Source organism: Pantoea sp. EEL5 (genome assembly GCF_049892805.1).
In the GTDB taxonomy this organism is placed as follows: domain Bacteria; phylum Pseudomonadota; class Gammaproteobacteria; order Enterobacterales; family Enterobacteriaceae; genus Pantoea; species Pantoea ananatis.
Genome location: NZ_JBNDNJ010000001.1, coordinates 1,765,912 through 1,881,254, shown reverse-complemented (window position 1 = coordinate 1,881,254; position 115,343 = coordinate 1,765,912). Strand labels below are relative to the sequence as shown.

Sequence of the window (115,343 nt, the reverse complement as noted above, 5' to 3'; positions counted from 1 at the left end):
CGTCCTGTCGATTGGCTGCATAGTCATTATCATCGCTGCCAATATTGTCGGGCTTGGCATGGCTGCCTGACTCCGCAGAGATAAAAGCCTGATGCGTTAACGCGTATCAGGCTTTTGCGTTATCAGTTAGCGTGGCGCATTGCGGTACAAAACGTTGCCGCCAGGCACTGGGCGTCATGCCGGTTTCACGCGTAAACACCACCGAAAAATAGTTACTGTCATCAAAGCCGCAGCGTGAAGCAATCTCGCTGATTAAACTTTCCTGGGTGCGCAGTAAGTATTTTGCCTGACAGAGTTGAAGCTGACGCAAATAGTGGCCAATTGTCATGCCGGTTTGCTGGCGAAACAGCTGTTTAAGCGCTCGCTCGCTGAGTTGGTGCTGCTCGCAAAAGTGGGCGAGGTCAAACGGACGGCTGATATCGGCCAGCAGCGACGACATCAGCAGATCAAGCTGTTCGCCTTCCGGTAGCGCCCAGGAACGATCGGCCGCGTAACCGTGGCGGCGCAGAATCAGCGCCAGCTGTAAAAACAAGGCTTCAGAAAGCTGAATGGACAAGGGATCGTTTTTGCGGCTTTCCCGCTCCAGTTGGCTGATGACGCCACGCGCCAGCGCCATACCGTGGGTGGTTAATCGCCAACCGGACTGAGCATTCTCTTCCTGAGGCGGTATAAGCTGGCTCCAGTCAAGATCGAGCCGAAAGCGATCGCGGCAATAAAGAATGTTGTCGAGCGCCAGGTCATGAACGCTGTCATAGCTATGGCAGTCGCTGTCGTGAATATAAAACACATCGCCGCAGGTAATCAGCCAGGGGCGATCGTTGAGGATGTGCAGCCCGTTGCCGCGCCAGACAATCACAATCTCGCTAAACCTGTGTTGATGAGGCGGGAAAGAGGGTTGTGGCATACGTTCGGCCACTGCGATGGGCAGGTTTCTGGCTGGAAAGTAGTCTTCGCGCGACAGAATTAGCGACATATTAAAAGCTCCAGTTACCACATCTGTTGACGCTCCATGCGGGGCGCGTAGCCAAATTCACGCCGGAACAGCGTGGAGAAGTGGTTGCTGTCACCAAATCCACACTGATAGGCGATGTCCGTTATACGCATATCGCTGTGGCGTAGCAGATGACGCGCCTGCAATAAACGCAGCCGATTCAAATAACGCTGTGGCGTACTGCCTGTCTGCTGCTTCACCTGGCGGTGCAGCGTACGCAGCGACAGTGAGAAGCTGTCGGCCAGCGCCTCCCATACGATCTCTTCACTGTAATGCTCATTCAGCCAGTCAAGCAATCGGTGCAGTCTGGCTTCCTGGTCCTGCGCGTTGTCATTGCGAGCGGCCTCACGTAGCAACACCAGCATTTGCAGAAAGAGTTGCTCCTGATGTGCCTGACGTTCCAGTGACCACAGAGGTTGCTGCTTCATCTGTGTCACCAACTGCAAAGCGTGCCCCATCACTTTTTGATTAATGCGCCAGTGCGACGCGTACCGGCCGTCCTCTTCACGCGGCAATAGTGCCTGCAGCCCGGAAAGAAAGCGGAACGCTCCCGGGCTTCGGTACAGCACATTGGTCAGGCAAAGGTTGTCGGTTTTTTCATACAGATGGCGATCGTGGTCGCGTACAAAGCACACGCAACCGGCACTCAACGCCTGCGGCTGACCATTAAACACATGAATACCTGATCCCTGTTCAACCAGCACAATTTCATGGAAATCATGATGATGCTCTGGAAAAGCCTGCTGTGGCACGCGTGGCTCGATGGCAATGGCGTAATTTCCGGCGGGAAAGAAATCCGCGCTATGCAGAACGGTCATGGCTTGCTCTCCGTTAACAATGTTGCAACTGAGTCTACGCAGGCGCTGCGGACATCACCTTGAATTTTGAACGGGGCGGCGCAAGAAAATGGCGAATTATTTAAGATCGCCTAAGTGATTGATAGAAATGCGGCAAAGCTCACAACTCTATCGTCACGCGGTTCTGTGAGCTGTCTCACGAACACCTTTGCAAACCTGCCAGCGAAGATCCTCTGCTGGCACTGCGCCTAAGGTGGCAGGCCTGCAGGCTTTTTATTCTGTAGCCATGTCATTTCAGGAAAACATGCCATGAATATGCGTAACATCGTTGCCATTGATTTAGGCGCATCCAGCGGGCGCGTCATGCTTGCGCAGTGGACGTCGGACAGCCAGAAAATCGCCCTGCGTGAAGTCCGTCGTTTCGCGAATCAGCGGGTTCAGCGCGGCGGCTATGACTGCTGGGATCTGGATCGTCTGGAGCAGGACATTCGCGCCGGACTGCAGCAACTGGATGATGAAGGCATCGTGCCGGACAGCATGGGTATTGATACCTGGGGCGTTGATTTGGTACTGCTGGATGCAGACGGACATCGCGTTGGCGAAGCCGTGAGCTACCGTGACAAACGCACCGAGGGCCTGATGGCCCAGGCGATTGACGATCTCGGCCAGCAGGCGATATACCAGCGCACCGGCATTCAGTTTCTGCCATTTAACACCTTATATCAGCTGCGCGCGCTACATCTGCAGCAGCCGGACTGGCAGTCGCAGGTGAAACATGCGCTGATGATTCCGGACTATCTACACTATCGTCTCACCGGCGAAATGAACTGGGAATACACCAACGCCACCACCACGCAGTTACTGAATATTCAAAGTGGTGAGTGGGATCGTGACTTGCTGGACTGGGCTGGCGTCGACTCCGCCTGGTTCGGCACACCGCATGCACCGGGCAATAACGTGGGTTACTGGGCCAGCGCCAGCGGCAAGCGGATCCCGGTGATTGCCGTAGCCACGCACGATACGGCCAGCGCGGTGCTGGCCACGCCACTGATGCACGACGATGCAGCCTATCTCAGTTCAGGTACCTGGTCGTTAATGGGGATTGAAAGTCTCCAACCCTATGTGAATGCGACTGCTTTACAGGCCAACATAACCAATGAAGGCGGCGCGGAAGGTTACCGGGTGCTGAAAAACATTATGGGGCTGTGGCTTTTACAGCGCGTCTGTAGCGAACTGAACATCCGCGACTTGCCCCTGCTTATTGCGGATGCCGCAAAACAGCCAGCCTGCCGCTCGCTCATTGATCCTAACCACCCTCGCTTTATTAACCCAGACAACATGGTGCAGGCAATCCAACATGCCTGTGCTGAACAGGCGATGCCGATACCGCACACTGCGGCCGAACTGGCACGCACCCTCTTTGACAGTCTGGCGCTCTTATATCGTCAGACAATGCTGGAACTCGGCCAGCTACGCGGCACACCGCTACGGCAGCTGCATATCGTGGGCGGCGGTAGCCAGAATCCTTTACTCAACCAGCTGTGTGCCGATGCCTGTCAACTGCCGGTGATTGCCGGTCCGGTAGAAGCCTCCACGCTGGGAAATGTGGGTTGCCAGCTCATCGCGCTAGGTGAACTGCGTGACGTCGCGGATTTGCGCCGCTGCATCAGCCGTAATTTCCCGTCAGACATCTTTGAACCGCTCGACAACAGCGCGTTTGCGGCCCATCAGGCGCGCTTCACCGCGCTGCTCCAACCTGCTAAGGAACTTGCATATGACAAAGCTGATTGAACAGGCCTTTGACCTGGCGAAACAACGTTATGCTGAGAATGGCGTTGATGTGGACCTTGTGATGGCGCAACTGGATGAGATCCCGGTCTCGATGCACTGTTGGCAGGGTGATGACGTGCGCGGTTTTGAAAATCCCAACGGGCAACTCACCGGCGGTATTCAGGCCACCGGCAACTATCCGGGACGGGCACGCAACGCCGACGAATTGCGCGCCGACATTGAAAAAGCCATATCGCTGATTCCGGGCGCCTTACGTCTGAATCTGCACGCGATCTATCTTGAAAGCAGCCAACCCGTTGAGCGCGATGCCATCGAGCCGAAACACTTCAGCAACTGGGTAGCGTGGGCAAAAAGCAACAGGCTGGGGCTGGATTTCAATCCAACCTGCTTTTCACATGCAAAGAGTGCCGATGGCTTTACGCTGTCGCACGCCGATTCAGGTATTCGCCAGTTTTGGATCGACCACTGTAAAGCCAGTCGCCATATTTCGGCTTACTTTGGTGAACAGCTCGGTACGCCTTCCGTGATGAACATTTGGGTGCCGGATGGCATGAAAGATCTCACCATCGACCGCTTTGCGCCGCGCCAGCGCCTTGCCAGCGCGCTTGACGCGATCATCAGTGAGCAACTCAACCCGCAACACCATATTGATGCTGTGGAAAGCAAACTATTCGGGATTGGTGCGGAAAGCTACACCGTGGGTTCCAACGAATTCTGCCTTGGCTACGCCAGCAGCCGGCAGATTGCGTTGACGCTGGACGCCGGGCATTTCCACCCGACTGAAGTGATCTCCGACAAAATCTCTACCGCGATGCTGTACGTGCCGCGCCTGCTGCTGCATGTGAGCCGTCCGGTACGTTGGGACAGCGATCATGTAGTGCTGCTCGATGATGAAACCCAGGCGATTGCCCATGAGATCGCCCGCCAGAAACTCTTCGATAAGGTGCATATCGGCCTCGACTTTTTTGATGCCTCAATCAACCGCATTGCCGCCTGGGTCATTGGTACGCGTAACGCCAAAAAAGCGTTGCTGCGGGCGCTGCTGGAGCCCAGCGATCGGCTGCGTAGGCTGGAGAGTGAAGGGGATTTCACCGCACGGTTGGCCCTGCTGGAAGAGCAAAAGTCGCTGCCGTGGCAGGCGGTGTGGGAAGCATGGTGCCTGCGCCATGACGTTCCTGCCGATGCCAGCTGGCTGAGCGACGTCCATCATTACGAACAACATACTTTGCGTCAACGTTAAGGGATAAACCATGCAAAACATTCTGACATCCTGGTTCGTACAGGGGATGGTAAAAGCCACCAGCGATATGTGGTTGAAAGGCTGGGATGAGCGTAACGGCGGTAACGTTAGCCTGCGCCTGCTTCCCGAAGAAGTGCAGGACTTCGCTAGCGACTTTTATGCCGAACCGCGCTGCATTGAACTGAGTAAACCGGCTCCGGGGTTAGCTAACGACTGGTTTTTAGTGACCGGGTCCGGCAAGTTTTTTCGTAACGTGCAGCTCGACCCGGCAGACAGTCTGGTGCTGCTGCAGGTGGATGACCAGGGTTTGTCGTATAAAATTCACTGGGGACTAAGCAACGGTGGGCTGCCGACCTCTGAACTGGCGGCGCATTTCCAGTCGCACAGCGTACGCAAGCAGGTGACTCAGGGAAGCGATCGGGTGATTATGCACTGCCATGCTACCCACTTTATGGCGCTGAGCTACGTTGTAAATCTGGATTCGGCACGCTTTACGCGCCTGCTTTGGGAAGGCAGCACAGAGTGTCTGGTGGTGTTCCCGGACGGGGTGGGCATTTTGCCATGGATGGTGCCGGGCACTGACGGTATTGGTCAGGCAACGGCCGATGAGATGGCGATCCACAGCCTGGTCATGTGGCCCTTCCACGGCATCTTTGGCGCGGGTCCTAATCTTGATGAGACCTTTGGTCTGATCGACACCGCTGAAAAATCATCGGAGGTTGTCGTAAAAGCCCTATCTATGGGCGGTATTCGTCAGAGCATCACCACCGCGCAGCTGATCGCGCTGGGTGAACGCTTTAACGTTAAACCCTGGCAGGCAGCACTGGATGCGGAGCGCAGCGATGTTACGTAAAGCTTTTGTCATGCAGGTGCATGCTCACTGCCACGATGAATACCTGCGTCGCCATTCACCCATCTGGCCGGAACTGGAACAGACGCTAAAAGCGCATGGCGCCCATCACTATGCTATCTGGCTGGATGCCGATCGTAACCTGCTGTTCGCCAGCGTTGAAATTGAATCAGAAGCCCGCTGGCTCGCGGTGGCGCAAACCGAGGTTTGCCAGCGCTGGTGGGCATCGATGAAAGATTTAATGCCGTCTAATGCGGATAACAGCCCGATAAGTGCAGAGCTTAAACCGATGTTTTTTCTGCCTTAGGGAGCTGATGGACAGAACGACACAATCCCGAACCGCGCATAACCAAACCCGCTAGCCATGGCGCGCTAGCCAAATGGCAAGAAACATAAAGCCCGCTCGGGTTTCCCTGAGCGGGTTTATTGATACAGATCGTAAAACGCTGAATGTCCTCGTAGCCATTCACTGAAACAACCGAATGCGCTTTCAGCTTTGCAGCAATACCGCATGAACCCCTCATTCCTTCGCGCCATACTTCTCTTTATCGCTTTACACCTATATAGCATTTAACCTATATCCCGGGGTTGTGTGGCCGATTAAAACAACGGATACGTTTGACTGCTGGTTTACCTCGCTTAGCGATATCGACAGGGCTGACATGCTTGCAGCATTGTTGGTCCTGCGGGAGAAGGGGCCGGGTTTGTCCAGACCTTATGCCGATACGCTCAAAGGCTCCCGCTATAGCAACATGAAAGAACGACGTATCCAGAGCCGGGGCGATCCTTTACGGGCATTTTTGCCTTTGAGCCGGCCCGAACCGGCATTGTGCTTTGTGCTGGAAATAAGGTCGGCAATGAAAAACGTTTTTACGACGCGATGCTCCCGCTTGCTGACCGGGAATTTACGAACTGGCTTAACGCATTAAAAATAAGGAGTAACGCGATGGGCAGAACGCTGGAACAGCTTATTGCGGATGAAAAAAATGACGTCGTGGATGAAGCTCAGGCGATGGCGACGGACATCCTGCTCAATATTCACCTTGCCGAACTGCGTGAGAAAGTACAAAAACGCAGGTAGAAATGGCGCAGGTGCTGGGCATCAAACAACCTACCGTTGCAGGAATGGAAAAACCGGGGCGCGACCTGAAGCTGTCTACGCTCAAACGCTATGTTGAAGCGACTGGCGGCAAGCTTCGCCTTGATGTTGAACTGCCGGATGGTTCTCACTACGGTTTTGTGCTTTAAACCCGCAGGGCCGTTCAACGTAGCCAGCCGATCGTTTATTAGGGTTTTGCACGATGCCTGCGCGACGGCCTCAACGCATTTACCGCTCGCGCGGCGACGCTTTCAGCCAGGTGTTGCTGCGCGAGACAGCTGTTCTTTGTCAGTCGTTAACGGATAAACTCGCGCTGCTGGCGGGCATCGGAAACAAAGTAAAACCTGCGGACGGGTACTCGCACAATATAGGGCTCTTTTCGGATGAGGCGATAGTTGAATACCAAAGACGTGAATCACCTGAATGAACAAGCAGAGACGGACCATAAGAATCGGTCAGTTCAGGGGTTTTGCAAGACGTGATACGACGGATTTTCAGGGCTGACAGGGTGCAGGTTTGTCATGCCATTATCGAAATGAAATAAAAGGAATCGTACAACGCATTTCGCCGGACGCGTAGGGTAGGTCGATACGCGTCGGGGAAGATTTTCACGCTAACTTACGGCAACCTGGCTGAGCAGGTACGTTTCAGTAGGCCTGAAAACAGGAAGATGGCTCCTCTGACTGGACTCGAACCAGTGACATACGGATTAACAGTCCGCCGTTCTACCGACTGAACTACAGAGGAATCGTTTGAACGGGGCGCATATTATCGACGTCCCGCAGGCTTGTCAAAGCTCTTTTTCACAAAACTGTCTAATTGCTGAAATACTCGCCAACTCCCGCGTTTTAACCGTTTCGCTTAGCGTACTGACGCAATCGAATAGCTGTAATTTTGCACCTTTTATTCAGTAAACAGAATCTCCGTTTCATTTTTATAAAGCTTTGCACGACATTCCCTCACGAATGTTCTTTATGTTCGTCACATTTATTTCATTTTTAATTTGAAATACTCATAAATGGAATTTAAATTTCATTTAATCCTTTCTCTGTCAGCCCGGAGTTAAAATGAACAAAGTCAGAATCGGCATGATCGGTAGCGGCTATATCGGTCGTTGCCACGCGATTGCCTATGCCCAGGCACCCGCGGTGTTTGCGTTAAAAGGGGAGATCGTGCGTGAAATGCTGGCAGAGGTTAATCCCGAACTGGCCGCAAAGCAGGCCGCCACCTTTGGTTTTTCCCGCTCTACGGGCAACTGGCGCGAGCTGGTGAGCGACCCGAATATTGATGTTGTGGACATCTGCGCGCCCAATTTCCTGCATAAAGAGATGGCGCTGGCCGCCATTGCTAACGGCAAACACGTGTATTCCGAGAAGCCGTTATCCCTGACGGTGGCCGATGCGCGGGAAATGGTTGAAGCGGCCAATAGAGCAGGGATTAAAACCCTGGTGGGCTTCAACTATATGAAGAATCCGACCAGTCAGCTGGCAAAAGAGATCATCGCGCGCGGTGAAATCGGCGAGGTGGTGCACTTTTACGGCACGCACAACGAAGACTACCTGGCAAAGCCGGAAACGCCACTCGACTGGCACTGTCAGAAAGCGCTGGCCGGGTTAGGTGCGCTGGGCGATCTGGCGGCGCACATCGTCAATATGGCGCACTACCTGGTGGGCAATATTGCGGAAGTCAGTGGGGATATGATGACGGTGATTACCACCCGTCCTGACCCAAAGGATCTCAGCCGTCAGTTGCCGGTTGAAAATGAAGATCAGGCCAGCGCCTTGCTGCGCTTTCACAACGGTGCGCACGGTGTGATTGAAACCTCGCGTATCGCCTGTGGGGCTAAAATGGGATTGACCTATGTCGTGACCGGCACCAAAGGCACGCTACGTTACACTCAGGAGCGCATGGCCGAGTTGGAACTGTATATCCATGATGAACCGGCGGGGCGGCAGGGCTTCAAAACCCTGCTGACCGGGCCTGCGCATCCGGACTATGCTAACTTCTGCGTCTCTGCAGGTCATGGTATTGGCTTTAACGATCAGAAAACGGTAGAAATTCGCGATCTCATTAATGGCATTGCCGCTGGCGACTCTATGTGGCCTGATTTTGCAGAAGGATTGCAGGTGCAGAAGGTGCTTGAGGCCATCGCGCTGTCGGCGGCAGAAAGGCGCTGGATGGCGGTATAGCCTTTTAGTGACATTATACAAAACCAGTCCATGATCCGGATGTGGCCCCGGGCTTAATGCCGGGGCCGCTTGATGCTGATCAGGCAGAGACTTTATCCCACCACAGTTTATCCATCGCATAATAGCGATCACGCTGACTAACAGGCTGAGACAGATCGCGCTGCCACGGCTTATCCAGAATGTAATGCAGGTTCTTCACCTCTTCACATTCCCACAGCTTATCGTGCTGGAAACGCAGCGTTTTTAGGGCATTGTAGACATAGGAGAGCGGCAGCCACTGACCTTTAAAAGCCTCGTTCAGCAAATCCTGCTCTGAAAAGGCGTACTGGCTCAGGTCCTCTATAGCGGCAATGCGCGCTTCAAGTTTTTCAAAAACGGCGTTATCAGGCTCCAGCACCAGAAAGCCGCCGTTGAGGTAATAATCTACATGTGCGGGCGGCGACTCCTCACGTTCCTGCCAGGTGTAGTGGCAGAACTCGGGCTGCCAGCTGTCTGGATAGGCCTCGATCTGATTCGGATTGCAGCGGCAGGCGTGGCAGGCGGCCAGCGCATGGCCACCCAGATCCAGCGAGAACAGCTCATCCATGTTCTGAAGTACCAGCATATCGGCATCCAGAAAGACCACCCGCTGATAGTCGGTTAACTGCCAGGCGCGCAGTTTGGTCCAGACTTCACCAAAACGTTCAGATGCATACTGCGGGTTCAAATCGCTGTGCGGATAAAGCCCCTCCACATGGTGGATTACGCAGCCTTCCTCTTCCAGGATCGCGCAGTCTTGCTCATCAATGGCAGCGGTTGTCATCACGACCAGGGGCCAACGCGTTTGGCTTTGAGTGAGTGAACGGTGCAGCGCTTTTACGCCGACCAGATAATCCGGTTGCGTCAGTAAGGTTACCCAGGCAAACATATCATCCCTTATCGAATTGATTAAACAGTGCAGCGGTGTAGTCGTTGCTCAGACGGCCTTGCGGATCGAACTGCTCACGCAGAGCACGGAAGGACGCCCAGTGCGGGTAGAGATCCTGCCAGCGGTACAGCGAGGCGTCGTAGTACTTGCCCCAGTGAGGGCGACCGCCTTCTTCTGCCAGCAGCTTCTCCACCTCACTTAAAAAGTGCAGGCCCGCTTCAGAAAGGGAGCCGTCGTCGGCGTAATACACCACAAAGCCAAAGAAGCAGGTGGGCTGGTCAAAGGCCGGGCTGAGCCATGCCGATGACGCACCTGTACAACGCAGGATGATGGGATAGTGCATATGCGGGCGATTGTCGGCGTACCAGCGTTTAATCTTGCTAATGACTGCTGGCGTTTTTTCCAGCGGCACACCAATTTCGACGTTGATCTGCGGCACGGCGATACCGCGACAGAACAGCTGATAGATGTCGCCTGTCACATCGGTAAAATCCCGAAAGCGCGTTACGGTACGGAACTGTTTGCCGCCCTTGCCGTGAATCTGCGTGTCGCGATGCATGTGTTCCAGCGTCTGATCGATCGTGTCGTTGAGGCTGTCGTCGCCTTCATCGGCATGTTCCACCACCTCACGATCGTTCTGCGCATAATGGTGGATCTCCTCCTCGCTGGCCTGATGTGCATTCCAGACGTGGATAAAATTGTCATCCACAAACCACCAGGCTTTGCTGAGTTCGTATTCATCATTCCAGCGCAGCAAATCACTTTCCAGGCTGTCCGCCGACACCGCATTTTTATGGCAGGTGAAAATACGAAACGGCTGCGTGCGCAGGGTCACTTCGGTCACAATACCCAGCACGCCCAGCGACACCAGTGCGGCAGGAAAATCTGCATCGCCACGTGACAGCTCACGGACCGAGCCGTCGCTCAGCACCATGCGAATGTGCTCAGCCTCATCGGCAATGGAACTCTGGTGCAGGCCCTGACCGTGAGTGCCGGTAGCCATCGCGCCAGCCAGCGTCTGAACCGAAATCACGCCGGGTGAGGAGGCGAGCATACGATCCATTTCCGTTAAGGTACTGTAGATTTGTTCCAGCGGGGTCGCGCCGGCGAACGTGACGCTGTGTGCATCACTGCGGATCAGGCCGGACAGTGCACTCAGATCCAGCAGCAAATCATCGGGGTGCACGGCCAGCATTCTGCCTGGGGAGTAGGTTTTACCGGTTACGCGCACTTTGCCGCTTGACTCACGCAGTAACTGCCGGAGTGCGGCCTCGTCAGCAGGGCGTTTAACCTGCTGCTGCGCACCAATCTGTGCGTTTTGCGCCCAGTTCCATACTGCATCATCTTGTGGATCAAGGTGGGTCTGGCGAAGCGGATAAAGGTTGGCGTCTTTGCTCAAACTGCTTTCCTTACTTAAGTGATATTAAGAATACCCCTTAAGCATAGACTATCGCTTTCAACGCCCTGTGAGCCTACTGCTGCCGACAGATATAACGCAGCGTGGCCGTCACCGCTAACTGGCGATTGCGGCTGATAATATCCTCTTCACTTTTGTCCGGACTGAACAGCGTATTAAACGTGAACCGGTTAGAAACCTGATGTACGCAGATACTACTGATAAGGCGATGTACATCCAGCGTGTCCAGCGGCTGAATAAACAGCCCCTGCTGCTGACCGCGCGTCAGGATGTCATCCAGCAGATCCAGCGCGCTGCGGTTAAGCTGGCTCAGCCGCACGGATTGTGAGATGTAGCGTCCGCGAGAGAGGTTCTCCATGCAGATCAGCCGAATAAAATCAGGATGCGAAACGTGATAATCGAAGCTGGCCTCAACCAGTTTTGTAATGGCCTTTCCGGGTTCCATTGCCGCCAGATTCAGGCCGGTTTCATGTTCCCTGATCTGCTGATAAACCTGCTCGAGCACATCAATATAGAGCTGCTCTTTATTGCCAAAGTGGTAGACCACCATGCGTTTCGTCGTCTGAGCACTCTCGGCGATTTGCTCCAGCCGGGCGCCCTGCATGCCGAACTCAGCAAAGATTTTGAGTGCGCCAGCCAGAATGCGTTTTTTAAGCCCTTCAGGATCGTTTTTGCGTTTTGTCGTGTCCGTCATAGTGCTCAGTGGGTTGCCAGGTAACGAGAAGGTAAGGGGGCGATATTACCACAGCGTAACCATGCGGGTGGGGATACAGGAGTAAAATCCCCTTTAAGCAGGATGAATAAGCCTGTTCTGAAGCCCCGTTATCCACAAGGCGGCCGTCACCTACCTGTTATTTCGCTGGTTACAGCGTTTTAACAATCATACCCATGGCGGCCAGCAGCATCATCACGCCCACGACCCGGTACATGATCCGCAGCGAGCGCGGGCGGGTCAGAAACACGCGGACTTTAACCGCCGCCAAAATAAACATCGCGCCCACGGCCAGTAATACGGCAGCGGTAACGGGAACCAGTACGGCGCCCCAGAATTTCAGTGAAATTGCCTCCAGGGAAATAACGAGCGGCAGTATTGCCAGATAAAAGGCAATCGTTTTGGGGTTGCCCAGCGTAATACTCAGCCCCGACAGCCAGGCGGAGACCAGTTGCTGACGGGTAACCTTCTGGTCAATGCTGATAGCACGGGGTTGATAAGACCAGAACTGCCAGGCCAGATAGCCCAAATAAAGCGCCGCCGCCCAGTTAATCAACGTAAAGAGCGCGGTGTAGGTCTTGGCCACAATGCCCAGACCAAATACGGCCAGGGTTAAATAAAACACATCGCCCATTATCACGCCGATAAGCGCAGCAAAGCCCGCCAGGGAACCCCCATTGATGCTACGCGCGACGATCGTCGTCATCCCGGGGCCCGGAATCGCGGCCGCCAGTCCCAGCGCCAAAATATAAGGCAGTAATTCAGTTTGAAGCGACATGATGTTTCCTTCATTCAATAGGGATAAGAACGTTGTTTACAGGCGTGATTGCGTTAACAGAGCGTGCATTCTGAAAAGAATGCGATGCCGCTTGCTCATCCCGCTTCTGAGCATAAGAACCTGCTCTGTGCCGTTTAATGCCATTCCTCTGCTGCGCAATACAGCCTGATTAAAGTATGCCTGAGCTGGGCAGAAATACGTTGTCTGAATCTCGCTTCTGTGCCGTAATTATGGCAATAATTTGCCTGTAAAATAGGTTAAAAAGAAAGGATATAACTGATATGCCGCTTGATAAGACAGAGGTGAAAATTTTAAGCATCTTGCAGGATGATGCCCGGATGACCAATCAGGAGCTTGCCGATAAGATCGGTATGTCTGCCTCGCCCTGCTGGCGCAAAGTCCGCAAACTGGAAGAGCAGGGCGTGATAAAGGGCTATCGGGCAGTGCTGGACCGTAAGAAAACCGGCTCGGGCGTTATGGTTTTTATTCGGGTGGTCATTGACTGCCACAGCGAAGCTGAAGCGGAAAAGTTTGAGCAGCAGGTGACCGCGCTAGAGGATGTTGTGGCCTGCTACAGCATTGGGGGCGACGCCGACTTTCTCTTACAGGTGGTAGCGAGCGATCTTGACTCTTACGCCGAGTTTGCCATGTCGGTGGTGCGCAGGCTGCCGCGCATTAAAGAGATGCAAAGTATGTTTGTTTTGAAAGAGATTAAACCGCTGACATCTTTCCCCGTTAAAAATCTGGGTTGAAACGCCTGACTCATCTCTGGCCGAGGATAATATATTGGGTCACGATGGTCGTGTCGTTGACGTTCTTTTTCATCCGGCTCGCAGGCGGGACGAGCAAACCGATGCCGCAATTTCGCGTAATTTTACCTGCATATTTCGCTTTTGTATTTGTAAACGGCTGGTTAACTATGGCTGCCAGTAATAAATAATGCTAATAGGTATGGGAGAGGAGTGTGCTTACTCATCCCTGTCTGTTTACTGCCTGAAACCACAGGAAAAGGCAGGTAAAAGTGAATTATGGCAATGCGTTAAGTTTATCCTCTCTTCGATTTTTGTGTCTTACGGGTCTGCTTTTTTGCCAGTTACCCGCACAGGCAGAGGATCCTCTATCAATCAATCCGGCTAACCTCACGCTGCAGCCTCCGGTAATCAATATGTTTAACGGTATGCCCGTGCAGTCCGGTCAGGCTGACGACGTGCTTAACCGGAAGCAGCCGGACGAGGAATTCAACCCACGCTGACAGGGTGGCTGTGTTCCGCTGGCGCTCAGGCAACCAGTCGATTTTTTCGGTCATAATGCCGCATGATGAGCAGCGCAGACGGCGGACGGGAACATCAAGCCAGACCTTCCGGTCAGGCAGTTCACGCTATCTGACGCGTCGCAGGGAAGTATCGTGAATATGGGGAGTACTGCGGTTACACCCGCGGCAACATGGCGCCCGGGAAGCCGCGGACTGAAGACGGATGAGCAACGTGTCGTGGGAAATTTCAGTGTATGTAGAGACACTGAATCCTTCATGGCAACGGCGGCTTTGAAGGTTCAGGGTGTGTTTTGGCGAATACAAACCTAAACGTTCTGGCTGCCGTTTTCTATTGGTTCACGCTAACCTGCGATGAACCGAAAAAAAGCCCGGTACAACATACCGGGCTGCGCAATGTGCTAACGAGAGCAAACAAAAAGCCCGCTCAGGTTTCCCTGAGCGGGCTTCTTTTAATCTGGCTCCTCTGACTGGACTCGAACCAGTGACATACGGATTAACAGTCCGCCGTTCTACCGACTGAACTACAGAGGAATCGTGCTACAGGGCGCATAGTAATGGAGTCGGCATGCTGAGTCAAAGCGGTTTTACCCGCTTTCGGATCGTTTGCTGAAGGATTCAGCAGCCTGGTTATTTCATCCACAGTTTGCCGCATGGCAGGGCCGTTTAAATCGTCAGGAAAGGCCAGTTTAAGACGCCGAAACAGTCTTATAGAGACCATGTTTTCTGCAGGTTAGCCACTGTGTCGCAGCGCCGCAATGTGCCGCCTGTTCCGTGATAAACAGCTATGGTTAAAGAGAGCAAACCCAACCATGGAGATGCGAATGAACGAGCAACTGAAAGCGCAGATAGCCTCAAGGCTGGCGATCACGGCCGGGCAACGGCAGCAGACGCGCACTGCGCTCAGCCAGGGCCAGCAGGCGGAACCGGACTCACGACGAGCGCAGCGCTATGCGTTTCAACAGCGGGCCCGCCAGAGCGTCATTATGGGCGCTAACGACTTGCTGCCGGTGTCATTTTTACAGCAGGGGTTACGCGCAGCCCGCGCCGTCGCGCTGGTCAGAGAAGATGGCATACCTAAGGGAAGTGGATTTCTGACCTATGGCAACCTCTTCGTCACGAATCATCACGTGCTGCCTGAAGCCGCCATTTCGGGCCGCATCACGCTGCAGTTCGGTTATCGCCAGGGCGAATCCGGCGAAATTCTTCCAGGACGTCTTTATGCGGTGGATGCCGAGAGCTTCTGGCTTTCCAGCCCAACGGAGGCGTTCGACTGTACGTTAATAGCGCTTGGCGAGGCGCTTACCGACAGCGGTGAGCAACCGCTGCCGCTGGCACTTAACGATCGTAATGATAAACATGCGCTGGGCATCAGCCTCAATCTCATCCATCATCCGGGTGGTGCGCCACAGCAAATCACGCTGCGCAACAATGCCCTGTTAGCACGTCACGAACAGTTTCTGCACTATGAGGCCGACAGTGAAGGCGGCTCGTCAGGAGCACCCGTCTTCAACGACGGCTGGCAGCTGGTGGCCCTTCATCATGGCGCCACAGAAGACAGCGGAAAATGGGTTAACGAAGGCATTCGCATGAGTGCGCTCACCGACTGGCTGAAGGGCGAGTTGCCAGCGCTGTCCCCGCATGGGCAGGCAATCCTGATGCAGGCGCTCACGGCCGATAATGCACCGCTACTGCCTGAGTCCAGTGCCGCCGCGCCAGATGAAAACTACGCTAATCGCGACGGTTTTCAGGCAGACTTTCTGGCTGACAATCCTGTCGATATGGCACAGATTATCGCGCCGCGTGCAGGGGAAGTCGCCCCTCTGCGTGACGGGCGCAACGGCGCTGATGCCAGGCTGAATTACGAGCACTTTTCTCTGCTGATGAATGCCGAACGACGGCTGGCTTTTTTTACCGCCACCAATATCGATGGGGCACGCTATATCAACATTGACCGCGGCAGTGGGCAACCTTCGCTGTTGCCCGAAGGTGACCGCTGGTATGAAGACAGCCGCATCGACAGCCGCTATGTTACTGGTCAGTCGTTTTATAGCGCGTTCAGTCGCTGGTTCGATCGCGGTCATCTCACCCGCCGCAGCGATCCCACCTGGGGCACGGCGGCCGAGGCGGTGCGCGCCAATAAAGACACGTTCCACTTCACTAATTGTTCCCCGCAGCATTTTCGCTTTAACCAGAGCGTGCAGTACTGGCAAGGGGTTGAGCGCTATATCCTGGAATACGGCGTGTTAAAAACCAAACAGCAAATTAGTGTACTGACCGGCCCGGTACTGAACGATCAACATCGGCAGTACGGGGATTTGCAGGTCCCGCTGCTGTTCTGGAAGGTCGTTCTGCGCATCGGTCCACAGGGCACGCCGCAGGCCACCGCACTGCTGGTCAGTCAGGATAAGCTGCTGGATGAGCCTCGCCGCGTGTTGCCGCTTTTACAACCGGAAGCGGTGCCGCAGGTGGATGAATATCGCGTGGCGGTTCGTTCACTGGAAACCCTGACCGGGCTTGATTTCAGCGCATTTCGCGACTGGGACAGCTGGCAGCCCGATCCCAGCCTGCTGGCCGAGCCTGTGCAGGCAAAGCTGATTATGACGTGGCCGGAGCTATTGTAAACGCGAAGAAAACGTCACTGGCTGACGCCTTAAGCTGGGGCTGCATATTCCCAAGGCGTGCGGTATGGGGATCTGCGGCACCTGCAAGGTGAAATGCCTGGAAGGGGAAGTGGAGATGAACCACAACGGCGGCATCACAGATGAGGACGTGGAAGAGGGCTATATTTTGTCGTGCTGTAGCATTCCCAAATGCAATATTGTCGTCGAGTTTTAAACCCATGCAGACGAAGGCTTGCGGGGAGCATCCTCTTTTTTCCGACGTTGAGGCGTCAGTGAACAGCGAACCTCATCGAGATTCGCTGTGTAATGCCATTGTAAAAAGCAGGCGGGAGAGCGTGAAAGGGGGGGCTACTCCGGGTGTGGCGATTGTTGTCATACGTGCGCAACAACGGCAGCAATGCCAGCCTGAACCCTGTGATTTTCTGTGCTGTGGATCAGGGCTTTATTCCTGTGCCGGCACCCGTTGAACCGGGATGCTCTACGAAAACAGAAAATATGCTTCACCATGAACCCACAACCCGTTCTCAGACATGAAACGCCGCTACCATACCGCGCAGCGCCTGCGCCTGTTCAGACAGCGAACGCGAGGCTGAAGACGACTCCTCGACCAGCGCCGCATTGTTCTGCGTCACGCCGTCCATCTGACTCACCGCCACGCTGACCTGTGAAATCCCCTGCATCTGCTCGGAGGACGCCAGAGAGAGGGAGTCCATGGCCTCCGCCAGCTCGCCGACCATCCCGACAATTTTGATGATGCTCTGCCCGGTCGAGGAGGCCACGGCAACGCCACTTTCCACTTGCTCAACGGCCTGTTCAATCAGGACTTTGATATCGCGGGCCGCCGTGGCGCTGCGCTGCGCCAGCGTGCGCACCTCACCGGCCACCACGGCAAAACCGCGGCCTTCCTCGCCGGCGCGCGCCGCCTCCACCGCGGCGTTCAGGGCCAGGATGTTGGTCTGAAACGCGATGCTTTCAATGACCGAGGTAATGTCCCGGACTTTAGCGGCACTGACGGAAATATCCTGCATCGTGCCAGACATCCGCTGAACGTCGGCCTCACCCGAACGGGCCAGGCGGGCCGTATCGCGGGCCGATTCAGCGGTTTGCTGCGCGCCAGCGGTGTTGCTCTTCACCGTGGCGGTCAGCTGCTCCATGCTGGCAGCGGTTTCCTGCAGGGCGGCCGCCTGCTGCTCGGTTCGTGACGACAGCTCGGTGTTGCCCTGGGCGATTTCGTCGGCCGCCAGCGCCACGGAAGTGGAAGCATCCTTTATCTGCGATACCAGGCCGCGCAGCCTGGCCTGCATGCTGTCCAGTGAGGCGAGCAGGCTGCTGGTGTCGTTGCGACGCAGCAGCACGGTGGAGGTGAGGTCCCCGGAAGCGATGGTCGCGGCCAGCGCCTGAGCCTGTGCAGGTTCACCGCCCAGTTGCCGCATCAGCTTCCTGCTGATGACGAAACAAATCAGGGCGCCGGAAATGACGGTTGCAATGATGAGAGCAATAAAGGTTTTGATAACGCGGCTGGCGGATGCGTTACTTTCCACGGCGGTGTTTTCAGCAAAGGCACGCTGCATGTCCGTGAGTTCGTTGAGACTGGAGATAAGGATTTGCTGAGGGGGACGAACAACGTTGGTCAGATAATCTGCGAGGCCATTCAGTTGTCTCTGCCTGCCCATGTTTGCCGCCGTCGCGAGTGTCGTGAGCGCGGCCTGTTCATTCTGCTGTACTTTCCTGAGTAGGCCAATTTCCTGCTGGTTATGGTCGCGTTCGATCATGGATGCAAGCTCAGTGCGTTTCTGGGTATAAACCCCTTTCTGAGTTTCAAAGCGGCCCCACTCATTCTCAATTGCTTTTTGATCAGAGAAGAGCGCCATGTTTCTCACCTCAACAAGCATGTTTCTCAGCGCCGTACCTGCATCATTAGACAAAGTCACTTTTTTAAGGTTGGTGTTGACGATCTCATCAATATTCTGACGCGTCTCAAGCAGATTGCTGATTGCAACCGCTGAACTGATGACGAAAAGCAGTATCAAAAAAGCAAAGCCAGCAGACAGTCGTGTCGATACCTTCATCATTCTCTCCGGTTATGGTGTTGTCGTACCCATGTTGTTTTCGGCAAAGAACGAGTGAACCTAAGTGTCCTTTTCAGAAACCGCAGAACGACGCTTTTTTAAGACGGAGGGGATATCGGCAGGAGCTGACGCCATAAAAGCCATTATTTTTATATCAACACATGACTCAAGACTTCTGTTGCCTGTAAACATACCTGACCACGCCAGCGCTATGGGTAGCGCTTCCTTGCCCAATGCTGTCGCGGACAGCGCCACGCTTCACAAACAGAAAGCCTTGGCCGTGTAGACGTTAGCCAAACCGGGCGCAGAACAGCGCGGAAAAACCCAGCTTTCAACAGGATACCTCCTTTTACTGCGCCAGCCTGCAGGTCGGAATCTGAACCAACTTTTCCAGTTTAGTGCGGTTATGCGGGATTGATCTTCTTTTTCAGCCAGTTACGCATAGCGTCGCGCGGATGGCAGACGGAGTCAGTGACGGGCACCTGATGCAATGCGGGATTCTTTTTGGTCGAGGCGCTCTCGGAGAGGACAGCGGCGTGAACCGTCAGGATGGACAAGCAGAGAAAGACGCTGTGAATCAGTCAGTATAAAAGGCGATCACAAGGGGGATGCTGAGGCTTTTCACGTAGGGCTGGGGAACAGATTTATGACGCTATTATCGAGCGGGAATGATGCCAATCAGACTTGCTGTTTTGCCGAATGCGCAGGTTAACCCCACTACGCATCGGAAAAATTTCTCACGCAGACGTAATAAAACCGGATTGAAAGGCTTTAAAGCATGCCTGAAAACAAGAATTTGGCTCCTCTGACTGGACTCGAACCAGTGACATACGGATTAACAGTCCGCCGTTCTACCGACTGAACTACAGAGGAATTGTCAGAACGGGGCGAATAGTAGCGGCGCCGGTTAGGGATGTCAAAGCCCTCTTTCATGGTTTGCGTTTAAGTGCTCGTAAAAGCAGCGCATTGGTGAATATCAGACACATTCGCTTGCTTTTCAAACTGCTAACAGGATCTCACTTTAACGCCATTTCTCAGTAGATGTTAGACGCATGTCAAAGTTTTGTTATTTGACGATATCAAAACGCTTGTTTCAGTGCTTTTATGATAAAAATTTCAAAAAAGAAATATATGGAATAAACAAACTGCTTGGTGCCTGAAAGTGGGATGGACGTACCAGCGCCAGGACGATACCGTCAGCATGTTAAGTAAAATCATGCGGATAAGAAAAGCAGTGGTGATTTTAGCAAAAGCATCAACGTAGTCGTCTTACCTCAAATTTTCCATAAAAACGCCGGCGAGGCGGTGTGAATGTAAAAGATATTTTTCATTCAAAACGTAAATCGCTAGCAAGTTAACAAATAAGAAGGGTCCCTATGAACATCAAAAAAACGATTGTTGCCTCACTGTTAGCCTGCATGTTGCCCGCCGCTGCGATGGCGAAAGATATTTCCGTGGGTGTTTCTATGGCGGTGTTTGATGACAACTTTCTGACGATTGTGCGTAACGCTGTACAAAATGAGATGAAAAAAGATGGCGTCAAAGGCCAGATCGAAGATGCCAAAGGCGATGTGGCCCAGCAGCTCCAGCAGGTACAGAACTTTATTGGACAGGGCGTTGACGCCATCATTGTTAACCCCGTCGACACTGACGCTGTAAAACCCATTATCGATCAGGCGTCCAAGGCCGGTGTGGCGTTGGTATTTGTTAACCGTAAACCCCAGGCCCAGCTAGGCGACAAAATGGCGTTTGTGGGCTCTGACTCTGAACTGGCGGGCCGTCTGCAGATGGAAGCCCTGGCGAAGGCGATGAACGGCAAGGGCAACGTTGCCATTTTATTAGGTGATCTGGCTAACGAATCGACCCGCGAACGCACCAAAGGCGTGGAAGCCGTAGTGGCGAAATACCCGAATATTAAAGTGGTGCAAAAGCAGACGGCGAAATTCAGCCGCAACGATGCGGTAGATGTCGTGAGCAACTGGATGACCGCTGGCGATGATATCAATGCCATCGCGTCAAACAATGATGAAATGGCGATTGGTGCCATTCAGGCATTAGGCAAGAACGATAAACACATTCTGGTGGCAGGCGTGGATGGCACACCGGATGCGTTGCAGATGATCAAGAACGGCAAGATGGTGGCCAGCGTATTCCAGGATGCAAAAGGGCAGGGTGAAGGCGCTGTTCAGACCGCAATCAAACTGGCAAACGGTGAAAAAGTGCAGAAGATTGTTGATATCCCATTCCAGCTGATCACCAAAGACAACTACACCAAATATACCAGCATGAACCAAAAATAAACGTCTGAACCCGCAGTACGGAGGTGATGTATGACCGCTTTTGCGCTTGAAGCCGAAGGCATCAGCAAGTTCTTTCCGGGTGTGAAGGCACTGGACAATGTGTCGCTGCGCGTCCGCTCTGGAACGGTACATGCTTTGATGGGTGAAAATGGCGCGGGCAAATCCACTTTAATGAAGTGCCTGATCGGGATTTACCGTCCCGATCAGGGCACCATCAAGATTAAAGGGGAGCCAGTGCAGTTCAGGGACACCATGGATGCGTTACGTTCGGGTGTGTCAATGATCCACCAGGAGCTGAATCTGGTGCCGCACATGACCGTGGCCGAGAATATCTGGCTGGGGCGGGAGCCGATGAAATTTGGTTTTGTCGATCATGCCCGGCTAAATAAAGACACGCAGGCGCTGCTTAACCGGCTCAATATCAAACTGAAAGCCGACCGCATGGTAGGCGAACTGAGCATCGCCTCACAGCAGATGGTGGAAATCGCCAAAGCGGTGTCCTGGGATGCCGACATTGTCATTATGGATGAGCCCACCTCCGCGTTGACGGAAACCGAAGTCGCACATTTATTTACCATCATTCGCGATCTGCGCGAACAGGGTAAAGCCATCGTTTATATCAGTCACAAAATGGATGAGATCTTTTCCATCACGGATGAGATCAGCGTGTTTCGTGACGGCAGTTGGGTGGGCAGCGACAGCACCAGTGCGTTCACGCGCCAGTCTCTGATCACTAAAATGGTCGGGCGTGAGCTGACACAGCTTTTCCCTAAATTCAACAATGCCATCGGGGAAGAGGTGCTGACCGTTCGTCATCTGAGCTGCAAAGACCGCTTCACCGACGTCAGTTTCGGTGTGCGCCGGGGAGAAATTCTCGGTGTGGCAGGCCTGGTCGGAGCCGGGCGCAGCGAAGTGATGGAAAGCCTGTTTGGCATGACGCATTTTGACAGCGGCGAAATTCTGATTGACGGCATCCCGGCGAATATTGACTCACCGTCGGTCGCCATCGAAAAGGGCATGGCATTTTTGACTGAAGATCGTAAAAAGTCAGGATTGTTTTTGGTGTTGTCGGTGCTGGAGAACATGAGCATTGTCAACATGCCGGAATACAGCGGCAAAAGCGGCTTTGTCAGCCATGTCAAAATGGCTCAGGACTGCATGGATCAAATTCGCCGTCTGAATATTAAAACCCCTACCATGGATCAAATCATCAATAACCTGAGCGGCGGCAATCAGCAGAAAGTGCTTATCGCCCGCTGGCTATTGGCTCAACCGAAAATCCTGATCCTGGATGAGCCGACGCGCGGCATTGATGTTGGGGCAAAAGCAGAAATTTATCGTTTGATTAGTGAGCTTGCCAACCGTGGCGTTGCCATCATTATGGTGTCCTCAGAGCTGCCTGAAATTCTGGGCATGAGTGACCGCATCATGGTGATGCATGGTGGGCGCATTACCGGCATCCTCGATAAAGAAGAGGCCGATCAGGAAACTATTTTGTCGTTAGCATCCGAATGAGGCGCGAAACCACGATGAGTAATATGAAAGCCACGGCCGCTCAGGCTTCTCAGCAACAACCCTCTTTCCTGGCAAGCCTGCGTCACCGGGTTCCAAAGGATACCGGCATCTTTGTGGTAATGGTGGGGATTGCCTTAATTTTTGAAATTTTTGGCTGGTATGTTCGCGATCAGTCGTTCCTGATGAACACGAACCGCCTGATTTTAATCGTATTGCAGGTCGCTATCATCGGTATCATCGCCGTCGGTGTAACCCAGGTGATCATTACGACCGGTATCGATCTCTCTTCCGGTTCGGTGATTGCGTTGACTGCGGTGGTGGCTGCCAGCCTGGCGCAAACCTCAGATACGCTGACGCCGATGTTTCCATCCCTGGTGAATATGCCTGCGGCCGTGCCGATTGCTGCCGGTATTGGCGTCGGTTTACTGTGCGGGTTGATCAATGGCGTATTGATTACCCGCACCGGCATCCCACCTTTTATTGCCACACTGGGCATGATGGTTTCTGCGCGCGGTCTGGCGCAGTATTACACCCAGGGTAACCCCATCAGTTTTCTGTCCGATGGATTCACCTCTATTGGTCAGGGCGCCATGCCGGTGGTGATTTTTCTGGTTGTGGCGCTGGTGTTTCACGTTGCGCTGAAACATACCCGTTATGGCAAATATGTTTATGCCATCGGCGGCAATATGACGTCGGCCAAAGTGTCCGGCATTAACGTCAACAAATACCTGATCATGGTTTACACCATTGCGGGGGCGCTGTCAGGCCTGGCAGGCGTAGTGCTGGCGGCACGCGTCAGCAGCGGCCAGTCAAGCATGGGCGTGGGCTACGAACTGGATGCGATTGCCGCAGCGGTGATCGGCGGCAGCAGCCTGATGGGTGGAGTGGGCCGTATTACCGGCACGCTGATTGGTGCGGTAATTCTTGGTCTGATTAAAAGCGGATTCACCTTTGTTGGGGTGGATGCCTATATCCAGGACATCATCAAAGGCATCATCATTGTTGCCGCAGTTACCATCGATATGCGACGCAATCGCGCTAAACGCTAAAATACGCTGCCGCCTTTGCGCCGTAGCGGCGTTGGCACCAGGCGCTTATCCCAGTCACATAGTTTACTATGCTCCTGGGCCTAAGCGCCTGGCGCCGCCTTGCTACAACACACATGCGTTTGCGTATTCGCACTTCGCTGGCTGGGGTGAACAAAAGACAGCAAAACCAAAAAGCGTTTAAACGGAATCCCGTGGGGGTTTTCTCTGGTGCCAGAGAATCGCCGCCTTGCAACAACATACATGCGTTTGCGTAGTCGCCTTTCTGACCTTTTAAAAAACCGTTAGCGTATTGAGCGTTACAGGTGGGAAGACGTTTCGAATCGATCAACCGCTCACGCAATAAACCTGTTTCTCCTCAGCCAACAGTCTTAGACTTTTACGCAGCCACGCAGCCACGCAGCCACGCAGCCACGCAGCAACCTAGCAACGCATCTCACTCTCTTTCTGCTTTTTCTCCTGCATAACCGGGCCGGACGCTGGCACGTCGATAACCTTTGCTGGCACAGGGCCGACGCTGCACGCTGGTTTGACATGTTTCGCACTATTGAGGTGCAGCTCACCCTGTGTCGCCGCCTGAATGCGGCGGTGCTCCCCGACTTACCTCTTTGGAGGTACAGAGAAACGCTGTTTATTCTGATGCTTAGCAATTATTTCCCGACATGTTTCGCGATCTGAATAAACCTGGTCTGCATATTGCAATTCATCTGTATACAGGCTGGTTGATACGGATCAGCCAGAAACCTTGACGTAGCAACGGAGGCAAGATGAATTTAAGACGGCTGAAATACTTTGTGAAAATCGTCGATATCGGTAGCCTGACGCGGGCAGCAGAAGTGCTGCATATTGCCCAGCCTGCGTTAAGCCAGCAGGTTGCTACGCTTGAAGGTGAGCTGGAGCAGCAGCTTCTGAATCGCACCAAACGCGGCGTAACACCTACGGAAGCCGGAAAATTACTCTACAGCCATGCGCGCGTTATTCTGCGACAGTGTGAGCTGGCACAGTCAGCGGTGATGAATGCCGGTGAAGTGGTGAAAGGGCAGGTTTCCATTGGACTGGCTCCCGGAACGGCCGCCTCCTCGCTGACGATGCCATTGCTGCAAACGGTACGGGAACAGTATCCGGATATCATTGTTTATCTGCATGAAAACAGCAGCAGCGCCCTGAATGAAAACATTATTAGCGGGCAGCTGGATATGGCCGTGCTGTATGACCGTGCGCCGACGGCAGGGATCAACAGTCTACCGCTGCTCAAAGAAGATCTGTATCTGGTCGGCACCACTGCCTGTCCGGGTACCAATGTGGATCTGGCTGAAGTGGCACAGATGAGCCTGTTTTTGCCACGCGATTACAGTGCCGTGCGTCAGCGCGTTGATGAGGCATTTTCACTGCGCCGCCTGAGTGCGCGTATTATTGGTGAAATAGAGTCGCTTTCCACGCTGACCGCCGCGATATCCAGCGGGATGGGCGTCACCGTATTGCCGGAATCCGCCGCCCGGGCGCTGGTGGGTTCCACCCAGGCATGGATGGCGCGTATTACCAGCCCGACGATCAGCCTGCCGTTATCGCTCAACCTTTCACATCGGTTACCTTTATCGCCCCCGGCGCAGGCCGTTAAAAATATCCTGCTGTCGCTGCTGAACAAACCGCTGACGGAAAAACGGGAACTCACCCTGGTCAGCTAGAACGCCTGTCCTGACCCACTTTCTCTGAAGCAGGGCGCGTAGATATCGCGCCGCTGCCCTTTCTGTGACTGTCCATCAGAATGCAGCTCAACGTCTCTCCCGCCCTGTTCTATATGCTTCAAATGCATAAATAAAACTTTTTTAGTATTTCCAGTTATCGAAAATCCTTTTTACCCTCTGTTTATCAGATTGTGTAAAGAGAGGTAAATAGTGTGAATTTCCAGCAACTTAAAATTATCCGCGAAGCGGCACGACGGGAGTTCAACCTTACCGAGGTCGCAAGCACGCTATTTACTTCGCAATCGGGCGTCAGTCGCCATATTCGCGATCTGGAAGATGAGCTTGGGGTTGAAATCTTTATCCGGCGCGGCAAGAGGCTGCTTGGCATGACAGAGCCCGGGAAAGCGCTATTAACCATTGCGGAGCGCATTCTGGACGAAGCCGGTAAAGTCCGCCGTCTGGCTGACGTGTTTACCAATGAATCCAGCGGTATCCTTTCCATCGCCACCACGCATACGCAGGCGCGTTACAGCCTGCCGCCCGTCATCAAGGCGTTTCGCCAGCTTTATCCCAACGTCAGGCTTGAACTGAACCAGGGCTCGCCGCAGGAAATTGTGAACATGCTGCTGGCAGGCGAGGTGGATGTCGGAATTGCCAGTGAGATGCTGGTGAATAACAGCAGCCTGGCGGCGTTTCCGTGGTTTAGCTGGCATCATGCCCTGCTGGTGCCGCACGATCACGAGCTGGTGCAGCAACAGCCGGTATCGCTCAATGCGCTCAGTCACCATCCGCTCATTACTTATCGCCAGGGGATTACCGGGCGTTCACGTGTGGACCGGGCCTTCCAGGGGGCAGGCTTAAAGCCGGACATCGTGCTCAGCGCACAGGATTCCGATGTGGTGAAAACCTATGTCAAACTTGGCCTTGGTGTCGGTATTCTGGCCGATCAGGCCTGTGAAACCGAACCGGGCGGTGAACTGGTCAGGCTGGATGCCACGCATCTGTTTGAGGCTAATACCGTGTGGCTGGGGCTGAAACGGGGCCAACTGCAGCGCAACTATGTCTGGCAATTTCTGGAGCTGTGCAACGCCAACTTATCGCTTGAAGAGATTAAAGAGCAGGCACTGTCCTCCGCGGGTGACGATGAGCCGGTCATCGATTTTCAGATTTAGTGACCCCGGACATCCAGCGCCCTGGCGCAACGGCATAAAATTTTTTTTCTGCCGTAAATCCTCACAGCGAACGCTTTCTGGCCGGCAATAACAACATCCTGCGCTTCTCCCCTCCCGATAAAGTGGAAAGATCTGAACAAAGGGGGATGCGATGTCACGTATACAACTAAAAGATCACACGCTGTTGCGTCAGCAGGCGCTGTTTGCGGGTCAATGGCAGAACGGTTATCAGGGCGAAACGCTGCCGGTTATCGATCCGGCAACCGGTGAGACGCTGGCGACGGTTCCGGCGCTGGGGCGGAAAGAAACCGAGGCGGCGATCGATCATGCGGAGTCGGTACGCCATGACTGGGCCAAAACACCCAACGCCACACGCGCCGCACTGCTGGAAAAGTGGTATCAGTTGATTATCGATAACGCCGACGATCTTGCCATCATCATGACGGCCGAACAGGGCAAACCGCTGGCGGAAGCCAGAGGCGAAGTCCTGTACGGCGCCAGTTTCGTTAAGTGGTTTGCCGAAGAGGCGCGTCGCATTTACGGCGATACCATTCCCGCGCCCACGTCCGACCGCAGAATCATCGTGTTAAAACAGCCGGTCGGCGTAGCGGCAGCCATTACGCCGTGGAATTTTCCCATTGCCATGATTACCCGCAAGGTGGCGCCTGCGCTGGCGGCAGGTTGTCCGATTATCGTTAAACCTTCTGACCTGACGCCGCTGTCTGCCCTGGCGCTGGCGGTACTGGCAGAGCGCGCCGGTTTTCCGTCCGGTGTTTTGCAGGTGGTTACCGGTATGCCGACGGAAATTGGCGCCGCCCTGACTGAAAGCCGCCTGGTGCGTAAAATTTCATTCACCGGCTCAACCCGTGTGGGTCAGTTACTGATGAAACAATGTGCCGACAGCGTAAAACGGTTGAGTCTGGAACTGGGCGGCAACGCGCCGTTAATCGTTTTCGATGACGCCGATATTGAGATCGCGGTGGCTGGCGTCATGACCAGCAAATTCCGTAACGCCGGGCAAACCTGTGTCTGCGCCAACCGGATTCTGGTACAGCGCAACATCTATGAACGCTTTTCCGCCCGCTTACTGGAAGCCGTGGCCACCCTCAAGGTGGGCGACGGATTTGCGGCCGGTAGCACCCTCGGGCCCCTGATCAATACCGCCGCGGTTGAAAAGGTCAATGCACATATCGACGATGCCTTACAGAAAGGGGCGACGCTGTTAACGGGCGGCATCAGCAGCGGAGCGGGAACCTGGGTTCAGCCTACCGTTCTGGGGCAGGTGACGAGTGAGATGCGCATTGCGCAGGAAGAGACCTTTGGCCCGGTGGCACCACTGTTTGTGTTTGACGATGAGGCGCAGGCATTGGCGATGGCGAACGACACGCCTTATGGCCTGGGCGCGTATTTCTTTACGGAGAATATTCGACGCGCCTGGCGGGTAGCGGAAGCGCTGGAATTTGGCATGGTAGGATTTAATACGGGCGTGATCTCTTTAGAAGTGGCGCCCTTTGGCGGCGTTAAATTATCGGGAATCGGTCGTGAAGGTTCACGTTACGGAATTGATGAATATCTGGAACAAAAAACATTCCATCTCGGCAGTTTGTAATTTAAGACGTAATACCTGAATTCAGGCGCCAGCATAATCGTTATGCTGGCGCTTTTTTTTTGTGCGTCAGATCTGGTTTTTGCGCCTTTTCTCCTTTTTAGTGCAAGTTTCATGCGCAATGCACCAAAGCAATGCGGGTTTTTTGTGAGGTAAATCATCTGTTTAACGCTTCGGCAATTCCGCAATAAATCCGTCATTAATACGGCAGAAAAATTTTTTTGCGTCGTTTTAAACGCATTTTTATTTTTTTAACGGCTGGCATACTTTCTGCATTACCTAATTACTTATTCAGAAAAGCATTGCCGAAATTTAACCAATCCAGAGTGTGATGGGTGTAACAAATAAGGATTCTTCCATGTTGAGTTTCGACCCGGAAAGCGTGCCACTCCCGTTAGGCCATTATATCGGCGGGAAACATGTGCAAACACAAGGCGAATCTTTTGCCGTAAAACGCCCCTCAGATGGTCGTGTTTTTGCCACCCTGCATGAAGCGCAGGCGGACGATGTTGATCGTGCCGTGATGACGGCGCATCAGGCACTAAAAACCAGCGGCTGGTCAGGTTGTTCCCCCCGTGAACGCGGTCGGGTTTTGCGCCGCTGGGCGGACTTAATCGAACAGGATCTGCTGCTGGCCCAGCTTGAAGCACTTGGCTCAACGCGTCCGATCGCCGACGTGGTGCAGCATGAAATTCCCTTCACCGCCGAAGCCATTCGTTTCTATGCCGAATGTGCTGACAAATACAGCGGTGACCTGTTTCCCACGCGGGATAGCAGCCTGGGAATGCTGATTGCCGAACCTTATGGTGTGATCGGGGCGATTACGCCCTGGAATTTCCCCCTGTCGATGGCCTCGTGGAAATGCGGGCCGGCCCTGGCGGCAGGAAATGCGGTGGTGCTGAAACCCTCTGAACTCACGCCGCTTTCTACCGTGCGCATGGCAGAGCTGGCGGTTCAGGCTGGTTTACCCGCTGGCATCCTGAATATCGTGCAGGGCAGCGGGGCGGTAACGGGCAGCGCACTCGTCAGACATCCGCGCGTGCGCAAAGTGTCTTTCACCGGTTCCACCCTGACCGGCGCGCGCATCATGAGCGATGCCGCACAGTTCGGCATGAAGCCCGTTACGCTGGAGCTGGGCGGTAAAAGCCCCCAACTGGTTTTCGATGATGCAGGGGATATTGAGGTGCTGGCGCAGCGTATTCTGCGCGGCTTCACCGCAAATGGCGGCCAGGCCTGCGTTGCGGGTACGCGCTTAATCGTGCAGCGCGGCATTGCCGATGCGCTGACGGAACGGCTGGCGGCGTTATGTCGTGAGGCCAGGCCAGGGGTTACATGGCAGGACACCTCGCGTTATGCACCGCTGATTGATGCGCGCCAGGGCAATAAAGTGCGTTCGGTCATTGAAGATGCCAAAGCGCAGGGCGCTGAGGTGCTGGTGGGCGGCGAACGCTTCGCGGACACCGATGAGGGCTGGTTCTGGCAACCCACGCTGTTAAGCCAGGTGAAACAGGATAATCCGGCGGTACAGCAGGAAATTTTTGGTCCGGTACTGACCATTCAGACCTTCGACGATGAAGAGCAGGGGCTGGCGCTGGCAGCACATGATACGTACGGCCTGTGTGCCGGTGTGCATACGCTGAGCCTGCCACGGGCCATGCGGGCGATACGGGCGATTGACGCCGGTACCGTGTGGGTCAATCGCTATGGACGCTCCGGCGATTTCATCATTCCAACCGGCGGTTTTCTGGGCTCGGGTATTGGTAAAGATTTGGGACGCCAGGCGTTCCAGGCCTGCCAGCGCCAGAAAAGCGTACTTATCGATTTTTAAGCACCACACCTGACAATAACGAGGTTAATTCCATGGCACTGTTTAAACCCAAATTCATCACTTTTGATTGTTACGGCACGCTGATCTTTTTTGATATGGCAGGTGCAGCAAAGCGCTGTTTTGCGGAGCGGGTGGACGCGAATGCCATGGATGCCTTTGTCGCTGACTTTTCGGGCTATCGTCTGGATGAGGTGCTGGGTGCCTGGAAGCCTTATTACGACGTGGTGAGCAATGCGATTCAGCGCACCTGTAAAAAATGGGGCGTGAAATGGGAGCAGGCAGACAGTGATTTTATCTACACCGACTGCGCCACCTGGGGACCGCATCCGGATGTGCCCGCCGGATTAGCCAAAGTGGCGAAAGAATTTCCGCTGGTGCTGCTGACCAACTCAATGAACGACCTGATTCCGCATCACATTCCTCGTCTTGGCGCGCCTGTGCATATGGCGATTACGGCGGAAGAGGCCGGTGCCTATAAACCGCAGATGAAAGGCTTTGAATACATGCTGGAAAAACTGGACTGCCGTCCGGACGAAATTCTGCATGTGTCATCCAGTTTCCGTTATGACCTGATGACCGCGCACGACCTGGGCATTAAGCATAAGGTCTGGGTCAATCGCGGGCATGAACCGGCCAATCCCTATTATCAATACACCGAAATTAAAGATATTGGCGGCCTGCCTGGCGTCGTCGGTCTTTGAGGACACCGTCATGAAACTGGAATCGTACTGGCAAGCCACCGCCCCGTCGTTCAGCGCCGCCGCTAAAGCCCCCTTACCGGCACAGGCCGATGTGGTCGTGATTGGGGCGGGTTTTACCGGTGTGTCCGCAGCGCTGACGCTGGCGCGTAGCGGAATTAATGTGGTGGTGCTGGACAGCGGAGAAGTGATGAGTCAGGCCTCGTCACGCAACGGCGGCCATTGCAACACCGGCGTGGCGCAAAACTTTGCCTCGCTGGTTGGCAGCCACGGACTTGACCAGGCCAGTCGCTTCTACAAGGCATTTGACGATGCGGTGACCTATGTTGAGCAGTTAATTAAACAAGAGCAGATCGACTGCGATTTTCGTCTGTGCGGCAAGCTCAAACTGGCCAGCAAGGCATCCCACTTCTCCGGCCTGCAGGACGCCTGGACACTGATGCGCCGCACCGTGGATCCCGATATCCAGTTACTGAGCAAAGATGAGGTTCAGCGTGAAATTGGCGGTGGTGACTTTCATGGTGGACTCTTGCAACAGCATGGCGGCCAGATGCACATGGGCAAGTTTGGTGTGGGCCTGGCCGAAGCTGCGGTGCGCAGTGGCGCAAAAATCTATACCCATCATCACGTCACTCAGCTGATACGGCTCGACGGCTATCGTCACCGGGTGGTCACCAGCCAGGGCGAAATCCTGGCCGACAAAGTGCTGATGGCAACCGGCTGCTCCAGCGAAGGCCCGTTCCCGTGGTTTCAGCGTCGTATTGTGCCGGTGGGCAGTTTTATTGTCGTCACTGAGCCACTGGATAACGCGCTGCTTCATGCGCTGCTGCCCGAAAACCGCAACTACGTGACCTCGATGAACATCGGTAACTACTTCCGTACCACGGCGGATAGCCGTCTGGTGTTTGGCGGCAGGGCGCGCTTCGCCATCAGCAATCCGACGTCGGATTCACGCAGCGGCGACATCCTGCATGCGGCAATGGCGAAAATGTTTCCCCAACTGGCTAACACGAAGATCGACTACTGCTGGGGCGGCATGGTGGATATGAGTGCCGATCGTCTGCCACATGCCGGTGAACAGGACGGGGTGTTTTATTCGCTGGGTTACAGCGGGCATGGCACGCAGATGTCGGTATGGATGGGCCGGGTGATGGCCGATCTGATAAGTGAGAAATCTCGCGATAACCCCTGGCAGCGCGAGGCATGGCCTGCACTGCCGGGCTATCACGGAAAACCGTGGTTTTTGCCGCTCGCCGGGCTCTACTACAAAGCAAAGGATCGCCTTTCATAAATTCACACTGTTTTTCAGGCCGCTCTGGGCGCGCAGTGAATGACGACTCGCCAGCCCGGCAGCGGAACGGCCAGCCAGCATGCGCCGTCTGAATGACGCAGGGGATGTTTCCATGTTCTCTCGAACACGTAATGAGGGTGTACAGATGAGTAAAATTGATAATAAAGAATCTGACGTAACCAATCCTGCTCTGACGCGGATGATCACGGAGGGCACGCTGTCCCGTCGCAGTTTAATGAAGCTGCTTTCCGCCGGTGCGGTGATGAGCACCGGACTGATCGGCTTTCCCGGCATGGCGCTGGCAGAAAGCAAACCGGTTCAGGGCGGAAAAATACGTGTCGGCATGTCTAACGCGTCTGCGACTGATACGCTTGATCCGGCAAAAGGCAGCAACAGTGCCGACTACACGCGCCAGTTTATGTTTTACAGCTGTCTGACAGAGGTCGACAAGTCAATGTCGGTTAAGCCCGGCCTGGCAGAGTCGGTGGATTCTGACGACGGTATCACCTGGAGCATCAAACTGCGCAAAGGCGTCACGTTCCACGACGGTAAGCCCTTTACCGCGAAAGACGTGATTTTCTCGCTTAACCGCCATAAAGATCCCGCCGTGGCCTCAAGTGCATTCAAGCTTGCCGAACAGTTCAAGACCCTTACAGCTGTCAACGACAATGAAGTTCAGCTTGTTCTCGTGGCACCCAACTTTGACCTTCCTTACATGCTGACGACATCTCCCTTCCTGATCGTTCAGGATGGCACCAAAGATTTCAGCAAAGGGATCGGCACCGGCCCCTTCGTGTGCAAAAGCTTTACGCCCGGGGTCAATACCGTGGGCACCAAAAACCCGAACTACTTTAAACCGGGGCTACCGCATCTGGATGAAGTGGAACTGCTGGGTGTGACCGATCAGGCCGCCCGCGTCAACGCGCTGCTGTCGGGCGATATTCAGGTGGCCTCGGGCCTGAAAGCGCCGGACAGTATGCGCATCAGCCGTACGCCGGACCATGCGGTGCTTGAAACCAAAGGTGGCATGTACACCAACCTGATTATCCGAACCGATATCAAACCCGGCAGCAACCCGGATTTCGTGCTGGCGATGAAATATCTGCAGCCCAGAGAAATCATCGTGAAAACCGTGCTGCAGGGCTTTGGCGACGTGAGTAATGACACGCCGGTTCCACCCTGGCATCCGCTGTTTAACGCCGACCTTAAACCGCGTCCGCTCGATCCCGAAAAAGCCAAATTTTATATCAACAAAGCGGGCATGACCGGGCAGACCATTGAGATTGTGACCTCTCCGCCGCTGGAAGGCGCAACGGAAGGGGCACAGCTGATTCAGCAGGTAGGACGCAATGCAGGCCTGAACGTCAACGTGCGTCGCGTGCCTTATGAAGGCTACTGGGGCACCCACTGGATGAAAGATCCGGTGGGCTACGGCTCGATCAACCCGCGCCCAACGCTCGATATGCTGTTCTCACAGTTCTACCTGTCAAGCTCATCCACCAACGAGAGCGGCTGGAAAAACCCTCAGTTCGATCAGTTGGTGATTGCGGCACGTGGCGAACGTGATAAAGCCAAACGCAAGCAGATGTACGGCGATATGCAAACCCTGATCTATGACCACTGCGGTACGCTCATCCCGGCATTTATCAGTTCCATGGACGGTTACAGCAAGAAGGTTAACGGACTTGAAGCCTGGCCATCGGGCATGCTGATGGGCTATCGCTTCCATGAGTTCGCCTGGCTTTCAGCCTGATAATCGTCTGAAGAAGGAGTTCGCCGATGAACCGATACATGATGTTCCTGATTGCCCGGCGCATTGGCGCTGGCATCCTGACCTTGCTTATCGTCTCGGCGGTGGTGTTTTTTATCACCAGCCTGCTGCCGGGCGATGCGGCGCAAATGATCCTGGGGCAAAACGCCACGCCGGAAACCGTGGCGGCCCTGCGCCAGCAGTTGGGCTTAGATCAGCCCCTGCTGGTGCGCTATTTCACCTGGCTTGGCGGTATGCTGACAGGGAATTTTGGCACCTCATTTGCCAGTCATCTGCCGGTAGCACAGCTGGTGGCGCAGCGCTTGCCTGCCACCTTTGAACTGGCTGCCACCACCACGGCAATTTGTGTCCCGCTGGCGCTGATTATTGGCATCGCGGCGGCCATGAATCGTGGCTCAAAACTCGATCGTGCCCTGGTGATTGGCACCATGGCAACGGTTGCGGTACCGGAGTTTCTGGTTGCAACCGTCGCGGTCCTGATTTTTGCGGTGAAGCTGCACTGGGTTTCGGCCATGTCGCTGGGCAGCCCCAATATGGACTTCGCCAGCTACCTTAAAGCCTATGCGCTGCCGGTGATGACGTTATGCTGCGGCCTGGTGGCACAAATGGCGCGCATGACCCGCGCGGCCATTATTAACCAGCTCGACAGCCCTTATCTGGAAATGGCCTTGCTGAAAGGCGTTTCCCCGATGCGGGCGGTGCTCCGTCATGCCTTACCGAATGCCGTTGGCCCTATCGCTAACGCCATTTCCCTCAGTCTTTCTTACCTGTTTGGTGGGGTCATCATTATCGAAACCATCTTCAGCTATCCCGGCCTGGCCAGTCAGATGGTCGATGCGGTCAGCAACCGCGATCTGCCGGTAGTTCAACTCTGTGTGATGCTGTTTGCCAGCTGCTATCTGCTTCTGCTGCTGGCGGCCGATATCCTGACTATCGCCTTTAACCCGAAATGGAGGAGCTGATGAAAATATTGCTTCCCTGGCGCATTTTTCAGTCACTGTCTTTATCGGGCCAGTTAGGCCTGGTGGTGACCTTGTTCTGGCTGATTATCGCGCTCTTCGGCACCTGGTGGGCGCCCCATAATCTCGACGACATTGGTGCGGGCCCGTTAATGGGGGGATTTACGCATGAAAACCTGCTGGGTACGGATTACCTGGGGCGGGATATGCTCAGCCGCATTATGTACGGGGCGAAATTTTCCCTTGGCCTGGCGCTGGGCGCTGCGGTGCTGGCCAGCCTGATTGGCACCCTGCTGGCGCTGTTAGCGGCGGTGACCGGACGCTGGCTGGAAGAGCTGCTGGGCCGTATCAACGACGCCATGCTGGTGTTACCGGGGAAAATCCTGGCGCTGATGATCGTGGCAGTGTTCGGATCTTCATTGCCGATGCTGCTGATTACCGCGGTATTCACCTACTGGCCCGGCGCATTTCGTATCGCCTTTGCCCTGGCCAGCAACTTGCGCAATATGGATTATGTCCGCGCCTCCCGACTGCGGGGAGAAAGCCGCTGGTACATCGCCATCCACGATATTCTGCCCAATATGGTGCACCCGGTCCTGGCCGATTTTGGCCTGCGTTTTGTGTATATCGTTTTACTGCTGAGCGGGCTGAGCTTCCTTGGCTTGGGCGTTCAGCCACCTTATGCCGACTGGGGAACATTAGTGCGTGAAAATATTCAGGGGCTGTTTGATGGTTCACCGGCCGTGTTGATGCCCGCGGTGGCCATTGCCAGCCTGACCATCGCCGTTAACCTGTTTATTGACAGCTTGCAAAGCATGCGTCCGTTGACGCTGGCAAAGGAGGGGGCATGAACGTGACGCAACATACGGCAATGCCTGTGATATCTGTCGATAACCTGCGCGTAACGGCGCATAACGACAACGGGGATGAACTGGATATCGTGTCCGATATTCGCTTCACGGTGCAAAAGGGCGAAGTGCTGGCGCTGATTGGCGAATCCGGCTCGGGTAAAACCACCATTGCGATGGCGCTCATGGGCTATGCACGCCACGGATGTAAAATAGCCGAGGGCAATATTCATGTTGCGGGGACCAACATCATGAATCTTACCCCCGCACAGTTGCGTGTTTTTCGCGGCAACAAAGTCGCCTACATTGCCCAGAGTGCGGCTGCCTCTTTTAACCCCGGCATGAAAATTATCGATCAGGTCATTGAACCGGTCGTGATTCACGGCACCATGACGCGCAAGGCGGCGAAGGCCAAAGCGCTGGCGTTGTTTCGTGAGCTGGCGTTACCTAACCCGGATACGATTGGCGATCGCTTCCCCCATCAGGTCTCGGGCGGGCAGTTACAGCGTTTGATGACGGCGATGGCGCTGATCAGCGATCCGGATGTGGTGATTCTGGATGAACCCACGACGGCGCTGGATGTCACCACCCAGGTTGAAGTGTTGAAAGCCTTTCGTCGGGTGGTCAAACAGCGCGGCGTAACGGCAATTTATGTCAGTCATGACCTGGCCGTGGTGGCACAAATGGCCGATCGCATCCTTGTTCTGCTGCAAGGTAAAATCGCTGAGTACGGCACCACTGCGCACCTGATTGGCGCGCCGCAAGCGGACTATACGCGCCTGTTGATGGATGCGGCTCAGCAGAAAGAGCGCCCCAGCCACTGGTGCCCGGCGAAAGCCGGTGAACTGCCGCTACTGGAAGTGCGCGATCTGTCTGCCGGTTACGGCCCGAAAGGCAGCGATGGCTTACCCAAAGTGCGCATCCTGGAAAACATCAATCTGACGCTCTGGAAAGGTCAGGCCATCGGCATTATTGGTGAATCCGGCTCGGGCAAAACCACCCTGGCTCACGCTATCGCTGGCCTCAATCCGGCCTGCCAGGGGCAAATCTTGTTTAATGGCTACACGGTGGCCGATCAGATGCAAAAGCGCACGGATAACGAGCTGCGCCGTATTCAGTATGTTTTCCAGATGGCGGATACGGCGCTCAATCCGGCGCACAGTGTGGAGCGGATTCTGTCTCGTCCCCTGACGCTGTTTCATGGTCTGAGCGGCATCGCCCGGCAGAACCGGCTGTATCAACTTCTGGATCTGGTGAAGTTGCCGCGCACGGTACTCTCGCGCCGTCCCTGGTCGTTGTCCGGTGGGCAAAAGCAGCGTGTGAATCTGGCACGTGCCCTGGCGGCAGAACCGGATGTCATTCTCTGTGATGAGGTGACCTCGGCGCTCGATACCGTAGTGGCCTCGGCGGTGCTGGATCTGATCAGTGAACTGCGCCGTGAGCTGGGATTGTCGGTAATGTTTATCAGCCACGATATGCACGCCGTGCGTGCCGTGTGTGACGAGATCGTTGTGATGCGCAATGGCGCTATCGTGACCCAGCTGGCACGCGGTAACTACGATCAACCGACCAGTGAGCTCTATTTCGAACGCCTGAAACGTGCGGTTCCTGAGCTACGTCAGGGCTGGCTGGACGAGCATGAAGAGATTCTGAAAGCCGAATAACCGGCACCGCCATTTTGGCAAGCAAAACTCATTTTGGGGCAGCTGAACCAGGGTCATTCTGCCCCAATACACGACGAGGTTGTGACGTCATGCCTGCACCGATTCGTTATGTACAGGACAGCCCGGACTTCCCGGATGCCGCTGATGTGGTGGTGATTGGTGCCGGTATCGCCGGTGCCGCTGCCACCTGGTATCTGGCAAAGCAGGGCCTGAAGGTGGTGCTGATTGAGAAGGGCCTGGTCGGGGCTGAACAATCCAGTCGCAACTGGGGCTGGTGCCGTCAGCAGAATCGCGATGAACGTGAACTGCCGCTGGTGATTGAAGCCTTACGAGGCTGGGAAGAACTCAGTGTGGAAACCGGTGAAGAGCTGGGTTTTCGCCGCAGCGGACTGGTTTACGCCACCCGCAATGAAGCGGACATCGCCGCCTGGGATACATGGGGCCAGATGGCCAAACAGTATGGCGTACGCAGCGACATATTAAATGCGCAGCAGGCGAAAGCCCTGACGCCGGGCAGCACTACAAACTGGCTGGGCGGCGTTTCGGCCCCCACCGACGGTGCAGCAGAGCCCAGACTGGCCGCACCGGGTATAGTGATTGGCGCACAGAAAAAAGGGGCGCTGGTGTTTCAGCAATGTGCGGTGCGCGGGCTGGATATTTCAGCAGGACGCGTCAGCGGCGTGATAACCGAACGGGGAGTCGTCAAAGCCCCCCGCGTGATCTGCGCAGCGGGTGCATGGACCTCGATGTTTTGCCGTCGGCACGGCGTCGATCTGCCGCTGGGGAATGTGATTGGCACCGCCTTTCGGACTCAGCCCATCGAGCAGGCCATTGCCGTTCCTTTTTATACCGAAAGCTTCGCCTGTCGGCCGCAGCTGGATGGCAGCTATACCGTTTCCGTATCGGGCCGTGGACGGCTGGAGCCCGGTGCTCAGGGCTTGCGATATCTGCGTCAGTTTTATCCCACGTTCAAAAGTCGTCGTAAAAATCTTACCCTGAATCTGGGGGTGAAGCCGTTCTTTCACGGCCCTGAGGCGATGGGGCGCTGGGATCTGGATGCCGTTTCGCCTTTCGAGCGGATGCGTATTCTGGATCCGGCTGCCGATGCCTGGGTCGTGGAAAGCGGACTGGCCGCCATGCGCCGCGAATTTCCTGCCCTGGCGAATCTCAAAGTCGCCCAGGCCTGGGGGGGAATGATTGACAGTACGCCGGATGCCATTCCGGTTATTTCAACGGTGGCAAAACTGCCTGGCCTGGTGCTGTCGGCGGGGTTCAGCGCACACGGTTTTGGTATTGGCCCCGGCGCGGGCCGCCTCGCCGCTGAACTGGCGACGGACGCGACGCCGGTGGTGGATCCCACCCCTTATCGTTACAGCCGTTTTATTGACGGCAGCGGACTTGATGCACCTGGCATGATGTAAGGAAAGCAAAATGACATTTGATATTCGTAGCATGACGACCGAAGACATTCCGCAGGTTTATGCGATGAGCCAGGCGCTAAACTGGCCGCACCGCCATGAAGACTGGGCGATCGGCATTGAGCTTGGCGAAGGCGTGGTGATTGAAGATCAGGGTGAAGTGATTGGCAGCGCGATTCTCTGGCGCTGGGGCGACAAAGCCGCCACCATCGGTCTGGTCATTGTCGCAAACTCACATCAGGGGCGCGGGCTGGGCAAGCAACTGATGCTGGCCTTGTTAGAGAAAGTTCCCGGCTACAATGTGCGTCTGCACGCCACCGAGATGGGGAAAGGCCTGTATGAAAAGCTCGGCTTCGTTGCCTGCGGTAAGATCCTTCAGTACCAGACGCCATCCCTGACGACGCTGCCCAGGGTCGCGATCCCGGCTGGGTTGACGTTGCGCAGCGCCACCCTTGACGACCGGGATGCGCTGGTAAACATGGACCAGGCCGCCCACGGGCTTTTCCGCCCGGCGCTGGTGGCGCATCTGATTACCGACAATCAGACCGTGATATTGCAGGATGATGAGCAACGCCTTAAGGGCTTTGCCAGCCTGCGCCGTTTTGGCCGTGGCTGGGTCATTGGTCCCGTTATTGCAGAAGATTTTCCGGTTGCGCAGGCGCTGACGGCTGCGCTGATGCAGGGCATGAAGGGCGAGTATTTGCGCATGGATACGGATGCGGCTTTACCGCTGGCTCCCTGGCTGGAGAGCCTGGGCCTCACGAATGTTGATGCGCCCGTCACGATGGTGCGCGGTGAGGTCTGGGTAGCGCAAGGGATGCAGGCGTTTGGTCTGACCACGCAGGCCATGGCCTGATGCACGTTGTCTATAAATCTGAACCCCAGCGCGGCCTCTACTGGCAGCGTTGGCTGGCTGAACACGCGCCCGATATCCACTTACATCTCTGGCCGGAAACCGGTGATGCGGCTCAGGTTGATGCCCTGGTCGCCTGGTTGCCGCCGGATGACCTTATGGCCTGTTTTCCCAATCTGAAAGTCCTGTTTTCTGTGGGCGCAGGGGCTGAGCAGTTTGATCTGTCCACGCTGCCTGGCCACATCCCGCTGGTCAGAACGATTGAACCTGGCCTGACGCAGGGCATGGTGGAATACGTCACCTTTGCGGTGCTGGGGCTGCATCGCGACATGCCACGCTATTTCCAGCAGCAACGCCACCAGCAGTGGCAGGCGCATCTGGCGATGCCCGCCAGTCAGCGTCGCATCGGCATTATGGGCCTGGGCGAACTGGGCCGCGCGGCGCTGGCGCAGCTTCAGTCGATGGGATTTGACTGCGGCGGCTGGAGCCGTACGCCGCACCATATTGCGGGCGTGCCGTGCTGGCATGGTGACGATCAGCTGTCCGACTTTCTGGCGCGCAGCGATATTCTGGTGTGCCTGCTGCCGCTAACGTCCAGCACCCAGGGACGCCTGAATGCCGGGCTGTTCGGCCAGTTGCCTGCGGGAGCCGCATTGGTTCAGGTGGGACGCGGCCCTCAGCTAAATCATCAGGACCTGTTGGATGCGCTCGACAGCGGCCAGTTACGGGCTGCGGTGATCGATGTCACCGATCCCGAACCTTTGCCTGCCGGTCACGCATTTTGGACGCACCCGGCTGTGTGGTTGACGCCGCACATCGCCAGCCAGACGCAGAATGACAGCGCGATTAAGGCGCTTCTGGCTAACCTGCGTCGCTTTCAGCGTGGCGAGCCGCTGGTCGGCGTCGTTGATCGTTCACGAGGATATTGAAATGGACCCTTTAGTGGCATTGCGCCGTGATCTGCACCGTCATCCGGAGCTGGGCTTTCATGAAGCGCGGACCAGCGATATTGTCGCGCGGTTTTTAGAGGATCTCGGCATTGAGGTGCATCGCGGCATCGGTAAAACGGGCGTGGTGGGCGTACTGAAAAAAGGCAGCGGTTCACGCATGATTGGACTGCGGGCTGATATGGATGCGCTGCCCATGCAGGACAACGGCGAGGTGCCCTGGACCAGCCAGACGCCGAACTGCAGCCACGCCTGCGGTCACGATGGCCACACCATTATGCTGCTTGGCGCGGCAGCAAAGCTGGCGCGCGAGGTCGAGTTTACCGGCACGGTCTGCTTTATTTTTCAGCCAGCAGAAGAGGGCCTGGCGGGCGCGAAGGCCATGATTGACGACGGTCTGTTCCAGCGCTTCCCCTGCGATGCGGTGTTTGCCCTGCATAACTGGCCTGAATTACCCTTGGGTGAAATTCAGACTCGCCCCGGTGCCATCATGGCCGCGGCAGACCGATTTGATATCACCCTGAAAGGGCCTGGCGGCCATGCCGCTCAGCCCCATCTCACGCACGATACGCTGCTTGCCGTCAGTGAACTGGTGGTGCAGTTAAACACCCTGGTGCCCCGGGCGCTTGATCCCTGCGAACCGGCGTTGCTGACCGTGACGCGCATGCAGGGCGGATTTTCCCACAATATGATCCCTGCGGAAGCCAATATCACCGGCACGGTACGCACGTTCAACCCGGCGGCACAGGACATCATCGAATCACGTCTGCGGCACATGGCCGGGCACATCGCGGCGGCGCATGGATTGGACGCCGAGGTGAATTATTTGCGTTATTACCCGGCCACCATCAACAGCGAGTCTGAGGCAAGTCAGGCCCTCGCGGCCTTGCAGGCGGCAGGCATGACAGCCCGGCTGGCCCCTCAGCCTGCGCTGACCTCAGAAGATTTTGCTTTTATGTTACAGGCAAAGCCTGGTGCTTATTTGTGGATAGGATCGGCACCCAGCAAGCCGCTCCATCACGCCGCCTATGATTTTAACGACGCGCTCATACCCTACGGAATCCAGGCCTTTGTCACGCTGGCCTGTTATGCAACAGGGGCAACATTTCCCGGCTGAAATCCGTGGGATTTTGACACGAAATGCCGCGGCTGACGGAATTACGGCAGCGTCATTGACCAACAGATTGCGATACTTAAGCCAACCGAACACGACGTGGATGAGGTATAAAAATGCAGAATGTCCTGGCAGAGCAGCAAACCTATGCGGACAACAGCCAGTTGCTGGATGTCCGAGATCACAATGTGCCGCGTGGCATTATTACCGCTCATCCGCTGGTGATTGAGCGAGCCAAAGGCAGCGAAGTATGGGATGTGGAAGGCAACCGCTATCTGGATTTTGTGGGCGGTATTGGCGTCCTTAACGTAGGCCACAACCATCCGGCCGTGGTTAACGCCGTCACCCGCCAACTGGGCATGGTGTCCCATGCCTGTTTTCAGGTGGCGGCCTATCCGGGATACATTGAGCTGGCCCAGCGTCTGAATAAGCTGGTGGGCGGTGACGAGCACTATAAAAGCGTGTTTTTCACCAGCGGTGCAGAAGCGGTAGAGAACGCGGTGAAAATCGCCCGTTCTTATACGCAACGGCCGGGCATCATTGCGTTTGACGGGGCTTTCCACGGACGTACCCTGCTTGGCGTGACGCTGACGGGCATGTCTGCGCCATACAAACAGAATTTTGGTCCGTTCCCGGGGGATGTTTATCGCCTGCCGTTCCCGAATCCGTTGCACGGTGTGACTGAGGCAGACTGTCTGAAGGCACTTGATCAGCTGTTTTCTGTGCAGATTTTGCCGGAGCGCGTCGCCGCGATTATCATCGAACCCGTTCAGGGCGATGGCGGCTTCTTACCTGCAGGTCCGGCATTTATGCAGGCGCTGCGTCGTATTACTACCCAGCACGGCATTATGCTGATCTGTGATGAAATTCAGAGCGGCTTTGGCCGTACCGGTACCATGTTTGCCTTCCAGCAACTCGGCATCAAACCCGACATGATCACCACGGCGAAGAGCCTGGCCGGTGGCTTGCCGATTTCCGGCGTGGTGGGCAAAGCCGAGATCATGGACAGTCCGGCCCCGGGCGGGTTGGGCGGTACCTATGGTGGTAATGCGCTGGCCTGTGCGGCGGCACTGGCTGTACTGGATATCTTTGAGCAGGAAAACCTGCTGGCGCGTTCCTGCCAGTTGGGCGAGCAGTTAAACCAGCGTCTGCGCCAGCTTGCGGATAAATATGCCTGCATCGGCGATGTACGCGGCGTGGGCTTTATGCAGGCAGTAGAAATTCTGGATGTGGATACCCATAAACCCGACAGCGCGCTGACACAAAAGATCCTCGACAGCGCCTGTCAGGAAGGCCTGCTGCTGATCAAATGTGGTTTGCATCGCAACACCATCCGCTTCCTTGCACCGTTAGTGACCACCGATTCGCAACTCGAAGAAGCGCTGCATATCTTTGATATTGCGCTGGCGCGTGCGACCGGACGCTTAGGATAGCCGCTCTCTCTCATTGGAAAGGCATCATCCCGGCAGTGCCGCCAGCGTGCGCGCAGCCGGGGTCAACGCTGGCGCATTTTTTGCAAAGCGTGACAGGCCGGGAATTTTTTGTGTTACAAAAAAGTGGCGTACTTGTTATTTTAAAGTGGCGTATTTTAAGTATTGCTAAAAGTGCGCTTTACGCTCGTGTACGCAGATTATCGCCGGGTAGGAGCGAACATCCAGTACAGCTGTAAACAATGAGGGGTGCTATGAACGGCTTAATGAAACTCGACCGCATCGATATCAATATTCTGGTGCAACTCCAAAAAGATGGCCGTATCAGCAACGTCAATCTCGCCGATGCAGTGGGGCTGTCCCCGAGTCCCTGCCTGCAGCGGGTAAAACGGCTGGAGCAGGCCGGCTTTATTACCGGCTACGAAGCGCACGTTAATCTCACCAAAATTACCGATTCCGTCACCGTGTTTACCGAAGTCACCCTGAACGGACATCGTCGCGAAGACTTTATGAAGTTCGAAGCTGCGATGCGTGAAGTTGATGAACTGATGGAGTGCCACTTGATTACCGGCGGCTACGATTACCTGTTGCGCTTTATTACCCGCAGCATTGAGCATTATCAGGATGTGATTGAGAAGATGCTGGATGCGCAAATTGGTATCGATAAGTACTTCAGCTATATCGTGATTAAATCACCCGTCATGAAAAGCAGCGTGCCGCTGCGCTCACTGATTAGCAAGCATAACCCGATGGAGTTCGGCGTCTGACTTTTGGTTAAGCGCGCAGGAATCTGACAACCTCATTCCCTGCGCGCGCCTTGCCAGGGCTTATCAGGTTCAGAGCAGCTTAATACTGAGTCGTGTCGCGCTGCTGACAGGTCGAGCCTGATAGCCTTCGACAACGATGCGACTAAAGTGCGCCGCAAGTGAGCCTGCCTGCATCAACGGGATCAGATCGCCCGCTTCGGGACGATAGCCTTTGACAAACTTCACCAGCAGCGTCCCCCCCGCCACTAAAGGCCCGTTCACGATGAGACGGCCACCGCCCTGACCATCAATATCCAGTTCAAGACTGGCTTCGGGCAGCGCCGTGTAGCTTTTCACCTGTACCGGCGACAGGGCAGCAATGCGCACGCGGCCCTGATTGCCCACATAGAGATCACCCACGCCAAAGGCGCGGGCTGAACCGGCTTCCAGCACGCCACCCTGAACCTCCGTACCGCCGCTGTAGCGGTTCGCGCCAGTCAGCCTCAGGGTGCCTGAACCCTGTAAGGTCAGCTTTCCCTGACCGTCGATCGCATTCCGCCAGCTGTCGGACTGATTAAAACCGCCTTTAGCGGCGTCCATTGCCACTTTAACGTTGCCGGTAAACTGACCATATCCGTCGGCGGCGGCCACAATGTTCAGGCGTCCCCAGCCCTCAGCATCGTCCATGATCGGGTAGCCTGAGGCCAGCGCGGTAGTTTTTAATACCACGCGCCGTTGCAGGGCGCTCAGATAGGGAAACCGGGTTTCCAGCAAAATCTCGGCCCCTTTGGGCACCACGGGGGGACGGTGGCGAGGACCGATGGGGGCGAAACCAAAGGTCATGCGCCGCAGCGCCTGAAGGCGGTTAAGGGTGGGATCGGCGAAGCGATCGGCGCTCGGCGGCGCGGCATGGGCATAGGCAAAGAAGGTGGCTGGTTGCGTCGCGGTGCGTTGCCATAATGCCTGATGCGCCTGGGTGAAGGCACGCCTGGCATCCTCATGATAAGCCGTCAGATTTGCGGTGGTCACCGCCAGCGCCAGCATGCGCCCGCCGATGACGTCCAGAGGCGAGTGCATTCCGGCCACGATCCGGTTTTCGCCCAGCTCCATACCGCGGCTGACCATCTCCTGATAGCGCTCCGGCACCAGCCACGCCATGGTAAGGGCATCTCTGACGGCTTCCGCCGTGTGGCCGCTGATAAATCCGCCGTCGGTGGCGGGCTGTGGATTTTCTGCAGGCACAAGGGCAGGAACAACCTCCACCGCCGAACGCCAGCGATACGGACGCGCATATTTATAGAAGCGCTTCACCGGTTCGGTCGAGGCGTTGTTGCCCATTTCATTGAGAAAATCCACCACCAGACCGAAGTCGCGATTGCCTTCCTGACTGCCCACGCCGGTATTGTTGCCCTTATCCACGTACAGCACGGTGGTGGCATCAGCCGGAATGCGTGTCAGGGTTGTGACCTGCTGGGCCGCACTGCGCCATGCGCCCGTCAGTGGCCCCATGCCATCTGTGACGCTGTAGCCTTTGCCACGACGGTCGTCGTAATAGGCCGCCTCAGCCTGGGCTGCCGTGCGGCGTCGTGTCGTTGTCACCACATACTGAACATTCGCGGCCAGGACGTGAGAATTAAGGATTGTGCCGCATACGGGGGCTTTGTCAGGCAGTCCCGTACAGTCAGAAGGCGTAATGGCTGCAAAACCCTCACGGGCCGGCGCGGTAACTCCCGCATCGACCTTCAGCGTGCGTGGGCGCCACAGGGCAAGAAAGCCGGATACCACGCGCACGCCGGCATTGGTGTCGAGCGTCGCAAACCGGGCATCACCACGTTGGTTCGTGGCGATATTGTCGATAAAAGCGGGCACGTCTGCCGCAGGCGCGCTGTCGGTGAAGCCCGGATCCCTCGGCGGGACAGGCAGTGCGGTAGCGGGCCGATCCTGACCCAAAACAGGCGTCGAAACCATGCCAGAAAACAGCGCCAGATAAATGCCAAAACGAACAGCAGCAGACATGATGAAAACCTTCAGGGCGAATGATGGCCCGGTATTGTGGCCGCAAAGCGTTAATGACACATGACAATCCCGTGACGATCTGACGTGAAAATTGCTTTCCAGATGGTGTTATAAAGTTTCCCATTTGTTGTGCAGTCTGCCCCACAAGCGTGCCCTGAACCACCGTGACGCTGCCGGGGGTTCAGCGCGTCTTATCATAAGAATTCGATCTTGTATCCAAGGCCGTATCCCGACAGGCATTCACGCCCCATGACGTCGCGGCGGCGATTCCTGGCATGCTTCATGCAGTTTCTGTCCGGTAAGCCCTATCCAGTAGAACACAGGCGTGGAAAACGGATTAACACCCCGGCAAGGCGGCACATCAACGCCACGCAATGCACACATGTCGGCGGCGATACGGCACGTTTTTCGTCATAACGATGGCGAGTACAGGATGAAAAACAGTGCCCCAACGCGGCTACCCGTGGACTGACATTGACCAGGAACTGACAAATGAAAAAACAGGCTTCCCCAACGTTAGAACAGGAGTTTGAGCACGAACCCGTGCCGCTCTCACATCGCCATCCGACCCGGTCGGTTTCGGCCGTCTGGTTTGGTTTTCCTATGATCCTCACGAATGCGCTGTTTGGCGGCATCATCACCTGGCACCTTGGCTTCTGGCCTGCGCTGCTGGCGATTGTGATGGGCAATCTGGTGCTGTTTGCCTACGTCGGTGCGCTGAGCTGGTTTGCCGGTAATACCGGTATGAACTTTGCCCTGCAGGCGAAAAGAACCTTTGGCAGCAAAGGTTACATCCTCGTGTCGGGCTTCCTCTCGACCGTGGTGATTGGCTGGTACGCCTTTCAGACCGGACTGACCGGTACGGTGATTCATGAGACTTTCGGCTGGAATGCCCTGTCGGTGACGGCATTTGCCATGGTGCTGTTTACGGCCGTGACCTTCCTGGGCGTGCGCGCCTTGTCGGTGTTGGGCATGATTGCTGCGCCGATGTTTGTGATTCTGGGGTTTGTCGCGCTGTACTTCGTGGGGCAGACGCATGAATTTTCCAGCATGTTTCACTGGAAAGGCAGCCCGGCGGTGGCGGGGGCCATGAGCATGGGCACGGCGGTCACCATGGTGGTGGCGGGTTTTGCCGATTCCGGCACCATGACCGCCGATTTCACCCGCTGGTCGAAGAGTGGACGTGCTGCGGTCATTGCCGCCTTTTCGGCCTTTCCGGTCGCGAATCTGATCGCCTATCTGTTTGGCGTGGTTATCGTTTCGGTTGGCGCGGCGGTCGATCCGCTGACCAACGGCGGCAACTTTCTGCCCATGCTGATGGGCCATGGTGATGTCCTGACCCTGGTGGCTTTCCTGTTTGTGTTTATCAACCTTGGCTCGGTATGTACGCACTGTCTTTATAACGGTGCAGTCGGGTTTAGCCATCTTTTTAACAGCAAGATGCGCCGCTGGACCCTGATTCTTGGCGCCATCGGCGGTCTGCTGGCACTGGCAGGCGTCTGGTCATATTTTCTCGAGTGGCTGACTCTGCTGGGCGTGGTGGTGCCGCCGTTTGGTGCGGTCATGATTGTTGATCTGATTTTTATGGCAAAGCTGAGTGAACAGCGCCCGGCGCAACGCTTTCATGGCGCGGCTTTCGCGGCCTGGGCGCTCGGAAGTCTGTGCGCGGTCGTCGCGCATCTGGCATTCCCCCAGTTTGGCGAAGCGGTCATCGGTCTGGTGACGGCCGCACTCAGCTACACCCTGATTATTAAATTACGTTCCCCCACGCCGCGACTGGAGAAGAACAATGCCTGAGTACAGTGTGAATTCCACCCCTTATGCCTGGCCGTTTGATGGCCATTTTAGTCCGGCCGACACGGCTCTCCTCGTCATTGATATGCAAACCGATTTTTGCGGCCCGGGGGGGTACGTTGACAGGATGGGCTACGACATTGGCCTGACGCGTGCGCCTGTCGAACCCCTTAAAGTGTTACTGGCACGTATGCGGGCGCTTCAGTTTCCCATCATTCACACCCGGGAAGGGCATCGCGCGGACCTGAGTGACTTACCGGCAAACAAGCGCTGGCGTTCGGCCAGGATGCAGGCGGAGATCGGCAGTGCAGGGCCGTGCGGCCGTATCCTGGTGCGCGGTGAGCCGGGCTGGGAGATTATCCCCGAGCTCGCCCCCTTAGCAGGAGAAGTGATCATTGATAAGCCCGGTAAAGGATCCTTTTATGCCACAGACCTTGAGCTGGTCTTACGCAGTCGCGGCATTCGGAATTTAATTATTACCGGTATCACGACGGATGTATGTGTTCATACGACGCTGAGAGAGGCCAACGATCGCGGATATGAGTGCCTGGTTTTGTCCGACTGTTGTGCCGCCACAGAGCAACGCCATCATGAAGCCGCGCTGAGCATGATCCACATGCAGGGCGGCATCTTTGGTGCCGTTGCCACCTCTGCCGCGCTGCTGGACACGCTCGGTCAGCCTTAACGGACTGTTCTGCCAGCCTGTCGCCCTGAGCGGGACAGGCTGGCGCAAATTCATTTTTACGTCACCGTCTCGTCACCTCGCTGTCATCTGATCCCGTCACTCTGTTTCCATCCCGCAGCATCTTCGCTGTGAAATCCCTCTACTGATGTGAGGATTTAATTGTGATGGAGTTATCCAGACATCCGACCACTGTCTATCAGGCTGTTGCCGCGCAACTGGAGCAGGCTGTTCAGGAACGTTACCGCAGCGGTGACTATTTACCCTCTGAGCAGCAGCTGGCCGATCACTATGCGGTGAACCGCCACACGCTGCGTCGGGCGGTAGACGAACTGGTGAACAAGGGCCTGCTGCAGCGTCGCCATGGCGTCGGCATTTTAGTGCTGATGCGCCCCTACGACTATCCGTTACACGCTCAGGCTCGCTTCAGCCAGAACCTGATGGAGCAGGGCAGCGATCCCACCAGTGAACGTCTGCTGGCGGTGCTGCGCCCGGCCAGTGCCGACGTGGCCGCCGCGCTTGGCGTCAGTGAAGGCGATAACGTTATTCACCTGCGAACCCTGCGCCGTGTAAATGGCCTGCCGGTCTGCCTGATCAACCACTTCCTTGCCGATCTCAGCTGGTGGCCACAGCTGCAGCGCTTTAACAGCGGCTCACTTCATGACTATCTGCAGCAGCACACCGGTAAGCAGCTGGTACGCAGCCAGACGCGCATCAGCACCCGCCGGGCCCAGGCCAAAGAGTGTAAGCAACTGGAAATCGCGCTGCACTCTCCACTGTTGTGCGTGCGGACGCTGAATAAAACCACCGATGGCGCGATGGCGGAATACTCCGTCAGCCTCACGCGTGGCGACATGATCGAACTCACTCTGGAGCATTAATGAAACAGCAAACGGCCCGCCAGCACTGGCTTTCGGTGTTGGCACACAGCAGCGCAGCCGAGCTTGACGCGTACTGGCAGCCGCTCAACCTCAAGCCCGAATTTACCCTGATTCGCCCGGCCGAGATTGGCCTGACGCGTCTGCAGGCCCGCATGGGCGCCACCGGCAAACGCTTTGTGGTGGGCGATGCCACCGTGACGCGTGCGGTGGTGCGGCTGAACGACGGCACCCTGGGTTACAGCTATCTGCTCGGCCGGGATAAAGCCCATGCCGAACGCTGCGCCCTGATGGATGCCCTGTTGCAACAGGCCGACACCGCTGAACTGCTGCAGGAAAAAATGATTATCCCGCTGGCGGCCTCACGTGAAGAGCAGCGTCAGCTGCGCGCACGTGAAATCGCCAGCAGCAAAGTGGACTTCTTTACGCTGGTACGCGGAGACAATGAATGACTTTACTGGCAAGTTTTAATCACCCGGTTGCGGATGCGCAGCACGCCTTCCGCCGCATCCTGAAAGCCATGAGCGAGCCTGGCGTGATGGTTTCCCTGCCGCTGGAACAGGGCTGGGGCGCACTTTCCCCTGCCGCCACCGCCGTGCTGCTGACGCTGGTGGATCAGGAGAGCCCGCTGTGGCTGGATCCCCAGGTCGATAATCAGGAACTGCGCGATAACCTGCGTTTTCATACTGGTGCGCCCCTTACCGACAGCAATGACGCAGCCTTTGCGCTCAGCCACGCGACCGCTCAGCCCAATCCTGCCGACTTCGCCGCAGGCGACAATCTGGCACCGGAAAAAAGCACCACGTTGATTATTGAGGTGCCCGCACTGAACGGTGGGCTGGCGCTACGGTTGTCTGGCCCGGGCCTGCGTGAAGCGCGCGCCATTGCGCCCCAGTTGCCGGAAAGCGTGCTCGAATACCTGCGTGCCCGACCGCATCCGTTCCCTCAGGGCGTGGATCTCATCTTTACCTGTGGCGAAGCGATGATGGCGGTGCCACGGACAACTCATGTTGAGGTGTGCTCATGTACGTAGCGGTTAAAGGGGGCGAAAAAGCCATTGCCAATGCCCATCATCTTCAGGCCGATCTGCGTCGGGGCGACCGTGCGGTCGCGGAGTTATCCTGCGATCAGATCGCGCAGCAGCTTGGCCTGGCGGTAGATCGTGTGATGACCGAAGGCGGCATTTACGATCCCGCGCTGGCGGCGTTAGCCATTAAACAGGCCAGCGGCGATCTGGTTGAGGCCATTTTTTTACTGCGCGCCTATCGCACAACCTTGCCTCGCCTGGCGCAAAGCACGCCGCTGGACACCGGCAACATGCGGATCGAGCGGCGTATCTCCGCGGTTTATAAGGATTTGCCTGGCGGTCAGGTTTTAGGCCCAACCTATGACTACAGCCACCGGCTGCTGGACTTTACCCTGATGGCTAACGGGGAAACGCCTCTGCCGCCGCGCAGCGAGCAGGCGCTGCCCGAACACTGCCCGCACATGTTCAGCATGATGAGCGACGAAGGCTTAGCAGAGCGTGAAAGCGACGACGGCAGCGAACCCACCGACATCACCCGAGAGCCGATGGGCTTTCCCGCCTCACGTGCCGCACGACTGCAACAGCTGGTACGCGGCGATGAAGGTTTTCTGCTGTCGCTGGGCTATTCCACCCAGCGCGGCTATGGCCGCACCCATCCGTTTGCCGGAGAAATCCGGACCGGTTATGTCAGCGTCAGCGTTTGCCCGGAAGAACTGGGATTTGAGCTGGAAATTGGGGAAATGCTGCTGACCGAGTGTGAAATGGTCAACGGCTTTACCCACGATGGGGAAAGCGCACCGCACTTCACGCGCGGCTATGGACTGGTCTTTGGTCGGGCAGAGCGTAAAGCCATGTCAATGGCGCTGGTGGATCGCGCCTTACAGACGCGCGAGCACAATGAACGTATCACCAGCCCGGCGCAGGATGAGGAATTTGTTCTGTCGCATGCGGATAACGTTGAAGCCGCAGGCTTTGTTTCCCACTTAAAACTGCCGCACTACGTCGATTTCCAGGCGGAACTGGAACTGCTGAAACGTCTGCGTCAGGACTATCAGGAGCAGCAAAATGGCTGAACTCAGCGGCTATAACAACGGCTACCTTGACGAGCAAACCAAACGCACGATCCGGCGCGCCATCTTAAAAGCGGTGGCGATTCCCGGCTATCAGGTGCCCTTTGCCGGACGCGAAATGCCGATGCCTTACGGCTGGGGCACCGGCGGGATTCAAATCACCGCCAGCGTCATTGGCGACAAAGACGTTCTGAAAGTCATCGACCAGGGCGCGGACGATACGACCAACGCCGTCTCCATCCGTCGTTTCTTCCAGCGAGTGAGCGGCGCGGCCACCACGGAACGCACGGTGGATGCCACGCTGATTCAGACGCGTCACCGTATTCCGGAAACCCCGCTGGAAGAAGATCAGATCCTGATTTTTCAGGTGCCGATTCCCGAGCCGCTGCGCTTTATTGAGCCGCGCGAGACGGAAACCCGCACCATGCATGCGCTGGAAGAGTACGGCATCATGCAGGTCAAACTGTACGAAGATATCGCCCGTTTCGGCCACATCGCCACCACCTATGCCTATCCGGTGAAGGTCAACGATCGCTATGTGATGGATCCGTCGCCGATTCCCAAATTCGATAACCCGAAGATGCACATGATGCCCGCCCTGCAGCTGTTTGGTGCCGGACGCGAGAAGCGCATCTATGCCTTGCCGCCTTACACCAAAGTTAAAAGCCTCGACTTCGACGATCATCCCTTCACCGTGCAGCAGTGGGACGAACCCTGTGCGCTGTGCGGATCGCGTCACAGCTATCTGGACGAGGTAGTGATGGACGATCAGGGAACGCGCATGTTTGTGTGCTCAGATACCGATTTTTGCCACCAGCAGCAGGAACAACAACATGCACAGTGAACAACCGCTACTCGCGGTCAATAACCTCACGCACCTTTACGCACCGGGCAAAGGTTTCGAAGAGGTCAGCTTTGATCTCTACCCGGGCGAGGTGCTGGGGATTGTGGGAGAGTCCGGTTCGGGTAAAACCACGTTGCTGCGGAGCCTGTCTGCCCGGCTGGCCCCGCAGGCAGGCGCAATTCATTACCTGCAGCGCGATCTTTACCAGATGAGCGAAAGCGACCGTCGCCGCTTACTGCGCACGGAGTGGGGCGTGGTACACCAGCATCCGCTGGAAGGACTGCGTCCTCAGGTCACGGCGGGCGGCAATATCGGTGAACGTCTAATGGCCGTCGGCCACCGTCACTATGGCGAGATCCGCGCCGAGGCGAGTCACTGGCTGCAGGCGGTGGAAATCGCAGCGAACCGTATCGATGACCTGCCGACGACGTTTTCCGGCGGCATGCAGCAGCGTCTGCAAATCGCCCGCAATTTAGTGACCCAGCCGAAACTGGTGTTTATGGATGAACCCACAGGCGGGCTGGACGTCTCGGTGCAGGCGCGACTGCTGGACCTGCTGCGTACGCTGGTGCGCGAACTGAATCTGGCGGTGATCATTGTGACCCACGATCTGGACGTGGCGCGCCTGCTGGCGCATCGGCTGCTGGTCATGAAGCAGGGCCGGGTCGTGGAAAGTGGTTTAACGGACCGCGTGCTGGATGATCCGCATCATCCTTATACGCAACTGCTGGTTTCATCGGTGCTTAACTAATGGCGACAGCGACTATGAAGACGCAACTGCGCGTGGAAAATTTGTGCAAAACCTTTGTGCTGCACAATCAGAACGGGGCGGCTCTGCCGGTGCTGCAGGATGCCAGCCTGGAAGTCAGTGAGGGCGAATGCGTGGTGCTGCACGGGCATTCGGGCAGCGGAAAATCGACTCTGCTCCGTGCCCTGTATGGCAACTATCAGGCCAACAGCGGCAGTATCTGGGTGCAGCATCTGGGCGAATGGGTCGATATGGCACAGGCACCCGCCCGCCAGATTATTGCCATTCGCCGGGATACCATCGGCTGGGTCAGTCAGTTTCTGCGGGTCATCCCGCGCGTGCCGACCCTGGAGATCGTCATGCAGCCGTTACTGGAACGCGGCGTTGAGCGCAGCTTCTGCGAAGCGCGCGCCAAAGATCTGCTGACCCGGCTCAATGTCCCGCAACGCCTCTGGTCCCTGGCACCCTCGACGTTCTCCGGTGGAGAGCAGCAGCGCGTCAACATCGCCCGTGGCTTTATTGCCGATTATCCCGTGCTGCTGCTGGATGAGCCTACGGCATCGCTCGACAGCGTTAACAGCGCCGCAGTCGTGAGTTTGATTGAACAGGCGCGCGCGCGTGGCGCGGCCATTGTCGGTATTTTTCATGATGAAGCGGTGCGGGAGCGTGTGGCCGATCGCCTGCACGTGATGCAGCCCTTCAAAACAGGGGCAGAAGCATGATCATCAATAATGTAAAGCTGGTGCTGGAAAACGAAGTGGTAGAGGGATCGCTGGAGTTTCGTGAAGACCGCATTACGAACTTTAGCGAAACCGCCAGCCAGCTCGCCGGCGCGCTGGACGGAGAGGGCGCGTTTCTGTTGCCCGGCCTGGTCGAGCTGCACACGGACAACCTGGATAAGTTCTTCACCCCGCGGCCTAAGGTTGACTGGCCGGCCCATTCCGCCATGAGCAGCCACGATGCGCTGATGGTGGCCAGCGGCATCACCACCGTGCTGGATGCCATCGGTGTAGGTGATGTACGCGATGGGGGGCACCGGCTGGAAAATCTCAGCAAAATGATTGGCGCGATTCGTGACAGTAACCGCAAGGGGCTCAACCGCGCCGAGCATTTATTACATCTGCGCTGCGAACTGCCGCATCACACCACGCTGCCGCTGTTTGAGGCGCTCATCTCCTCACCAGAGCTGTCGCTGGTCTCGCTGATGGACCATTCACCGGGGCAGCGCCAGTACGCATCGCTGGAAAAGTATCGCGAGTACTATCAGGGAAAATATCAGCTCAATGACGAGCAGATGGACGAGTTTGAGCGCGATCAGCTGGCGCTGGCCAGAGAGTGGTCACAGCCCAACCGCCTGGCGATTGCCGCGCTGTGCCGGGATCATGGTATTGCGATTGCCAGCCACGATGATGCGACCGAAGCGCACGTGGAAGAGTCGCACGGCGTGGGCAGCGCGATAGCTGAATTCCCCACCACGCTGGAGGCGGCGAAGGCGTCACGTTATTGCAATATGCAGGTGTTAATGGGCGCACCGAATATTGTTCGCGGTGGCTCGCACTCCGGTAACGTAGCCGCCTGGGAGCTGGCATCACACGGAATGCTGGATATTCTGTCATCGGACTATTATCCCGGCAGCCTGTTGGATGCGGCCTTCCGCTTAGCGGCGGATGAGCGAAACACGCTGTCACTGTCCCAGTCTGTTGCGCTGGTCACCTGTAATCCGGCGCGCGCGTTGGGGCTGGAGGATCGTGGCGTGATTACGGAAGGCTGCCGTGCCGACCTGGTACTGGCGCATACCCAACATGGTCATCCCCACATCCGCCATGTCTGGAGCAAAGGCCGGCAGGTGTACTGATGGCCCGGCTTATCTGGCTCATCGGCCCGTCCGGCTCAGGAAAGGACAGCCTGCTGGACCTGCTGCGCGAGGCGCCGCCTGACGGCCTGCTGATTGCGCACCGCTATATCACCCGCCCTCACGATGTGGGGGGCGAAAACCACGTGGCCCTGACGGAAGCGGAGTTTATCCGGCGCAAGGCGCTGGGGTTATTTGCGGTCAGCTGGCAGGCCCACGGTTTTCATTACGGTATCGGGAGTGAAATCGATGGCTGGCTGGCGTGCGGGCAGAACGTGCTGGTAAACGGCTCCCGTCAGCATCTGGAACAGGTTCGTGCGCGTTACGGCGCACGGCTGTTGCCGCTGTGCATTGAGGTTTCGCCATTGGTGCTGGCCGCGCGTTTACGACAGCGGGGACGTGAGAGTGAAGAGGAGATCGTTCAACGACTGGCGCGCGCGGCGCAACATCAGCCAGAGGGCTGCCTGCGGCTGAACAATGATGGTGCGCTGGTGGATACGGTACAACAGTTACGACAGTTGCTAGCGGAATTCCCATGAAACTGACCTTGCTTGGTACCGGCGGTGTGACAGGCGCGCCGGTGTTCGGTTGTGACTGTCATGCCTGTTTGCGCGCCCGCGACGCTTCCCGCTATCGCCGCGCGCCTACCAGCGCGTTAATTGAGGCCGGACGCGAACGTATTTTACTGGATGCCGGTTTGCCATTGCTGGCCGAGCGCTTTCAGCCTGGCGAAATTAACCGAATTTTGCTGACTCATTATCATATGGACCATGTGCAGGGGCTGTTCACTCTGCGCTGGGGTGAGGGCGAATCTATTCCTGTGTGGGGACCGCCGGACGACAAGGGCTGCGATGACCTGTTTAAGCATCCCGGACTGCTGGATTTCCGCCCCGCTTTAACGCCTTACGTGGCACATCAGTTCGGTGAATTACAGGTGACACCACTGCCGCTTCAACATTCACGACTGACTCACGGCTATCTGTTTGACTGGCATGGATCGCGTCTGGCCTGGCTGTGCGATACCTGCGGTCTGCCGCCGGACACCGCCGATTTCCTGCGTGGACAACGGCTGGATCACCTGCTGGTAGACTGTAACGATCCCCCCGGGCAGGGCGGACGCAATCATAACGATTTGACCGCCGCGCTAAACATCATTGATGAACTGAAACCGCACCAGGCCTGGCTGATTCATCTGAGCCATCACATGGATAACTGGCTGGCAGAGCACGCCTTACCCGATGGGGTTCGGGCAGCCTGTGACGGCTTGTCGCTGTCTCTGGGTGCCGATTTGCCTGTCACAGTTTAATCATCTAACCGTAATACAGCCTTCATCCCCCGTGTTCTTAATATAGCGGTCTCTCGTCAGGTTCCGGCGGCGTGAGCCACAAACGCAAGATAATGACTCACGCCAGACAGTACCGACCAGATGGGTTAATGGGGCGCGGGTACAGAACGTAAACTGCAATAACGGAGAACATCATGGCACAGGCACTGCTTAAAACGGTGGTCGATAACGTCTCGTCATTGACCCAGTCAGGCGGGCAAAAAGTGTTATCTGTTCAGGGACTGAGCAAAGCTTACGGTAACAACAAAGTCCTCGATAATGTCAGTTTCGATTTGCATGCGGGTGAACTGGTGGCGGTAATCGGCCGCTCTGGCGCAGGCAAATCGACGCTGCTGCACATGCTGAATGGCACAATCTCCGCCTCACAGGGCGCCATCGTCAGCCTGCACCACGGCGAAGCCGATCGCGATGTGGTGAATCTCAGCAGCCGCCAGATGCGTGAATGGCGCACCCAGTGCGGCATGATCTTTCAGGATTTCTGCCTGGTGCCTCGCCTTGATGTGCTGACCAACGTGCTGTTGGGGCGTCTCAGCCAGACCTCTACGCTGAAATCGTTTTTCAAAGTGTTCTCTGACACCGATCGCGCCCGCGCCATTCAACTGCTTGAGTGGATGAACATGCTACCGCAGGCGTTACAGCGCGCCGAAAACCTCTCCGGCGGTCAGATGCAGCGCGTGGCGATTTGTCGGGCGCTGATGCAGAACCCCAAAATTCTGTTAGCGGATGAACCCGTTGCCTCGCTCGATCCTAAAAATACCACCCGTATTATGGATGTATTGCGTCAGGTCAGCGATCAGGGCATCAGCGTGATGGTGAATCTGCACTCGATTGAATTAGTAAAAAGTTACTGCACGCGCGTGATAGGTATTCAGCGCGGTGTGGTGCTGTTCGACGGTCATCCTTCCGCACTTACCGACGGCTTGCTGCATCAGCTGTACGGCGACGAATTTAACCAGATCCACTAACTATCACAGCAAGAGAACAAGGCTAATGAAAATGAAAGCTTTCGCGTTATTGACTACAGCATTGCTTACCTTTGGCGTTAACGCAGCGGACGCACCAAAAGAGCTGAATCTGGGTATTTTGGGCGGTCAGAACGCGACTCAGCAGATTGGTGATAACCAGTGTGTGAAAACGTTCTTTGATAAAGAACTGAACGTGGATACCAAAATCCGCAACTCTTCAGACTATTCCGGCGTGATTCAGGGGCTGCTGGGCGGTAAAGTGGATCTGGTATTGAGTATGTCTCCCTCCTCGTATGCGTCCGTGTATATTCAGGATCCCAAGGCCGTCGATTTAGTGGGCATTGTGGTGGATGACAAAGATCAGTCTCGCGGTTATCACTCCGTGGTGATTGTGAAAGCCGACAGCCCTTATAAGAAGCTGGAAGATCTGAAAGGCAAATCTTTTGGTATGGCGGATCCCGATTCCACATCCGGTTTCCTCGTGCCAAACCAGGCGTTTAAGAAAATGTTTGGCGGCAACATCGACAATAAATACAACAACTTCTTTTCAAGCGTGACCTTTTCAGGTGGTCATGAGCAGGACATCCTGGGCGTGCTGAATAATCAGTTCGACGGCGCGGTGACCTGGACCTCTATGGTCGGTGATTACAACACGGGCTACACCTCGGGTGCCTTTGGCCGCCTGATCCGCATGGACCATCCGGACCTGATGAAACAGATTCGGATTATCTGGCAGTCGCCGTTAATTCCTAACGGTCCTATCCTGGTGAGCAATAAACTGCCAGCGGATTTCAAAGCGAAAGTCATCGCCGCGATCAAAAAACTGGATAAAGACGATCACGCCTGTTTCACCAAAGCCGTAGGGGGCCAGCAGCACATTGGCAAGACCTCGGTAGCGGACTTCCAGAACATCATCGATATGAAACGCGAGCTGATGAAAGGCGCGCGCGGCTAACGGCAGGGCAGTTTGCTTGCAGCCATCGTGCCGCCCTGAATAAGGGGGCGGCACGACCTCACCGGCGGGCTAGTCTGCGCGTCAACCTTGCCTGGATGGCTTTGTAACACATCAATCTGAGACACCTCACGTGACCGACTTCGAACGCTATTATCAACGTATCCGCCGCCAACAGAAGCGTGACTCGCTTATCTGGTCTTTGGTGCTGGTCGTGATTTATCTGGCGGCGGCCAATATGGCAGAGTTCAATCTGGTGACCATCTGGCAGTCGTTGCCGCACTTTTTTGATTATATCCGTGAAATCATGCCCGTTTTGCATCTGCCGCTCCTGTTTGCCGATGGCAAAACGGAAGGGTCGCTGGCCTACTGGGGCTATCGTCTGAATATTCAGCTACCGCTGATCTGGGAAACCCTGCAGCTGGCGCTGGCCTCCACGCTGGTTGCCGTGGTGATTGCCGGTATCCTGGCGTTTTTTGCGGCCGATAATACGCAAACGCCCGCCAGCCTGCGCATGGGCATTCGCGCCTTTGTCGCATTTTTACGCACCATGCCTGAACTGGCCTGGGCGGTAATGTTTGTGATGGCGTTTGGCATCGGGGCGATTCCCGGCTTTCTGGCGCTGGCCCTGCATACTATCGGTAGCCTGACCAAACTGTTTTATGAAGCCATCGAATCGGCGTCGGATAAGCCGGTACGCGGGCTGGCGGCCTGCGGAGCCAGCAAGCTGCAACGGATGCGCTTTGCGTTCTGGCCCCAGGTCAAACCCACCTTTTTGTCTTACAGCTTTATGCGCCTGGAGGTTAACTTCCGCTCATCGACCATTCTGGGGCTGGTCGGGGCAGGCGGGATCGGCCAGGAGTTAATGACCAACATTAAGCTGGATCGCTTCGATCAGGTCAGCATGACGCTGCTGTTGATTCTGATTGTGGTGTCGTTACTGGATACGGTTTCTGGCCGCCTGCGCCGCCGTGTCGTGGAGGAATAAATATGGTTACTCTCGCGCCGGATATCACGGCGATGAAGCAGCAGCATCATGAACTCTTCGCTGCGCAGCACCGCTATCTGCGCCGTCTGGCCATGCTGGCGCTGGCGCTGGTGCTTTATTACGTCTTTTTCTTTATGGTCTACGGTATCGAGTGGGGCCGCCTGCTGGTTGGCTGCCAGCAGCTGGGACGCTATTTTTTGCGTATGTTTGTCTGGCAAGACTTTGCCAACTGGCCCTTTGGCTACTATTTCTCTCAGGTCGGGATTACGCTGGCGATCGTGTTTGCCGGCACGATAACCGCCACGCTGCTGGCGCTGCCGCTGTCCTTTCTGGCGGCGCGTAATGTGATGCACGATAAAGTTGCCAGACCGATTGCTTTCCTGATGCGCCGCCTGTTCGACATGCTGCGCGGCATTGATATGGCGATCTGGGGCCTGATCTTTGTGCGTGCCGTCGGCATGGGGCCGTTAGCCGGGGTGCTGGCGATTATCCTGCAGGACGTTGGCCTGTTAGGTAAGCTCTATTCGGAAGGACATGAAGCGGTGGAGCGTTCCCCGAGTCGTGGGCTGGGTGCACTGGGGGCGAACAGCCTGCAGAAACACCGTTTCGGCATCTTCACCCAGTCGTTTCCGCAGTTTCTGGCGCTCAGCCTTTACCAAATCGAGTCGAATACTCGCTCAGCAGCGGTGCTCGGCTTTGTTGGCGCAGGCGGTGTCGGCCTGGTTTATGCTGAGAATATGCGTCTGTGGAACTGGGATGTGGTGATGTTCCTGACGTTGATTCTGGTGGTCGTGGTGATGATCATGGATGCCATCTCAAGCCGCCTGCGTAAGCGTTATATCATTGGGAAACCGGTGCCGTTGTGGCAGCCTGGCGGGCACGATTAAGCCTTGCACTCCGCTGCCAGGCGCGCTGCAGCGCCTCCACCAACTGTGCCGCCTGCCAGGGTTTCGCCAGCCGCTCACACAGCGGCAGCGTAACGGGCTGGTGGCGCAGGTCCTGGCCGCTGATCAGCAAGGTTGCCAGCTGTGGCCACTTTTGCTGCGCCTGACGAATGACCTCTGCGCCGTTTATCTCACCGGGCAACATCAAATCGCTGATTAACAGATCGATATCGGGTGTCTGGTGCAACAGCGCCAGCGCCTCTTCGCCGGTCGCGCACTCCAGCGTCAGATAGCCGAGTTGATGCAGGTGCTCGCACAGGGTTTGCCGCACCGCCGGTTCATCATCCAGTACCAGAATCAGACGATCGTCTGCAGCCGCGGGGTGAGACGGGGCAGGGACGGGGGGCCGGGCGGCTGCGGCATCGGGCGCGCGCGGCAGCAACAGCCGCACCGTTGTGCCCTGACCGGGGGCCGTTTCCAGCTCCACCTGTCCACCCGACTGGCGGACAAAGCCGTACACCATCGACAGTCCCAGCCCGCTCCCGGTTCCGGTGGTCTTAGTGGTGAAGAAGGGTTCGAACACCTGAGCACGCACCTCGTCGGACATGCCGCAGCCGTGATCGATCACTTCGATGGTCACCCGGTCACGTTTTTCCCCTTGCTCGCTTCGCCGCTGATTCCAGATGCGCAGGCGGATTTCGCCGCTTTGGCCACCCATCGCATCCCTGGCATTGACCACCAGATTCATCACCGCATTCTCCAGCTGGCTGGCATCTATCCAGGCCGGCCAGCCGGGGCGCTGGGCATCGATGATCAGATGCTGACCGGGCAGCAGCGAATGCTGAAGCAGCCCCTGTAGATTCTCGATCAATGTCACCACGGAAACCGCGTGGGGATTCAGGGTTTGTTTGCGTGAAAAGGCCAGCAGCCGTTGGGTCAGAAGCGCCGCTCTGTCCGCCGCCTGGCGGGCTCGTTCAATCCGGCTGGCGACGGGGCCGGGTGCCAGTTGCCCCTCGGTCAACGCCAGGCTGCCGATGATAACGGCCAGCAGGTTATTAAAATCATGGGCGATGCCGCCGGTCAACTGGCCCACCGCTTTCATTTTCTGACTGTGCACCAGCGCCTCTTCCAGCACCTTACGCGAAGTGCGCTCCAGCACCGTATTGACCATTCCGCGCCGTGGTACCGGGCTGAAACGCAGTTCCAGCGTGCGGCCGTCTGCCAGCCTCACTTCCTGGGGTTCCGCTAAATCGTGCAACTGCACATTAAGCGGCGCCAGCAAGTGCTGATAGTGCAAACCGCGATGCAGATCGCGGGGAGCGATGCCCAGCAGCGCCGGATACTGCGCATTCCATACCACGAGTTCTCCGCTGTTATCAAACAGGGCAAAACCGTCACGCATGGCCAGGAAGGTTGACTCCAGTTGGGTGCTTTTTTCTTTTAGCAGGCGAGAAGTCTGGGCCAAAGAGGCGGTATTTCGCGCAAAAACGTTAAACGCGCGCGCCAGTTCACCCAGTTCGTCCCGACGCTGTAATCCCGGCACGCTGACGTTCTGCTCTCCCTGTGCCAGCCGGGTCATCGCACCGGCAATGGCGGTAAGACTGGAGCCCAGATTGCGGTAAATGTAGTACCCGGTATAGAGGGTTATGGCCAGCGCCAGCAGGGCAGACAGCATGATAAAGCTGCTAACCGAGTCGAGTTGATGATGGGTGGTGATGTTACGCCTTTCCGTTTGCTGCGCGACCTGCTGGACGTAAGCGGTAATGTCATCATTCAGCGCCGCCACCAGCGCCTTGATACGGTAAGTCGCATAGGCAATCGCCAGGTCACTCTCCTCCAGCTCTGCGGCCAACGGGACCAGGCCGCGCTGTGTTTCCAGCAACTGCTGTACATTGTCGCCCAGTGCACCTGGCGCGACCACGCTGCGCCATTGCATCATCACCTGTTGCAGGTGCTCGATGACCGCCGTCGATGACGGCGTGCGAATCGCGATATCCAGTAGCCTGCCGGTTTGCTGGCGCAGCGTTAAATCGGGTGCGTTGATGCCGTCGCGCTGTGTCAGATCATTAATGCGTTCAAGCAGCAGTTGTGACTGCCACAAGCCGCTTAGCACCCTGTTGCGCTGTAAATGGCGTTCATGGCCTTGACGCAACAGCATACTCACCGACTGCTCAAGCATCAGGCTACGCGCACGCAGGCGCGCCACGCGTTCAGGCTCACGCGCGGCAAGTGGCGTGCTCGCCAGTATAGAGAGTGAGTGCTGTAGGGCCTGTTGGTTCTGCTGTAAACGTCGTGATTCGCTCTGATACTCAAGCGCACCGACCACCTGGGACAACCGCACTGCCGTGATGGCCACATTGGAGGTATCGCGCGCCAGGGCAAGGCTGCCGTTCATATCAGCCAGCGTTTGCGCCTGGGCCTGGGCCTGAATGGTGCCCGCATGGCGAAAACTGGTCACCGCCACCACGCTCACCATTAAGGTGACGCACACCACCAATAAATGAGACAGCAACAGGCGACCGCGCGCCCCGACCTGCCACGGTGAACTGCGTTGCATAAAGACTCTCCGCTCGTGCGACGATGAGCCGAGTATAGGAGTGAGGGCGAGGCGAAATATGACAAATATGAATGGCCTCTGACATTTTCCATTTATCTGACACTGCTTAACTCGCTGCTATCCATAACCAGCAGGAGCGGGTAGATGACAGCAAAGCCGATACTCGAAATGCGCGAGATCACCCGACGCTTTGGTAATTTTTACGCCTTGAAAGGGGTGGATCTCACGGTGTATCCCGGTGAGGTCCATGCCCTGATGGGCGAAAATGGCGCGGGTAAAAGCACCCTGATGAAGATCCTGGCGGGGGCCTATGCGGCCAGCAGCGGCGAGGTGCTAATTGATGGCAAACCCTGGCAGCTGAAAGGCCCTAAAGAGGCGTTAGCCGCCGGAATCACGCTGATCTATCAGGAAATCAATCTGGCGCCCAATCTTACCGTGGCGGAAAACATCTTTCTGGGCAGTGAAATTACCCGTGCAGGCATGGTGAAACGTCATCAGATGGCGGATGAGGCGCAGCAGGTGATCAACCGGTTGGGCGCGCAGTTTAGCGCCACCGACAAAGTCAGCAGGCTGAGTATTGCTGAGCAGCAGCAGGTGGAAATTGCGCGCGCCTTACACCGTAACAGCCGGATTCTGGTGATGGATGAGCCGACTGCCGCACTCTCGAACCGTGAAACCGAACAACTGTTTGCCCTGATCAAGCGCCTGCGTAGCGAAGGCATGGCCATTATTTACATCAGTCATCGTATGGCGGAAGTGTATGAGCTGTCAGATCGCGTCAGCGTGCTGCGTGACGGGCAGTATGTCGGCAGCCTGACGCGCGACAATCTGAATGCCAGCGAGCTGGTGCGCATGATGGTGGGGCGGCCGCTCAGCGACTTGTTCAATAAAGATCGCACGATAGCGCGCGGGGCCGTCCGGCTGGCTGTCAATCATCTGTCCGACGGCGACAAAGTGCATCCCAGCAGCCTTGAGGTTCGGGCGGGCGAAATCGTCGGCCTGGCCGGCCTGGTGGGCGCGGGACGGAGCGAGCTGGCGCAGCTGATTTTTGGCGTGCACCGGCTTCAACAGGGCGACGTCTGGATCGATGGTCAGAAGGTGGATATTCACTCGCCACGTGAGGCGATTGCGCACGGCATTGGTTTTCTTACCGAGAACCGTAAAGAGCAGGGGCTGTTTCTGGAGATGGCCGCGCAGGAAAACATCGTCATGGCCACGCTGGAGCGTGATGCCCGCTACGGCATGCTTAATCGCGGTAAATCGCGGAAAATTGCCAGCGAAGCGATCTCCTCGCTCAATATTCGCGTGCCCCACGCGCTGGTGCGTGCGGGGGGCCTGTCGGGCGGCAACCAGCAAAAGCTGCTGATTTCCCGCTGGATCGCCATCGGCCCCCGTATTTTGATTCTGGATGAGCCAACGCGCGGCGTTGACGTCGGCGCGAAAAGCGAAATTTATCGCATGATGCAGGAAATGGCGCGTCAGGGCGTAGCCATTCTCATGATCTCCAGCGAATTACCGGAGGTTGTTGGCATGAGCGATCGGGTTTATGTGATGCATGAGGGGGCCATCGCCGGAGAGCTGGCGGGCGATACGATCACTCAGGAAAACATCATGACGCTGGCAACCGGTGCGCACAGCGCATCACCGCTTGAAGTATGAGGATAAAACAATGACACAAACGGCACGTGTTAATCCACCGACGGCCAAACGCGCTCTGATGGGCGACATCATGCAGACCGTGGGCATTTTACCGATTTTGATTTTAATCGTGGCGGTCTTTGGTTTTGTCACGCCTAACTTCTTTACCGAAGCCAATTTGCTCAACATTACGCGTCAGGCCTCCATCAATATCGTGCTGGCCGCAGGCATGACCTTTGTCATCCTGACGGGCGGTATCGATTTGTCCGTGGGCTCGATGCTGGGCACCACGGCGGTGGTGGCGCTGCTGACGTCGCTGGACCCGATGCTGGCGTCGCTTACTATTCCGATGGCGCTGGGCGCCGGGCTGGTGATGGGATTGTTTAACGGCATTCTCGTGGCCTGGGCCGGACTGCCTCCGTTTATCGTCACGCTCGGCACCTATACCGCACTGCGCGGGGCGGCCTATCTGCTGGCCAACGGCACCACGGTGATCAATTCCGATATTAACTTTGAGTGGATAGGCAATGGCTACCTGGGGCCGGTGCCCTGGCTGATCGTCATCGCGTTCGCCGTCATCGCGATTTGCTGGTTCATTCTGCGTCGCACCACGCTGGGCGTTCATATCTATGCGGTGGGCGGCAATATTCAGGCCGCGCGACTGACCGGCATCAAAGTGGGCCTGGTGCTGATATTTGTGTACGGCATGAGCGGATTGCTGTCGGGGTTGGGCGGGCTGATGAGTGCTTCACGCCTCTACAGCGCCAACGGCAATCTGGGCGTGGGTTATGAGCTGGATGCCATTGCCGCGGTGATTCTGGGCGGCACCAGTTTCGTCGGCGGCATCGGCACCATCACCGGCACGCTGATTGGGGCGTTGATTATCGCCACGCTGAATAACGGCATGACATTAATGGGCGTCTCCTACTTCTGGCAGTTGGTTATTAAAGGTGCGGTCATCATCATCGCCGTCCTGATCGATAAATATCGTACTCGTCATCATGTGGGCTGACAGCCCCCATGCGCAGAGCAAACAAAGCGCCATTCAGCAGTTGGCAGATAAATCACAGCAGGAGAAGATCTATGCGTTTTAATCCGATTGTAACCGGGCTGCTGGCGGCAACGCTGCTCAGTGCCGGTGTGGCTCAGGCAAAAGAACTGAAATCGATTGGCGTAACGGTAGGCGACCTCGCTAACCCATTCTTTGTGCAGATCACCAAAGGTGCAGAGATGAAGGCGCGTCAGCTGGCCGGGGATAACGTAAAAGTCACGCTGGTGTCGAGTGGCTACGATCTCGGGCAGCAGGTGGGACAGATTGATAACTTCATTGCGGCAAAAGTGGACATGATTATCCTGAATGCCGCCGACTCAAAAGGGATTGCCCCTGCGGTCAAGCGCGCGCGTGATGCGGGTATCGTTGTGGTTGCGGTCGACGTCGCCGCAGATGGCGCTAACGCCACCATCACCTCTGATAACACCCAGGCGGGTGAAATGGCCTGTAAATACATCGCCGATCGCCTGAAAGACAAAGGCAATGTGGTGATTATTAACGGCCCGCCGGTCTCTGCCGTACAAAACCGCGTGGAAGGCTGCATGACCGAACTGAAACGCCATCCGGATATTAAGCTGCTTTCCTCTAATCAGAACGCCAAAGGCAGCCGTGAAGGCGGGCTGGAAGTGATGACCGGCCTGCTGTCAGCCAATCCAAAAATCGACGCGGTTTTTGCGATTAACGATCCGACCGCGATCGGTGCCGATTTGGCGGCAAAACAGGCCCAGCGTAACGAGTTCTTTATCGTCGGCGTGGATGGTTCGCCGGATGGTGAGGAAGCGCTGAAACGTAAGAACTCGCTGTTCGCCGCTACGCCAGCCCAGGATCCGCAGGTGATGGCAGCCAAAGCCGTCGAGATTGGTTACGACATCCTTCAGGGCAAACCGGCACCGGATAAACCCGTGCTGATCCCGGTTAAATTAATCGATCGCAATAACGTCAGCAGCTACAAGGGCTGGACAGTGAAATAAAACCGGCGCGCGGCATCGTCGGGTGCCGCTTTAACGGGAGAGCTGACGATGCAACGCTCCGAAGTGAATGTGTTTTTGCAAAACACGCGGGACTTTTTTACACGCCAGGATATCCATCTGCCGCCCTGGGCTGATTACGACCTCAGTCAGTGGCGTCAGCAGCAGGGCGACATTGAGGAAATTATCGCGTTACGGCTGGGCTGGGACCTCACCAGCTTTGGCGCCGATGATTTTCTGCAAACCGGCCTGACGCTCTTTACGCTGCGCAACGGCTCGCCGGGCGGCAAGCCCTGGCACAAACCTTATGCTGAAAAAGTCATGCACGTGCGTGAAGGGCAGGTCACGCCGATGCATTATCATCCCCGCAAAATGGAAGACATCATCAACCGCGGGGGCGGCAATCTGATCGTCGAACTGTATAACCGTGAAGGCAACGAGAAGGCGAACTCGCCGGTGACGGTATCGCTGGATGGCATCACACAAACCCATGCGGCCGGTTCGCAACTCAGGCTGTCTCCGGGCGAAAGCGTGACGTTAATCGCCGGCGTCTGGCACAGCTTCTGGGGCGAAAACGGCTTTGGCGATGTGCTGGTTGGCGAAGTCTCGATGCCTAACGATGATGACAACGATAACGTATTTTTGACGCCGCTGGCGCGCTTTAACGCCCTTGATGAGGATCAGGAACCGCACCGGCTGCTCTGTAACGACTATTCCCACTGGCTCAATCTGAGGAGTGAATAATGGCTTTGATCTCTCTGGCACAGGGGCTGGCCCATGCGCAGAAGCAGGGGTACGCGCTGGGCGCCTTTAACGCTCTGGACACGCATTTTATGCGCGCGCTGTTTGCGGCCGCAGAGCAGCAACGCTCGCCTTTTATCATCAATATTGCGGAAGTGCATTTTAAATACGTCACGCTCGACCAGCTGGTTGAGGCGATAAAGTTTGAAGCGGTGAAGCACGCGATTCCGGTGGTGCTCAACCTGGATCACGGTTTGCACTTTGAGGCGGTGATGCAGGCGATTCGTCTGGGATTCACCTCGGTAATGTTCGATGGCTCAACGCTGAGTTATGAAGAGAATATTCGCCAGACGCGTGAAGTGGTCAAAGCGGCACATGCCGTCGGCGTGTCGGTTGAGGCAGAACTGGGCGCGGTGGGCGGAGACGAAGGGGGCGCGTTATTTGGCGAAGCCGACAGCGAAAAATTTACCGATCCACGGCTGGCTGCTGAGTTTGTGCGTGAAACCGGCATTGATACGCTGGCGGTGGCTATCGGTAACGCCCACGGGAAATACAAAGGGGAGCCTAAACTCGACTTTGACCGGCTGGCGGCTATTCGCGAGCAAACCGGCGTACCACTGGTGCTGCACGGTGGCTCAGGCATCAGCGACGCGGATTTCCGGCGGGCGATCTCACTCGGCATCCATAAAATCAACTTCTATACCGGCATGTCGCAGGCGGCACTCGACGCGGTGGAACGCAGTCTGGCCTCACGCAACACCCGCTATGACGAGTTTGCCGAACTGCTGATGGCGGTGGAGAACGCAATTTGTGAAACCGTGATGCAGCAGATGAAGATTTTCGGCAGCGTAGGGCAGGCGTAAATGGAGGCGCGGCGCGGCATTCTGGCCGCTGGCGTGATGCTGGTGGATTACGTTCATCGTATTAGCCACTGGCCGGAACAGGGCTGGCTGGCAGAGGTTCAGCATAGCGAAAAGGCGGCAGGCGGCGCACCGCTGAATGTTTTACTTACTCTTTCGCGCATGCAGTGTCAGCTTCCGCTGGTGGCGATTGGCCTGCTAGGCAATGACGCCGACGGTGATTACCTGCTGGCTATCATGCAGGCGTCGCAGATCGATCATCGCTGGGTTCAACGTACCTGCGATAAACCCACAGCGATGACGCAGGTGATGACCGCACCGGACGGGCAACGAACGTTTTTCTTTTCCCCTGGCGCAAATGCCCTGCTGGACAGAACGCATTTCGCCGCTGTAGACGATGCGCAGCGCATCTTTCATCTGGGCTATTTACTGTTGCTTGAAACGCTGGACGGCGCGGACAGCGAATTCGGCACGCGCAGCGCCCGTTTGCTGGCCCAGATGCAGCAGCGTGGCTATTTTACCTCGCTCGACCTGGCGTCCCGGGCCGGGGATTACCGACCACAGGTATTGCCTGCGTTGCGCTGGTTAGATTACCTGGTTATTAACGAACTGGAAGCCCAGGCGTTGTCTGGCGTCGTTTTGCGGGATGATAACGGTATTCAGCCACCCGCAGCCTTTTCCCTGGCTGCGCAGTGGCTGGCCGGGCAGGGGGTGCGTCAGCGCGTGGTGATACACGCGCCCGAAGGCGCATGGGGGCAGGAAGTCGGCGGCGAGGGCATCTGGCAGCCTGCGTGGCAGCTGGCACCCAACGAGATTGTGGGCAGCGTTGGCGCAGGTGATGCATTTTGTGCGGGTGTACTCTATGCCAGCCATGAAGGGGATGACATGCTGTCAACGCTGCAACTTGCGCACACCTGCGCCCGGTTTAATTTGCGCGCGGCCAATGCAATCGACGGTATTCGCCCGTTGACCGACATGCGGCAGTGGATGGCTCAGGCCGTTTGCGTCGAGAGCCGCAAACCTTCAGGTTTGACCACGTCCGCCGAGAAAACATAACCCAGCCCACGAATCGTGCGGATCAGGCCGGGCTGATGGGGGTTTGCTTCGATTTTGCGCCGCAACCGCATAATCAGCACATCGATGGTGCGGTCAAACACGTCCATCGTTTCGCTGTGGGTGAGTTCCAGCAACTGGTCACGCGTCAGGACCTTACGCGCGTGCCGCACCATCGCGCGCAGCAAGGTATATTCACCCTGCGTTAACGGCACGGTTTCTCGCTGCGGATTAAGCAACTGGCAGCGCGTTTCATCAAGCAGCCAGCCATTAAAGCGCCATCCCTCATGGTCAGTTTCCGGCAACACCACGCGCCCGCTGCGCCGGAGAGCCGCCCGCGCCCGCGCAACCACAACGCGTGGATTAAAGGGCTTGGCGATATAATCATCCGCCCCCATCTCCAGGCCTACCACCATTTCCGCTTCCGAACCCATACCGGTCAACATAATCACGAGAATATCAGGCCGCAGTCGCTGCAGCTGCTGCAAAACCAGTAAACCGTTGGTGTCGGGCAACATCATATCGAGCATAACCAGGGAAATATCCGGATGTTCGCACACCATCGTCAGGGCATCTTTCCCTTGATGGCAGCGATAAACCAACAACGCATGTTCACTGAGTGCGTCCTGCAACAAATCGCAGACGGCATGATCGTCATCCACCACCAAAATTGCTGGCTTCATCGTGTGACCTCAATGTTACTGAAGGGTTAAATGCGAGTTTACACATTCCAGCATGGCCTGCTGATTGATGCAGCTGAAACGTGACCAGCGTCGCCTGACAAAATGCTGAAGCGTGCGGAAACGCATAATTTTGCCGGGCAGGGGGGAAGGAAAACGATTGCGCGTTCAGGGGGCAATGCACCATAATCGCGCCCTGATCTGGTTCAGAATTATCTTAAGGCTCGCTGACGTGTATCCAGGTAATCGATTGCGTATCAGGCTGGCACAGCAATTGCTTTAGCCTTTGCAATTGCTCATGTGACATAGGAAAGCGAAAACCGTATTTCGGGTGGTCGGGCTGGCATGCGACAGCACTGGCGGCCCCTCAGTATCACAACAAACAGCATGACCATAACCTTGGCAAGAGAACGCGCACCTGAGTGACGTCTCTATCATCGAGAGATAATGATGTTAGAAAAACTATTTAAATTAAAAGCGCACAACACAACTGTACGCACTGAAATCATCGCCGGTATCACTACCTTCCTGGCGATGGCCTACATTCTGTTTGTTAACCCCAGTATTTTGGGTGCAACCGGCATGGATAAAGGGGCTGTTTTTGTCGCGACCTGTCTGGCAGCCGCAATTGGTTCGGTGTTAATGGGACTGATTGCCAACTACCCGATTGCGCTGGCACCGGGCATGGGGCTGAATGCTTTTTTCACCTATACCGTTGTCTTGCACATGGGCTACAGCTGGCAGATTGCGCTGGGCGCGGTATTCCTGTCCGCAGTGATTTTTTTCGCCTTATCGATATTTAAGATTCGCGAGTGGATTATCAAGAGCATTCCGCTGCCGCTGCGCGCCGGTATTGCCGCAGGGATCGGTCTCTTCCTGGCAATTATCGCGTTGGAAGGCGCGGGTATCGTTGTGGATAATCCGGCTACCCTGGTGGGGATTGGCGATCTGACGAAGCCGGGCCCCTTACTGGCGATGTTAGGGTTTATCATCATCGTGGTACTGGAAGCGCGTCGCGTCACGGGCGCGGTCTTAATAGGCATTCTGATCATCACCTTTATCTCGATGGGCATTGGTCTGACGAAATTTGGCGGTGTATTTTCTGCACCGCCTTCAATCGCACCAACGTTCATGCAGTTGGATATTGCGGGTGCATTTAACGTCGGCTTAATTAGCGTGATTTTCGCGTTCTTGTTCGTGGATGTGTTTGATAACACCGGCACGCTATTGGGTGTAACCAAACGCGCCGGGCTGGCTGACGAGCAGGGCAATGTGCCCAAAATGGGACGCGCGCTGGTTGCGGACAGTGCGGCTGCGCTGTTTGGTTCGCTGCTGGGCACCTCTACGACCACCAGTTATGTCGAGTCTGCCGCCGGAGTGAGCGCAGGCGGTCGTACCGGCCTGACGGCGATTGTGGTTGCGGTGCTTTTCCTGCTTGCGCTGTTCTTTTCTCCTCTGGCGTCAAGCGTGCCGGTTTATGCCACCGCGCCAGCATTGCTGTTTGTTGCGGTTTTGATGACGTCCGGGCTGGCCGAAATTGACTGGAAAGACATCACCACTGCTGCCCCGGTAACCGTGACCGCGCTGACGATGCCGCTGACCTACTCCATTGCTAACGGTATTGCCTTTGGCTTTATTACCTGGACCGTGGTGAAGTTGCTCAGCGGACGCACCAAAGAGATTAATGCGGCACTGATTGTTCTGTCTGTATTATTTGTGATTAAACTCGGCTGGCTGAGCGCCTGATTAATCCAACCGTTACAGCATATTGAATATGCTGTAACGGTTTTAACATTAGAACTCAAAAAGCGTTTGCGGTTGTTTTCTCTGTTATTTTCCATCATTGTGCGCACCCTTCCAGAATATCGATCTACGCCCTTTTCTTCGCGCGGCCATGCTTTTATTCTTTGACTCAACATTGTGAATAAAGGAAAAGAACAATTCCCATTTTATTTTTCCTTTTTATTCAATCAGGTAATGTTTATTGCGCAAGACTTTGCTTCAATAATGCTGAAGCAGGTTGCGACTTACGTTAATGGATTAAGTTAATCCGCCTGTCAGGAAAAGCTCATGGGCAATCTGTATGGAAAACGGAATCGCGATAATCCGCATTTGACCCTCAGTCATCGCTGGACAGGAGGCAAAAAAATGGAAAATTTTGAGACGCGCTTTGAGCGGCTTGAAGAAGACAACCATCAAATAAAAATCGACCTGGCGCTTTTTAGCGGGCAGGCTATGGCTTTTGCGACCAAAGCCGATCTTGAGCTTCTGCGTGCGGAACTGGCGGTGTTTCATGTTGAAATGGTTCAACGATTCACGCTGCTGGAAGAGAAAGTCCAACAGTTTAGCATCCGTTTTGACGATGTTGATGGCAGGTTGGTCAGCATCGAAGGCAAACTTTCAGCAATCGATGGCATCTTATTCAATTTTACTAATAAATTTAATGCCATCGAGGTAAGTTTTAACATTATCAATGCCAAGTTTGATGATGTTTACAAAGAATTCGCTGCTAATGAGGTGAGATTTAACGGCATTGACGCTCGGCTCGACGCAATGGATATACGGTTTGATGGCATCGATAAGAGATTCGACGGCATCGACAAGAGACTGGACGGCATTGATATGAGACTGAATGGTATTGATATCAGGCTTGATGGTATCGATCGGCGACTGGATGCGATGGACCGGAGAATGGATGCCATGGACCAGCGATTCGACAGGATTGATGAACGTTTCGATAAACTGGATTTACGCTTTGAAAGCCTTAATAACCGCCTTATCTGGACGCTCATGGTACCGGCTATTCTTGCGGTGTTTGCCTGGTTCATCAATACCGCCGTTCTGAACGCGGCCTGATTCGGAATATCGTCTTAATTAACGAGACGGTATTAACGGGAAGGGTTTTCGCATTAATACCGTCTTTTTCATTCATTATTGTTTAACGGAAAGGCGGTTCGTTAAACGTACGTAACTTACGTGAATGCAACTTATCACCTTCGGCGCGCAATAATTCAACCGCGCGAATACCAATCTGTAAATGCTCTGAAATCGCGCCGTCGTAAAAGCGGTTTGCCTGGCCCGGCAGTTTGATTTCACCGTGCAGCGGCTTGTCCGAAACACACAGCAATGTGCCATAAGGCACCCTGAAACGGTATCCCTGAGCAGCAATCGTTGCACTTTCCATATCGACAGCCACGGCCCGGCTCAGATTAAAACGCAGGGCAGAGGCTGAATAGCGCAGCTCCCAGTTACGATCGTCTGTTGTCACAACGGTTCCGGTGCGTAGCCGTTCTTTTACCTCCTCGCCTGGCATACCGCTCACGGACTTGGTTGCGTCATACAAAGCCCGCTGAACTTCGGCAATGCTTGGAATCGGAATGTCGGGCGGCAGAACGCTGTCCAGCACGTGGTCGTCGCGCAGGTATGCATGAGCCAGCACGTAGTCACCAATGCGCTGACTCTCGCGCAGGCCGCCACAGTGCCCTATCATCAGCCAGGCGTGAGGACGAATGACCGCCAGATGATCGCAGATTGTTTTAGCATTGGACGGGCCCACGCCGATATTGATCAACGTAATGCCCCGGCGATTGGGTGAGGTCAGGTGCCAGGCTGGCATCTGATGCTTTTTCCAGGCCAGGTCAGACAGCATGGCTTCATTGTCTTCTGTACTCGCCGTCAGAACGACATCGCCCGCGCACACAAGGCTGTCGAAAGGGGTTGAAGGATCGCGAACCTGTTCAATGGCCCAGCGTACGAATTCGTCTACGTAGCGCGTGTAGTTGGTAAACAGGACAAAAGGCTGAAAATGCTCAACCGCCGTGCCGGTATAGTGGCGCAGGCGGGCAAGCGAAAAATCTGTGCGCAATGCGTCAAAGTGAGACAGAGGAAAGGTCGCATCGGCATGAAATAAACCATCTGCCGTTTCATCACCAATCTGCGACAGTTCAGTCGTTGGAAAGTGACGCGCAATCCCCGCACTCATGGTGCGATCCAGCGACAGATCGGACCCGTCTATGACATAAGGATAGGGAATTTCCTGACGCGAAGGACCGACGTCGATCGTCACCTCGTACTCTTTTTCCAGCATGGCCAGCTGTTCAGAGATGTAATGGCGCAGCAGAGCAGGGCGCGTCACCGTGGTGCTGTAACTGCCAGTATGGGTAAAGCGGCCCCAGGCTCGGGTGCGATTCTGCTGAGGCCCGTCGCCCTGCCACGTAATGCGTAGTTCAGGGTAAACAAACAGACCTTGCGCGCGGGCAACGGGATCGGGTAGCGAGCCTTCTTCCGTATAGGCCTTAATTGATGCGCGCAGAGCGTTGACGGCTTCATCATACATCTGCTCAAGCGTATCAAGTGCCTGCTGGCGTGTCAGATTTTTCCGTTGGGCTGGCATAACCTCTCCTTTAACGTTCTTACGACAATTTCCCCAAGCTTAGCGGGTTTAACGCAGGATTTGGTGAAGAATCTATGATCAAGCGCATTTTGCTGCCGCCAGTTATAGGCGAGGCTTAGCGCTTGTGCGTGGGTTTGCATCAAAATGCAGATAAACCTGACGCCTGCCTCCGCTTTTTGGTAAAGAAGAGGGCCGTTTCCGGGCATGATCGTGCGATGACATCGGCAACGCGATGATTCAACGAGGTGAGGAAAAAGGTAAAAAAAGTGTGTAACGATGATTTAACAGGAATGCAAAACGTTTTGCATATTTGCCCGCAGGCTACCATCATTAGAGTTCTTTCCCCGACTTCTTCATATTTGGTACTCCTTTGCAAAATCCCGGCGTAGCAGTGGTGCAGGCGATTAAGCGCACGGCGTGGTATCCCAAACGTCGTTCTTACCGCACGCTGTACTGGCGTGAAATTTCGCCTCTTGCAGTCCCGATCTTTTTTGAAAATGCCTGCGTGCTGTTAATGGGCGTGCTCAGTACCTTCCTGGTCAGCTGGCTGGGTAAAGAGGCGATGGCAGGCGTTGGCCTGGCTGACAGTTTTAATATGGTCATCATCTCCTTTTTTGCCGCCATCGATCTGGGCACCACGGTGGTGGTCGCTTTCAGTCTGGCAAGGCGTAATGGTAAACGGGCGCGTGCCGCTACGCGGCAGTCGTTGGCGATGATGACCATTTTGGCGCTAATTCTGGTCATTGCGATTGAGTTCTGGGGCCATCTGATTATTGACGCCATTGCCGGCGCTGCCGAACCGAAAGTAAAAGCGCTGGCGCTGAGCTATCTCCAGGTTTCGGCATGGAGCTATCCGGCAGCGGCCATCACGCTAATCGGCAGTGGCGCGCTGCGTGGGGCAGGGAATACCAAGATCCCGATGCTGATTAATGGCGGGATGAATATCCTCAATATCATGATCAGTAGCGTACTTATTTACGGCTGCTTTTCATGGGATGGACTGGGGTTTGTCGGCGCTGGATTAGGGTTAACCATCACCCGCTACATCGGCGCTTTCGCCATTATTTATGTGTTAATGATTGGATTTAATGCTTCGCTTAAAATCACGCTTTCCAGCTATTTTCGTCGCTGGAACAGCAGCATACTTTATGAAGTACTGAGCATTGGCGTGCCTGCCAGTATCGAATCTGTGCTGTTTAACGGCGGTAAATTGCTGACCCAGGTGTTTGTGGCTGGCATGGGCACCAATGAGATCGCGGGTAACTTTATTGCGTTTTCTGTTGCCTCGCTGATTAACCTGCCGGGTAACGCGCTTGGATCGGCTTCAACCATCATCACCGGAAAGCGGCTGGGTAAATACCAGGTATTTCAGGCTGAACGACAGGCGAAGCATGTTTTTTGGCTGGCAACCATTTGCCTGTCGTGCGTTGCGGCCCTGACCGTTCCGCTGGCGGGCTTGTTGGCACGTTTCTATACCAGCGATCCTGAAGTGATAAATGTCACGAAACACCTCATCTGGCTCAATGCCTTGTTTATGCCGATTTGGGCTGCGTCGTGGGTTTTACCGGCTGGGCTGAAAGGCGCGCGTGACGCACGTTACACGATGTACGTCTCTATGTTTAGTATGTGGTGTGCAAGGGTCGTGGCTGGCTATTTGCTGGGCATTGAACTGGGAATGGGCGTCATCGGCGTCTGGCTTGGCATGTTCCTCGACTGGACAGTGAGAGGGCTGTTTTTCTGGGGAAGGTTCACCAGCGGTAAATGGCTGAATAATTACCGTAAAATGATCGCGAAAGCCGGGCCATCCTAATTCCTTTTCCTGATTTGTTATCTCTGTCGCCGCTTTAACCCGGGTGGCGACGATAAATACTGTGCCATTCAACGCCTGAGTGATTTCAGGCCATACCGCTGTTCACATCGGGCCATTGGCACGTCCTGCGCTTGTGCAATCCACCGCGGCTTAGTCTCTGGCTGTATTAAAATCACTCACATTGCCTTTTATTGATCCAGCTTGCGGCTAAAACCAACACTGCTCCCCGATATATTACTTAAGATAATTCTTAATTTAGCAATACTTCAAATGGTTAACCTGTTGTATTTATTGTTTTTTTAATAAATGACACGCTTCGTGTTTTCTAAAAATTTGACTTAATTACGATCTCAGACTTAAGAAAATCAGCTTTAGGGCGCTTCGCTGGCCGTTTTATCCCTTTTTACCATGATTAAATATTCATACTTCTAATGTTTAATTATCTAAACGAAGCGGCTGGCAGGGCTAAATCGCGGTTTTTTATCGCCTCGATAGCATTTGGTTAACAAGTGCCTGAAGTTTGAGATAATACTATACATTAATATTTTTACTATTTAAGCTCGCTCGGGGCTGTGTTGAATTTTTTAAGGCATTATGTAAAGCTGTGTAAGATGTTAAGAAATGGAAAAGAACTTTACACAGGCGAGCAGGATGTTGAGGCTCGTGCGGTAGCTATGGTGCTGCAGTTTAATTTGTAAGCCATTGATTTATTGCCATTTGTGTGAGATCGACTGGAATTTAAGCAGGATGTTGCCATTCTCCCCACACTTATAACGATTAATCAGCCTTATTAAACTTAACGATTCAGCTTTATGAATCGGTTTTGCACAACGCTTAACCAGGCTGCCTTAATGACGTTTGCGTTTAGGAATTTGTCAGTTTGCTGAATGTTTAACCGCGAATTCAGCCGTCTTGTTCCGGTCATCAGGTTTCATGGGCAGTTTCACACCTGCTCACTCTCATCGAATAGAAAATTTTAAACTCACTACCTCATCTCATTCAGGCAAATTGTGTTGTTAATCAGTGTATTGGCTCCAGATGGCAGCCAGCATCGCTCGTTCTGCAACAGGGTTTGCTTAACACCGGCCAATGGCCACTTGTTTGGGTATTAATGGAACTAAATATGAAGAAAATGGTGAACTTTCGAATTGCATTAAGCCTGATGTTTGTCTTTGCTGTTGCAGGCTGTAAAACACCGCCAAAAATGACTGATGACACAATGGTGAGCAGCACCGTTGATGGCACAACCCTGATTCATCGTCATGCCGTTGCTGCGCCGGCGCAGTTCTCCGCATTAAATGAATCCTATCGCGCTTTATATCCTGCATCGGTCATGACGCGTCCGGACTTCGGCGGCAAAGTCGTCGAAACCCTGAAAACAGGTGAAACCTACACCGTTGTGGGTCAGGTTGAGAATAACTGGCTGGCATTAGGTGAAGAAGCGCAGGCTGAAGCGCCACCAGCAGCCAGCGATGCCAAAGCCACTGACAGCAAAGCGGCACAGGCTCAGGCCACAACCAGCGCGATAAAAGTTGTTGGTTATGTCCCTTTCCGCGCCGTGGTGAAAAGCGATTTGTACGATCAGACCGTTAAAGCCGATCAGCCGAAACGTCGTGCGCGTGCCGCCGCCAAGAAAAAAACCTGTGTTTCTGTAGATGGAAACAGCCAGGCGTGCCAGAACAAGAATAACGGTACCTGGATCATTAACTAAGTCAGGGGCAGGGAGGGACAGAAATGGCACAAACTTACTTTCGCGTTGGCCTGGCAAAATGGATCTGGCCCTTCCTGCTGCTTCTGCTAACGGCATGCAGTAGCAGTAAGCCTGATATCGCGCGATACAACCTGCACTTTCAGGCTCATCCTTCCATCAATTCGGGCGCACCTCTCAAAGTCCGGGTGATGTTGCTGACGTCTGATGCAGAATTTATGTCCGCCGACTTCTTCACTTTGCAGAATCAACCCGCTACCGCACTGGGAAATACGCTACTCAACAATCAGCAGTTTTTCCTGATGTCCGGTCAGCTCAGTAAAACGCTGAGTGCCAAAAGCCTTCCCGACGCGCGCTTTATCGGCATCATGGCGGAATATCAAAAGCTGGATGGCAAGGTGTGGCGACTTGCGCTGCCTTTCCCAGACAGTGACAGCAGCTCGTTCTGGCAGTTCTGGAAAAGCAATGATGGTGAGTTAAACGCCAACATTATCGTTGACGATGCCGGCATGCGTCCCGTTAAGCAATAAAACCGTCTTCAAAGGATGATTATGAACAGAGCCGAAAAGGTTGTTTGGGCGGAAGGGATGTTTTTACGTCCTCACCATTTCCAGCAGGCAGAAAACTTTCTGCAAAGCTCGCTGCGTGAATGGGGCCAGTCGCAACGCCCTTATGTTTGGGGATTTTTCGATCTCGAATTTGATGAAGCGCTGTTGCGGCAGGGTAAACTGGCACTGAGCGCCGCCAGTGGATGCCTGCCGGATGGAACGTTTTTTGCCTTCAGTCAGCCACAACACGGCCCTGCGCCGCTGGACGTCCCCAGCAATACCGACCGCGCCAAAGTGGTTTTGGCCATTCCCGCTCGCCGCAATGGTCGCGAGGCGGTGACGTTTCAGGACGCGCCTGATTCGCTGGCTCGCTATCTGGCCTGGGAAGCGGAAGTTGAAGATGACAATGCGCAGGCTGTCGGAACGGCCACCGTTCAGTTTGGCAAGCTGCGCCTCCGCTTGATGCTGGAGCAGGATCTCACGGCGGAATGGACGGCGATGGGCGTTGCTCAGATCGTTGAAAAGCGCAGCGACAACCATATCCGTTTAGACAATGATTATATCCCTCCCACGTTAACCCTTGCTGGCAGTCGTCCGCTTCAGAGCATGATGACCGACCTGCACGGCATGATTCAACAACGTAGCCAGCAGCTGAGCCAGCGCGCACCCGGAACGGGCCGCTTTAACAGCGCGGATATGGTTGATTTTATGCTGCTGGCGTTGCTTAACCGCCAGTTGGGCCTTCATGCGCATCTGCAGCATCTGCCGCTATTACATCCTGAAACCCTCTACAGCCACTGGCTGCAGCTGGCTGCTGAGCTGGCAACGTGGACAGAGGCGCGTACGCCGGATGCTTTCCCTCTCTATGACCACGACGACCTGCAGGGCTGCTTCTCCCGCCTGACGCTATTGCTCCGTCAAGGCCTGTCGCAGGTGATGGAAGAGAGCGCCATTCAGTTGCCGCTGACGCAACGCTCACACGGCCTGAATGTGGCGACCGTGCCGGATAACAGCATGGTGCGTGAATTCGGTTTTGTGCTGGCCGTAAAAGCAAACGTCCCGGCCGACGCGCTGAAAACGCATTTCCCGGCGCAGATGAAAGTCGCCCCCGTCACCAAAATTCGCGATCTCGTCCAACTGCAGCTACCGGGCCTTGCCCTGAAAGCCATGCCGGGTGCGCCACCGCAGATCCCATGGCACGCAGGATACAGCTATTTTGAGCTGGATAAGAACAGCGAGCTATGGCAGGAGATGGAGCGATCGGGTGCCTTCGCGCTGCACCTTGCCGGTGAGTTTCCGGGCCTGAACATGGAGTTCTGGGCCATTCGCAGTCAGTCAGAATAATTCAAACTGAGCAGGCATGATGCAGGAACAAAATAAACCGAACAGTGATGCTTTTCAGCAGGATCTTAGCCACCAGAATAGTTTGGTGGCTGCAGCGAATCCGCTGATTAACGCGATTCCACAGATTCGTCACTCCGTCTCCCATGACGATCCCGCACGTTTACGTCAACAGCTTATTGACCAGATCCGCCGTTTCGAGCTGGCCTGCCAGCAGTCCGGACTGAGCTATGAGGTGATCGTTGGCGCGCGCTATTGTCTGTGTACGGCGCTTGATGAAGCCGCAGCACTGACGCCCTGGGGAAGCCGTGGCGTGTGGACCAGTAATGGCTTACTGGTCACCTTCCACAACGAAACCTGGGGCGGGGAGAAATTCTTCCAGCTGCTGGCGAAACTGTCGCAAAACCCGCGTCAGCACATCCTGTTACTGGAGCTGATCTATTTCTGCTTACTGCTTGGTTTTGAAGGGCGCTATCGGGTTCTGGATAATGGACGCTCGCAACTGGATACGATTAAACAGCGTCTGTTGCAGATGATCAGGAGCGTCAGGGGCAGCTTTGCCGCCGCCTTGTCGCCGCATCCGACCGATCAGCCGGTTCTGCGTAAACTCTGGCGCCCCATGATTCCGCTGTGGGCCTGTGCGGCTCTGGCGGGCCTGGCTGCCTGCCTGTTCTATATCGTGCTGAACTGGCGTCTGGGGGATTACACCTCGCCCGTGCTGGCCAAAATCTACCAAACGACGCTGCCAGAAGTGCAGATTCGTAATCCGGCACCGCCGCCGCCGCCGTCACTGAACCTGAAGTCATTCCTGAAACCTGAAATCGACGAAGGCCTGGTGGCCGTGCGCGATGAGGCAGATCAAAGTGTGGTGACGCTGAAAGGCGATGGCTTGTTCGCATCCGGTTCGACAGAGGTTCGCGGACGTTATGATGCCGTTATCCAGCGTGTAGCTGAAGCCATGAATAACGTCAGCGGGAAAATCCTGGTGGTGGGCTACAGCGATAACGTACCGATTCGCAGTGCCCGATTTGCCTCCAACTATGAGCTGTCTCTGGCCCGTGCCCAGTCTGTTCAGACGCTGTTACAAAAACAGCTGGCAAAACCATCACGCGTTAAAGCGGAAGGGCGGGGTGAAACGCATCCGTTGGTGCCGAATACCAGTGCAGAAAATCGCGCGCGTAATCGTCGTGTTGAAATTACGCTGCAGGTTGCACCTGATACGACGCAAGCTGAAGTTAACGGCCTGGCGAGAGGGAACTAATCCATGCTGAATGTACTATTTGCGGTACTGACCAGCCGTCTGGCCTGGGGCTTTGTCGGTATCACCGCACTTTCGTTTATTATCTGGGTCATTGGCCCGGTGTTCTCGATTGTGGACTCCCGTCCGTTGGAGTCAGAACAGAACCGCGTAATCAGTATTGCGCTGCTCTATGTTGTCTGGGGCCTGAGCCAGGCGATTCCGCGTGTCTATAACTACTGGCTCAACCGTAAGCTGATGTCCAGCCTGGAAACCAGCAAATCGGATACGCCGGAAGAAGACCGCAAGCGACTGACCAGTGAAGATCAGGTGCTGGCCAGCCGCTTCTCTGAAGCGACTGAGATGCTGAAAAAAGCACACTTCCAGCGGCAGAGCAGCAAAGGTGCGCCTTTCTGGGCGCAGCGCTTCAGTCATCAATATCTCTATCAACTGCCCTGGTACATGATCATCGGCGCGCCAGGTGCCGGTAAAACCACCGCTCTGGTGAATTCCGGCTTGCAGTTCCCACTGGCGGACAAGTTCGGTAAGGCTGCGCTACGTGGGATCGGCGGGACGCGTAACTGTGACTGGTGGTTTACTAACGAAGCCGTGCTGCTGGATACGGCGGGGCGCTATACCACGCAGGAGAGCCAGCAGGAGCGCGATGCCGGCGAATGGCATCAGTTTCTCGACCTCCTGCGTAAATACCGTGGCCGTCAGCCGGTTAACGGCGTCATCGTCACCTTGAGCGTGGCAGACCTGTTATCACAGTCGCCCGAGGCCATGCGCAATCAGGCCGTGGCGCTGCGTCAGCGTCTGATGGAGTTACACGATCGGCTCGGTATTCGCTTTCCGGTGTATGTCCTGGTCACCAAAACCGACCTGTTAAAGGGGTTCCGCAGCTATTTTGCCAGCCTGGATAAGGCACAGCGCGAGCAGATTTGGGGTTTTACCTTTCCGTGGGCCAAAGCATCAACGGCTGAATTTGAACTCAGCAGCCAGTTTCAGCAGGAATATTCGCTGCTGCAGCAGCGCCTGGATGCCGGACTTGCCGATGTACTGCTGGCGGAAAGTGATGCCCAGGCACGTGCCGAAAGCTACCTGTTTCCACAGGAGTTTGCGGCATTGCGCCCTCAGTTGGCTGAGGCGCTGGATATTCTGTTTGCGCGTTCCGATTTCGAAACGCAGTTCGCCCCGCGCGGCATCTACTTTGCCAGCGGTACGCAGGAAGGCTTACCCTTTGACCGCGTAATGGGTGAACTCACGCGCGCCCTGCATCTGCCAGGCCAGCAGCAGAGTGAGTCGGGCAGTTGGGACAAAGTGGATAAAGACGCGCCGATCCCTCAAAACAAAGGGCAGAGCTTTTTCCTTAAGGGCGTGCTGGAAAATGTCATCTTCCAGGAGTCCGGTCTGGCCGGCAGTAACCGCTGGTGGGAGCTACGTAACCGCGTGGGCCTGTGGTCGGGTTATCTGGCGTTACTGGTTATCGTACTCATTGCCGGTGCACTGTGGCTGGTGAGCTATAACAAAAACAAAACCTACCTGCAGGAGATGGCGGCGAAAAGCCCCCAGGTCGAGCAGCTCGGTGACAAGTTACAAAAAGAGGTGAACGGCAACCTCTTTGCACTGGTGCCTTACCTCAATACGCTGCTGCACCTGCCTGAAAGCGCCTCCTTTTCTCTGGAGCATCCGCCGCTCACGCGCCGGATGGGGCTGTATCGCGGAACGGAAGTCAGTGATGCGACCCAGGCCTTGTACGAAAGGGCGCTGAAACAGCTGCTGATGCCGCAGGTTGCGCAGAATATCACCCGCTGGTTACGCAATGATACGGGAAGTGACGCTGACTACAGCTATGAGGCGCTTAAGGCTTATCAGATGCTGTACCAGCCAAAACACTATGACGGTAAGTTTCTTCAGGCGTGGATGATGTTAAACATCTCACGTGAATTGCCGCAGGACGTGACTCAGGCTGAGGTGAAACAGCTGGCGTGGCACCTGCAACAGCTACTGGAAACGCAGATTCAGTCCTCGCCCTATGCGAAGGATGATGCGCTGGTAAAGCGCGAGCAGGCGCTGATTAGTCAGATGCCGCTGTCACAGCGCGTTTACGGACGCCTGAAACGCCTGCTGGAACGCGATGGCTCAATGTCACCGGTTACCTTGTCCGCGCTGGGTGGACCGCAAAGTGAACTGGTGTTTTCCCGTAAAAGCGGTAAGTCTGTCAATGAAGGTGTTTCCGGGCTCTTTACGCCAGACGGCTACTGGAACCATGTGGATAAACAGATCGCGCCGGTCACGGATGCGCTCTACAAAGACGATATCTGGGTGCTGGGTGCAGAGACGGCCCATGAAGACAGCAAACAAACCGACCTTGCGGTGCGCCAGCTCTATATTCAGGATTACATCCGCCAGTGGGAACAGTTTCTCAGCGATATTCAACTCAACAGCAGCGCCGATTTGACCCAACGTATTAATACGGCGCGCCTGCTGTCAGGGAATCATTCGCCGCTGCGGCAGTTAGTGATTAACCTGAGCAAACAGCTCACGCTCACCCGGGCGCAGCCTGAAGACAAGAATGCCAAAGATACGGCCGCGTCATCGGATAACAGCGCCACACGAACGCTGCAGGCACTGTTTACCTCGCCGCGCGCAAACGGCGAGCAGGCGGTGGTGCAGCAAACGCCCGAGCAGGCGGTGACCGCGCACTTTGCACCTGTCATCGAGCTGGCACAGCCGTTACAGCAGGGCAGTAAGGTCCTGGCCGTTGATGATTTTCTTAAGCAAATCGACGATCTCTATCGCTATCTCACTGCCGTGCAGGATGCCGCGAATAGCGGTATGCCACCGCCGGCGAGTGATGCCATTAGCCGTTTGCAGGCCAGCGCCGGACGTTTGCCCGGTTCACTGCAAAATATGGTGTCAGGCATGGCAGTGGGCGCCAGCAGCGATGCACAGCGTCGCGACATGGATAACGTTCGCAAGCGTATCACCATGGAAGTCGGCAGCTTCTGCCGTCAGGCGATAGCAGGCCGTTACCCGCTGGTTCGCAATGCACGCAGCGAAGTCACGCCTGATGACCTGGCGCGCATGTTTGCGCCGGGAACCGGACTGATGGACAGCTTCTTCCGCGATAATCTGGCCAGCAAAGTGGACACCACGCGCGCGGCATGGCGTTTCACGCCCGGCATTGATGGCAAAACCTTGCCAGGTGGCGAAGCCTTGCTGCGTCCTTTCCAGCAGGCGCAGTCGATTCGCGACGCCTTCTTTGCCAATGGGGCCACTACGCCATCCTTCCGCGTCACGTTACGGACGGTGAAGATGGATAACGATATCCTGAATATGACGCTGGATGTCGATGGACAGATTTTGCGCTACAGTCATGGACCACAGGCAGTGCAGTTAGTGAGTTGGCCCGGACCAGGTGGAACCAGTCAGGTGCGCATGCAACTGGGGCTAACGAACGGCACGACCTCAACCCTGACCACCAGCGGCCCATGGGCGCTTAATCGCTTCTTTGATCGCGCACGGGTGACGTCGGTAGGTGGACTGACTCGCGAAGCCAGCTTTAGTGTGGACGGCCATAATGTGACGCTGTCATTCACGCCAGGCAGCATTCGTAATCCTTTCCAGCTACCCGCATTTAGCTGTCCCTGAAACAGGACCTGACTATGACCCATTACGCAGCACCTGGCTGGTACGGCAAACTGCCTAGTTCGGGTGATTTTGTTAAACGACGCTTTCCAGATACCTTGCAGCGCCAGTGGTCTAACTGGTTTCAGGTGGGATTGCACCACTGGAAGACCAGTGCTGAAGGCGAAAATGCGCCTTCTCGGGCTTTTCTTAAAGCCCCGGTGTGGAATTTTGTGGTACCACCGATGTTGGGCACGCAACTGATTCAAATGGGCTGTCTGACGGCCGCACGCGATAGCGTGGGTCGTCATTATCCCCTCTGTGCCCTCCGCTATTTTACCCCAGCGGAGTGGATGCCTTTGTTGCTGACGCGTTCAGGCGACTGGTATCACCAGATGGGAAATACCTTATTGCGGGCGGTTCAGGATGGCGGTACGCCCGAACAGTTCGATCAGGCGCTGTTGAGCATTCCGCTGCCGCAGCCTCAGCAGGATGAGGCGTCATCAGATATTCTGGCGGTGATCGGCAACGGTGAACAGGATTCAACACTGAGCTGGCATCTGCCGTCCCAAAGCTTTGATCCGCAGTTCCAGACCAGTTTCTGGTGGACGAATCAGAGCGACGGTTTTCCGCTTTATACCCATGTCCACAGTGGAAACTTAACCGCGCAGTTATTTTCCCTGTTGTTTGATCCGGCAGGCGGTGCAAAGCCGGGACGAAACGGACTTTATCCCCCGATGTTTGAATCCTGAGGCGAAGCGGATGAGTATTGATATTGACACGTTGCTGATACCGGTAAGCCACGATAATCCGTGCGGTGAAAACCTGGAGTACGACGCGGACTTTCAGGCGATGGAGCAGGCCAGCGTGGGAAAAGCCGAACAGCAGTTCGGTAACACCATTATTCCGGCTGAGCCAGCGGACTGGAACAAAGTTGAAAAGCTCGCGCTGGAACTGATGAGCCGCAGCAAAGACCTGCGTGTCATGCTGACCCTGACACATGCCTGGACGCGCCTGAAAGGGTTACCGGGCTATGCACAGGGCCTGCAACTGATTGAACAGGCGATGTTGCAGTTCTGGGAACCGCTCTGGCCTCGCCTTGAAGAAGACGGCGAGCACGACCCGTTTTACCGCATCAACGCGCTGGCTGTGCTGGGCGACCAGTCGGCACTCACGGCCGCCGTTCGTCAGTCATGGCTCATGCGCTATGCGTCCGACGGTATTACGCTGCGTGATGCTTCGGCGCTGTGTGACGGCAGTAAAACAGAGGTGCCAGATTATCCGGGTGGACTGCCGCGTCTGAATGACGAACTGGCACGAGGGGAACAACCGGGCATCGCAGCGATTCAAAACATTGCCGAGCGTTTGCAAAATATTCGCCGCATCGTGATTGAAAAGCTGGATGAAACGGCCTTGCCGGATATGAGTCAGCTGCAACGCAGCATGGCAATGCTGAATGAGCGCTGTCAGGCCACGGATATGGAATCGTTACACTCCCTGGCGGCGGCGATGCAATCCGCACCCGCAACGGAGCAGCAGCCCAGCGTCGCTGCACCACGTGCGGCTACCGACTGGCGCAGTGCCCAACTGAATTCGCGGGCAGAAGCCCAACTTATGCTGGAAAAAGTTAAACAGTACTTTAGTCAGCATGAGCCGAGCCACCCGGCACCGCTGATGATTGACAGGGTACAGCGCCTTATCGAACTCGATTTTATGGACATCATTCGCGATCTCGCGCCCGATGGTGTGCATCAGTTAGAAAACATTTTTGGACGCCGCGACTAAGCTAACAGTCAAGCCTTTACGCAGCGAGACCTGCGCGCCTCCTGCGAGCCTATACCCGCGCATTATTTATGGAGAGAACCATGCCAACAATGAAGTCCAGTGGGCAGAAATTTATCGCCCGCAATCGCGCGCCACGCGTTCAGATTGAATATGACGTGGAAGTCTATGGCGCAGAACGTAAAATTCAGCTGCCATTCATCATGGGTGTTTTAGCCGATTTAGCCGGTAAACCGCTGGAGCCGCAGGCCAGCGTTGACGACCGTAAATTCATGGAAATCGACATCGACAATTTCGATGAGCGTATGAAAGCCATGAAGCCACGTGCGGCATTCCAGGTAGACAATACGTTGAACGGTGACGGCAAACTGAACATCGATCTGACCTTCGAAAGCATGGACGATTTTTCTCCTGATGCCATTGCCCGCAAAGTCGATCCACTAAACAGCCTGCTTGAAGCACGTACCCAGCTCTCCAACCTGCTGACCTATATGGACGGCAAAAACGGCGCCGAAGAGCTGATCGGCAAGATTTTACAGGATCCGACACTGCTGCAGGCGCTGTCACACGTGCCTAAGCAAACGGATGCCCCTGAAGGTAAGGAGGAGCAGTAATGAACCAGACTTCTCAACAACCACAATCGCAGGGCGGCGCCAGCTTTAGTCAGGATGAATTCAGCGCGTTACTGAACAAAGAATTTCGTCCTAAAAGCGACCAGGCACGCGAAGCTGTAGAAAGCGCGGTAAAAACCCTGGCGCAGCAGGCGCTGGAAAACACCGTGACCATGTCCAGCGATGCCTACCGCACCATTCAGGCGCTGATCGCTGAGATTGACGAAAAGCTGTCTCAGCAGGTTAACCAGATTATTCATCACGAAGAGTTTCAGAAGCTGGAAAGCGCCTGGCGTGGTCTGAGCTATCTGGTGAATAACACCGAAACTGATGAGATGCTCAAGATTCGCTTTATGAGCATCTCCAAGCAGGAGCTGAGCCGCACCCTGAAACGCTATAAAGGCGTGGGCTGGGATCAGAGCCCGCTGTTCAAGAAAATCTACGAACAGGAATATGGCCAGTTTGGTGGTGAACCTTTTGGCTGCCTGGTGGGCGACTACTATTTCGATCACAGCCCGCAGGACGTCGAGCTGCTGGGCGAAATGGCGCGTATCGGTGCTGCAGCACACTGTCCGTTTATCACCGGGACAGCCCCAAGCGTAATGCAGATGGAATCCTGGCAGGAACTGGCGAATCCACGCGATCTGACCAAAATCTTCCAGAATACCGAATATGCTGCCTGGCGCAGCCTGCGCGAGTCTGAGGACGCCCGCTATCTGGGCCTGGTGATGCCGCGCTTCCTTTCTCGCTTGCCTTACGGTATTCGCACCAACCCCGTGGACAGCTTTGATTTTGAAGAGCAGACCGACGGTTCCGACCACAGCAACTACAGCTGGACCAACGCGGCTTATGCCATGGCGGCCAACATCAACCGTTCGTTCAAAGAATACGGCTGGTGTACATCCATTCGCGGCGTGGAGTCGGGTGGGGCGGTTGAAGATCTGCCTTGCCACACGTTCCCAAGCGATGACGGCGGCGTAGACATGAAATGCCCAACGGAAATCGCCATCAGCGATCGCCGCGAAGCCGAGCTCGCGAAGAATGGCTTTATGCCGTTAGTTCACCGCAAAAACTCTGACTTTGCCGCCTTTATCGGCGCCCAGTCGCTGCAAAAACCTGCGGAGTACCACGATGCTGACGCCACCGCCAATGCGCGTCTGGCAGCGCGGCTGCCTTATCTGTTCGCCTGCTGCCGTTTCGCTCACTATCTGAAGTGTATTGTGCGCGACAAGATTGGTTCCTTCCGCGAGCGCGACGAAATGGAACGCTGGTTGAACGACTGGGTGATGAACTATGTCGATGGTGACCCGGCTAACTCTTCTCAGGAAACCAAGTCTCGTAAGCCGCTGGCTGCTGCAGAGGTGAATGTGGAAGAGCAGGAAGACAACCCAGGTTATTACGCCGCGAAATTCTTCCTGCGTCCGCATTACCAGTTGGAAGGGTTAACCGTTTCGCTGCGTCTGGTATCGAAACTGCCTTCGCTGAAGTCGAACGAAAACTAATCGTTGAAACGCTAAGCACGCTCTTCGGAGCGTGCTTGTTGCGAGCAAATGCACTAAAGCATGAAAACATGCCGTATATAAAACAATGGCTGATGTATGTCGTCCCTCACACTTTGATTATGCTGATGAAGCGGAATAAACCTTTTCCTAAAGTGATGTCTTTGGCGAATGGCTGGAAGCTTTCATCATAGATTTATCAGTATAATGATCGACCTGTGTTTAAAATATAAAAACGTCGACTTTGGCGAGCTGAAAATTATTTGGGCTTCTTTAATCGTTTTTTTTGACTTTGTTCCAGCAGAGTAATTTTCTTGAAACAAAGTGCGCAACATAATCGGGTTGCCCCATAATTGTCATGGCTTTTTGCACAATGACATTAATTTGAAATACGAATACAGCAAAAAAATCTCCTGCTATAGCGGTTAATTGTGGTGGGATACTTCGGAGAGCCTGTAGCAACCTCCCGAGTCGAGGCAAAAGTAAAATATGGACTGTTTTATTCAGCCCCATGCTTTTCTCTTTGCCATATAGATGCTTTTTCGAAAGCGACAACTTTTTCCATAACGAAGAGTAAATATTATGGCTATTGATATGTATTTGAAGGTAGACGGTATTACTGGTGAATCTAAAGATTCAAACCATACCGGCTGGATTGATATTACCTCTTTCTCCTGGGGCGCTAATCAGCCGGGTAATATGAGCGTGGGCGGCGGCGGCGGTGCTGGTAAAGTAAACTTCAACGACCTGCACATTAATGCCAAAATCGACAAGGCTGTCACTGCGCTGTTGAAAAACTGTGCCAGTGGTAAGCACGTCACTAAGGTTGAAGTTTCAGTTTGCAAGGCTGGCGGTACGCAAATCGAGTATACCCGCATCACCCTGGAAGACGTGCTGGTCACCAACGTACAGTTCGTGGGCTCTGAGCACGACGATACGCTGGGCGTAACCTATGCATTCCAGGCTGCGAAAGTGAAACAGCAGTACTGGGAGCAGAGTTCTTCCGGTGGCAAAGGTGCAGAAAGCAGCGCTGGCTGGAATATCAAAGAGAATAAAGAAGCGTAATGGAATGCGCCTCCATCTGGAGGCGCACTTTCATATGATCTGTTAAGGCTGGATCAAGAGGGATTTTACGTGACTACAATACAGATAAGCCAAGGTGTTGGCATCAGACAACCAAATAAACCACAAGATGTTAAAACCGTTCAATCATTACTAAACGCCAATAAGGCTATTACCTCTCCTGGTAATGAATTAAAAGTTGATGGTTTCATGGGCGAAAAAACCATTGATAAAATAAAAGTTTTTCAGGAGAAGGTTGTTGGACTCCGTAACCCTGACGGTATTATTTCTCCCCAAGGTCCTACGATGCGTAGACTGCATGGAAATATCACTCCAGCCAGCAATATTAAGTTAAATCTTGACACCACGGCATCTGCAGTGACTGATGAAATGTATATCAGTATGGCGAAAGCATTAAATTGTGAGCCAGCAGCAATAAAAGCCGTAGTGATGTCGGAGACGAAGCAAAGTCCATTCGATTCATCTGGTCGGCCGACCATTTTATATGAAAGACATTATTTCAGCAGATTGACCAATAACAAATATGATGCAACTCACCCTGATATATCGGGGAAAAGATATGATCACTACGGTAAATTTAGCGAGCAATACGATAAGTTAAATAAAGCCATAGCACTTGATCGTGCAGCTGCACTTCAGTCAGCTTCTTGGGGAGCATTCCAAATTATGGGAAGTAACTATGTTACTTCAGGTTATGCGAATATTGAAGAGTTTGTCAAAGGAATGAATACTATTCCGGGGCAAGTATACGCTTTTGTAAATCATGTTTCTCATACACCCATGCTCTTGAATGCAATCCGTACTAAAAACTGGGCAAGTTTTGCAAGACATTATAATGGTAGTGATTATAAAAAGAATAACTATGATGTTCACTTATCACAAAATTATGACCGGGCTCTACATAATTAATTAAGGGTTTTATAAAAAATGAAAATTATCAATTTAGTTCTGTCATTACTTGTTATCAGTCCTTTAGCAAATGCTTCAGTAACCCTTTCTAAACCTCATTCCAGTGATTACGAAAAAAGTATTGTTCAAGAGGCTCAGCATGCAGGCCTTGAGCGAGTTGAATTAGATAAAGCTCAAACCTTCGATTTAGTAAAAGATGGCAAAGTATTAGGCACTCTTGTGCAAGGCAAAGGATGGATAAGACAAGTTCAACCTGTGTGTTTTATTGCCTGGACTAAGGATAGCAAAAAATCTGATCAATTTATTCAGACAATCGGTCAGGGGGATTGGGAAACTGTGGGTTGCCATAAAGTTGATTCAGTTGGTCTGATTTCAAAAAAAGACGATCCTGCTACAAAAATCGCGGTTATTTATACAACCGAAGCTCCTGATCACTATGGTAATGATTACTACATCTTGGGATTAAAAGATGATAGTGACAGCGTATACTACGACCAAGGTGCTACTGAGAAGTTTCAAAATTCATATATTAAAAATCTCTCTCAACTTCGTAAGGCTTATCAGAAGTAGATTTTTTAATGAAGCCTCTTTAGCAAACAGAAGGAGGCTTTATACTTATTTAAATGAAGAGGTAAAAAAGAATCAACAAGCTAAAAAAGTTTTTTACAGCCAATTATGAATTTAAAAATAAATGTCTTTTCTGTATCTCACTCTCAGGCGTCCATCATGCAGAGAACCGGCTTTTTTTTACTTTTTATCGCTTCGCTGGTTATGCCGTTACTGTGTTCTGCTGAACAGGGACGTGTTTTAAAACTTGATGGTAATTGGAAAGTTGAACATGTTTATGTTAACGAAGATTCCACTTCTACAAACCTGATGGCGCTAATTTCTGATGACCCGACGCTGAGAGAACGTATTTTTGAATTCACTCCGGATATAATAAAAACGTCAATACCAACAGCTAGTCACTGTGACTTGCCAGATTATGATTCCATGGACGTGACATCAATAAACTCTTTGATGAGCAGGACGACAGAAGGGCAGCTCTCCGATCCGGCTAAAAGCTATGCTCTTCCCATCAAAGGAACGTTAGAAATTCGTCCTTATCGCATTCATTGTCAGAATGGAAAAATCACCCTGTCGGGTGAAAATAGCGAACACTGGCTTGTAAAACTTGATGAAGAGTCAATATTCCTGAACTGGGATAACCAGTCTTATCTTTTACTAAAAAAACTCGCTAACAATGCCAAATTGCAACCTTCGTTCGCCTGCGCAAGAGCTACAAACGACAGTGAAAAATCCATCTGTCATGATTCGGATCTGTCCTCCTGGGATGTAAGCGTGGCCGAGGCATACAATGTGGCGTTAAAGCAAATTGTGAATACAGGGGTTGATGTCAAATCACGTTCAGTCGAGCTCCGTCAAACACAGAAACGCTGGCTTGACGAAAGAAATGCGTGTTCTGTTAATCCAGCATGTCTTAAGAAAAAAATGCAAGATCGTGTTGATGAACTCGTTGAGTTGGCAAAGCAATGAAATGATCAGTGCCTGTTTAAGTGAGTCTTTTAAGATAAGCGAGCGCGCTTTCTTTACCTTAATACGCTTGTTGATGAGATGAGATCTGTAACTTTCGGAGTCGAGTGAGTAATGAAAATTTACGCAGCGTTTTTCGTGGCTTCAATCGCTGTTTTTTCAGCTTCCTGCTTCGCAGAAACACCGTGTTCTAAAACAAGTAATGATGTCGAGCTATATCAATGTTCTGTTAAATACAAAAGCCAGGCTGAAAAAGAGTTAAATCACGAATAGGGTCTTGCAAGAGAGCGCATTGTAAAAATGTACGGCTCCTAAAAAAAACTGGGTGAGCAGTATGCCGGGATTATGGTTGATACGCAGCGTAATTGGCTTAAATGCAGGAATGGTCAATGTCATCTTGAAGCTTTTGCTGCAGAAGAAGGCAGTAATCCATATGCTGTCACAACGAATCTCTGCATTTATAGAATGGATACTGAGCTTACGGCCGTACTTAAACTGCTGCCATACTGATTTTTTAACAGGCTGATATGACGTTATAGTGGTGCAATGATATTTTCATCATTTAAGTGGTCATTACGTCAATGGATACATAAAATATTATGCGCTATGTACTAATGTTTATATCGCTGTTAACCCCTTTTCACGTATTGGCTGCGCTTTCCCTTGCTCCTATAGCAGATACGCCCTATCAGAAAAGTATTTATAAATTATCGTCTGATAAAGGCATTCAGGGCGGTTCTCCAGTTCCACACCAAAGTTTTCATCTGGTTAATGAAGGCAAAGTTCTGGGCAGTTTTATTGCCGGGCAGGGTTTCGACTCACAAGATAAGGACGTGTGTTTTGTCGCCTGGTCAAACAACGCTCACCAGGCAGAGCGTGTTTTACCAACAATTGGATTCGGTGACTGGGAAGCGGAAACATGTCATGCGACTCGCTCTGTCGGTATGCTCGATGAAAAAGATAATAAAGTCATCATCGCGGTGATATATGACGTTGCGTCTCCCAATACGACAGCACAGGAAGCCATTATCGTTTCTGTCGACCTGACCAATCACTCGATCATTATCAATGAGCCGCTGACGAGGAAAATTGGAGCTTCAGGAGCAAAATCGATCAAGGAACTGCGAACCCTTTACAGGACAATGCCCTGAGTTGCGCCTTGCCCTAATAGGCGAGTTCCTCACCGTAGTCTGACATCAGTTAAACAATGCGCTTTTACATCTTTAAAACAGGTCAATATAAAAAATGAAGATATCTTTTTTGGGATGTGCGACTTTTATCATGTTTGGTTTTTCTTCCGCCGTTTACGCCCTTGATGACTGCGCTAAAAAGACCAGTGATGCCGATGTGTTTAGCTGTGCCGAGAATAACCGGGCACATGCAGAAGACGATTTAAATCAGGCCTACGGGGCGACGAAAAAACGTATCGAACATGTTTTTCAAAGTGAACCTCAAGCTAAAAAGAACTACCAGAACCTGTTTATTCAATCCCAGCGTCACTGGTTAGCCTACCGTGACGAGCAGTGCCAGTTATATGCGCATCCCGCAGATAAAGGCAGCAATGCGCACACCGTATTTAATAACGAGTGCGTCGCCAGGCTTGATGAGTTACGCACGAAAGAATTATCAGAAATGCCCTACGATTAACTTTCACGGATGGCTATCTGCAACATTAGGGTTGCGTTTATCTTCCGTACCATTGACTACGCTTCTATATCCCGCCTTTCTCCCCGAGAGACGCGCGATATAGATGTCGAACAGCTAACCGCAGGAATCCGTGATGCGCTTTACGATAATAACCGCTAAACCCGGCCATGAACCGCCGCAAATCAGTTTCGATTTTCTTCCTCCAGGCGGCACTATTGGTCGAGGCGTGGATAATAATCTGATATTGCCCGACGACGATCGCACTATTTCTCGCCTGCAGGCTATCGTGCATATTACTGCAGAGGGTGAATGTCGCCTGACCAACCGCGGTAACGTTACGCGCGTGCTGCTGAATGACATCCCGCTTGAACGTGGACGTCAGGTGGAGTTGCAGGACGGAGATATTCTCGGCATCGACGACTATCGCCTGCTGGTTAACGATCTTAATGGCGAGCAGCAATCGCAGCAGCCTCCGTTGACCGCTGCAGCCGCACCTAAGCCGCAGCCCGTACCCAATGCGGTCCCTGTACAGGCGCCGGCTGCCAGCACGGCTGCCATTCCCAGCGAGATCTGGGACAGCCTTGCCAAAGAGTTTTCAATTTCTGATGATTTATCGAAACGTAAAAGTGCTGCGCCAGAAATGCCGGAGGCAAATCCGTTAACCTCTACAGCGGCAAACCGTAATCCCGAAGATCCGCTGGCTCAGTTAATGAGCGATAAACCGCTGGATATCGGTCAACAACCTAAGACAAGCAGCCTGTTTGATGAAGAGGATGCACTGTTTGCTCAGGAAAGCATTTTTGATGACCGCACGCCCAGCACCTTGTCGGCAAAACAAAATGCGCAAGGGCAGCCCAAAATAGAGGAAACCTCCACAGACGTGGACCCGTTAAATCTGTTTGGCAGCCAGACCACGCCGGACCCGCGTCATCATGACGATCCGCTGGGGTTAATGATGAGCGGTGCCGTGCCGCTGGCTCAGCCAGATATGCCGGTTTCGCAACCTGTGGCTGCGCCATCGCAGCCGAAAGAAAACCATCAGTCTGCACCCTTGCAGCCGAAAGAAAACCATCAGTCTGCACCCTTGCAGCAGAAAGAACTCCATCAAGCGGCGCCATTACAGCCGCAAGAAAATCACCAGCCGATGCCAGATATCCTGGATACTGCACCGGTTGAGTTGGCTGATTTAAGCAGTTCACCGCTGTTTGATCACACTGAAACGCAGGTCACTCACGATCCCGCTTTCGATCCTCAACCGCAGCCTGCCCAGCCTGAAGGAGCGCAAAGCCCGATTGATTACGGCGGCATTACCTTGCCAACACCGCAGGCGGTGCAACGCACGCCTTCGCCCACGCCAAAAGGGCGGCTGCGCATCGATCCGGTTGCCTCGCACAATAACAGCGGCGGGACCGAGCAGAGTGGCAACGCCAGTAGCGGCGATGCCTTAAAGGGCGAGTTGCTGGATGCACTGCTGGAAGGTATGGGCCTGCAGGATCTGCAACCGACACCGCAGTTCGATCGCGAGCAGATGCGGCAGTTCGGCCAGATGCTCAGCATGTTCTCGCAGGGAACGGTGGCACTGCTGTCTTCCCGGTCGATTTTAAAACGCGGTGTAAAAGCCGACATGACCGTGATCCTGGATGATGCTAACAACCCTTTTAAGCTGCTGCCGTCAGGTAAAACCGTATTGATGCAGATGTTTGGCAGCCGTATGCCAGGTTTTATGCCGCCACGCCAGGCCGTGCGTGACGCACTGATTGACCTCCAGGCGCACCAGTTAGGGATGATTGCCGGTATTCGCGCCATTATTGCTTCCATGCTGCAGTCCTTTAACCCCGATCAGCTCGAAGAAGAAGCGCGTCAAAACGGTTCCGTATCGCGCATTGGACTACCCGGCAGCCGTAAAGCCGCGCTGTGGGAGCATTTTATCCAGCGCTATGGCGAAACTGCCGGTGAAATTGAAGATGACTTCCATACCTTGTTTGGCGAAGCCTTCTTGCACGCGTACGACATGGAAGTAAATCAGTATAAAGACTCACAAACCCACACGGATGACGCATGAATATCTCTACTGCTTCCACGTCGAATCAGGGCGACCGCGCCAGCAATCAGGATCAAACCGGTGAGAGCATCGGCGAGCGTTCGGCTTGCTTTGTGGTGTGTGATGGTGTGGCAGGGTTTCCCGGCGGTGACGTGGCAGCAAAAATTGCACGCAGTAGCCTGATGGAAGCCTTTGATGGCAATGCGCATCTCGATGCGCAAACCATTCGCGATTACGTTAATTATGCCAATGGCGCCATTCGGCAACAGCAAAAGGCAAACAGTCAGCACAGCCGGATGGGCACCACGCTGGTGAGTTTGTTTATCGACAGAGACTATGAACTGGCCTACTGGGCGCATGCAGGCGACAGTCGGCTTTACCTGTTTCGTCGGGGCTATCTCTACCACGTGACCACAGACCACAGCCTGATTCAGCAAATGAAAGATGCCGGGCACCAGACAGAAGGCATTAACAGTAACCTGCTCTATTTTGCATTAGGCATGGGCGATGAACAGCGGGATGCCAGTTACAGCGATGTGGTACCTATTGAGGATGGGGATGCCTTTTTGCTGTGTACGGATGGTTTCTGGCATGGCGTGACGCTGGAACAAATGCAGCAATCATTGCATATGGTGAATACGCCAGAAGAGTGGCTGACCCTGATGCAACAAATTATCAAAAACAGCCAACCGCAGGGGGGTCAACAGGACAACTTCAGCGCCATGGCTGTGTGGGTAGGTTCACCAGAAGACACCACCTTATTGCACTCGCTGTCTGATGCGGCGCAGTTTTTCCCTCTTCGAGATTGAGAACGCCAACATGAAATATGGATTAGTGGGCCTGACTGCATTGCTGTTGAGTACACATGCCTTTGCAGAGAACTATCGCATTGTGCAGTCGCCAACTCAGAAACTGGATGTCTGGATTGATGATGTAAAAGATAACCAGCTGTCGAGCTGGTGTAAGAGCACCGTAAACCTGCGCATTGTGACGCATGGCGATAAAGATGCGTCGGTGCTGAGTGATTTCCTACCGCGCGTTGCGGGCTTGATGGCCTCACAATGTAAGCCGTTACAGCAGCTGCGCTGGCAATTAACCGATACCGAGGGCGGCGCACTGGCCAATGGTACGGCCGCGAAAGCGCAGCAGTGGAAATCGGTGGTGACTCCGCCTGCCGCTGCACAGCCCGTTCAACCGGCTCAGCCCGCCCAACAGGCGCCGGTGCAGCAGGCGCCCGTCAGCCCGCCCGCCGCGCCTGTCGTGCTGAATTCGCCAGCGGCGGATACCACACCGTGGCTTCAGTTTAGCTTGCTGGACGGTTGTCATTTCCGCACCTGGTGGCATCAGCCCTCGCAGGCCAGCGCCCTGTTTGTGCCGGCTAAACAGGGCGTCACCTGTGGCAAAGATGGTTGGTTAAGCGGGCACAGCACGCTGACCCAGACGGGCAAAGACGCGACCAAATCCGTTTCCGTGAGTTTTCTGCAGGGGTTCCCGGTTGCGGGCCTGAACGATAAACAGCAGGTTGATGAACTGACCATTACCACGGTTAACAGCGAACGCATGGTGCTGAGTGATGAAAAGTCACCCGACAGCTGGCTGGTGTTGCCATTTAGCCAGCAGTTTAACGGCTGGCAGGCGATAAACCAGGTGGTGGTTGAGATGCCCGCCAGTGAAGCGGCAGACGAAAATGCGCTGCGTGCGCGCCTGCAGGAAGTGCGTAAGATCTGGTCACCCTGGTTAAGCAGCCCTGCATCCATTAAGGTGCAGTTGGTGGAAAAACTGCATCCGGAACTCAAAGATCCGGCCGCAGCCGTGTATCGCACCATCAACTAAGGCATAAGGAGTTTGAATGGACTCATTACAACAGCGACTGGCCAATGCTACCCTGGCGGAAAACCTGTCCAGCATCACTGCACAAATCCAGGCGAATCCGGCTGATGCGGATTTACGGGCGGCATTTGTGCAACTCCTGTGCCTTGACGGTAACTGGAGCAGGGCGCAGACACAGCTGAAATCCTGGCTGGCCATGCTGCCTCAGGCGCAGCCCACCGTGACCTTGCTGCAACAGGCTATTGAGGGCGAACAGAAACGTGCAGCGGTTTTGCGCGGTGAAGCCGAGCCGCAACTGCCAGGAAGCGCCTGGCCGTGGTGCCAGGTCTTACTGGCCGCGCTGAAAGCGGACATAGCGGGCGATAAGGCCGTCGGTGCGGCACTGCGTGCTCAGGCGCTGGAAAGCGCAGAGGCGAGCGCCGGTACGGCCACAACCCAGGAGGGGGAAAGCCCGTTCGCCTGGATAATGGACGGTGACAGCCGCTTCGGACCGGTCTGTGAAGCCATCGCCAATGGACACTATTACTGGATCCCGTTTGCTGCCATCAGCGAAATAGAGTTTCAGGCTCCGGCAAGCGTCACGGATCTGGTCTGGCGCCATACTCGCCTGCAGCTGGTGGACGGAAGTGAGCAAATTTGTCAGATTCCGGTGCGCTACCCGCTTCAGGACAAGGCTGATGAACGCTTCCTGCGGGCAAGCGTAACGGAGTGGCAGGAATCAGGCAGCGATGACGGTCAGTTTATCGGTCACGGGCAAAAGATGTGGCTCAGCGATGAAGCAGATTATCCCTTACTGACGCTGCAGCAGCTTATTTTCAACGAAACTGAGTTACCTCATGAGTCGTAATGACAATTCGTCCGGTGACGGCTATTCGCAGCTGCATGGCGGCTATCGTGCGCGCAAAAATCGCGACACGCTGACGGCGCGTGACAAACTGCAGTCGTCCCTGCTGGACAGGCTGACAGACGACGCGCCAGATAAAACCACCGAGTCAGGCAACAGTTCGATTATTACCCACAGTACGCTGCGACGTAATGTTCTGCGCGATCTCCAGTGGTTATTCAACACCATCAATAACGAGGCGCAGCACGATCTGAGCGACCTGACGGAGGTCCAGCGTTCCGTGCTGAATTTTGGCGTGGCCCCCCTGGCCGGACAGAATATCTCGGACATCGAGTGGCAGGATATGCAACGGAAAATGACCGATGCCATTCTGCACTTTGAGCCACGCATTTTACCCCAGGGCTTACAGGTTCGCTGCGTAAGCGACCTGACCTCTCTGAGTCTGCACAACGTACTATCGATTGAGATTAAAGGCCGGTTATGGTGCGTGCCGTACCCGCTGGAGTTTCTGTTCCGCACTCAGGTTGATTTAGAGAGCGGCCATTTTGAACTACAGGATGCAGGTTAATCATGGACAGCAAGCTGCTTGATTACTACAACCGTGAACTGGCCTATCTGCGCGAGATGGGCGCGGAGTTTGCTGCCCAGTATCCCAAGGTCGCCGGGCGGCTTGGTATGCGCGGCATTGACGTCGCCGATCCTTACGTCGAAAGACTTATGGAGGGTTTCGCGTTTCTGACGTCACGCGTGCAGTTAAAGATGGATGCCGAGTTTCCACGCTTTTCTCAGCGGATGCTGGAAATGGTGGCACCGGGCTACCTTTCACCTACGCCGTCGATGGCCATCGCCCAGCTCACGCCGGACAGCCGCAAAGGCGATATCAGCAACGGTTTCTTAGTGCCGCGCGGCACAATGATGGAAAGCCAGAACCTGAAAAAAACGGGCGTCACCTGCAGCTATACCACCGCGCACGATGTGATGTTACAGCCCCTGCGTATCAGCGATGTGTCGTTAGGTGGCGTGCCAGCGGATATCCCGTTAGGCGAGTTGAAAGCGGGCGGCTCGACGGCGGCGTCCAGCGCCCTCCGTATCCGCATCACCTGCGAAGGCATTTCATCGTTAAGCCAGCTCAGTCTCGATGATGTGATGTTTTTCCTGAGCGGACCCGACATCCAGGCCCTGAAACTGATGGAGCTGCTGATGCAGCATCGTGTCGGAATCATCCTGCAGTCCGTGGAAGCAAAACCGCAACGTCAGGTTCTGCCGGATGACGCGCTTCAACAGGAAGGCTTTTCGACCGAGCAGGCCCTGCTGCCCGACGATCTGCGTAATTTTGACGGCTACCGCCTGCTGCAGGAGTATTTTGCATTCCCGGCACGCTTCCAGTTTATCAGCCTGCGTCAGCTGGCGCCTTTCCTGCAGCGCTGCGATAACGCCCTGTCGTTTGACATCGTCATCCTGCTGGATAAGGCCGATGCGGCGCTGGAAAGCGTTGTCGACAGCGCCCATCTGGCCCTGCACTGCACGCCGGTCATTAACCTGTTCCCGAAAACCGCCGAGCGGCTTAAGGTCAGTGACAGTCAGCACGAGTATCACCTGGTGGTCGATAACATTCGTCCGCTGGACTATGAGATCCATTCGGTGAAGCGCTTGTTTGCCTCTGTCGAAGGGCAGCGCGAAGAGCAGATCTTCCGGCCGTTCTGGAGCACCTTCAGTCATGACGGCGGGGATTATGGCGCGTATTTCTCCCTGCGTCGTGAACAGCGCACGCTCTCTGAGCACGCGTTGCGCTATGGCACCCGAACGGGCTATATCGGTTCTGAAGTGTTTCTCTCCCTGGTGGATCAAAATCATACACCGTGGAACAGCGATATCCGCTATTTGTCTGCGGAAGTGATGTGCACCAGCCGTGACCTGCCTTTGATGCTGCTACAGCAAGAGCAGGCCAACTTTGTGATGCCGGATTCCATCCCTGTCGGGCAACTTAAATTGTGCAAAGGCCCGACCCCACCGCGTCCGGCGCTGGCTGAAGGGCTTTCAGCATGGCGACTCATCAGTCATCTGCAGATGAACTATCTGAGCCTGATGGACAGCAGCGATGGCGAAGGGGCTGCGGCACTGCGCCAGATGCTGAGCCTGTATGCCAGCCTGGCCGAAACGCCGCTAACGCGTCAGATTGACGGAATTCGTCACTGCAACCTCAAAGCCGTTCACCGCCGGGTGCCCGAGCCGGGACCCGTGGTGTTTGCGCGCGGGGTCAGCATTGCGCTTGAGGTGGATGAGCAGGCGTTTTCAGGTGCCAGCCCCTGGCTGTTCGGCAGCGTGCTGGAGCGGGTCTTTTCTCGCCTTGTGGCGCTTAACAGCTTTACCGAATTCACCCTGAGCAGCCAGCAGCGCGGCGAAGTGGGCTACTGGCCGCCGCGCATGGGCAAAAAGGCGCTGCTATGAGTGAGACGGCGCACGTTATTCCCCTACAGCGGGCGGTGCGTCTGCCTGACGGTTTCTGGCAGGCCGTGATGGCCGCGCCCTGGCGCTATGATCTGTTTCAGCTGCTACGCAAGCTGGACGCCCAGAGTGGGCAGCGTTATGCCTTAGGTAAAGCGCCACTGCCCAAATTTGAGGCCGTGCGTCTTGGGCAAAAGCCATCCCTGGCCTTTGCACCGTCGACCGTGTCACAGGTTAAAGCGCGTGAGCAGGACGAACGCTACGACGTCTCCATTTACAGCTTTGGGCTGTTTGGTCCCAACGGCCCTCTCCCTACGCACCTGACGGAATATGTACGCGGACGTATCGATCACCATCAGGATCACAGCCTGAGCGCTTTCGCCGATCTGTTTCATCATCGTGCCACGCTGCTGTTCTACCGTGCCTGGGCTAATTCACAGCCAACCAGCTCCCTGGATCGCCGCGACGATCGGCGGTTTCAGGATTATCTGGCCTGCGTGGCCGGTATTGGGTTACCGGCCCAGCAGAAAGCCAGTTCGCTGAGTCTGCATGCGCGCCTCATGCTGTCAGGGCATCTCAGCCGCCACGGTCACGATGCCGAAGGGCTGGTACGCATTTTGCGTCACTACTTTGCCGTTCCGGTTAAGCTGCAACAGAACGTGCCGCAGTGGTTATCCCTGGACAGCCGCGATCAGGCCCGTCTGTCGGCCGGTCGCCATATGCCGCGCCTGGGTGAATCGGCCTTTCTCGGTGTGGCCGTTCGTGATGTACAGCATCGTTTTCGTCTGCGCATCGGTCCACTGAGCGCCGAGCAGTACGAACGTTTTTTACCCAACGCGCAGGGCGCTTGCGAAGTGCGTGACTGGGTGCGCCACTATCTGGGTATTGAGATGCAGTGGGATCTCAGCCTGATTCTGGCAGCCGATGCCGTTAAGGGCGTAACCCTTGGCGGTCAGGCGCGGCTGGGCTACACCAGTTGGCTTGGACAGCAACCGCAGCCTGTCGATCGTGAAGATTTTGCCTTTGAGGTTGAAGCTACGCCGTCATAGCCCAACCGCTTTCCCCGATAGTTAGCCCGCTTCTTTCAATAAAGAGAACCGATATGTCAGAGATCAGCCGTGCCGTGCTATTCGGCAAACTGGATACGCTGTTATTTACCTCGCTTGAGAGTGCGACCGCCTTTTGTAAACTGCGTGGCAACCCCTATGTTGAACTGGTGCACTGGTTGCATCAGCTCATGCAGCAGCAGGATGGCGATCTTCAGCAGGTGATTAAGCATTTTTCACTGGATGAAAACGCGCTGACGCGGGATATCGTCGCTGCACTGGACCGCCTGCCGCGCGGTGCGGGTGCGGTGTCCGATCTCGCAGAACACATCGACAGCGCCGTTGAGCGCGCCTGGGTTTATGCATCACTCAAATACGGTGCGACCCGCATTCGCGGTGGTCACCTGCTGATAGGTATGCTGAAGACCTTTACGCTCGCCAGCGTCCTGAAAGGCATTTCCCCCCAGTTTTCACGCGTGAACGCCGATGCTTTACTGGAGCAGTTCGATACCTTACTGGCGAACAGTAAAGAAGTTCAGCAGGCGCTGGTTCAGCCCGCAGGCGATGCTGCCGCCCCTCCGGCGGCGGGCGACAGCACGTTAGCGCAGTATGCGCAGGATCTGACCGCGCGAGCGCGCGACGGCAAAATCGACCCGGTTGCGGGCCGTGACGAAGAGATCCGCCAGATGGTGGATATCCTGATGCGCCGTCGCCAGAACAATCCATTACTCACCGGTGAAGCTGGCGTGGGTAAAACGGCGGTGGTAGAAGGGCTGGCGCTGCGCATTGCCGCCGGTGATGTACCGGCACCGCTTCGTGACGTGCAACTGTGGCTGCTGGATATTGGCATGTTGCAGGCAGGCGCCGGCATGAAAGGCGAATTCGAAGCGCGTTTACAGGCCCTGATTAACGAAGTGCAATCCAGCCCTACGCCGATTGTGTTATTCATTGATGAAATTCATACCCTGGTCGGTGCAGGCGGTCAGCAGGGCACAGGCGATGCCGCCAACCTGTTAAAGCCGGCCCTGGCGCGCGGACAGTTGCGCACGATTGGCGCAACGACTTGGGCGGAATACAAGAAATACATCGAAAAAGATCCTGCATTGACCCGCCGCTTCCAGACCGTTCAGGTGCAGGAGCCGGATGAAGCAAAAGCGATCCTGATGCTGCGCAGCACCGTGAGCGCGCTGGAAAAACACCATCAGGTGCTGTTACTGGATGAAGCCGTCAGCGCCGCCGTTAAGCTCTCTCACCGTTACATTCCTGCCCGCCAACTGCCGGATAAAGCCGTAGCCTTACTGGATACCGCCTGTGCACGCGTTGCCGTCAGCCAGGGCGCACAGCCTGCCGCGCTGGAAGACTGCCTGCACCGTCTGGCCGCGCTGGAAATCGAAGCGGAGATCGCCGAACGTGAAGTCAAAGTGGGGCTGGGTGATGAAACCCGCCAGGCCACTATTGCCGCCCAGCGCGCTGCCCTGGAAGCAGAGCGCGATGCGCTGGACGCCCGCTGGCAGCAGGAGCGTGAGCTGGTCGAACAGCTGATTGCCCTGCGCGCGCGTTGCGTGACCGAAGGCGAAACTTCCCTGCGCGAGCAGCTCGATGAAACCCGACAGAAGTTGCATGCGGTCCAGGGTGAAGCCCCGTTACTGTTTGCTGCCGTTGATGCCAGCGTCGTTGCCGCAGTGGTATCCGACTGGACCGGCATTCCGCTGGGCCGGATGGTGAAAAACGAAATTGACGCCGTGCTTAACCTCGCGGACACGCTGAATCAGCGCGTAATTGGGCAGCGTCACGGGCTGGATCTGATTGCCAAACGCGTTCGCACCTCACGCGCCCGACTGGACAATCCCAATAAACCGGTCGGTGTGTTTATGCTCTGTGGCCCGTCAGGCGTCGGGAAAACCGAAACCGCGCTGGCGCTGGCCGAATCGCTTTATGGTGGAGAGCAAAACATCATCACCATCAACATGAGCGAGTTCCAGGAAGCGCACACTGTTTCAACGCTGAAAGGTGCGCCTCCAGGCTATGTAGGTTACGGTGAAGGCGGTGTGCTGACGGAGGCCGTGCGTCGTCGTCCTTACAGCGTCGTGCTGCTGGATGAGATTGAGAAAGCGCATCCTGATGTGCATGAGCTGTTTTTCCAGGTGTTCGACAAAGGCTGGATGGAAGATGGAGAAGGGCGCCACATTGATTTCCGCAATACCATTATCATCCTCACCTCTAACGTCGGTACGCAACTGATCAGTGCGCTCTGTGCCGATCCGGAACTGATGCCGGATCCTGACGCGCTCAGCACCGCTTTACGTAAACCCTTACTGGAGGTGTTCCCGCCTGCACTGCTGGGCCGTCTGCTGGTGGTGCCTTACTATCCCCTCAGTGACGAGATGCTGGCAGAGATTGTTAAGCTGCAACTGGGGCGCATTGTTCGCCGCCTGGAAGAGAACCACGGTATTGAAGCCATTATTGACGATTCGGTCGTCAGCCAGATCGTGCAGCGTTGTACGGAAGTGGAGTCAGGAGGTCGCATGGTCGATGCCATCCTGACAAATACCCTGTTGCCGCAGATGAGCCAGATACTGCTCAGCGCCCATGCTCGTGATGAACGTTATCGTCGTGTGCAGGTCAGCTGTGATCAGGGCGAGTTTGTTTGCCAGTTTGCTGTCTAAAGCCGTTTGTTATCAGAGAGCTTTCGAATATGTCGGAAAATGATAATCACCAGAATGTACCCAATGCCCTCCCGATTGGTTACCGGTTTAATGAGTTTGAAATCAAAGATGTCATCGGCGGTGGCGGTTTCGGCATTGTCTATCGTGCCTGGGATCACCAACTGGAGCGCGATATCGCGATTAAAGAGTTCATGCCCGCGTCGCTGGCCGTGCGCAGCGACGACCTGAACCTGGTATTGCGGAGTGAGCGATTCAGTAAAACTTTCCATGCGGGCCTGAACAGCTTTATTCAGGAAGCCCGTCTGCTGGCACGTTTTAATCATCCGAACCTGCTTCACGTTCTGCGCTTTTGGGTGCAAAACGATACGGCCTATATGGGCACGGTGTTTTACAGCGGCACCACGCTGTCTAACATGCGTGAACGCCATCCCCATCTGATTGATGAGAACTGGATACGTCGCCTGCTGCCACCGCTGCTGGGTGCCATCAAGACCATTCATGATGCGGGCTATCTGCACCGCGACATCTCGCTGGATAATATTCAAATCCAGAGCAATGGCGATCCGGTATTACTGGATTTCGGCTCCGCGCGCAAAACCATCGGTAACCTTTCTGATGAAAGTGAAACCATGCTGCGTCCGGGCTACGCGCCGATTGAACAGTACAGCGATAACGATGAAAGCGAGCAGGGCGCGTGGACGGACATTTACGCGCTGGGGGCCGTGTTGCACACGTTAATCACCGGCGCACCGCCGCCGGTCAGCGTGGTGCGCAGCATCGAAGATAACTATCAACCCTTGGTTCAGCGTGCACCGGCCGGCTACAGCCAGACCTTACTGGCGGCCGTTGATCGCGCGCTGGCGCTGAAGCCGGAAGATCGTCCACAGAGCATTGATGCCTTCGCGGCCTCAATGGTGCTGCCAGAGAAAGCACCCGAACCGCTGCCTGAAGTGAAGCACAGTGGGCCGGGTACCATGCTGGTACCGGTTCAGGAAGAGGATGAGGCGGCTGCCACTCCGGCAACACCGCTGAAAAAGCTGATGCGTAACCGCTTTGCTCTGCCGGGTCTGGTCGCTGCAGGTGTGCTGGTGGGGGTTTGCGTCGGTGTCCTGATGGCGGGCGGCGACAAAGAAGGTGATGCACCTGCCAATGTCGCACAGACCGAAACGGCCCCAGCCACTCAGGCACCGGCTGAACAACCTGCTGCAACGCCTGTGCAAACCCAGACCGCCCAGGCCGAGCCGGAAAAACCTCAGGAGCCGGTGGCACCACCGCCTGAACCTGTGGCGCAGGTTTATATTAAGCTCCAGCCCGGCGAGCGTGTTCAGGTGAATGGCAAGCCTCAGGCAGTGGTTCCGGCAGCCAATGGTTTTGCGGCGCTGCAGCTGGCACCCGGCAACTACACGTTTTCTGTAACAGGTCAGGGTGGCGAACGTGAACAAACGTTAACCATTAATCAGCAAGGCGTCTGGTTACTTGATCCCCATATTTAACAGGTATGTCTATGTTCTCACGTATTACTGTACAACTTCCCGCCCAGGGACTGCTGTTCCGACGTCTGAGCGGCAGCGAAGCGCTGTCCAAGTCGTTCGTGCTGCAAGCGGAGCTGCTCTCCACCGACGCGCGCATTGATCGTAAGTCGTTGCTGGGCAAGCCGGTCACGTTCACGCTGCCGACGGATGGTCTGCTGAGCGCGGTGAATCCGCGCTACATCAACGGCAAAATTACTCAGATAGGCGTGCGCAGCGAGGAGCTGGGCGGCGTGCGCTACGCCGTTTACGGGCTGACGGTGGAGTCGGATCTGTGGCCGATGAAGCGCGACCGCAACCTGCGCATCTTCCAGAGCCAGACGGTGCCGCAGATTGTGCAGACGCTGCTGAAGGAGTACGGAGTGAACGTGGAAACGCGCCTGGCGGGAAGCTACCGGGTGTGGGAATACTGCGTGCAGTATCAGGAGAGCAGCTTCGACTTTATCAGCCGGCTGATGGAGCTGGAGGGGATGTACTACTTCTTCCGTCACGAGGCGGACAAGCACACGCTGGTGCTGTGTGACGCGCCGGACCAGCACCAGGCGTTCCCGGGCTACGAAACGATAGCCTACCACGTCACGCCGTCGGGCGGCAGCGTGACGGAAGAGGGCGTGAGCCAGTGGGCGCTGTCGGAAAGCGTGACGCCGGGGATGTACAGCACGGACGACTACGACTTCCGCAAGCCGAACGCGTGGATGCTGCAGGCGCGGCAGAACCCGGTGTCGCCGACCCCGGGCTCGGTGGACGTGTACGACTGGCCGGGTCGCTTCGTGGAGCACGGTCACGGCGAATACTACGCGCGTATCCGCCAGGAGGTGTGGCAGGTGGAGCACCACATGGTGAGTGGGAGCGGTACGGCGACGGGCATCGCGCCGGGCTACACTTTTTCGCTGCTGAACGCGCCGCACTTCAGCGACAACGGCAAATACCTGGTGACGTCGGCGCACTACGACTTTGAAGAGAACAGCTACGCGAGCGGCGACGTGGGCGCCACGCGGCACAACATCGACTTCACGGTGCTGCCGGCGGCGGTGACGTACCGTGCGAAGCCGGAGACGCCGTGGCCGAAGACGCACGGCCCGCAGACGGCGAAGGTGGTGGGGCCGAAAGGCGAGAGCATCTGGACGGACAAATACGGCCGGGTGAAGGTGAAGTTCCACTGGGACCGTCTGGCGAAGGGTGACGACACGAGTTCGTGCTGGGTGCGCGTATCGAGTGCCTGGGCGGGTCAGGGCTTCGGCGGGGTGCAGATCCCGCGCGTCAACGATGAGGTTGTCGTGGACTTCATCAATGGCGATCCAGATCGTCCGTTGATCATTGGCCGCGTTTATAACGAAGCCAGTATGCCGCCATGGGCACTACCGGCTGCCGCCACACAAATGGGCTTTCTGAGTCGCTCGAAAGACGGCACTGCGGATACCGCGAACGCATTACGCTTTGAGGATAAGGCGGGCGAGGAGCATTTGTGGATCCAGGCGCAGAAGAACATGGATACACATGTTAAAAATGATTCCAGCCATTCCGTTGCCAACAACCACAGCCACTATGCAGGCGGTAACGAACTCTATCGCGTTGAAACCAACCGTGTACATGGCGTGAAAGGTGGAGAAGAGCGTTTAACGGGACAAGGGAAAATCGACAATGTTGTTGATACCTATGTACTGGGCTCAGGTACTAAGTTACGGCTTGAATGTGGCGAAAGCGCTATCGAACTTAATGCTAATGGTCATATCAATATTGTCGGTAAGGGCTTCAATCTGTTTGTGAACGGTGATGGACACATCACTACATCAGGCGGAAAACTCAATTTAAATACATCCGGTGCGCAGCCGGGTACGGGTGCACCTGGTGCTGGCCACAAAGGCAACATCAATCAGGCCGTTGTGAATCTTTTCCCCCCAAAGCAAAAGGGGCAGGCGGCCCCGGCAGCACCTAAAGCGAAGGTTGAGCATGCGAAATCCCCTTCCACACCAGTAAACAATAAAACTGAAAAGAAAGTGCGGCCGTTACCTCCCGAAAAACAAGCCTTTTTTGATAAGGTGTACGCCGCAGCTCAAGCTGATGAGAAAAAGACAGGCGTCCCTGCACAGGTAACAACTGCTCAAGCCATATTGGAATCTGACTGGGGAAAGAGAGTGCCGACTGACGTTAATACCAATAAGGTCAGTAATAATCTTTTTGGGGTAAAAGCACACGGCTCGCCAAATTATGTGGAATCATGGACTCATGAAAACATAAATGGCAAACGAGTACCTGTTTTAGACAAATTCGCGAGTTATGACTCAGTAGATGAAAGTATTGAACAGCATTCTCAATTTTTGATTAAAAATCAGAGGTATAGTAGTTTGTTTCAGTCATCGGATCCTGTTGAGTGGGCCAAAGGATTACAGGATAAAGGCTATGCAACGGATCCCAACTATGCTAAAAGCTTGATTTCAGTAATGAAAGGTAGAGGCCTCCTATGACCAGGACTTTAATTGCTTTACTTGTTGCTTTGCCCTTTTTTTCTTCAGCTAATGATATTTGTCAAGACCTTGATAGCACGGCAACAAAGAAAGGCATAAGTTTTGATAATACTGATAATGTTTTCAAAGTAGGTGGGGAAGGCCGGTTACAGTTTTACTCTGCTCCAGATAAGAAATGTTTGGAAAAAGGAGTTTTCGTCATTCCGGGTAATAGCCTATATGCCTACGTTGAATATCATGGTTATTACAGTGTCATGTATCTTTCTGATGACGGTGACCAAGTTACTGGCTGGGTTGAAAAAGACAGATTAATTGATATGCATAAAGGTATTGCTCCAGACTACAATCAGGATGCTCAGCAAAAAAAGAGTAATTAGCTGTAATTTAATAAACAAGGGTGCTTAAAGTTTAGCACCCTTGTTTTCTTGTTTGGTTTGCTGTGATGATGCTTTTTGATTAATATGAATTTTTATATTTATAAGGATTTAAGTTTTTTATTGATTAATGAAGGCGTTAGGTTTTATGTGACTGGCGCGAACGTGTAGTAATCTGTTTAAAATTTAATCATGATTGATTTTTTTGCTGCCTCAAGTCCTGATAATTCTCAACTTATACGGTGCGTCTTGATAATGCCTCGTTTTTCTTTAATTTTAATTTTTTCTTTATCTGTTTTTCTAATAAGTAGCACCAGCAAGGCTAATGAAAAAAATCACGTCACACTTAATGATGAAGGGCGCATTTTCTTGGTCTGCTTAAGTAAAAGTAGCGCAACGAATGAGAAATTAAGTAATTGCTACCGCAACGAAATCAAGCGTCAGGATGCACGGCTGAACCAAAACTACCAACATTTTTTGGCAACGCGCCGTGAAGATGCCAGGCAGCGTTATGTGGAGGCGCAGCGTCAATGGGTTAAATATCGTGATACTAACTGCAACGCGCAAATTGCTAACGCAGCAAACGAGGATGCTGAATTAATTGCAGGCGATCGCTGTTATTTAAAAATGACAATTAATCGTGCAGATGAGTTAGCTCCTTCAGCACCTTTAACGGGCAGTTGGTATGGAGAGAGCGAAAAGAACGGTACGCTTAATGTGACGCTGGTACAGCATGGCGATGATATTACCGGCACCTACTGTTATATGAATGGTACTGAGCAGATAGATTGTCCTGATGATGATAATCCCCATATATTGCACGGACGCGTGAGCGGTAACACTGCTATGCTTTCATTCCCTTCCTCGTCAGGTGAACCCGACCGCAGGAAAGCCAGAGTCACCTTAAAAGGGGCAAATCTTTCGTGGCAACTTGTTGAAGATCGTGATGGTAACCTAATGCCGACACCGGTTTCATTTGATACTCTCGTGCCTTTACCATGATAAAAGCACAATGTTCATAAATCGTCTTTTCAGCAGCTTATTGTTTGTGGCTGTCCTTATGTTGGTATCGTGCCTTGCCAGGGCTGAATCCACTGCAGAAACCGTAACTCCCGCTTTAAATGAGGGAGATTTTTCCGTTCTGCTCAACGACTACGCTTTCACCCCCGGCGACGCATGGAACAACCAAAGCTTCATACGCGCAGGCAAAGCCCTGAGTTCCGTTGTGGCCGGAGAAGTCGTCATCAATGAGCAGCGGTACAACTATTACCAACATACCTATGAAGGCTTTCAGTTATTCAGCGCGACGGCGGTAGGAAACGCCAGCCATGCAATTCTGGCAGAGATCCTATTGGACGGTGCCAGCGTGCCGACGGCTCGTAACATAATCGTCGGCGATAGAGTGGAACAGGTTCAGAAAGCCTATGGACCCGGAAAAGAAGATAACAGTGATAATCAGCAGTGGCTTATCTATAAGATGGGTGAGAAGCAGTTGATGTTCGAAATTGACCAGCAAAAAGTCAGCCACATTATGTTGAATACCACCATGAGTGCAGAGCAACATGAAGTCAGCGCTGATCAGGCTATCGCCTTAGCGACGAACGCGATTCATACTTATCACCTCACCGCGCTTGATGATCAATGTCTGAGATACGACCTGGATGACACCAGTGAGAAGGCGTTCTACATCATCACGGTTCGTGAAGACAACCATGACGTCAGTTGCGGCGGGGACCCTGATATTTCTCCCCGGCTTTTTGATATCAAAGTTGCCCGTGATAACACACAGATACTCACAAATGCCGATAACGCGGATGGCGATTATCGTAGCCTGGTTCCACCCGCCACAAACAATCAATAAAACGGACATCCAATGAATTATCAGTTTAATGAAGGCGCTTTTGCGCTGTTTCCTGCCGCCTGGCAGGACACCACCATGAATATTTTGCGGGATGACGCCAGCGGACTGGCATTAGTGGTGAGCCGTGGTGTGATTCCTGAAGACAGCGATGCGGAAAAAGAGTTTCAGCGCCAGTGGGACACGTTGCGCAGCCAGATGGGTCACATTCAGCAGACTGAGTTTGTTCGGGTTACGGCTGGCGCGGATAACGCTTTGCGTGCGCTAGAAGTTGAAACCGCATTCGATCGTAACGGACAAGCCGTGTGGCAGCGACAGTTGGCGACCCGGGTTCCGGATAGCAACATCTTAATGATTTTTACCCTCTCCGCGATGCGCGCTTTCAATGAAGAAGACGGCCAGCGTTGGAGTGCCTTCAAACAAAGCCTGAGTCTGAACAACCCACGGAAAGCATAAGCTATGGATAACCGTGCGGCCCGCGTGGGCGATGAGATCATTCATTCCAGCATTTTCGCTGATATCACCAGTATTGTCGCTGAGGGCGCAGCCTACGCGGTGATCGGTGCGGCGGTCGGTGCGGCGGCAACAGCAGCAGCACCATTGCTGGGGGCAGGAATGGCTGCGGCAGGCGTCGCAGCCATTGGTTCCAGCTGTCTGCTCAGCGGCATTATTGGCGGTGTATTAGCGAATGCTGCGGGCATTTCGGATGACATCACTAAAGCGGCCGATGGGCTGGGAGACATGATATTCCCGCCTTCTCCAGCCGGTGTGATCGCCAGCGGATCAGAGAATGTTCACGTGAATGGTCTTTTAGCTGCACGCGCGGCCGGGATGCTTACGCCCGGAGATACGCCGCCACCGGAACCGCAATCGCCCAAGAGTTTCGCAGACTATGGCGGTATGCTGCTCTCTGCGGTGGGTCAGTTTGGCAGTGCAATGTGGCAACCCACGGTAGCTTCCGCCGACGCTGGCACCTCTCCGCTGGAACAGGACAAAGTGGCCTGTGAAAAGCACAGCGCACCGCAATATCTGGCGCAGGGATCGAAAAGCGTCTTTATCAATGGCCAGCCTGCGGTGCGCGCAAAGGATAAAACTACCTGTGATGCCACCGTGAGTGATGATGTTTCCCCCAATGTCATCATTGGTGGTGAAACCGTCACAGTAAGAGAGATTAAAAGTGGCAAGGTGCCAGGTCTGGCCGTGATGATGATCGGCCTTTCCCTGATTCGTGGTCGCCCCAGCCAGATCCTGAAAAATATGCCCTGCGCGCTGGCGAGCGCTGTGGGCGGGATGATGGCGGATATGGCGATTAACGCCGCCTTCTCGTCGCTGTTTCCTGTGCATGCCTCCACCGGCGTCAAAGTTCTTAACGATGATGCCGAGCGCGATTTCTCCCTTCCTGGTCGCTTCCCGCTCAGTTTCCAGCGAAGTTATAACAGCCTGACCCAGCGCAGCGGATTATTTGGTCTGGGCTGGGCGACGGTGTTTGACAGCTATATAACGCTGGATGGCAATCAGGCGACCTGGTTTGATGACAACGGGCGCGAACTGAGCTTTGCGGTTCCTGGTGAAAAAGAGGTGCTCTACAGCATCAGCGAAGGGCTGATGGTAAGGCGCAACGAACTGGGTGATATCGCCATTGCCGACGACGACGGTGCGGTATGGCGTCTGTACAGACGTACGGCCGCTGATCCGCAAGTGCTGCGTCTGGCTTCACTGAGCGACGAATACGGCAATGCGCTGGAGATGGGCTGGGACGAACAGGCTCGCCTGGTGCGCATTCATGACGCGCCGCTGGCTATTGATGTCACCCTGCATTACGACGACAAACAGCATGCACAGCGCCCGACCTCGGCCAGCCATTTTGATGGTGTGCAGCACTGGCCATTAACGCACTGGACTTACAATGAACAGGGCCAGCTTGCCAGCGTCACCGATGCCGCAGGCGTTGTCTCGCGGCGCTTCCGTTACAACGATGACGGGTTAATGATCTGGCATCAACTGCCGGGCGGGCTGGAAAGTGAATATCGCTGGCAGAAGCTGGATCACTGGCGCGTCGTTGAAAACCGCACCAATACCGGTGACGGCTGTCACATGCATTATGATCTTGATGCTGGCATCACGCGCGTATCGACCTATGACGGTCAGCAGCGCGAACATCACTGGAATGCTGCAGGGCTTATCACCTGCTTTATTGATGAGCGGGGCGAGACCTGGCGCTATGAGTGGGATGAAAACGAACTTCTGACGCGCCGTATCGATCCGCTGGGTAATGCGGTGAGCTTCACCTATGACGATCTCGGCAACCGTGTAGAAGAGAAAGATGCGGACGGCGGTGTACAGGCGGTGCAATGGCTGTCACACCGTTCTCTGCCCACGGTCGTTGCCGGGGCTGACGGTGCCACCACGAAATACTATTACGATCCCCATCATGGCCTTGAGCGCGTGGCTGATGCGCTCGGGCAGAGTACCTTTTATAAGCGGGATGAGTTTGGGCTGGTTGTCGAAGAGATTGACGCGGCAGGCAACAGCTATCGTCGTGAATTCAATGATGCCGGCCAGGTTATCCGCGAAACAGACTGTTCAGGGCTGACGACGCGCTACCGCTATCATCCCCTTGGCTGGCTCAGTTGTGTGACCGCCCCGGATGGTGAAGAAACCCGGTATCACTATGATGCTGCGGGGCGTCCTGTTCTGCTGGAGCGGGCAGAGGGCTGGGAAGAGCGATTGCGCTGGAGCGACAACGGCCTGCCACTGGCCCACGAGTCAGCGGATGGTAAACGTAGTGAATTCCGCTACGACAACGTCGGGCGCTTAATCGCCAACCGTAATGCCCAGGGCGAGACGGTTCAGCGCAGCTGGGACAGCCGTGGTCGGTTGACTGCGCTGCAAAACGAGAACGGCGAGCAGTATCAGTTCGAGTGGGGCGCAGATTCCCTGTTGCTGGCCCAGGTTGGGCTGGATGGCGTTGCCACGCGATACGAGTATGACGCGGCAGGACGCACGTTATCTCGCACCTTTGCCGCCGGGCATCCTCAGGCGATTACCCATCGCTATCACTGGAGCCGGGCGGGACAACTGCTGGCACGGACCACGCCGGAAGGCCAGACGCGCTATCACTACAGCGGTGGTGGGCAGTTAAGTAAAGTGTCGCAGCATCTGCCGCTGTCTGACACCGAGTGGAGCCAGCAGGCCGAGCAGGAGATTGCGTTTACCTATGATGCGCTGGGCCGTATCGTAGGTGAGCAGGGTGAACAGGGCGCGCTGGCCTGGGATTACGACGCGCTGGGTAACTGCACGGCCTTAACCCTGCCGGATGGTCGCAACCTGAAGCAGCTTTACTACGGCAGCGGCCATTTACTGAGCATCGCGCTGGACAACCTGCCGGTCACTGAGTTTACCCGTGACACATTGCATCGGGAACTCAGCCGCACGCAGGGCGGCCTGACCACGCGCAGTGAGTACGATCGCTTAGGCAGGCTGCGCCGCCGTGACGTTTTCAAAGGTGAAGCACAGCGTCCTGCGCCGCGCGTCTGGTCCCGTCGGCGGGACTTCGATTACGGCAACAACCTAATCCGTGAAGAGCGCGACGATAACCCGTTCAGCCAGACATTATGGCACTACGATAACGCCGGTCGGCTGCTGTCTCAGGAAGGCGCGCAGCCGGGTAATGAGCAGTGGCGCTGGGATGGCGCAGGCAACCCGCTGGATCGCCATGCCGCTTCCCATATCATGCATAACCGCGTCACTGAACTGAACGGTATCCGCTGGCAGTACGACATTCATGGCCGCACCACCGAAAAGGATGACGGCCAGACCCGCTGGCGCTACCGTTACGATGGTGAACACCGCCTGACGGACGTCATCAGCGAACCGCGGGACCGCAATAAGCCACGTACTAAGGTGAGCTTTCGCTACGATCCGCTGGGGCGACGCATCAGTAAAACCCGCCAGCAACTGTTACAGGGCAGGCCGTCTGGCAAGGCCGTCACAACGCGCTTTGTCTGGGAAGGCTACCGCCTGCTGCAGGAAATCCACGACGATACTCCGCTTACCTATGTCTACAGCGACAGCCAGAGTTATGAACCGCTGGCCCGTATAGATGGCGTGGAAAGCCCGGAGATATTCTGGTTCCACTGCGCCGCTAACGGCACGCCGGAACTGCTGACCGACGTTGAAGGGCAGAAAACCTGGGAAGGTGTGAACAGCCCATGGGGCAAACTGCTGCGCGAGTCTAACCAGCGAATTCCGGTGGTGGAGCAGAATCTGCGTATGCAGGGCCAGTACCTGGATCGTGAAACCGGGCTGCACTATAATTTGTTCCGTTATTATGATCCGGACAGCGGCCGGTTTACGCAGCATGACCCGATAGGTCTGGCGGGCGGGATAAACCTTTACCAGTATGCCCCGAATGCGCTGGGCTGGGTGGATCCGTTGGGGTTGAGTAGTTATGACATACTAATGGGTAAAATCGCTCGAGGAGATCTTGATTTCTCGACTACAAAAGATGGCGCGGTATTTTGGTCTGGTCCAAATATGAGAACAGCCCAACAATGGGCTATTTCAAATGGTAAAACGACCCTCGAGCAAACCTCAGGAGGAAAATACTTAGATGGACTTAACCTCTTTGGGAAAGGAAGCGGGATGACAGGTAAACAAGCGGCGGAGATCTGGGACGCTGCATCTGTCAAGTTTGCAGAAAATGCATCGGGCAAGGTCCATGTATTCGGTACTGGAGCAAAAAAAATGAATGATTTTGGTAGCATTCGAACTTGGTGGCGAATAGAAAAACCAGCTTTGATTGCTAATAATAAAATTACTGAGGTGGTCCGCCTTAAGAAAAATGGTACGCCATCTAAATTTGGTCACATCCGTAAGTGTAGAGGGGCGGCATAAATGAACAAAGAGGAAATGGCATATATAAAGGAATTGAAGAATGATGATTCCGCTTATTCATACCAAGATGATGAACTTGGACTCATCCGAATGAAAATTATCTATAGAGGCGAACGATTGTATTTACAAGTTGAAGACAGAGCCATGATATGTGTTATATCTGCTAGAGACTCAATGTTGAGTAAGAAAAGCTTAAAAAAATGGGACTCTGGCGATAAGGTAAATATAAATGAAGTCGACTTTCTGTGTGAGAAAATCAAAAAATATTATGCTAAATCATATTCAGAAGAGTTAGTTATCGTTTAGAAAATTAATTTTATTAGCTGGGGTTTTCGATGATATTGCTTTATATTTGAAGAGCGGTCGTGGCGTTTTCTATTGTTGTGATATCTGACAATGA

The 115,343-nt window shown here is 54.9% G+C and carries 96 protein-coding genes, 3 tRNA genes and 3 pseudogenes (1 of these 102 running past the window's edge); 86 read left to right on the top strand and 16 right to left on the bottom strand.

What is annotated here, in order from left to right; all coding sequences use genetic code 11:
- Positions 1-70: the end of an L-rhamnose/proton symporter RhaT gene (gene rhaT, locus ACPXSQ_RS08955; RefSeq protein WP_014594040.1), read on the top strand. The gene continues 965 nt to the left of window position 1, outside the view; the window shows 70 of its 1,035 coding nt (coding positions 966-1,035); its start codon lies beyond the left edge, outside the window; it ends in the stop codon at positions 68-70.
- Positions 71-106: 36 nt separating this feature from the next.
- Here rhaT and rhaR read toward each other — a convergent pair whose 3' ends face one another.
- Entirely contained in the window at positions 107-973 is an 867-nt protein-coding gene (gene rhaR, locus ACPXSQ_RS08950; RefSeq protein ID WP_072138868.1) for an HTH-type transcriptional activator RhaR, read from the bottom strand.
- Positions 974-987: 14 nt separating this feature from the next.
- Entirely contained in the window at positions 988-1,809 is an 822-nt protein-coding gene (gene rhaS, locus ACPXSQ_RS08945) for an HTH-type transcriptional activator RhaS (protein WP_072138867.1), read from the bottom strand.
- 288 nt (positions 1,810-2,097) lie between these two features.
- Here rhaS and rhaB point away from each other — a divergent pair, with 288 nt between their 5' ends.
- The 6 genes and pseudogenes from rhaB to ACPXSQ_RS08915 all read left to right on the top strand — a co-directional run bounded on the left by rhaB (position 2,098) and on the right by ACPXSQ_RS08915 (position 6,917).
- Complete coding sequence (gene rhaB / locus ACPXSQ_RS08940; protein WP_128391964.1) at positions 2,098-3,579, top strand: rhamnulokinase; 1,482 nt, start codon at positions 2,098-2,100, stop codon at positions 3,577-3,579.
- Positions 3,563-4,819 (top strand): L-rhamnose isomerase, encoded by a 1,257-nt coding sequence (locus ACPXSQ_RS08935; RefSeq protein ID WP_105076819.1) that lies wholly within the window; start codon positions 3,563-3,565, stop codon positions 4,817-4,819. Before rhaB ends, ACPXSQ_RS08935 begins: the two co-directional genes overlap by 17 nt.
- A 10-nt stretch (positions 4,820-4,829) precedes the next feature.
- The gene (gene rhaD / locus ACPXSQ_RS08930) at positions 4,830-5,672 is read left to right on the top strand and encodes a rhamnulose-1-phosphate aldolase (RefSeq protein ID WP_015699976.1); all 843 of its coding nucleotides are present in this window, start codon (positions 4,830-4,832) and stop codon (positions 5,670-5,672) included.
- Entirely contained in the window at positions 5,662-5,976 is a 315-nt protein-coding gene (gene rhaM / locus ACPXSQ_RS08925) for an L-rhamnose mutarotase (RefSeq protein ID WP_015699977.1), read from the top strand. The genes rhaD and rhaM overlap by 11 nt, the downstream gene beginning before the upstream one ends.
- 283 nt (positions 5,977-6,259) lie before the next feature.
- Positions 6,260-6,600, top strand: a pseudogene (locus ACPXSQ_RS08920) (type II toxin-antitoxin system RelE/ParE family toxin); the annotation flags it as partial.
- Positions 6,601-6,615: 15 nt separating this feature from the next.
- Positions 6,616-6,917 (top strand): annotated as a pseudogene (locus tag ACPXSQ_RS08915) (helix-turn-helix domain-containing protein).
- Between the two features lie 522 nt (positions 6,918-7,439).
- Here the strand turns inward: ACPXSQ_RS08915 and ACPXSQ_RS08910 are convergent.
- Positions 7,440-7,515: transfer RNA gene (locus tag ACPXSQ_RS08910), tRNA-Asn, on the bottom strand.
- Between the two features lie 320 nt (positions 7,516-7,835).
- On the opposite strand from ACPXSQ_RS08910, the gene ACPXSQ_RS08905 reads away from it, so the two are divergent.
- Positions 7,836-8,957, top strand: a complete 1,122-nt coding sequence (locus ACPXSQ_RS08905) for a Gfo/Idh/MocA family protein (RefSeq protein WP_275269218.1) — start codon at positions 7,836-7,838, stop codon at positions 8,955-8,957.
- Between the two features lie 79 nt (positions 8,958-9,036).
- On the opposite strand, the gene ACPXSQ_RS08900 is transcribed toward ACPXSQ_RS08905, so the two are convergent.
- The 4 genes from ACPXSQ_RS08900 to ACPXSQ_RS08885 form a co-directional block, all read right to left on the bottom strand.
- The gene (locus ACPXSQ_RS08900; protein WP_116584595.1) at positions 9,037-9,864 is read right to left on the bottom strand and encodes a glycosyltransferase family 8 protein; all 828 of its coding nucleotides are present in this window, start codon (positions 9,862-9,864) and stop codon (positions 9,037-9,039) included.
- A 1-nt stretch (position 9,865) separates the two neighbouring features.
- On the bottom strand, positions 9,866-11,263 hold the full coding sequence (locus ACPXSQ_RS08895; protein ID WP_426143447.1) for a D-arabinono-1,4-lactone oxidase: 1,398 nt from the start codon (positions 11,261-11,263) through the stop codon (positions 9,866-9,868).
- Positions 11,264-11,336: 73 nt separating this feature from the next.
- Positions 11,337-11,975, bottom strand: a complete 639-nt coding sequence (locus ACPXSQ_RS08890; RefSeq protein ID WP_426143445.1) for a TetR family transcriptional regulator — start codon at positions 11,973-11,975, stop codon at positions 11,337-11,339.
- 169 nt (positions 11,976-12,144) lie between these two features.
- A complete protein-coding gene (locus ACPXSQ_RS08885) occupies positions 12,145-12,771 on the bottom strand; it encodes a LysE family translocator (RefSeq protein WP_015699983.1) in 627 nt (208 codons plus the stop codon).
- A gap of 281 nt (positions 12,772-13,052) precedes the next feature.
- Here ACPXSQ_RS08885 and ACPXSQ_RS08880 point away from each other — a divergent pair, with 281 nt between their 5' ends.
- A complete protein-coding gene (locus ACPXSQ_RS08880; RefSeq protein ID WP_041458004.1) occupies positions 13,053-13,523 on the top strand; it encodes an Lrp/AsnC family transcriptional regulator in 471 nt (156 codons plus the stop codon).
- Between the two features lie 368 nt (positions 13,524-13,891).
- On the opposite strand, the gene ACPXSQ_RS08875 is transcribed toward ACPXSQ_RS08880, so the two are convergent.
- Together ACPXSQ_RS08875 and ACPXSQ_RS08870 are read right to left on the bottom strand one after the other, a co-directional pair.
- Positions 13,892-14,077: a hypothetical protein gene (locus tag ACPXSQ_RS08875; protein WP_105088270.1), complete on the bottom strand. Its 186-nt coding sequence runs from the start codon at positions 14,075-14,077 to the stop codon at positions 13,892-13,894.
- A gap of 422 nt (positions 14,078-14,499) precedes the next feature.
- Positions 14,500-14,575 (bottom strand) — tRNA-Asn (locus ACPXSQ_RS08870).
- A gap of 290 nt (positions 14,576-14,865) precedes the next feature.
- Here ACPXSQ_RS08870 and ACPXSQ_RS08865 point away from each other — a divergent pair.
- Both ACPXSQ_RS08865 and ACPXSQ_RS08860 read left to right on the top strand, forming a co-directional pair.
- Positions 14,866-16,665 carry a DNA/RNA non-specific endonuclease gene (locus ACPXSQ_RS08865; protein WP_426143442.1) on the top strand — a complete coding sequence of 600 codons (1,800 nt, stop codon included), beginning with the start codon at positions 14,866-14,868 and terminating at the stop codon, positions 16,663-16,665.
- Positions 16,666-16,696: 31 nt separating this feature from the next.
- A pseudogene (locus ACPXSQ_RS08860) lies at positions 16,697-16,879 on the top strand (2Fe-2S iron-sulfur cluster-binding protein); the annotation flags it as partial.
- Between the two features lie 310 nt (positions 16,880-17,189).
- On the opposite strand, the gene ACPXSQ_RS08855 reads toward ACPXSQ_RS08860, so the two are convergent.
- Both ACPXSQ_RS08855 and ACPXSQ_RS08850 read right to left on the bottom strand, forming a co-directional pair.
- Complete coding sequence (locus tag ACPXSQ_RS08855) at positions 17,190-18,734, bottom strand: methyl-accepting chemotaxis protein (RefSeq protein ID WP_041930834.1); 1,545 nt, start codon at positions 18,732-18,734, stop codon at positions 17,190-17,192.
- A gap of 797 nt (positions 18,735-19,531) precedes the next feature.
- Positions 19,532-19,607, bottom strand: a tRNA-Asn gene (locus tag ACPXSQ_RS08850).
- A 503-nt stretch (positions 19,608-20,110) separates the two neighbouring features.
- On the opposite strand from ACPXSQ_RS08850, the gene ACPXSQ_RS08845 reads away from it, so the two are divergent.
- From ACPXSQ_RS08845 to ACPXSQ_RS08755, 19 genes are all read left to right on the top strand, one after another.
- Entirely contained in the window at positions 20,111-21,034 is a 924-nt protein-coding gene (locus tag ACPXSQ_RS08845; protein ID WP_013026300.1) for a sugar ABC transporter substrate-binding protein, read from the top strand.
- A gap of 30 nt (positions 21,035-21,064) precedes the next feature.
- Complete coding sequence (locus tag ACPXSQ_RS08840; RefSeq protein WP_013026299.1) at positions 21,065-22,549, top strand: sugar ABC transporter ATP-binding protein; 1,485 nt, start codon at positions 21,065-21,067, stop codon at positions 22,547-22,549.
- 23 nt (positions 22,550-22,572) lie between these two features.
- Positions 22,573-23,598, top strand: a complete 1,026-nt coding sequence (locus ACPXSQ_RS08835; RefSeq protein WP_172796950.1) for an ABC transporter permease — start codon at positions 22,573-22,575, stop codon at positions 23,596-23,598.
- Positions 23,599-24,362: 764 nt separating this feature from the next.
- Positions 24,363-25,280, top strand: a complete 918-nt coding sequence (gene nac, locus ACPXSQ_RS08830; protein WP_013026297.1) for a nitrogen assimilation transcriptional regulator NAC — start codon at positions 24,363-24,365, stop codon at positions 25,278-25,280.
- A 212-nt stretch (positions 25,281-25,492) separates the two neighbouring features.
- Positions 25,493-26,452 carry an HTH-type transcriptional regulator Cbl gene (cbl, locus tag ACPXSQ_RS08825; RefSeq protein ID WP_013026296.1) on the top strand — a complete coding sequence of 320 codons (960 nt, stop codon included), beginning with the start codon at positions 25,493-25,495 and terminating at the stop codon, positions 26,450-26,452.
- Positions 26,453-26,603: 151 nt separating this feature from the next.
- Complete coding sequence (locus ACPXSQ_RS08820; protein WP_210494338.1) at positions 26,604-28,061, top strand: NAD-dependent succinate-semialdehyde dehydrogenase; 1,458 nt, start codon at positions 26,604-26,606, stop codon at positions 28,059-28,061.
- 355 nt (positions 28,062-28,416) lie between these two features.
- Positions 28,417-29,886 carry an aldehyde dehydrogenase family protein gene (locus ACPXSQ_RS08815; protein ID WP_014605498.1) on the top strand — a complete coding sequence of 490 codons (1,470 nt, stop codon included), beginning with the start codon at positions 28,417-28,419 and terminating at the stop codon, positions 29,884-29,886.
- Between the two features lie 32 nt (positions 29,887-29,918).
- A complete protein-coding gene (locus ACPXSQ_RS08810) occupies positions 29,919-30,587 on the top strand; it encodes a haloacid dehalogenase type II (protein ID WP_013026293.1) in 669 nt (222 codons plus the stop codon).
- A gap of 10 nt (positions 30,588-30,597) precedes the next feature.
- The gene (locus tag ACPXSQ_RS08805; protein ID WP_029568959.1) at positions 30,598-31,875 is read left to right on the top strand and encodes an NAD(P)/FAD-dependent oxidoreductase; all 1,278 of its coding nucleotides are present in this window, start codon (positions 30,598-30,600) and stop codon (positions 31,873-31,875) included.
- A gap of 145 nt (positions 31,876-32,020) precedes the next feature.
- Entirely contained in the window at positions 32,021-33,628 is a 1,608-nt protein-coding gene (locus ACPXSQ_RS08800) for an ABC transporter substrate-binding protein (protein WP_014605500.1), read from the top strand.
- 26 nt (positions 33,629-33,654) lie between these two features.
- A complete protein-coding gene (locus ACPXSQ_RS08795; RefSeq protein ID WP_014594019.1) occupies positions 33,655-34,608 on the top strand; it encodes an ABC transporter permease in 954 nt (317 codons plus the stop codon).
- Positions 34,608-35,456: an ABC transporter permease gene (locus ACPXSQ_RS08790; RefSeq protein ID WP_014605501.1), complete on the top strand. Its 849-nt coding sequence runs from the start codon at positions 34,608-34,610 to the stop codon at positions 35,454-35,456. Before ACPXSQ_RS08795 ends, ACPXSQ_RS08790 begins: the two co-directional genes overlap by 1 nt.
- Complete coding sequence (locus ACPXSQ_RS08785; protein ID WP_013026288.1) at positions 35,453-37,117, top strand: ABC transporter ATP-binding protein; 1,665 nt, start codon at positions 35,453-35,455, stop codon at positions 37,115-37,117. Before ACPXSQ_RS08790 ends, ACPXSQ_RS08785 begins: the two co-directional genes overlap by 4 nt.
- An 89-nt stretch (positions 37,118-37,206) precedes the next feature.
- The gene (locus ACPXSQ_RS08780; RefSeq protein WP_015699996.1) at positions 37,207-38,538 is read left to right on the top strand and encodes an NAD(P)/FAD-dependent oxidoreductase; all 1,332 of its coding nucleotides are present in this window, start codon (positions 37,207-37,209) and stop codon (positions 38,536-38,538) included.
- Positions 38,539-38,548: 10 nt separating this feature from the next.
- The gene (locus tag ACPXSQ_RS08775; RefSeq protein WP_015699997.1) at positions 38,549-39,391 is read left to right on the top strand and encodes a GNAT family N-acetyltransferase; all 843 of its coding nucleotides are present in this window, start codon (positions 38,549-38,551) and stop codon (positions 39,389-39,391) included.
- Positions 39,391-40,317, top strand: coding sequence for a 2-hydroxyacid dehydrogenase (locus ACPXSQ_RS08770; RefSeq protein WP_014594016.1), 927 nt, complete (start codon positions 39,391-39,393; stop codon positions 40,315-40,317). Before ACPXSQ_RS08775 ends, ACPXSQ_RS08770 begins: the two co-directional genes overlap by 1 nt.
- Before the next feature lies 1 nt (position 40,318).
- Entirely contained in the window at positions 40,319-41,452 is a 1,134-nt protein-coding gene (locus ACPXSQ_RS08765) for a M20 aminoacylase family protein (RefSeq protein WP_116197250.1), read from the top strand.
- Positions 41,453-41,565: 113 nt separating this feature from the next.
- The gene (gene gabT / locus ACPXSQ_RS08760) at positions 41,566-42,882 is read left to right on the top strand and encodes a 4-aminobutyrate--2-oxoglutarate transaminase (protein WP_013026283.1); all 1,317 of its coding nucleotides are present in this window, start codon (positions 41,566-41,568) and stop codon (positions 42,880-42,882) included.
- A gap of 251 nt (positions 42,883-43,133) precedes the next feature.
- Entirely contained in the window at positions 43,134-43,646 is a 513-nt protein-coding gene (locus tag ACPXSQ_RS08755; RefSeq protein ID WP_019106483.1) for an Lrp/AsnC family transcriptional regulator, read from the top strand.
- Between the two features lie 69 nt (positions 43,647-43,715).
- Here ACPXSQ_RS08755 and ACPXSQ_RS08750 read toward each other — a convergent pair whose 3' ends face one another.
- Complete coding sequence (locus tag ACPXSQ_RS08750) at positions 43,716-45,641, bottom strand: phosphatase PAP2 family protein (protein ID WP_104933467.1); 1,926 nt, start codon at positions 45,639-45,641, stop codon at positions 43,716-43,718.
- Positions 45,642-46,133: 492 nt separating this feature from the next.
- Between ACPXSQ_RS08750 and ACPXSQ_RS08745 the strand changes: the two genes are divergently transcribed.
- The 16 genes from ACPXSQ_RS08745 to phnE (ACPXSQ_RS08670) all read left to right on the top strand — a co-directional run bounded on the left by ACPXSQ_RS08745 (position 46,134) and on the right by phnE (ACPXSQ_RS08670) (position 59,673).
- Positions 46,134-47,438: a purine-cytosine permease family protein gene (locus tag ACPXSQ_RS08745; protein WP_104933466.1), complete on the top strand. Its 1,305-nt coding sequence runs from the start codon at positions 46,134-46,136 to the stop codon at positions 47,436-47,438.
- The gene (locus ACPXSQ_RS08740; protein ID WP_014594012.1) at positions 47,431-48,120 is read left to right on the top strand and encodes a biuret amidohydrolase; all 690 of its coding nucleotides are present in this window, start codon (positions 47,431-47,433) and stop codon (positions 48,118-48,120) included. Before ACPXSQ_RS08745 ends, ACPXSQ_RS08740 begins: the two co-directional genes overlap by 8 nt.
- Before the next feature lie 164 nt (positions 48,121-48,284).
- Positions 48,285-48,998 (top strand): phosphonate metabolism transcriptional regulator PhnF, encoded by a 714-nt coding sequence (gene phnF, locus ACPXSQ_RS08735; protein ID WP_015700005.1) that lies wholly within the window; start codon positions 48,285-48,287, stop codon positions 48,996-48,998.
- Positions 48,998-49,447 (top strand): phosphonate C-P lyase system protein PhnG, encoded by a 450-nt coding sequence (gene phnG, locus ACPXSQ_RS08730; protein WP_013026277.1) that lies wholly within the window; start codon positions 48,998-49,000, stop codon positions 49,445-49,447. Before phnF ends, phnG begins: the two co-directional genes overlap by 1 nt.
- Positions 49,444-50,028, top strand: coding sequence for a phosphonate C-P lyase system protein PhnH (gene phnH, locus ACPXSQ_RS08725; RefSeq protein WP_013026276.1), 585 nt, complete (start codon positions 49,444-49,446; stop codon positions 50,026-50,028). The genes phnG and phnH overlap by 4 nt, the downstream gene beginning before the upstream one ends.
- Positions 50,019-51,095: a carbon-phosphorus lyase complex subunit PhnI gene (locus ACPXSQ_RS08720; protein ID WP_014605509.1), complete on the top strand. Its 1,077-nt coding sequence runs from the start codon at positions 50,019-50,021 to the stop codon at positions 51,093-51,095. Before phnH ends, ACPXSQ_RS08720 begins: the two co-directional genes overlap by 10 nt.
- On the top strand, positions 51,088-51,936 hold the full coding sequence (locus ACPXSQ_RS08715) for an alpha-D-ribose 1-methylphosphonate 5-phosphate C-P-lyase PhnJ (protein WP_426143430.1): 849 nt from the start codon (positions 51,088-51,090) through the stop codon (positions 51,934-51,936). Before ACPXSQ_RS08720 ends, ACPXSQ_RS08715 begins: the two co-directional genes overlap by 8 nt.
- Positions 51,926-52,687, top strand: coding sequence for a phosphonate C-P lyase system protein PhnK (gene phnK / locus ACPXSQ_RS08710; protein WP_028715289.1), 762 nt, complete (start codon positions 51,926-51,928; stop codon positions 52,685-52,687). The genes ACPXSQ_RS08715 and phnK overlap by 11 nt, the downstream gene beginning before the upstream one ends.
- The gene (gene phnL / locus ACPXSQ_RS08705) at positions 52,687-53,406 is read left to right on the top strand and encodes a phosphonate C-P lyase system protein PhnL (protein ID WP_013026272.1); all 720 of its coding nucleotides are present in this window, start codon (positions 52,687-52,689) and stop codon (positions 53,404-53,406) included. The genes phnK and phnL overlap by 1 nt, the downstream gene beginning before the upstream one ends.
- Positions 53,403-54,539, top strand: coding sequence for an alpha-D-ribose 1-methylphosphonate 5-triphosphate diphosphatase (gene phnM / locus ACPXSQ_RS08700; RefSeq protein ID WP_022623346.1), 1,137 nt, complete (start codon positions 53,403-53,405; stop codon positions 54,537-54,539). Before phnL ends, phnM begins: the two co-directional genes overlap by 4 nt.
- Entirely contained in the window at positions 54,539-55,075 is a 537-nt protein-coding gene (gene phnN / locus ACPXSQ_RS08695; protein ID WP_014594005.1) for a ribose 1,5-bisphosphokinase, read from the top strand. Before phnM ends, phnN begins: the two co-directional genes overlap by 1 nt.
- Positions 55,072-55,842: a phosphonate metabolism protein PhnP gene (phnP, locus tag ACPXSQ_RS08690; RefSeq protein WP_014594004.1), complete on the top strand. Its 771-nt coding sequence runs from the start codon at positions 55,072-55,074 to the stop codon at positions 55,840-55,842. The genes phnN and phnP overlap by 4 nt, the downstream gene beginning before the upstream one ends.
- Before the next feature lie 173 nt (positions 55,843-56,015).
- On the top strand, positions 56,016-56,846 hold the full coding sequence (gene phnC, locus ACPXSQ_RS08685; protein WP_013026268.1) for a phosphonate ABC transporter ATP-binding protein: 831 nt from the start codon (positions 56,016-56,018) through the stop codon (positions 56,844-56,846).
- A 25-nt stretch (positions 56,847-56,871) separates the two neighbouring features.
- Entirely contained in the window at positions 56,872-57,801 is a 930-nt protein-coding gene (phnD, locus tag ACPXSQ_RS08680; RefSeq protein ID WP_013026267.1) for a phosphonate ABC transporter substrate-binding protein, read from the top strand.
- A 130-nt stretch (positions 57,802-57,931) separates the two neighbouring features.
- Entirely contained in the window at positions 57,932-58,786 is an 855-nt protein-coding gene (phnE, locus tag ACPXSQ_RS08675; RefSeq protein WP_013026266.1) for a phosphonate ABC transporter, permease protein PhnE, read from the top strand.
- Positions 58,787-58,788: 2 nt separating this feature from the next.
- The gene (phnE, locus tag ACPXSQ_RS08670) at positions 58,789-59,673 is read left to right on the top strand and encodes a phosphonate ABC transporter, permease protein PhnE (RefSeq protein ID WP_013026265.1); all 885 of its coding nucleotides are present in this window, start codon (positions 58,789-58,791) and stop codon (positions 59,671-59,673) included.
- On the opposite strand, the gene ACPXSQ_RS08665 is transcribed toward phnE (ACPXSQ_RS08670), so the two are convergent.
- Positions 59,627-62,227, bottom strand: coding sequence for an ATP-binding protein (locus tag ACPXSQ_RS08665; protein WP_028715288.1), 2,601 nt, complete (start codon positions 62,225-62,227; stop codon positions 59,627-59,629). The genes phnE (ACPXSQ_RS08670) and ACPXSQ_RS08665 overlap by 47 nt on opposite strands.
- A 144-nt stretch (positions 62,228-62,371) precedes the next feature.
- Here ACPXSQ_RS08665 and ACPXSQ_RS08660 point away from each other — a divergent pair, with 144 nt between their 5' ends.
- From ACPXSQ_RS08660 to ACPXSQ_RS08635, 6 genes are all read left to right on the top strand, one after another.
- Positions 62,372-63,886, top strand: a complete 1,515-nt coding sequence (locus ACPXSQ_RS08660) for a sugar ABC transporter ATP-binding protein (protein ID WP_015700008.1) — start codon at positions 62,372-62,374, stop codon at positions 63,884-63,886.
- A 10-nt stretch (positions 63,887-63,896) separates the two neighbouring features.
- Positions 63,897-64,877: an ABC transporter permease subunit gene (locus ACPXSQ_RS08655; protein WP_028715287.1), complete on the top strand. Its 981-nt coding sequence runs from the start codon at positions 63,897-63,899 to the stop codon at positions 64,875-64,877.
- A 71-nt stretch (positions 64,878-64,948) separates the two neighbouring features.
- The gene (locus ACPXSQ_RS08650; protein ID WP_013026261.1) at positions 64,949-65,887 is read left to right on the top strand and encodes an ABC transporter substrate-binding protein; all 939 of its coding nucleotides are present in this window, start codon (positions 64,949-64,951) and stop codon (positions 65,885-65,887) included.
- 48 nt (positions 65,888-65,935) lie between these two features.
- Positions 65,936-66,628, top strand: coding sequence for a D-lyxose/D-mannose family sugar isomerase (locus tag ACPXSQ_RS08645; protein WP_028715286.1), 693 nt, complete (start codon positions 65,936-65,938; stop codon positions 66,626-66,628).
- Positions 66,628-67,488, top strand: a complete 861-nt coding sequence (locus ACPXSQ_RS08640; RefSeq protein ID WP_426143423.1) for a ketose 1,6-bisphosphate aldolase — start codon at positions 66,628-66,630, stop codon at positions 67,486-67,488. The genes ACPXSQ_RS08645 and ACPXSQ_RS08640 overlap by 1 nt, the downstream gene beginning before the upstream one ends.
- Complete coding sequence (locus tag ACPXSQ_RS08635; RefSeq protein WP_022623342.1) at positions 67,489-68,541, top strand: carbohydrate kinase family protein; 1,053 nt, start codon at positions 67,489-67,491, stop codon at positions 68,539-68,541. It begins immediately after the preceding gene.
- Here ACPXSQ_RS08635 and ACPXSQ_RS08630 read toward each other — a convergent pair.
- Complete coding sequence (locus ACPXSQ_RS08630; RefSeq protein ID WP_014593994.1) at positions 68,478-69,221, bottom strand: response regulator; 744 nt, start codon at positions 69,219-69,221, stop codon at positions 68,478-68,480. The two genes, ACPXSQ_RS08635 and ACPXSQ_RS08630, sit on opposite strands and share 64 nt — an antisense overlap.
- A gap of 444 nt (positions 69,222-69,665) precedes the next feature.
- Between ACPXSQ_RS08630 and ACPXSQ_RS08625 the strand changes: the two genes are divergently transcribed.
- Positions 69,666-70,964, top strand: a complete 1,299-nt coding sequence (locus tag ACPXSQ_RS08625) for an NCS2 family permease (protein WP_015700012.1) — start codon at positions 69,666-69,668, stop codon at positions 70,962-70,964.
- 324 nt (positions 70,965-71,288) lie between these two features.
- On the top strand, positions 71,289-72,074 hold the full coding sequence (locus ACPXSQ_RS08620) for a hypothetical protein (protein WP_105091585.1): 786 nt from the start codon (positions 71,289-71,291) through the stop codon (positions 72,072-72,074).
- Between the two features lie 82 nt (positions 72,075-72,156).
- On the opposite strand, the gene ACPXSQ_RS08615 is transcribed toward ACPXSQ_RS08620, so the two are convergent.
- A complete protein-coding gene (locus tag ACPXSQ_RS08615; RefSeq protein ID WP_014593991.1) occupies positions 72,157-73,611 on the bottom strand; it encodes an AMP nucleosidase in 1,455 nt (484 codons plus the stop codon).
- Positions 73,612-74,005: 394 nt separating this feature from the next.
- Between ACPXSQ_RS08615 and ACPXSQ_RS08610 the strand changes: the two genes are divergently transcribed.
- The 10 genes from ACPXSQ_RS08610 to tssC all read left to right on the top strand — a co-directional run bounded on the left by ACPXSQ_RS08610 (position 74,006) and on the right by tssC (position 87,780).
- Entirely contained in the window at positions 74,006-75,421 is a 1,416-nt protein-coding gene (locus tag ACPXSQ_RS08610; RefSeq protein WP_024470994.1) for an EmmdR/YeeO family multidrug/toxin efflux MATE transporter, read from the top strand.
- 1,111 nt (positions 75,422-76,532) lie between these two features.
- On the top strand, positions 76,533-77,132 hold the full coding sequence (locus tag ACPXSQ_RS08605; protein ID WP_105076862.1) for a hypothetical protein: 600 nt from the start codon (positions 76,533-76,535) through the stop codon (positions 77,130-77,132).
- A 23-nt stretch (positions 77,133-77,155) separates the two neighbouring features.
- Complete coding sequence (gene tssJ, locus ACPXSQ_RS08600; RefSeq protein ID WP_013026251.1) at positions 77,156-77,659, top strand: type VI secretion system lipoprotein TssJ; 504 nt, start codon at positions 77,156-77,158, stop codon at positions 77,657-77,659.
- Positions 77,660-77,680: 21 nt separating this feature from the next.
- Positions 77,681-79,021, top strand: a complete 1,341-nt coding sequence (tssK, locus tag ACPXSQ_RS08595) for a type VI secretion system baseplate subunit TssK (protein ID WP_014605520.1) — start codon at positions 77,681-77,683, stop codon at positions 79,019-79,021.
- Between the two features lie 16 nt (positions 79,022-79,037).
- Entirely contained in the window at positions 79,038-80,279 is a 1,242-nt protein-coding gene (locus ACPXSQ_RS08590) for a DotU family type VI secretion system protein (RefSeq protein WP_013026249.1), read from the top strand.
- A gap of 3 nt (positions 80,280-80,282) precedes the next feature.
- Positions 80,283-83,909 carry a type VI secretion system membrane subunit TssM gene (tssM, locus tag ACPXSQ_RS08585; RefSeq protein ID WP_013026248.1) on the top strand — a complete coding sequence of 1,209 codons (3,627 nt, stop codon included), beginning with the start codon at positions 80,283-80,285 and terminating at the stop codon, positions 83,907-83,909.
- A gap of 14 nt (positions 83,910-83,923) precedes the next feature.
- The gene (gene tagF / locus ACPXSQ_RS08580; RefSeq protein ID WP_013026247.1) at positions 83,924-84,637 is read left to right on the top strand and encodes a type VI secretion system-associated protein TagF; all 714 of its coding nucleotides are present in this window, start codon (positions 83,924-83,926) and stop codon (positions 84,635-84,637) included.
- 10 nt (positions 84,638-84,647) lie between these two features.
- Complete coding sequence (gene tssA / locus ACPXSQ_RS08575) at positions 84,648-85,670, top strand: type VI secretion system protein TssA (protein WP_014593987.1); 1,023 nt, start codon at positions 84,648-84,650, stop codon at positions 85,668-85,670.
- An 80-nt stretch (positions 85,671-85,750) separates the two neighbouring features.
- Positions 85,751-86,281, top strand: a complete 531-nt coding sequence (tssB, locus tag ACPXSQ_RS08570) for a type VI secretion system contractile sheath small subunit (protein WP_014605521.1) — start codon at positions 85,751-85,753, stop codon at positions 86,279-86,281.
- Positions 86,281-87,780: a type VI secretion system contractile sheath large subunit gene (gene tssC / locus ACPXSQ_RS08565; protein ID WP_013026244.1), complete on the top strand. Its 1,500-nt coding sequence runs from the start codon at positions 86,281-86,283 to the stop codon at positions 87,778-87,780. Before tssB ends, tssC begins: the two co-directional genes overlap by 1 nt.
- 270 nt (positions 87,781-88,050) lie before the next feature.
- Here the strand turns inward: tssC and ACPXSQ_RS08560 are convergent, their stop codons facing one another.
- Complete coding sequence (locus ACPXSQ_RS08560; protein ID WP_155270043.1) at positions 88,051-88,290, bottom strand: hypothetical protein; 240 nt, start codon at positions 88,288-88,290, stop codon at positions 88,051-88,053.
- A 69-nt stretch (positions 88,291-88,359) separates the two neighbouring features.
- Between ACPXSQ_RS08560 and ACPXSQ_RS08555 the strand changes: the two genes are divergently transcribed.
- The 22 genes from ACPXSQ_RS08555 to ACPXSQ_RS08450 all read left to right on the top strand — a co-directional run bounded on the left by ACPXSQ_RS08555 (position 88,360) and on the right by ACPXSQ_RS08450 (position 115,249).
- A complete protein-coding gene (locus tag ACPXSQ_RS08555; RefSeq protein ID WP_013026243.1) occupies positions 88,360-88,842 on the top strand; it encodes an Hcp family type VI secretion system effector in 483 nt (160 codons plus the stop codon).
- 69 nt (positions 88,843-88,911) lie between these two features.
- Positions 88,912-89,769 (top strand): N-acetylmuramidase domain-containing protein, encoded by an 858-nt coding sequence (locus ACPXSQ_RS08550; protein ID WP_064352419.1) that lies wholly within the window; start codon positions 88,912-88,914, stop codon positions 89,767-89,769.
- Positions 89,770-89,787: 18 nt separating this feature from the next.
- On the top strand, positions 89,788-90,339 hold the full coding sequence (locus ACPXSQ_RS08545; RefSeq protein ID WP_022623337.1) for a hypothetical protein: 552 nt from the start codon (positions 89,788-89,790) through the stop codon (positions 90,337-90,339).
- 156 nt (positions 90,340-90,495) lie between these two features.
- Positions 90,496-91,305: a lysozyme inhibitor LprI family protein gene (locus tag ACPXSQ_RS08540; protein ID WP_064352421.1), complete on the top strand. Its 810-nt coding sequence runs from the start codon at positions 90,496-90,498 to the stop codon at positions 91,303-91,305.
- Positions 91,306-91,901: 596 nt separating this feature from the next.
- Complete coding sequence (locus tag ACPXSQ_RS08535; RefSeq protein WP_072404037.1) at positions 91,902-92,453, top strand: hypothetical protein; 552 nt, start codon at positions 91,902-91,904, stop codon at positions 92,451-92,453.
- A gap of 94 nt (positions 92,454-92,547) precedes the next feature.
- Positions 92,548-92,949 carry a lysozyme inhibitor LprI family protein gene (locus ACPXSQ_RS08530; protein WP_015700019.1) on the top strand — a complete coding sequence of 134 codons (402 nt, stop codon included), beginning with the start codon at positions 92,548-92,550 and terminating at the stop codon, positions 92,947-92,949.
- 133 nt (positions 92,950-93,082) lie between these two features.
- Positions 93,083-95,011 (top strand): type VI secretion system-associated FHA domain protein TagH, encoded by a 1,929-nt coding sequence (gene tagH, locus ACPXSQ_RS08525; protein WP_072404036.1) that lies wholly within the window; start codon positions 93,083-93,085, stop codon positions 95,009-95,011.
- Entirely contained in the window at positions 95,008-95,799 is a 792-nt protein-coding gene (locus ACPXSQ_RS08520) for a PP2C family protein-serine/threonine phosphatase (RefSeq protein WP_013026239.1), read from the top strand. The genes tagH and ACPXSQ_RS08520 overlap by 4 nt, the downstream gene beginning before the upstream one ends.
- Positions 95,800-95,809: 10 nt before the next feature.
- Entirely contained in the window at positions 95,810-96,823 is a 1,014-nt protein-coding gene (locus ACPXSQ_RS08515) for a hypothetical protein (protein ID WP_033766021.1), read from the top strand.
- A gap of 16 nt (positions 96,824-96,839) precedes the next feature.
- Complete coding sequence (locus ACPXSQ_RS08510) at positions 96,840-97,667, top strand: type VI secretion system accessory protein TagJ (RefSeq protein WP_013026237.1); 828 nt, start codon at positions 96,840-96,842, stop codon at positions 97,665-97,667.
- Complete coding sequence (tssE, locus tag ACPXSQ_RS08505) at positions 97,657-98,232, top strand: type VI secretion system baseplate subunit TssE (protein WP_013026236.1); 576 nt, start codon at positions 97,657-97,659, stop codon at positions 98,230-98,232. The genes ACPXSQ_RS08510 and tssE overlap by 11 nt, the downstream gene beginning before the upstream one ends.
- A 2-nt stretch (positions 98,233-98,234) precedes the next feature.
- Positions 98,235-100,112: a type VI secretion system baseplate subunit TssF gene (gene tssF, locus ACPXSQ_RS08500; RefSeq protein ID WP_013026235.1), complete on the top strand. Its 1,878-nt coding sequence runs from the start codon at positions 98,235-98,237 to the stop codon at positions 100,110-100,112.
- The gene (gene tssG / locus ACPXSQ_RS08495; protein WP_013026234.1) at positions 100,109-101,158 is read left to right on the top strand and encodes a type VI secretion system baseplate subunit TssG; all 1,050 of its coding nucleotides are present in this window, start codon (positions 100,109-100,111) and stop codon (positions 101,156-101,158) included. Before tssF ends, tssG begins: the two co-directional genes overlap by 4 nt.
- Positions 101,159-101,211: 53 nt before the next feature.
- On the top strand, positions 101,212-103,821 hold the full coding sequence (gene tssH / locus ACPXSQ_RS08490; RefSeq protein ID WP_015700022.1) for a type VI secretion system ATPase TssH: 2,610 nt from the start codon (positions 101,212-101,214) through the stop codon (positions 103,819-103,821).
- A gap of 29 nt (positions 103,822-103,850) precedes the next feature.
- Positions 103,851-105,314 carry a serine/threonine protein kinase gene (locus ACPXSQ_RS08485; protein ID WP_024471006.1) on the top strand — a complete coding sequence of 488 codons (1,464 nt, stop codon included), beginning with the start codon at positions 103,851-103,853 and terminating at the stop codon, positions 105,312-105,314.
- 11 nt (positions 105,315-105,325) lie between these two features.
- Positions 105,326-107,815, top strand: a complete 2,490-nt coding sequence (gene tssI / locus ACPXSQ_RS08480) for a type VI secretion system tip protein TssI/VgrG (RefSeq protein WP_078828758.1) — start codon at positions 105,326-105,328, stop codon at positions 107,813-107,815.
- On the top strand, positions 107,812-108,192 hold the full coding sequence (locus tag ACPXSQ_RS08475; protein WP_014605537.1) for a hypothetical protein: 381 nt from the start codon (positions 107,812-107,814) through the stop codon (positions 108,190-108,192). The genes tssI and ACPXSQ_RS08475 overlap by 4 nt, the downstream gene beginning before the upstream one ends.
- A 189-nt stretch (positions 108,193-108,381) precedes the next feature.
- The gene (locus ACPXSQ_RS08470) at positions 108,382-109,191 is read left to right on the top strand and encodes a lysozyme inhibitor LprI family protein (RefSeq protein WP_231858603.1); all 810 of its coding nucleotides are present in this window, start codon (positions 108,382-108,384) and stop codon (positions 109,189-109,191) included.
- Between the two features lie 10 nt (positions 109,192-109,201).
- Positions 109,202-110,050, top strand: coding sequence for a hypothetical protein (locus ACPXSQ_RS08465; protein ID WP_426143408.1), 849 nt, complete (start codon positions 109,202-109,204; stop codon positions 110,048-110,050).
- A gap of 12 nt (positions 110,051-110,062) precedes the next feature.
- Positions 110,063-110,503 (top strand): DcrB-related protein, encoded by a 441-nt coding sequence (locus ACPXSQ_RS08460; RefSeq protein WP_014605540.1) that lies wholly within the window; start codon positions 110,063-110,065, stop codon positions 110,501-110,503.
- 3 nt (positions 110,504-110,506) lie between these two features.
- Positions 110,507-114,943 (top strand): RHS repeat-associated core domain-containing protein, encoded by a 4,437-nt coding sequence (locus ACPXSQ_RS08455; RefSeq protein ID WP_426143405.1) that lies wholly within the window; start codon positions 110,507-110,509, stop codon positions 114,941-114,943.
- Positions 114,944-115,249, top strand: a complete 306-nt coding sequence (locus ACPXSQ_RS08450) for a hypothetical protein (RefSeq protein WP_089517226.1) — start codon at positions 114,944-114,946, stop codon at positions 115,247-115,249.
- Positions 115,250-115,343: the final 94 nt, after the last annotated feature.

Coding starts and splice junctions, on each gene's coding strand:
- rhaR (WP_072138868.1), bottom strand. CDS start 973: ATGTCGCTAATTCTGTCGCGCGAAGACTACTTTCCAGCCAGAAACCTG.
- rhaS (WP_072138867.1), bottom strand. CDS start 1,809: ATGACCGTTCTGCATAGCGCGGATTTCTTTCCCGCCGGAAATTACGCC.
- rhaB (WP_128391964.1), top strand. CDS start 2,098: ATGAATATGCGTAACATCGTTGCCATTGATTTAGGCGCATCCAGCGGG.
- ACPXSQ_RS08935 (WP_105076819.1), top strand. CDS start 3,563: ATGACAAAGCTGATTGAACAGGCCTTTGACCTGGCGAAACAACGTTAT.
- rhaD (WP_015699976.1), top strand. CDS start 4,830: ATGCAAAACATTCTGACATCCTGGTTCGTACAGGGGATGGTAAAAGCC.
- rhaM (WP_015699977.1), top strand. CDS start 5,662: ATGTTACGTAAAGCTTTTGTCATGCAGGTGCATGCTCACTGCCACGAT.
- ACPXSQ_RS08905 (WP_275269218.1), top strand. CDS start 7,836: ATGAACAAAGTCAGAATCGGCATGATCGGTAGCGGCTATATCGGTCGT.
- ACPXSQ_RS08900 (WP_116584595.1), bottom strand. CDS start 9,864: ATGTTTGCCTGGGTAACCTTACTGACGCAACCGGATTATCTGGTCGGC.
- ACPXSQ_RS08890 (WP_426143445.1), bottom strand. CDS start 11,975: ATGACGGACACGACAAAACGCAAAAACGATCCTGAAGGGCTTAAAAAA.
- ACPXSQ_RS08885 (WP_015699983.1), bottom strand. CDS start 12,771: ATGTCGCTTCAAACTGAATTACTGCCTTATATTTTGGCGCTGGGACTG.
- ACPXSQ_RS08880 (WP_041458004.1), top strand. CDS start 13,053: ATGCCGCTTGATAAGACAGAGGTGAAAATTTTAAGCATCTTGCAGGAT.
- ACPXSQ_RS08875 (WP_105088270.1), bottom strand. CDS start 14,077: ATGACCGAAAAAATCGACTGGTTGCCTGAGCGCCAGCGGAACACAGCC.
- ACPXSQ_RS08865 (WP_426143442.1), top strand. CDS start 14,866: ATGAACGAGCAACTGAAAGCGCAGATAGCCTCAAGGCTGGCGATCACG.
- ACPXSQ_RS08855 (WP_041930834.1), bottom strand. CDS start 18,734: ATGAAGGTATCGACACGACTGTCTGCTGGCTTTGCTTTTTTGATACTG.
- ACPXSQ_RS08845 (WP_013026300.1), top strand. CDS start 20,111: ATGAACATCAAAAAAACGATTGTTGCCTCACTGTTAGCCTGCATGTTG.
- ACPXSQ_RS08840 (WP_013026299.1), top strand. CDS start 21,065: ATGACCGCTTTTGCGCTTGAAGCCGAAGGCATCAGCAAGTTCTTTCCG.
- ACPXSQ_RS08835 (WP_172796950.1), top strand. CDS start 22,573: ATGAAAGCCACGGCCGCTCAGGCTTCTCAGCAACAACCCTCTTTCCTG.
- nac (WP_013026297.1), top strand. CDS start 24,363: ATGAATTTAAGACGGCTGAAATACTTTGTGAAAATCGTCGATATCGGT.
- ACPXSQ_RS08820 (WP_210494338.1), top strand. CDS start 26,604: ATGTCACGTATACAACTAAAAGATCACACGCTGTTGCGTCAGCAGGCG.
- ACPXSQ_RS08815 (WP_014605498.1), top strand. CDS start 28,417: ATGTTGAGTTTCGACCCGGAAAGCGTGCCACTCCCGTTAGGCCATTAT.
- ACPXSQ_RS08810 (WP_013026293.1), top strand. CDS start 29,919: ATGGCACTGTTTAAACCCAAATTCATCACTTTTGATTGTTACGGCACG.
- ACPXSQ_RS08805 (WP_029568959.1), top strand. CDS start 30,598: ATGAAACTGGAATCGTACTGGCAAGCCACCGCCCCGTCGTTCAGCGCC.
- ACPXSQ_RS08800 (WP_014605500.1), top strand. CDS start 32,021: ATGAGTAAAATTGATAATAAAGAATCTGACGTAACCAATCCTGCTCTG.
- ACPXSQ_RS08795 (WP_014594019.1), top strand. CDS start 33,655: ATGAACCGATACATGATGTTCCTGATTGCCCGGCGCATTGGCGCTGGC.
- ACPXSQ_RS08790 (WP_014605501.1), top strand. CDS start 34,608: ATGAAAATATTGCTTCCCTGGCGCATTTTTCAGTCACTGTCTTTATCG.
- ACPXSQ_RS08785 (WP_013026288.1), top strand. CDS start 35,453: ATGAACGTGACGCAACATACGGCAATGCCTGTGATATCTGTCGATAAC.
- ACPXSQ_RS08780 (WP_015699996.1), top strand. CDS start 37,207: ATGCCTGCACCGATTCGTTATGTACAGGACAGCCCGGACTTCCCGGAT.
- ACPXSQ_RS08775 (WP_015699997.1), top strand. CDS start 38,549: ATGACATTTGATATTCGTAGCATGACGACCGAAGACATTCCGCAGGTT.
- ACPXSQ_RS08770 (WP_014594016.1), top strand. CDS start 39,391: ATGCACGTTGTCTATAAATCTGAACCCCAGCGCGGCCTCTACTGGCAG.
- ACPXSQ_RS08765 (WP_116197250.1), top strand. CDS start 40,319: ATGGACCCTTTAGTGGCATTGCGCCGTGATCTGCACCGTCATCCGGAG.
- gabT (WP_013026283.1), top strand. CDS start 41,566: ATGCAGAATGTCCTGGCAGAGCAGCAAACCTATGCGGACAACAGCCAG.
- ACPXSQ_RS08755 (WP_019106483.1), top strand. CDS start 43,134: ATGAACGGCTTAATGAAACTCGACCGCATCGATATCAATATTCTGGTG.
- ACPXSQ_RS08750 (WP_104933467.1), bottom strand. CDS start 45,641: ATGTCTGCTGCTGTTCGTTTTGGCATTTATCTGGCGCTGTTTTCTGGC.
- ACPXSQ_RS08745 (WP_104933466.1), top strand. CDS start 46,134: ATGAAAAAACAGGCTTCCCCAACGTTAGAACAGGAGTTTGAGCACGAA.
- ACPXSQ_RS08740 (WP_014594012.1), top strand. CDS start 47,431: ATGCCTGAGTACAGTGTGAATTCCACCCCTTATGCCTGGCCGTTTGAT.
- phnF (WP_015700005.1), top strand. CDS start 48,285: ATGGAGTTATCCAGACATCCGACCACTGTCTATCAGGCTGTTGCCGCG.
- phnG (WP_013026277.1), top strand. CDS start 48,998: ATGAAACAGCAAACGGCCCGCCAGCACTGGCTTTCGGTGTTGGCACAC.
- phnH (WP_013026276.1), top strand. CDS start 49,444: ATGACTTTACTGGCAAGTTTTAATCACCCGGTTGCGGATGCGCAGCAC.
- ACPXSQ_RS08720 (WP_014605509.1), top strand. CDS start 50,019: ATGTACGTAGCGGTTAAAGGGGGCGAAAAAGCCATTGCCAATGCCCAT.
- ACPXSQ_RS08715 (WP_426143430.1), top strand. CDS start 51,088: ATGGCTGAACTCAGCGGCTATAACAACGGCTACCTTGACGAGCAAACC.
- phnK (WP_028715289.1), top strand. CDS start 51,926: ATGCACAGTGAACAACCGCTACTCGCGGTCAATAACCTCACGCACCTT.
- phnL (WP_013026272.1), top strand. CDS start 52,687: ATGGCGACAGCGACTATGAAGACGCAACTGCGCGTGGAAAATTTGTGC.
- phnM (WP_022623346.1), top strand. CDS start 53,403: ATGATCATCAATAATGTAAAGCTGGTGCTGGAAAACGAAGTGGTAGAG.
- phnN (WP_014594005.1), top strand. CDS start 54,539: ATGGCCCGGCTTATCTGGCTCATCGGCCCGTCCGGCTCAGGAAAGGAC.
- phnP (WP_014594004.1), top strand. CDS start 55,072: ATGAAACTGACCTTGCTTGGTACCGGCGGTGTGACAGGCGCGCCGGTG.
- phnC (WP_013026268.1), top strand. CDS start 56,016: ATGGCACAGGCACTGCTTAAAACGGTGGTCGATAACGTCTCGTCATTG.
- phnD (WP_013026267.1), top strand. CDS start 56,872: ATGAAAATGAAAGCTTTCGCGTTATTGACTACAGCATTGCTTACCTTT.
- phnE (WP_013026265.1), top strand. CDS start 58,789: ATGGTTACTCTCGCGCCGGATATCACGGCGATGAAGCAGCAGCATCAT.
- ACPXSQ_RS08665 (WP_028715288.1), bottom strand. CDS start 62,227: ATGCAACGCAGTTCACCGTGGCAGGTCGGGGCGCGCGGTCGCCTGTTG.
- ACPXSQ_RS08660 (WP_015700008.1), top strand. CDS start 62,372: ATGACAGCAAAGCCGATACTCGAAATGCGCGAGATCACCCGACGCTTT.
- ACPXSQ_RS08655 (WP_028715287.1), top strand. CDS start 63,897: ATGACACAAACGGCACGTGTTAATCCACCGACGGCCAAACGCGCTCTG.
- ACPXSQ_RS08650 (WP_013026261.1), top strand. CDS start 64,949: ATGCGTTTTAATCCGATTGTAACCGGGCTGCTGGCGGCAACGCTGCTC.
- ACPXSQ_RS08645 (WP_028715286.1), top strand. CDS start 65,936: ATGCAACGCTCCGAAGTGAATGTGTTTTTGCAAAACACGCGGGACTTT.
- ACPXSQ_RS08640 (WP_426143423.1), top strand. CDS start 66,628: ATGGCTTTGATCTCTCTGGCACAGGGGCTGGCCCATGCGCAGAAGCAG.
- ACPXSQ_RS08635 (WP_022623342.1), top strand. CDS start 67,489: ATGGAGGCGCGGCGCGGCATTCTGGCCGCTGGCGTGATGCTGGTGGAT.
- ACPXSQ_RS08630 (WP_014593994.1), bottom strand. CDS start 69,221: ATGAAGCCAGCAATTTTGGTGGTGGATGACGATCATGCCGTCTGCGAT.
- ACPXSQ_RS08625 (WP_015700012.1), top strand. CDS start 69,666: ATGATGTTAGAAAAACTATTTAAATTAAAAGCGCACAACACAACTGTA.
- ACPXSQ_RS08620 (WP_105091585.1), top strand. CDS start 71,289: ATGGGCAATCTGTATGGAAAACGGAATCGCGATAATCCGCATTTGACC.
- ACPXSQ_RS08615 (WP_014593991.1), bottom strand. CDS start 73,611: ATGCCAGCCCAACGGAAAAATCTGACACGCCAGCAGGCACTTGATACG.
- ACPXSQ_RS08605 (WP_105076862.1), top strand. CDS start 76,533: ATGGAACTAAATATGAAGAAAATGGTGAACTTTCGAATTGCATTAAGC.
- tssJ (WP_013026251.1), top strand. CDS start 77,156: ATGGCACAAACTTACTTTCGCGTTGGCCTGGCAAAATGGATCTGGCCC.
- tssK (WP_014605520.1), top strand. CDS start 77,681: ATGAACAGAGCCGAAAAGGTTGTTTGGGCGGAAGGGATGTTTTTACGT.
- ACPXSQ_RS08590 (WP_013026249.1), top strand. CDS start 79,038: ATGATGCAGGAACAAAATAAACCGAACAGTGATGCTTTTCAGCAGGAT.
- tssM (WP_013026248.1), top strand. CDS start 80,283: ATGCTGAATGTACTATTTGCGGTACTGACCAGCCGTCTGGCCTGGGGC.
- tagF (WP_013026247.1), top strand. CDS start 83,924: ATGACCCATTACGCAGCACCTGGCTGGTACGGCAAACTGCCTAGTTCG.
- tssA (WP_014593987.1), top strand. CDS start 84,648: ATGAGTATTGATATTGACACGTTGCTGATACCGGTAAGCCACGATAAT.
- tssB (WP_014605521.1), top strand. CDS start 85,751: ATGCCAACAATGAAGTCCAGTGGGCAGAAATTTATCGCCCGCAATCGC.
- tssC (WP_013026244.1), top strand. CDS start 86,281: ATGAACCAGACTTCTCAACAACCACAATCGCAGGGCGGCGCCAGCTTT.
- ACPXSQ_RS08560 (WP_155270043.1), bottom strand. CDS start 88,290: ATGGGGCTGAATAAAACAGTCCATATTTTACTTTTGCCTCGACTCGGG.
- ACPXSQ_RS08555 (WP_013026243.1), top strand. CDS start 88,360: ATGGCTATTGATATGTATTTGAAGGTAGACGGTATTACTGGTGAATCT.
- ACPXSQ_RS08545 (WP_022623337.1), top strand. CDS start 89,788: ATGAAAATTATCAATTTAGTTCTGTCATTACTTGTTATCAGTCCTTTA.
- ACPXSQ_RS08540 (WP_064352421.1), top strand. CDS start 90,496: ATGCAGAGAACCGGCTTTTTTTTACTTTTTATCGCTTCGCTGGTTATG.
- ACPXSQ_RS08535 (WP_072404037.1), top strand. CDS start 91,902: ATGCGCTATGTACTAATGTTTATATCGCTGTTAACCCCTTTTCACGTA.
- ACPXSQ_RS08530 (WP_015700019.1), top strand. CDS start 92,548: ATGAAGATATCTTTTTTGGGATGTGCGACTTTTATCATGTTTGGTTTT.
- tagH (WP_072404036.1), top strand. CDS start 93,083: ATGCGCTTTACGATAATAACCGCTAAACCCGGCCATGAACCGCCGCAA.
- ACPXSQ_RS08520 (WP_013026239.1), top strand. CDS start 95,008: ATGAATATCTCTACTGCTTCCACGTCGAATCAGGGCGACCGCGCCAGC.
- ACPXSQ_RS08515 (WP_033766021.1), top strand. CDS start 95,810: ATGAAATATGGATTAGTGGGCCTGACTGCATTGCTGTTGAGTACACAT.
- ACPXSQ_RS08510 (WP_013026237.1), top strand. CDS start 96,840: ATGGACTCATTACAACAGCGACTGGCCAATGCTACCCTGGCGGAAAAC.
- tssE (WP_013026236.1), top strand. CDS start 97,657: ATGAGTCGTAATGACAATTCGTCCGGTGACGGCTATTCGCAGCTGCAT.
- tssF (WP_013026235.1), top strand. CDS start 98,235: ATGGACAGCAAGCTGCTTGATTACTACAACCGTGAACTGGCCTATCTG.
- tssG (WP_013026234.1), top strand. CDS start 100,109: ATGAGTGAGACGGCGCACGTTATTCCCCTACAGCGGGCGGTGCGTCTG.
- tssH (WP_015700022.1), top strand. CDS start 101,212: ATGTCAGAGATCAGCCGTGCCGTGCTATTCGGCAAACTGGATACGCTG.
- ACPXSQ_RS08485 (WP_024471006.1), top strand. CDS start 103,851: ATGTCGGAAAATGATAATCACCAGAATGTACCCAATGCCCTCCCGATT.
- tssI (WP_078828758.1), top strand. CDS start 105,326: ATGTTCTCACGTATTACTGTACAACTTCCCGCCCAGGGACTGCTGTTC.
- ACPXSQ_RS08475 (WP_014605537.1), top strand. CDS start 107,812: ATGACCAGGACTTTAATTGCTTTACTTGTTGCTTTGCCCTTTTTTTCT.
- ACPXSQ_RS08470 (WP_231858603.1), top strand. CDS start 108,382: ATGATTGATTTTTTTGCTGCCTCAAGTCCTGATAATTCTCAACTTATA.
- ACPXSQ_RS08465 (WP_426143408.1), top strand. CDS start 109,202: ATGTTCATAAATCGTCTTTTCAGCAGCTTATTGTTTGTGGCTGTCCTT.
- ACPXSQ_RS08460 (WP_014605540.1), top strand. CDS start 110,063: ATGAATTATCAGTTTAATGAAGGCGCTTTTGCGCTGTTTCCTGCCGCC.
- ACPXSQ_RS08455 (WP_426143405.1), top strand. CDS start 110,507: ATGGATAACCGTGCGGCCCGCGTGGGCGATGAGATCATTCATTCCAGC.
- ACPXSQ_RS08450 (WP_089517226.1), top strand. CDS start 114,944: ATGAACAAAGAGGAAATGGCATATATAAAGGAATTGAAGAATGATGAT.